Source organism: Spirosoma migulaei (assembly GCF_054776855.1).
In genome coordinates this window covers 455004-560850 of the sequence record NZ_BAAHBG010000005.1, presented here as the reverse complement: position 1 = coordinate 560850, position 105847 = coordinate 455004, and the positions used below count along the sequence as shown (strand labels likewise).

Here is a 105847-nt window from a genome sequence, read left to right as displayed (position 1 = left end):
CCGACTTGTGATCAAGAAAGCGGCCCAAAGCATCACCAGACAATCAGATAAGTACCCGGCTCCGGGCAAAAACCCCCTTGCCGACCAGCTCAGAATTGTAGCCCGGCTCGTAGCGGGTGGGCTCCGCACAAAAGTATACCTGGTGAGCACCGGCAGTTTTGACACCCATGCCAAACAGGCCGAGCCCGACGATACCACAACAGGTAACCACGCTCAACTACTCCGACGGGTATCCGAAGCACTTGGTGCGTTTATGGACGATCTGAAAGGGTTAAATGCTGCCGACCGGGTGATGGGTATGACCTTCTCCGAGTTTGGCCGACGGATCAAATCCAATGCCAGTGGCGGCACCGACCACGGCGCAGCGGCCCCGATATTCTATTTCGGCAATGGGGTGAAAGCAGGTATCATTGGCACAAATCCACAGCTACCAACCAGCGCAACAGCCAATGATAACATAGCTATGCAGCACGATTTTCGGTCTGTTTATGCAACCGTTTTACAGCAATGGCTCAACCTGCCTGCCACTGATATTCAGACTGTTTTGATGGGGCAATTCCCATTGTTACCGATGATATGAGCTGACGCGGGTATTTACCCGTGCCAGCCTAAACATTCACCTGGTCAGCAAACCGGCATCCAGCACAAACTGGGAGCCCGTTACGTACCGGGACTTATCGGATACCAGAAACAAGACCATAGCCGACACATCTTCCGGCTCCACCCAAGGAACGGGCAGCAGGTTACCCGCCGAGCGTTCGGCAATTTCCTGGGTCGTGGTGCCCTCCAACTCGGCCAATCCGTCGTTCATAGGCGTGTTGACGCCCGTTGGATGGATTGAGTTGACACGGATATTGTAGGGAGCCAGTTCAATTGCCCAGGATTTGGTCAGGCCGACCAGCCCCCATTTCGAAGCCGCGTAGTGACTCAGTCGATTCATTCCCCGCAAACCGGCAATGGATGAGTTGTTAATGATCACACCCGATTTTTGCGCCATCATGACCGGGATTACACGCTTAGCCACCAGCCAGGCACCCTTCAGGTTGATGTCGATCATGGCGTCCCATTCCTCCTCGGGCAACTCATGAACCAGCCCGTACGCACAGATACCGGCGTTGTTAAACAAAATGTCGATCCGACCGAATTCGGCAACAGCCGTGTCAACAGCCGGTTGTATATCCGCATCACGCCGAACATCACCCTGAACCGGTAAACACGAAACACCAAAAGCCTCTACCTCCCGTTTCAGTGACTCCAGTTCACTTTCGGAGCCAAGTGCGTAGCCAGGGTATGCTAGTGGCTTGGCCAGATCGAAGGCCACAATATGCGTTCCTTCCTGCGCTAAAGCCAGCGCCACAGCTCTACCCTGCCCGTGGGCAGCTCCGGTAATAAACGCCACTTTACCTTGTAAATCAGCCATCAGCTAGGGATTGGTTTGCGGTTGAGTTAACGGAAGATAAGGATACAGGTATTCGTCGATTTTTACGTCCAGTACGTTGTTAAAAACATTGGTGGCAATCATCTGCCCCGCAAATGCGACCAGCACCACAATTTCGGCATCGGTGTAGCGCTCGCTGATGGGTGCGTAAACCGCATCAGAAACCTCACCTTTATGCAGGGCAATGGCACTCCCAAAATCAATGACAGCCTGCTCATGGGCCGTCAGTTGCAGATCTTCGGGACGCTCGCCATTGTCGATGATGATCCGGCGAAAAAACGTTGTGCAAAGCGGGCAATTCGATCCTTCCGAAATAGCATGTGCGTACAAATACGCCAGCCGGTCGCCCAAAATGCCTTTTACCTGCTCATACAATGGATACCATTGCATATACACTTGAAACGAAAGCAACGACCTGCCCAGGGTGGCTTTCATATTCGTGATGCGGCTACCAGGATAATCAGTAACGTGGGCATCGAAAGCAGCCTGAACATCGGGCGTTGCTTCGTTGTACGGAAGGGGTGAAATGCGGGGCATAGAGTTAAACGTTAGTCCATCGTTGACGCTTGTCTCTGCCAAGTGTCTGTTATTCTTTAGGGGCCTCCGGCCCGTGTTTCTTTATCAAAACTCAGACTGAACATCAATTGACCACCCTAAAATCGGGCAGAGGGCTTTTGGATACAGGGCACTCAGTAGAGCTAAGCGTCAACAACGACTTCGAGTCTGTTTGGGTCTTTACAAGTTGCTCAATCGCTGGGCGGCTTCTTCCAGAATGGCATCATCTTTAGCGAAGCAGAACCGCAGGATTTTATAATCGTTTTTCTGATTGTAAAACACCGAAACCGGAATCGACGCGACGCCAATTTCTCTGGTTAGCCGGATGGCCAGGTCATAATCCGGCTCATCGGTAATGGCAGCATAGGACACGGTCTGGAAGAAACTTCCCTCCGCTGGTTTGAACGTAAATCGGGAGCCATGCAGGCCAGCCAGGAACAAATCACGCTTGCGCTGGTAGAAATCCGGCAACTGACGATAGTGATCCGGGTCTTTCAGGTAATCGGCCAGCGCGTATTGGATTGGTGTAACGGTGCTGAACGTTAAATATTGGTGAATCTTCCGAAATTCAACACTCAACTCGTTCGGGGCCAGGCAGTAACCTATCTTCCAGCCCGTAATATGAAATGTCTTCCCAAACGACCCGATGATAAATGTCCGCTCCCGAAGTTCAGGATGCGTCATAAGTGAATTATGCACCCGACTATCAAAAAGGATGTGTTCATACACCTCATCACTCACGATCCAGATATCGCGGTCTCGAACGAGATTGGCCAGTTGCGTTAGGTCATCCGTTGTCCAGACATGGCCGGTGGGATTGTGGGGCGTATTAACCAGAATCAGTCGGGTTTTATCCGTAATCTTCTCACGCACCACCTGCCAGTCAATCCCATAATCGGGCGGAGTCAGCGTGACATACACAGGTACGCCCCCATTTAGGTCGATGGCGGGTACGTAACTATCATAAGCGGGTTCAAACACCAGCACTTCATCCCCCGGTCGAACCACCGCCGTTACAGCGGCAAAGATGGCTTCGGTGGCGCCGGATGTAATCGTAATTTCGGTTTCGGGATCGTAACTAACCCCATACTGATCAGCCGTTTTCCGGGCCAGTGCTTCCCGCAAAGCCGGAACGCCCGTCATGGGCGCGTATTGATTAAAGCCTTTCCGCAAATACTGTTCAACCAGCGACACCAGTTTGGGAGAGCAATCGAAGCCCGGAAACCCCTGCGACAGGTTAATGGCACCAGTTTCGGTCGCCAGTTTCGACATAACCGTAAAAATCGTCGTGCCTACGTTAGGCAGTTTCGACGCAAGGCTGGACAGCGTAGGTAGATGGTTGGTCATTAATTGTCATTCTTGGTCATTGGTGGTCATCCCTGGTCATTGATAGTAAAGCGATTTAGCGCAAATGGCTATCAATGACAACCTATTTATAACAGATCGCTTAGCGATAATTTGTCAATATAGGGCTCAAGTTCGTTTGTATCAGTCAGAACGCGCACCAAGTTAACACTGTACTGCCGCTGACAAATCCACATCTCCACAAAAAAGGTATTGACGGCAACTAAATGCAGCCAAAAACCGGGAATTCTCCGGGCTTCGAGTAGAATGCCCCGTTGCCAGATCAGGTTTAACTGATCCTGGTAGGCCAGACTATGAAAGAAGTCCGCTCCATTAGAGTCGAGATTAGGCTGCATATACTCAGTGGTCCCCGTAGCGTTTTTCACCCGCTGTAACGGCCAGAGCCAGTTTATTCTGCTTGGGTGGCAGTGGGCAGGTAGCAAATGTTGTGAAAGCACAGGGCGGGTTGATGGCCTGATTGAAATCGAGCGTGGTTGTGCCATCGGGACCCGCTTTATCGGCATACAGGAAGCGGCCTGCCCCATAGGTATCGTGGGTATTGGTGGGATCACCAAATAAAATAAACAGCTTCTCCCCTTCACCAGCGGCATCCAGGCGGTAGGTTTTTCCTCCTCGCTCAAAAACGAGTGTCCCGGCCAGTGGGTATTGCGACAACTGTCCAATCACATCCATGATGGGAATAGTTTTGGGCTCCGATGGCACTTCCAGCCGGGCTTTAAGTCGCCAGGTTTCATCTACCGGAAAGCGGTCTATTCCATGAAATTCGTTCAGGGCCGGGCTTTCCAGATCACGCAGACGAACCCCGTATTTATTACCTCGTTTAATAATGAACCAACGAAGTGACCCATGTTGCAGAGTTACCGGCTTTTTGCTTTCCGGCGAAAAGATCGTTTCTGTCGTAAGCAATGGTTCTGGCTTTACAGAAGAGCCATCGGTTGACTGGCCTAATCGGTCGGCGAGTACAGCGGCTCCCGGCGCGGGCGTGAAGAATACCGTTCCATTTGTAAGCTGAAAGGTGCCTACTTGTTCGGGTGTCTTTCCCGATGGAAACGTAATGTCATTACCCATATCGCTACCTACCTTATTCGCTCCTTCCTTAAGCCAGTACAGGCCCGCTACATTCAGCCAGCCCGATTCGCTTTTGAGTGATTTCACCCGCTTCTGATGCCACTCCTCTAGTTGTGCTTTGTAGGATGGGCCGTCCGAAACCCGCCAGCCTACCGAGGTCAGCATAGCTAGTAACCACAGTCCGAAAAAACTGCCCGAGTAGATGTTCAGAGGGCCGATAGAAGAATCCGTGCGTTTCATAGTGAGGAACCGTATACCAATTGAAAATACCGTTTTTGAATACCTGAGAAGTATGCCCAGAGCGACAGGGCGCCGATATAGCCCAACACTAGGAGCATGGGATAACCTAACACACTATATAAAGCCAGCCAAAGCACCATCACTCGCCCAATTTCAAGGTATAAAACCCATTGCCGCTGTTCGAGTAAGGCACCACAATTGACTAACGTAAGCAGAATGAATAAGGCTGTCAAAAACTGAAGATAGCCCGGTACGTACGATTCGATCAGCAGAAAGCCGAACAGAATCAGCAACGTGCCCGCCATCTGTCCGATCACGTAGCCTTTAAACCGGCGGCTTTTCGTATGTACGACGGTACGGCTGGCCGCATCAGCGGATAAAAACCGACGTTCCAACTCATCCCGTATACCAGGATCGACCGAATCAGGTCGGCCAAACAGCACACGTAGTTTTCCTGACCAGCCAGTTTGCCGCCTAGCCGCTACCAATACTTCGAGAAGTCCATGAAAATGCTGCCATAAAAAACTATGGCTGTTCAGTTGTTTAGTCAATCCATACACCGGCTCTGTCTGCTCTTCCATAAACGTGCCAAATAGTTTATCCCAGATGATAAGCACATCACCGTAGTTTTTATCCAGGTATTCGGGGTTGCTGGCATGATGCACCCGGTGGTGCGAAGGTGTTACCAACACATACTCAAGCCAGCCCAATTTACCGATAGTGCGGGTGTGGATAAAAAATGGATATAGCCCGTGAATTAGAAGAACCGTTGTAATCATCTCCGCCGGAAAGCCAATGACGGGCAATATTGACCAGAAGCCTGTGCGGACAATGGCCTGAAACACCGTAATCCGGGCCGAAACCGTATAATTGAAATCTTCACTCTGATGATGAACCACATGAACGGCCCAGAGCACGTTTATTTCGTGCGCCAGCCGGTGATACCAATACCAGACAAAGTCCGTTGCAATGAACAGGCCAATCCAGCCCCATGCATTCGCCCGAATATCGAGAAGTGCATAGTGGCGATGCAGGTAGTCATACACGAAATAAAACAGCCCAACCGTGAAACTATCCAACAGCCGCTCGGCAATACCCACATTGAGGTTCGCAACAGCGTTATTAAACTGGAAATAGTTTTTCTTCTGCGCTTTTGCAACAAGGTATTCCGCACCCATAAGGAGCAGAAATAGAGGAACCGCAAAAGCAAGCCAATTCAACTGCATGGGTATCTCAGTTCTGGATTCTAGCAGCAAAACGATGGTAGAAAGGCGTTTTGCTGGATGCACTTTTTGGCTGGTAATCGCCCGTGATAATGGGAATATACATAACCCGACGACGGCTTTCAGCGCCCAGTTTAGGCGACTGTTCCACCCGATGCCACAGGCTACCGTTATGAATGGTCAGATCACCCGCTTCAATATCGAAACCAACTTCGCGCGGATCGGGACGGTGGTCGATAAACTGACGCTTACGAAACAAAGTCATCAGTGTATTTTGCTTATGCGTGCCAGGCAACACGCGCAGGCCACCATTGCTCTTTGGGCAATCATCCAGATGCAATCCTACATTCAGCATAGGACGGATGCGATGCCCCAGGAATAAATCGCGCGGGCTATCGGTATGCCAGCCCATGCGCGAGAAATTACTCTCGGGTGTGCGTACATAGTGATTGACCACCAGACCGTCTTTCTCGATTTCGTTAATGCGGCCATCGTAGGGTTGTAGGAGTGCCGTTAATGCCTGTAGTCGATCATCCTGCAGAAATTCACTCAGAATGGGACTAAACAACGAGGTGAAGGCAAACCGCTGTACAATCGTTTGCCCATTTTCATCTCGGCCGAATTTCAGGGGAGTTCCATTGATCTTATCCACCTTCTCCGCCAGCCAGTTCGCTTCAACGCGCTGCAACTCCTGTAGAAAAAGCTGTACGACATCACGACTCACAAAGTTTTTGATATGCAAAAAGCCGTTTTTCTCGAAAAAAGCCCGTTGATCAGCGGTCAGTGTTCCCGCTAATTGATTGGAAACTGGTTGTTCGGTGAGTACCATTGCCATAGGTTGTTGGTCTAATTCCAAATTAAACTATTTACTATATAGAATTAGTATAGTAAACTTGATAATGAAAAGCAAACGAATGTTTGCTGCAAAATTTGGGTGAACAAGTAGTTCTACCTATCGTTCAAGCCCAATTAATTCTAAAAAAAACTTTTTATTCTCGACAGTAGGCGTTACTGATCGCTACAATCTGTTTTTTCGCCACAAGGCTTTATCCTTTAAGGCACCTAGCAATCAAGCGTTTAACTAAAACAGCATGATATACCCCTTTAGATTGATGGACAAAGGTGATTATGGTTTTTCAGTATTCCAAATTTTTTTAAGCTGATTCTAAAATGGATAGTAGAAAGTGTCATATTCACACTTTAGAACGATAATAATTAAAAAAAGATTTTTTTGGCTTTTTCAGATACGAGAATTTAAAACAAACCTTGATCTATAATGAAACACAATTTACGAATGAAGGTTAGGGCCTGTTGCTTTTTCCTCTGGGCTGCCTTCCTGATCACACATGTGGCTCAGGCGCAGGATCGCCGGGTAACGGGCCGCGTTTTGTCAAGTAAAGACCAGCAGCCTATTCCGGGCGTCAATATTCTGGTCAAAGACACGCAGTTGGGTACCACTACCGATGGGAATGGTAGCTTCTCGCTGAATGTTGCACCGAATGTTACGCTGGTTTTCAGTTCCATTGGCTTCGCGGGTCAAACATTGGCCATTGGCAATCAAACGCAATTGACGGTTACTCTTCAAGAGGCTGAACAAAGCCTGGGAGAAGTGGTTGTAACGGCTCTGGGTATCAAAAAAGAAGCAAAACGCTTAGGGTATGCCACCGCTATTGTAAACCCCGAACAGGTTACTACCAACCGGTCGGTTAACTTTATCAATGCGCTTCAGGGCAAAATTGCGGGGGTCAACATTAGTAGTCTTGGCACGGGTGCGGCTGGTTCCAGCAAAATCCGTATCCGGGGGCAGTCGTCGTTCTCGGGCCAGAACACCCCGCTCATTGTTATCAACGGTGTTCCTGTAGATAACACGAACTTTGGACAGAATAACGGCAACAACGGTAGCGATAATTCTGTTGCCAGCCGCGACCGGAACTACTCCGATGGTGGCGATGGCCTGTCATCAATTAACCCGGATGATATTGAAGGAATGACCGTTTTGAAAGGCGGTACGGCCGCAGCTCTTTACGGCTCCCGTGCTAAAGATGGTGCTATCCTGATTACGACCAAAACCAAGGGTACCGGTCAGGGGATTGGTGTAACGTACAATATGAACTACACAAATGACCACCCGCTGGATTACACGGATTACCAGTACGAATATGGTCAGGGAGAATACGGCGTTCGACCTACGGCGCCTAACCCAACCTCGGGTGTATGGAGCTTTGGCGAAAAGTTTGCGGGACAGACCCAAGTGTTATTTGGCGGAGTGACGGTACCTTATGCGCCCGTTCGGAACCGGATCAACACATTCTATCGTGATGGGTCCACCATGACTAACTCCATCGCGGTGTCAACGGGGAACGAAAAAGGCGGACTTAACCTGTCAATCTCAAACCTGGACAACAAAGGGATTACCCGCAATAACTCATTTAATCGTAAAACCATTAATCTGGGCTTTACCTACAATCTGTCGGCTAGACTAACGGTTACGGGAACGATGAACTACTCCAATGAGTACAACAAAAACCCACCCCAAATTGCTCAGCAGGACAACAGTACACCTACCGTTATTTACACGCTGGCGAACTCCATGCCATTAGATGTACTGGAAGCGAACCAAATCAATCCGGCTACTGGTAACGAGTTCATCTATTCGCGGTTTATGAACCGAACGAATCCATACTTTGTGCTCAACAATAAATTCGAGAACATCCGTAGGGATCGTCTGTTTGGAAATATTTCAGCCCGTTATAACGTGACGGACTGGCTGTATGTTCAGGGCCGGGTAGGCCAGGATTACTGGTCAAGGGATCAGGATTATAACTTCCCAACGGGTCAGGCTTCCCTGGCTGCTGCCCCGGCTGGTTTTGTGAACGGTGCGTACGTGCAGGAAGCCCGCCGATTCCGCGAAGTCAATACGGACTTCCTGATTGGAGCCAACCATAAGTTTGGGGTATTTGGTGTTGACCTTACTTTAGGAGGAAACCAACTCTACCGTCGGAGTGATCTGAACAGTGTTCTGGCTACCGACTTCGTGGTTCGGGGTTTGTATGTTCCGCAAAACGGACGGGTAAAAGACCCAACCTATGGTCTGAGCGAACGCAAAGTTAACTCACTTTATGCCGCAGCTGAATTTTCCTATAAGGACTTCCTGTATTTGAACGGAACAGTCCGAAATGACTGGTTCTCGACGTTAGCCCCAGCCAACCGAAGCATTCTGTACCCATCGTTAACGGGTAGCTTCGTCTTTTCGCAAGCCTTTAATAACTTACCTTCCTGGTTGAACTTCGGTAAGTTGCGGGCAGCTTATGCCGAAGTAGGTAGCGATGGTGACGTAGCCCCCTACTCGAACAACCTGTTCTATGCGGTTAATGCCAACCTCTTCCCAAATCCAGCTGGCCAAGGGCAGCCATTAGGCTACATTACCTCGAATACGGTGCCCAGCGCTACGCTGAAACCAAGTCGTGTAGCGGAAACCGAATTAGGTCTGGAGTTGAAACTATTCAATAACCGCGTTGGCCTGGATATAGCTGTTTATAACAAGATCACCAGCGACCAGATCGTTGCGAAGCAATCGTCTGATGCGTCGGGTTATACAAGTTCACTCATCAACAGTGGACAGAGCCGCAACCAGGGTATCGAGGTGTTGCTGAATCTGTCGCCCGTAAAGACGAAAGATTTCTCCTGGGATGTAACCTTGAACGGTTCGTACAACCAAACCAAGCTACTCCGACTGATAACCGATGACGATGGTACTCCAGGAAAAGACTACAATAACGACAAGCAAGCTGAGCAAATCGTAGTTGGTACAGGGATTTATGTTGGTGAATTACGGCAGGTGGTAGGTCAGCAATTGGGTCAGTTATATACCTATGGCTATAAGCGTAATGCACAAGGACAGCTCATCAACGGAACAGATGGTCTTCCTGTCCGGACCGATGCGCCTATTTCATTCGGTTCTGCACTGCCCCGCTTTGTGGGTGGTATTACCAATGGATTCAACTACAAAGGGTTAAGTTTATCGGTATTGATCGACTTTAAACTGGGTGGTAAAATGATTTCAGGTACCAACCTGAATGCCTTCCGACATGGCTTGCAAAAAGAAACGTTAGTAGGGCGGGGCGAGGCAGACAACAAAATGGTTGGGCCTGGTGTGAACGAAAAAGGCGAAGTAAATGCCGTCCGGGCATTTGTTCAGGATTACTATTCGGTGGGCCGCTCCAAGAGCCTTGGCGAACAAGTGGTGTACGACGCTGGCTTGTGGAAACTGCGTCAGATCAGCCTGGGGTATGACTTCACCAAATTGCTCCCTAAAACCTTATTCATCAAAGGTGTTCGGTTGAGTGCTGTGGCTAACAACGTGGCTATTCTGAAGAAATGGGTACCAAACATCGACCCCGAACAATTCGGCTTCAGTTCGGATAACCTGGTTGGTCTGGAATCAACAGGTTTACCAACCACTCGCAGCGTAGGCTTTAACCTGAATGTGAAATTTTAAAATAGGTTTACGGTTTTCAGTTTACTGTATTCAGTTGGCTGACGCAAAAACAAAAATGCATCAGTCAACTGAATACAGTAAACTGAAAACCGTAAACGACAAACACTCCAAAAATGAAAAAGACATTCTTATATATACCACTAGCGGCCTTGCTCCTGACCACGAGCAGTTGCGACAAAGGGTTCGATGAACTAAACGTCAACCCAACGGCAGCCACAACGCTTAATCCAGTTTTTACGTTCAACAACGCCATGGTTGGCACCTCTTTCCCTGGCGGTATATTGACCTTTGAGGAGCCCACCGTTCAGCAGATGTTTACGCCAAACTCAGGGATCGTGGCCGGTGGCAATTTCAACATCGATAATCGCGGCCCCTCAGGTGTTAATGGTGCTATCTGGCGGCAGTATTACCAGAATGTGGTTCGGTATCTGGTCGATGTAGTCAATCAAACCAAATCAGATGCTAACCGGGCTAATCTTTATAATATGGCCCGCATCTGGAAGGCCTATACATTCTCTGTACTCACAGATACCTATGGTGACATACCGTATTCTCAGGCAGGTCTAGGGTATATTTCAGCAAACGTTGTGCCCAAATATGATACCCAAGAGAGTATTTATAATGATCTGATCAAAGAACTAACTGAGGCAACGACTGCGCTGGATGCTAGCAAGCCTACGGAAGCCGGTGAAATCACCTATGGGGGCGATGTTGCTAAATGGAAAAAATTCGGCAATTCGCTCCTGCTTCGTGTGGGTATGCGCCTGTCGAAAGTAAATCCGACGTTGGCACAATCGACCGTGCAGAAAGCAGTTGCCGGCGGGCTACAACAGTCAAATGCCGACAATGCGCTGGTTAAAAATAACGCCAACTATACGAATGGTGTGGGGGCAACGCTCAATTCAACGGAAGCGGCCAACTACTACCTAACTAGTACATTTGTCAATTACCTGAAGTCAACCTCCGATCCTCGACTCGCATCCATTGCCGTACGTTATGTAGGTGCGAAAAGTGGGCCTGAACAAACGGCGGCCAAAGCCAACCGCGACCCTGCGGTGCAAATTGGTATGCCCATGGGTTACGATAATGGTACTATTGCTGATCGCGCAGTGATTGATATTGGTACTCGTGAATTTTATGGTTACTCGCAACTAGATCGGACCCGGATGGGCAGTCAGTTTGCGCCCTGTTACTTAGTGACCTATGCACAAACTCAACTGCTCCTGGCTGAAGCCGCTCAACGAGGCTGGACTACTGGTAACGCGGCTGATTTTTATAATGCAGGTGTTACAGCGCACATGAAACAACTGGGCGATTACGATGCTACATCGCTGGTTTCCGACGCAAACATTGCGGCTTATCTCCAGAAAAATCCATATGATGCTGCTAAAGGCTACGAGTTGATCAATACACAGTATTGGATTGCCTCTTTCCTGAATGGACCGGAAGTATTCGCTAATTTCCGGCGGAGCGGCTTCCCTGCCCTGACACCGAACCCATACCCGGGCAAGGAAATCAAGGGAAATTTCATCTACCGCTTATCCTATCCAGATTCTGAGCAATCGGTTAACACGGCTAACCGTCAGGAAGCCGTTACCCGGCAAGGCCCTGATAATCTGGACACCCACGTGTGGTGGGATAAACAATAACCCAATCTATCTTTTTCTTAACCTAAACTATGCAAACAAGCCCGACCGTAACTGGTTGGGCTGTTGCAATTTGTAGCGGTTTATTATTTTAAGATTTGAGTTTTGGTTTTTGCTCAGAACCGAATAATAAATAAATATAACTATTAAAATAAATAATTTCATATTCAGACAACATCCATATTATTTATATAATAAAAGTTCAACCTTTTAACAACTAACAAACAATGAAAAGTCTATCAATTTCCACAACTGGCTGGCTGGTTGTTATTTTAATGCTTGTATCATTATCATGCAAAGAATCTTTTGAAGTAAGTCAACTTCAAAAGAACGCAGATGGTGTAGTCAACAATGGTGTATTCTTAGAATTTCCAAATTCTAAAGTTTACAAAGAGCAGTTAAATGCTCTGAAAACGATGACAGAAGAAGAAATGAACAAGTGGGAAAAAAATCTAAATTATATATCTGTTCGTAGTTTCTATGATTTAGCTATTTCTGAGGATAAAAAATTTATTGAGAATTTAACCAACGATCAAGCCACTAATGCCAATGGGGTTTTAAAGGATCCAAGTCTATTACATTCAAAATTTGTATTAGAGAATAAATCATCTTTTCTTTTTGATGAATATGGTCGCTCTTTCTGGATAAAGTCCCCTACGGCTGATAAAGCTCAGAATAGCGTTATTAATAAAGATGGACTATTGAAAGTAGGTGGCTATTTAATGCAGTTTACTGATATGTATACCAAAGTAATGTACGTTGGCAAAAAGTTCTCCTCTAACGATTTGGAGAAAATAAAGTCAGCCACAAAAACATCTACTTCTGATCGCATAAATGTTGCTATGAATAATTTTGTACTACATGATGCTAGAGCCAGGGATTCGAGAACACAGTTTTATGAAGAATGTGAAACTGAATCTACTAATCCTGCTGGAATCCATCAAAAAATGGCATTATGGACTGTTGCGTGGAATAATCCTGAATACACTTATGACCCACAAACGGATCAACAAACATTTAATGGTTATAGAACGCACGAAGAAATGAATATTAGAACATATTTCTGGGGAGGTTTATTTAATGGATCCGTATACAGTGACAATTGGCATGTCAATGGCACATTTGATGTAAATTGTGAAAGCGGCTATAGTTTGTATGGCCCCTGTCAACATCGAAGCTACTATTATAATAGTACACCAGGTCAATATACCTCAGGCGGTACAGCTGTTCTTGAGCAAAGAAACTCGCCCAATGTTTATATGGATCAGTATAGTCTTGATTATCCTATGCATATAACTAACCTCAATTTTTCGTTAAGCGTATCTGGCACTATCTGTACAATAACGTTTTAATATAGAAGCTGTTTAGACTTTTGTTGAAATAGTTCAACAGAGCCCACATTTACCACATAATATACAATGATCTTGTTCAAGCCCGACCATAATTGGTTGGGCTTGTTTCTTAATCGATCTTAAAGTAAACTCGTGTATGACTAAAACCCTTGATAATACCCAGATCCAGGAATTTATTCAGAATGGCTTTGTTCGAATCGACGAGGCTTTTTCGGAAGAATTGGCGCAGGAAGGCCGGGCCATTTTGTGGGCAGACACAGGGTGTGACCCAGAGGATCCATCTACATGGACACAACCCGTTATTCGGCTGGGGGGCTATGATCAGGAACCCTTCCGCCTAGCCGCTAACACACCCAGGTTGATCTCTGCCTACGATCAGTTGGTTGGTACTGGTCGTTGGGAAGCGCGCAACAGCCTGGGTACGTTTCCAATTCGTTTCCCGAGTCCCGATGATCCGGGTGATACCGGATGGCATGCCGAAGCTAGTTTTGCAGGCCCCGACGGTTCGTGGCGATTAAATGTAAACTCAACTGGCCGGGCCTTATTGATGCTCTTTTTGTTTTCTGATGTTGATGTTCTGGATGCGCCCACCCGAATTTTAGTAGGCTCGCATCTGGATGTTCCCAAACTTCTGGAACCAGCCGGTGAAGCTGGTTTATCCTTTATCGAGTTAGCCGAAAAATTCGGACCATCACTTGATCGCCCAGTTAGTTTGGCAACCGGAAAAGCAGGCACCGTGTATCTATGCCACCCGTTTTTAATTCATGCCGCCCAGCCTCATCAGGGCACAAATCCCCGATTTATGGCGCAGCCACCACTTCTTCCGGCCGAACCCCTCCAACTGGAGCGGGCCGATGGTAACTATTCACCCGTTGAACAGGCCATTCGGTTGGGATTGCAACAAGAGAAAATATAAAACGCAAAGGTCGCGAAGTAGTTTTCATTGCGAGCTTTGCGCTTCCCTTTGCGTCTTTGCGTTAACCCTTCTCACCGTTCAAACACAACATCGGCAAAATAACCGTTGCTATCCGTGAACCAGCCAATTAGCGAAAACCCTGCCTGCTGAGCCAGATTTTCAATCTGCGCCCGCGTGAACTTCCGGGAAATCTCAGTATGAATGATTTCTCCGTACTCGAATGATACCTTCATATCCAATGCACCAATCTGAACGGTCTGGGCTTTCTGACTAACCAAATACGAGCGGGCCTCTCCCGTTTCGGGGTTATAGACTTCGTAATGATCAAAAGCCGACAAATTGAAATCGGCATCGAGCTCCCGGTTGATCCGACGGAGCAGATTCAAATTGAAGGCGCGGGTCAGCCCCTGCTGGTCGTTGTAGGCGGCATGAATAATGGCCGGGTGTTTCTGTAAATCGAAGCCCGTTAGCACCAGATCGCCGGGTTGTAGCCGATCATGAAGTTGCTGATAAAAATCAAGGGCAGCATCGGGGGTAAAGTTGCCAATATTCGATCCCAGGAATAAAACAACCCGCCTAGCATCCGATTCTTCGGACAACTGTTGCAGCGCATTGAAATAATCATCGTGCCGGGGATTAAGTCGCAAATCCGGCCATTTTTGACGTACATCGACCACTAAATCCTCAAGCGCATCAACAGATATATCAACCGGCGCATAGGTAAAGTCGGCGTTTTTATCGGCAAAAAAACTAAGCAAAATCTTGGTTTTCAGGCCATCGCCCGCACCCAGTTCAACCAGTTCAAACGGGCGACCATCGGGCGTAAACTGCTTGAGAAAATCCTCCTTATATGTATCCAGAATTTCATACTCCGACCGGGTCAGGTAGTATTCCGGTGCGTGCATAATTTCCTGAAATAACCGACTTCCTTCGGCATCATAGAAAAACCGGGATGACAATCGTTTCGGCGTTGTCTGTAAACCCATACGCACTTCGTCCGCGAGGGGCGAGGTGCTCGGAGCAGGGGTCAGGGTATCAAGATCAATAACGGCTGACTCCAGGTCCATGCCCTGCTCCTCGCTCCCCGCCCCCTGCTCAAACCTCCATGCGTCCTGCACCAAGCTCATTTCGCCAGGCGTATTCCCGTGTATTGCCATCGTTTGTCTGGTTGAAAAAAATTACGATACGTAGGTCTCGAATGCCCTTCGGGAGTAGCCACCGAAGCACCCCGTAGCACCATTTGTCCGCTCATGAATTTACCATTGTATTCGCCCACAGCACCTTCAGCTGTTGTAAACCCTGGATAGGGCAGATAAGCCGAATTTGTCCACTCCCAACGCGTCCCCCAATTAAGTTGACCGGCGGCCGAATCCACGGCGGCCGAGTCCACGGCGGCAACTTCCCATTCAAATTCGGTGGGCAGTCGCATACCCCGCCAGCGAGCGTAGGCATCTGCTTCGTAGTAGCTAATATGGCAAACGGGAGCAGCTAGGTCGACGGGTTGGAGTCCACCAAATGTATAATTCCACCACTCGCCATCAATCTGATGCCAGTATAAAGGAGCCTTAATAGTGTTGATGTTCACCCATGCCCACCCATCCGACAGCCAGTGTCGAAAGTTCTGATAAGCACCGGCTTTAATAAACTCCAGGTATTCCCCATTTGTGACCAAATTTCCAGCCAGCGTAGTTTCGTTCAGATAGACCTTATGTCGGCCCAGTTCATTATCGAAGCAGAACGATTCAGGGTTGTCTGCTAGACTCGAAGATGAGGGATAACCAACCCAATAGACGCCTTCCCTAACTACAATTGACGGGTTGAGCGTTTGCACTTGATGCTCAAAAATGGGCATCTCAATAGCTGGCAACAACGGATTATTGCCCAGAATGTACTTTATATCAGTAATGAGCAACTCCTGATGTTGCTGCTCGTGATTCAGACCCAACACAATGAGTGCCTGAAGGTCGGGAGGCAGATTGGTGGTGTTTAAGAAGTGGCTCATGTGCTCATCTACATAAGCACGATAGGCATATACGCCTGACACCGTCGGGCGGCTCAGATTACCCCGATCTGTTCGCAGTACCCGCTTCCCAACGGTTTCGTAGTAGCTATTAAATACATAGCTGAAATCATCGTGAAATGTACGATAACCGGGTGCGTTTGGGACTAGAATAAATGTTTCCCAGAACCAGGTTGTATGCCCCAGATGCCATTTAGGCGGACTAACATCAACAACGGGCTGTACAACATAGTCTTCTGTTTCAAGCCCTTTGCAAATGGTTTCAGAATGTGCCCTTACCCGAAGGTATTGTTCTGTAAATGTCTGTTCAGCAATCATTCAGAGGCTTATTGTTTACGGTATTAGGTTCACGGTGTGGGGCACATCAGTTGCTCGGCAAATCCTCCGTTGCGGTCAGCCACCGTAAACCTTATATCGTAAACCGAATACCATTCTCCTTGTTCAATACCCGGCCATTTGCTCATCAACGAAGCACCAGAGCCACCGTTCGCCAGGCTCTGACGAGATCACAACCGGATGCTCGCTAGCCAGGAAATGTTTCGTTGCGTGTTTGTTGGGCGATGAATCGCAGCAGAGCGTTGTCCCGCAGGTTTGGCAGGTCCGTAAGTGTACCCATGAGTCGCCGGTTTTGATGCACTCTTCACATACGTATTCGCGAGCGGTGCGGATTTCCGTCAGAGAAGACAGGTGGTCGCAGATAGTTTTTTTGAGCATGTCGGTAAACTATATGAAATGAGTTATACCTTATCAGGTATAAAATCGTTTATTATTTTTGACGGTATACCCGAAAAGGTATAAACTAACGATGTTTTCAATAAATATACCCGATAAGGTATACTATGCCTACACTTTTAAGTCAGTTCGTGAAGCAAAGTCGCCGAAAGGCCAACCTTACCCAAGAAGACCTGGCCTATAAAGCCGGCGTAGGCTTGCGGTTTATTCGTGAGCTTGAGCAAGGTAAATCAACGCTTCGGCTCGACAAGATAAATCAGGTATTACAACTGTTTAACCATCAGGTCGGCCCTGTACCTATGCAGTCTTCCACCGCTAAAGAAACCCATTCCGATGAATCGAAAAGCAGAGGTCTGGCTAGGCGATAAACAAGCCGGTTACATTACTGAAACAGACGAAGGTTATGAGTTCAGATACAACTCCGAATTCTTATCTCAATCGGATGCCCAACCCATTAGCCTGACGCTACCGTTAACGGCTAAACAATATAAAAATACAATCCTGTTCCCATTTTTCGACGGGTTAATTCCAGAAGGCTGGTTATTGGATATTGCCGAACGAAGCTGGAAAATACAGATCAACGACCGATTTGGGTTGTTACTTGCCTGTTGTCAGGACTGCATTGGCGCGGTAAGTATTATCCCTATAGCTACACCCGAATGAGTCAATGCCTATACTGCTATCAACCGCTGGCTAATAACCAGACAGATTTTCACCCACGCTGTAGTCGGGCGTTATTTGGTATATCCCAGCCACCTGTACTCCCTTATTCATTGGCCACTATGCACGAACTGGCAGAGCAGATTGTGCGCCAACATGTTAGTGTAACAGGTGTACAGCCCAAACTCTCACTTGATCTAAAATCCGTTGATGGATCAACCCGACTAACGCTGGTTGGCCTTTGGGGCCGTTATATTCTAAAGCCACCCTATGAGCGCTATCCAGAGATGCCTGAAAACGAAGATTTAACCATGCACCTGGCAAATCTATTTGGGATTGTTACGGTACCGCATACGCTGATCCGGCTGCAAACCGGCGAATTAGCGTACCTTACCCAGCGTATTGACCGAACTGACCAGGGCCATAAACGTCCCATGGAAGATATGTGCCAGCTAGCAGAACGCTTAACGGTTGATAAGTACAAAGGCTCAATGGAACTAGTAGCCCGACTTATTCGGCAGCATAGCACACAGGCAGCACTCGATCTGGTCACCCTGTATGAGTTAACCCTGTTTTGTTTTCTGACGGGGAATGCCGACATGCATTTGAAAAACTTTTCGTTATGGCGTACTGATGAGAAAGCTATTACCCTAACCCCCGCTTACGATTTACTGGCTACGAAACTAATAATACCCGACGATCAGGAAGAGTTAGCCTTAACCCTTAATGGCAAAAAAAGCAGATTTCGTACCGACGATTGGCTAGCCTTTACAACTTACCTGGGTCTTACAGATAAACAGCGAGCCAATGTACACCAACGATTTCGTCGCCGATTGCCAGCTGTATTTAACTGGATAGAAACCAGTTTTTTATCCGTAGATACGAAACTGGCCTATAAGCAACTAATCAACGACCGCGCTCAGCGACTTGACCTGATAGATATCTGATATATCCGTTAAAATTCTGCCAGGTATTTATGTACAAAGCTCACAGCCATGGCACCCTCCCCTACGGCTGAAGCTACGCGATTCATGGCACCAGCGCGTACATCGCCAGCGGCAAAAATGCCTGCGCTGCATGTTTCGAGCAGGTATGGCTCCCGGTCATGTTTCCAAACCTGTTTAAAATCAGCGTAACGGGCCAGATCACGCCCAGTGGCAATAAACCCTTTGGGATCTTTAATGATGTTCATCTCGATCCAGTCGGTGAAGGGTTTTGTACCGATGAAAATGAATAATCCAGCCGCCTTCACCGTCCGACGTTCGTGCGAATCCATATTTTCCAGCACCAGACATTCTAACTGTTCGTTACCCAGCCCCTCAACCACTTCAGTACAGCCTAGGAGGGTAATGTTTGGAGTCCGGTTGATCTGGTCAATAAGATACTGCGACATAGTTTCGGACAAATCGGGCCGACGCACGCAGATAAACACCTCGGACGCAGTTCTGGACAGATACATAGCACCCTGGCCCGCGGAATTACCCCCGCCCACAATGTACACCGGCTTCCCTTTAAAGGCATAGGCTTCAGTGGTGGCGGCTCCGTAATAAACGCCAGCCCCCGTAAACTTATCGAGGCTTTCGTTCTCCAGTTTGTGGTACGCTACACCCGTGCTCAACACGATGGCCCGCGCAACTACCTCGCTGTCATCAGACATTTTTATGTGCTTGTACTGTCCCTGCGATTTAATCGATACCACCTCCTGAGGAGCCAGAAACTCGACGCCAAATCGTTGTGCCTGGGTAATGGCACGTCGGGTGAGGTCGGCACCGCTCAGGCCGTTAGGAAAGCCAAGATAATTTTCAATCCGCGAACTTGTACCCGCCTGCCCACCGGGCGCACGTTTATCGACCAGAATAGTTTTTAAGCCTTCGGAACCCCCATAAACGGCAGCGGCCAGTCCAGCGGGGCCAGCCCCAATAATAGCCAGATCGTACAAATCCTGGGACGCTTTGGGTTGTAACCCCAATTTGCCACCCAGTTCAGCAATGGTTGGCTGCGTCAGTATTGAGCCATCGTCAAGAACAACAACGGGTAAATCAGTTCGGCTTAGACCGTGTAAGTCAATCAGTTCCTGCGCCTGAGGGTCGTTTTCAATGTCGAGCCACTGATACGGGAACAGGTTACCCGACAGGAAATCCTTTAACTCATGCGACTGCGAGGAAAACTGGTAACCCACTAGTTTTAATCCATCAAAAGCGGGTCGATAGTCAGAAAACCAGTCGCCGAGCAGATCGTCCAGAACGGGGTAGAGTTTTTCTTCGGGCGGGTCCCAGGGCTTGGCAATGTAGTAATCTAACTGAACCTCATTAATGGCCCGCACAGCCGCATCGATATCCGAATACGCGGTGAGCAACGTTCGTTTGGCATTCGGGAACCACTTACGAGCCTGGATCAGAAACTCAACGCCCGTCATATCCGGCATTCGCTGATCGGATAGAAACAGGGCTACTTCTTCTCCCCGTTTCTTCAACTCAGGCAGTGAATCAAGCGCTTCCCGAGCCGAACTGGTGGCCATAATCCGGTATTTTTTTCGATACTGCTTCCGCAAATCCTGCTGGATGGCCTGCAATACCTGAGGGTCGTCGTCAATAGCAAAAATGATAGGAAGGCGCATAGTATTTAATGTAAAATGAATAATGATAAATGATAAATGAGGCATTCATGGAAGGCAGAATCATTATGCATTTTCCATTATGCATTGTACATTATCATTCGACTGGTAAACAAATACTAAACTCTGTCCGGCCGGGTTCCGACTGGACTTTGATGGAGCCATTATGGTGTTTTATAACGCCCTGCACAATATCGAGGCCGAGGCCGGTACCTTTGCCAATCTCCTTGGTTGTAAAAAAGGGCTCGAATATTTTATCCTGAATATCCTTCGGAATACCCGTTCCGTTGTCAATTACTTTGGTCAACACAAACTCCATGTGCTCCTCCGACCGGCGATCTACCTGGCTACTAATTTCCAGTTGACCCCCATCGGGCAGGGCATCAATGGCGTTGTCGAACAGGTTGGTCCAGACCTGGTTCAGTTCGCCCGGCCAGCCACAAACAGCAGGCAGATCATCGGGCAGATTGAGTTTTACGCCAATGTGCTTACTCTTGACTTTATGATCTAACAGGATAAGCGTATTACGAATACCCTCTGCCAGTTGAATACGCTCTTTTCCCACACCCCGATCCATATGGGTGTAGTTTTTTATCGAATTGACCAGTGTTGAGATTCGTTTGGATGCCTCGCTAATATCCAGCACCAAATTTTCCGTTACCAGATTATTAACCAACCAACTAATCACACCGGCCAGATTATCATCCCCAATTTTTTCCAGAATCCAGTCCAGATCAGCTACGGTAAAACAGTACTCAACCAATGGTCCGGCCAGATCTACGGAGTCATCAACCCCATGATCGTCGAGCCAGTCGGTAAGGTCATCTTCAAGACTACTCCGCTCAAGCAGGGTTAGTGGTTTTGCCGCACCCTTTGCCAGACACTGATCTAATTTCCCAAAAAATACGGTATTTACGGAGTCCACCTGTTCATCGGTCAGCTTGAGATGCATGATGGTTTTAAAGGCCTCAGGCGTAGCCCGCATATGCGTTTTCAGCGTATCGGCAGATCGTACGACGGCGGCTACCGGGTTGTTCAGTTCATGCGCCAACCCGGCCGATAAACGCCCAAGTGACGCCATTTTCTCGTTCTGCTGCGTCAGCTTGGTAAAATCCCGAATGCGGGTGTTCATTTGATGAACAAACGTTTCAGTGAGTTCATAACAACTATGAATCAGATCAGGCAGGTGATCGCGGTGAAGCCGGAGTACATGGGTGGTCCGCTCCGCCATCATCCGATTCGGGATGCTTTTCATCCTTGAAAACGGCAGAACACCCAGAATAGAGTGGTCCTCATAGGTGATTAACTCGTCACCCATACCATTGGAGCCCGATTCGATCCGAATACGCCCTTCCAGCAATAATATCAGATAATCAACGGGTTCATTCGGTTTATAAATAACCGTTTCGGCAGGAAAACTAACTTCTTCAGACCGATCAATAAGCCACTGAAGCTGTTGATCAGGTACCTCAGCTAATGCCGGAAACTGCCGCAGGGTTTCTAGTAAATTCATTGGGAAGAGAGGATTAACTACCAAAAAGGTAACGAATTGTTCGGACGATTGGTTACAGAATTGACTGATTGGCTAATAACTTCCCAAAAGTTCAATACTTTCGGGAGGCTGAACATTCTACTTTCTCATGCGACCTATCCTTGTTTTACTTTGTGTCCTGGCGTTTGCTTTCCGTGGTCCTGACCGGCCTGCCTACCGCCTGTATACGCAGAACCTGAAATCGACCACCTACGCCAAATTACTTCGTCAGGCTACCGAGGCCGATGTGGTATTTTTTGGCGAACTGCATAATGACCCCATTTGCCACTGGCTTGAACTCCAGCTCACCAAAGATTTACAGGCCGCAAAAAAAGGCAATCTGATTCTCGGTGCAGAGATGTTCGAGTCGGACAATCAAACTGCCCTGAGCGATTACGTACAGGGAAAAACCACGGCGAAAGAACTGGCTACACAAGCTCGCCTGTGGCCCAACTTCACGACCGACTATAAGCCCATTGCCGATTTCGCCCGCGAGCAACACATTCAGTTTATTGCCACGAATGTACCGCGTCGATACGCTCGACTAGTATCTCGTCAGGGGTTATCAGCCCTCGATACGATTTCTGCCGAAGCGAAGCGTCAGGTGGCTCCCCTGCCGCTAACCGTCGACCTGACCCTGCCTGGCTACAAAGCTATGATGGACATGATGAGCTCACCAGCACCAAGCAGCAGTACAACGACCAGTGGAACAAGCACTTCTACTACGGCAAATCTACACGGAACAACCAGCGACATGACGGCCAATTTTGCCCGCGCCCAGGCCATAAAAGACGCTACGATGGCTTATTTTATTCAGCAAAACCTGAAACCGGGCCAAACGCTCCTGCACTTCAATGGCGATTATCATTCTAAAAACTTTGAAGGAATCGTCTGGTATCTGCGCCAGCAACAATCCACCGGAGCTACCCGACCGCTCAAAATTCTGACGCTCTCTTCGGTGGAAGTATCGGACATTGATAACCCCGCCAGTGAGAACCGGAATCTGGCCGACTTCGTGCTGGCCATCCCTACCGACATGACGAAAACGTATTGATAGTGGCGTTAAATAAGTTTTAAGGAAAATTTTATTTGTTTACGGTTTATGGTATTCAGTCTACGGTTGGCTGACGCATATGTTGCTTACGCGTCAGCCAACCGTAGACTGAATACCATAAACCGTAAACTATTCATGCTTAAAGACTTACTCAACCTTTCCGGGAAAAATGCCCTAGTAACCGGCTCCAGTCAGGGTATTGGCCAGGCAATAGCAATGGCTCTGGCCGAATTTGGCGCAACTGTGCTCATACATAACCGACACGGTGATGAAGAGGCACAACAGGTAGCCAACCAGATTCGACAACGAGGGGGTAAAAGTGCGGTAATTGGGGTTGATTTTAGCGAAGATGCTGCTGTCGAATCCCTATATCGACAGGCAACTGAACCCTTTGGCCCCATCGATATTCTGGTGGCCAACGCGTCGGTACAGGTACCAAAAAAGTGGGAGGATACTACGGTCGATGATTTCGATAAGCAGGTAAACGCCAACTGGAAATCGACGCTCCTGATGATACAACGGTTTGCACCCGCCATGGCCGAGCGCGACTGGGGGCGCATTCTGACCATTGGCAGCATACAGGAGTTGAAACCACATCCCGCCATGCTCGTTTATGCAGGCACCAAAGCAGCAGTAGCCAACATGGTTCGGAATCTGGCCCTGCAACTGGCCGACCAAGGTGTTACAGTCAATAACCTCTCCCCCGGCGTCATCGACACACCCCGTACCAACGAACCTGCCCCACCCATTCCCGACAAAATCAGTCAACGCATGACTATTCCCATTGGCTCCGAAGGGCAACCCGAAGACATTGCCGGAATGGCCGTTCTTCTATGCTCCAACGCAGGCCGCTATGTAACAGGACAAACCATTTTTGTGGATGGCGGAATGGGGTTATAATAGAATGGATCGGGTGTTATGCAATAGCTGGGTCTGGGTGCCTACATAGGTCAGACTTATTGCAAACGCACGCGGAGTGAAGGCCCATTTAGCTCAACAAAATCAGAATCAGCATTGCTCTGCACGGGCACCTTTTTGCCGTTTACCTCCCAGTTCCGGTATTTGCCTTTTGGGAATGTCAGCCTCACGGTCCAGTTGGGTTGTTTTTGAGTGATCGACAATGTCAACTGCTCGCCCGCTTTGGCGTAGCCCATCGACAGCATGTTGTCGCCTATGGCCACGTTGGCAACGCTGGCTTTGTCCCAGGCACCGGGCATTTGCGGCTGAACTACAATTAATTTACGGGACGCTTCGGGGCGAATACCAAAAAATTGCTTGATGATCGGTACGGCATAGCTGTACATGTTCCAGGCCTGCGTAACCATGCCGTAGTCCGGCGACACTTCGTAAATAGAGCCCGGAAAGGCGTAGCTAAATGTTTTGGTCATTCGTTTCAGATAGCCCAGTGCTTCGTCGGGATGGCCATAATTGTTTTCTCCAATCGTGCCCACACCCGTTGGTAAGGTCATTACCGCGCCGGTATAGGTAAATACTTTCTTGTTCAGGGTGAATGACCCCTCATCGTTTCCGGCCGACTCGTCGCGGTCGATACCCGTAACGAACAGGCCAAACGGGTTCGTAAATTTGCTGGCCGTTTGAAGCGCAATAGCCGCCTTACCGGGATCGGCGACCCCCGTTTCCATGGGCGTGTTAACCACCCAGTTATGGTGCAGCACAAAGCCTTTTTTGGTATCCTCGGGCAACAGACGCAGCTTCTGCCGGGTGGCTTTCAGTTCCTCCACTGCCCAGGGTTTGTGTAGCGTATCGGCCCGAACAATGGCCCCTTCCACAAGTTGCAAAGCCTCGGCTTTGGTCCCGATAAAATCGGCATAGGAACCGCTTTCGGGTACCCAGAAATCGGTGTTTATTTTCGTTTTCAGGGTAGCGGCTTTGCGCTGATAATCCATCGCCAGCGTTTTGTCGCCGAGTTCCGACGCCATGTAGGCCGCATTGGCAAAAGCCTCCTGCGTATACACCGCCACATCGATCATCTCGCTGTTCATGCCGTGGATTTCCATCATGCCGAAGCCATCGGGAAGCAGGTTTTTGTCTTTGTCGTTTTCCGCCAGCAACCAGGTCATTCCTTTTTTTACCGTCGGGAAGTACTTGCGAAGAAAGCCTTTGTCGCCTGTCCATCGGTAGACTTCAGCGATCATACTGGTAAACTGGGGCACTTCGTTCAAATTGCCGGGATTGAAAACCGCGCCGTTCGTCGACACTTCGTGAATGATCCGTCCGTTGCCATTTTCCTTTTCAGATATTTTATTCAGCAGGTCGACGGAATCATACACCAGTTGCCGGTTTCCCGTTGTGATCAGACCCGACAGGGTGTAGCAGCCATCAGCCCCAAACCACCATGGATAATCGGGCAAACCCGCCGACAACCCCCGACCAATTTCGGGCACTTCGCGAATCAGCCAGTCGGTATTGTATTTCACCCAGCGAAACGCCTGTTCCAGTTTTTTGTCCGGCATATGCACCGATGCCAGTTGGTCGATGGTGGCGTACCGGTTTTTCTTACCAGCCAAATAGTTATAGGCATTTTTCTGAACATCGGCAAAGGTCCGGTTGGCTGCTTCGACCGATTTGTATGAACCGGCAATGGTAATAGGCAGTTGTGTTTTTCCGTTGGCGGGCACCGTGATCGTGTACACCAGCGAAGCCGCACATCCTTTCCCGGCCGATACAAACTCGCAGCCTTTGTTTTGATGATGCTGGCGGGCGGGAACATTGGCACCAAATACAACGAACCAGTCATTTTTTTGATCCTTCGCCAGCCAGGATTGTGCTTTTGCCTGCCAGGTTGCCTGATCGGGTGCATCGACCATGTTGGTGCGTTCGCCCAGCCAGGTCGGACGCAGATCCGTATGGGCTGTCCAGGTAAACTGAAGCGTGAGCGGCTTTGATTGCTTGTTTACAAAGGTATATTCCACCACCATACCCTCTTTGTTGTCGGGCACAAACTGAAAGCGCTCCACGTCCAGCCCGTCGGTCACCCGTTGGTACAGGTGCTTATTGGCAAACGGATAGTTGATGAATGTATCAGCTTTATCGAGGCAAACCGCTTGCTGCCCGATGGTGACCGAGGCTGTAAAACCATCCATTAACTTGATCGGGTGATCCCAAATTCCGCCCATTTCGCCCGTTATGTGCCAACCCAGATCCGGAAATTTACCGTCCTGATGCCCAACCAAGTACAACCGATTGCCAGCCGTTACGAAAGGCGATGCCAGGTATTCTTTCTTCCCGGAAATAGACTCGACCTGCTTCACAAGCCCCTGAAGCGGTTGCTGCGCGGCTGTTTTCTGATTACAGGTTAATAAAAGGGCAACAGCAGCTAAGCTAGCCGTAGCGAGTTTATGTCTACGAAGAGTCCCAGAAGCCGACTGTCCATGTGTTTTCATGAATTATGCAATTATATGTTCGTAAAGTTACGTCTTTATAAATAGTTCGCTTACTCCGTCCGGATCCACTTTTCGCGTTCACACATCATACATAACAACGTATTCCGCCACCAGCGCCCAGCAGTGGGACTCGCATTGCCAGCGCATTTGCGTAAGCGGACGGTCGGCGAACCGGCGCAGCCAGGGCTGTTCGTAGGCCGTGAGCAAGCCCGCAATGAAGAAGTGAAAGGTATCGAAATCCTGTTCGATCTCGTTGAGATTGATGGCAGGCACCGGTTCGCCCAACCACCCCAGTGCCGTTGCCAGCAATAGTTGTTCCACCCGGTTCGTGGCATTAGTCAACTGGTGATGCGCGTCGGCGATCAGGCGGGGGCGAATAGGTTTCAGTTCGGAAATAGCAAAAGCGGCCATCAATCGCGCCAGATGGTAGATAATGAGTGACGTTCGGGCATAGTGGGGCGCACATCGGAACGGCTCTGATACATACCGTCCTGATTCCACTACTGATCGCAGATAAGTCAGAGAATCTGTATCATGCTGATTTAAAGGCAATTTGTACTGATAAATACAATAGAGCAGGTTACTCAACGCACAGGCATCGAAATCCACGCCCATGTTTTTGCCGAACCAGGTTGAGTAAGCGCGTAGCTGCCGGTATTCCGGGTAGGTATTCCGAATCTGGTGTCGCTGGCTACCGTTGGCGTGCTGACTCAGTTTGTCTTTCAGCCAGAGGGCGTCCGACTGGGGCTGAGTCGTTGTCAGGTACACCATGGCCGTATCGTCGATGTCGTCGGGGATACGAAAATGCTCAAAACGATGGAACAGAAAGCCGTTCGGGAAGTGTCGGGAGGGGCGCGTAGGCCAGAAATTGTAGGTATTCAGGCCGTCTTTATTTCGAAAAATTGGGTAAGTAATTGTGGCTCGTTGCGTAATCTGATCAATCAGCGTTTGGGCGATAGGCGATACTCTGGCGCGCAACGTTTGTAAAGTAAACACGGTAATGGCCGTAAAGAAAACATTCGTATCTGCCCGCCGGTAGCCTAGTGCATCATTCCGACGTACCGACGGGAACAGGTCATCCTTACCCTGCAAATAGGCAATGCGCTGAATGATGGTGTCGATAGATAAGGCCGTCGTCATTTTGGTAAAAGTACTCTTTCATGTATTCTCTTTTTACAGATTAAGGTTAGATATTTGCCACTAGATCCATTGACGTACTCAATGCCAAACCTGATTTTATTTGACGACCCGGTTATCCGAACTGCGCTGCTGCCCTTCACCTTCACCAGGCCGGTAGCAGGCATCCGAATTGGCATCCAGACACTGGCCGAGAAGTGGGCTGATGTGCTTGGACAGCCCGGATCGTTTTTAACCGAACCCTACTTACAGACCAAATTTCCGCAAATCGCCGGAGATGATAACTGGTATGTTAACGGCGCGGTTTGCCCCACATCAGCCTTGCAGGAAGCTATGGCGACTCTGGCAGCGGGTGCAGGACTCATTACCGCGGATGGGGTCGTACTGGTCGTTCGAACGAGTAGTCCACTGGCTACCCCACCAACCGTGGATGATGCGTACGACTTTCAGACATTTTCCAACCCGCTCACGATTGTCTTTAATCCGTGGGATATTTTCGTGCATAATGGCGATCAAATCCGTGCCGACTTTACTCGCTTAACCGCCGGGCGAACCTCAACACCGATCACAGACCCATTTACGCGTTGCTACGCGCCTGAGAACATTTTCGTAGAGCCTGGTGCTACCATCCGGGCGGCTATCTTAAATGCAGAAGGTGGGCCGATTTACATTGGCAAAAACGCCACAATTAGCGAAGGCTCCATTGTGATCGGGCCATTTTCGCTGGGCGAAGAATCAACAGTAAATTGGGGTGGCAAAATGCGTAGTAACACCAGCATTGGCCCATTCTGTAAGGTTGGGGGCGAAGTAGGTAACTCTATTTTCTTTGGGTACAGTAACAAAGGCCATGACGGGTTTCTCGGAAATTCTGTGATTGGCGAGTGGTGTAATCTGGGCGCTAATGTGAACAACTCAAACCTAAAAAACGACTACAGTAACGTTAAGCTCCACTCCTACGCAACCGGCCATCTCGAAGATACAGGGCGGATTTTCTGCGGCCTGATGATGGGCGATTTTACCAAAGCGGGTATTAGCACCATGTTCAACACAGGCAGCGTTGTGGGCGTTAGCGCCAATGTGTTTGGCAGCGGATTTCAGCCAAAACATATCTCCTCCTTTTCGTGGGGGGGCGCTATCGACGGTTTTGCTACCTACCGACTTGAGAAAGCGCTTGAAGTAGCAGCCGAAGCCTTCAAACGACGAGGTAAGTCGTTTGACAAACAGGAAGAGGCTATCTTACGGGAAATTTTCACGAAAGAACGAACTCGCTCATTTGATAAGCCATCCCGCTTCGATTTGTAGCCTCTCGCAGCGTACAAACTACATGGCCATTGAGGGCCGTTCTGTTTGTTCTACCCTGATCTTATGCAATTTTCCGAAATAGTTGGCCAGGACGAAACCAAGCAAATGCTGTTACGGGCGGTTCAGACGAATCACCTCGCCCATGCGCTGCTGTTCGACGGACCCATGGGCGGTGCTAACCTCGCACTAGCCCTGGCAATGGCCCAGTACGTCAACTGCGAAGACAAACAGCTCAGTGATTCCTGTGGACGGTGTGCGTCCTGTGTGAAAGTTCAGAAGCTCGTTCACCCTGATCTACACATGGTTTTTCCGGTGGCAAATCTGGCCAAGGGAAAAAATTCAGAAGCGTATTTAATCGACTGGCGGAAATTCCTGATCGAACAACCCTATCGCAGCTTACCCGAGTGGCTTGAAACGATGGGGGCCGATAATAAGCAAGGCAATATTTCGGCCGAAGAAGCCCGAAATATTCTGCAAAAACTATCCCTGAAAGCCTACGAAGGAGCGTACAAAATCATGCTCATCTGGCTCCCCGAGCTCATGAACGTGACCTCGGCCAATGCCCTGTTAAAAGTATTGGAGGAGCCGCCTGCCCAAACGCTGTTTCTGCTCGTGACCAATCAGCCCGATAAGCTGCTGATCACGATTTTGTCCAGAACGCAACGGGTAGCCGTGCGCGCCTTTACCGATGAGGAAGTGGCCACCTACTTACGCCAGCACCTGAACCTCGATGAAACCACCGCCCGACGTCTGGCCTACCTGGCCGATGGTAACCTGGCCGAAGCCCTGCACCTAAGCCAGCACGATACGGCATCAACGGATCAGCATACCTGGTTTGCCGAGTGGATGCGAACCTGCTACCGACAGGATTTAATTTCGCTGGTTAAACAGGCCGACCAGTTTGATGGTTTCAGTAAGGAAAAACAGAAAGGATTGCTGGAGTACAGTATCCGTCTGTACCGCGATCTGTTTCTGTGGCAGCAGGGAGCCGCTGAATTACTACGGTTGCCAGATAATGAACTGGCGTTCGTCAAAAACTTCTCTAAAATACTAACGATCAACCACATCGAGCACATCGTGCACGATCTAAACGAAGCTACGTACCATCTGGAGCGCAACGCCCGCGCCAAAATGATTATGCTGGACATGTCTCTCACATTTAGCCGGTTAATTAGATGAAGTTATTGAGTTATTGGGTTACTGGTTATTCAAACGACTAGTAACCCAATAACTCAATAACCCAATAACTACATCATGACTCCCCGAACGCCTAAGCCAAAACAGATCATCGGCATGACGGACCTTGTCGACTTCCCGGACCTGGGCCTCTTCGATGTGCAGGCTAAAGTCGATACAGGAGCTTATACATCGTCGTTACACTGCAAAGATGTTCGGCTGGTCAAGTCGGGCGTTCGCCGGATTTTAAGCTTTTTACTAATTGACAAAAACGGAGAAGAGGAACGGCCCTATTATAGCGACCAGTTCAGCCAACGCATGATTCGCAACTCGTTCGGTGTGGCAGAAAAACGGTATGTTATCAAAACCCGAATCATCCTGTTCGGGCGCACAATTCGGGCAGAGTTCACGCTTGCCGACCGGGAGAATCTCAAGAATCCAGTGCTGCTGGGTCGTAAACTGCTTCGTAATCGCTTTATCGTAGACGTTTCTCAGAAAAACTTATCCTATCAGAAAAAAAGCCGTCAGTTATCAGTCGACAATGGCCAGTAAGACGGGCCAGTACCGTTTACTCACCATCCTTACCCGCTGACGGTTATCGACTAACCACTTTTATGCGTATTGCCATTTTATCGGCTAAGGCCGATTTATATTCTACTCAACGACTTCTCGAAGCCGCCAGTCAGCGTGGCCACGAGGGAATTGTAGTTAATCATTTGAATTGTCAGGTCATGATTGAAGGCGGCAAGCCTTCGGTACTTTACCAGGGCCAGGAACTGGATTCGCTCGATGCGGTGGTACCGCGCATTGGAGCTTCCGTAACTGACTACGGTTGTACGGTTGTCCGGCAGTTTGAGATGATGGGCGTGTTCACAACCGCCAAATCACAGGCAATTCTGCGCTCGCGGAACAAGCTGCGGAGTTTGCAAGTCCTCTCAAAAGCGGGGGTCGGCTTACCCAAAACAGTGTTTGCCAACCATCCTAAAAATGGCGACATTACTCAACTCATTCAGCTCGTTGGCGGCCCGCCAGTAGTGATTAAGTTACTGGAAGGAACGCAGGGCATTGGCGTTGTGCTGGCCGAAACAACCAAAGCGGCCAAGTCCACCATCGAAGCCTTCTACGGCCTGAAAAAGAACGTGTTAGTCCAGGAATTTATCGCCGAGTCCAAAGGCTCCGACATTCGGGCGTTTGTCATTGGCGGGCGCGTAATAGGTGCCATGAAACGGCAGGGCGTTGAAGGTGACTTTCGGTCCAATATTCACCGGGGTGGCAATGCCGTTTCGGTAGCACTTACTCCGGAAGAAGAACATACCGCCCTGGAAGCTGCCCGCGCATTGGGCCTGAAAGTAGCCGGGGTTGATATGCTCCAATCAGAACGTGGCCCGCTGGTGCTGGAAGTCAACTCATCGCCAGGGCTGGAAGGCATCGAAACCGCCACAGGAACCGACGTTGCTACCCAGATCATTGCCTACATCGAAGACAAAATCCGCGCCGACGAAGGGGACACGGTGGGGGTTTAAAAGTGATAATGAACAATGGATAATGTAGAATGAACAATGTAGTTTTACCCATTATTCATTCTACATTATCCATTGTTCATTTTACATTATTCATTGTTCATTAAATGGCCCTCGACTCTGATCTAAAGAAAGCTATTGTCCGAATGTCGGGCGTGGAGAAAGATAAACTATTGCTCCGTCTGATTGCGAAAGACGCTGTGCTTACAGAACGCCTTCAGTTCGAGCTGGTGGAAGAAGGTAAGACGATTGATGAACGGCGTGGCCTGATCCGGGATTTTATTGACCGAACCGCTAATCTTCATGCTGATACACCCAGCTGGCTTATGATGGATATGCGCACAGTGAGTGGTTACATCAGTCGCCATCTAAAGGTTACGAAGGATAAATACGGTGAGGTCGAACTGATGCTATATATGCTCAATACATTCTACGACCACAATGCTCATCTGCTTCAGAAGTACAACTCCCGAACCGACAAAGCAGCCGAGTACGTTGCCAAACGCACCGACCAGGTCCTGAAAAAAGCCATCAAACTCGACCCCGATTACCACATCGAGTTTGCCGACGAGATCAACAAACTCCTCAGTTGGGTTAACTATACGGCCTCAGCGCACTATGCTCGCCAACTGGGCCTGCCCAAGGAGTGGCTGGTGTGAGATTTTCACTGTCTTCCCGTTTGTTAGCAGGATGTAGGTATGCAAGAGTACATGTGGTGGCACACCTACAACATACCGAATAATCCCGGGATACTTCTTTACTATAAACATTTGATCGCTACGTGATTATGATCAGGCCGAGTTAACTCAATAAACTATCAACCCAACTGGCAAGGAGTATTACCCACGCCAACCAGAAGCCAATGAAACCTGCTCGTCAAAAACTATACGCCAACGCCAGCCCAAATGCCCGAACGCCGTAGTAGGGTCCGTTTAAAGTAGCGGTGATGGTTGGTAGATTCAGGGATGATTGCACTGTGTAGAGTGGCAGTTGCGTATTGTCGATATCGCTTTTCAATTTCACAATATCGGCCGGTTTCAGACTGGGCCAGAGGGGATCTTCTCCCGTGAACGTGGATTTCACATTCGTGCCATAGAAGGGCCCCAGCAACCACAAATCGAGGCCGATGTGTTTACCAAATAGCCATTGGTAACCCAGCAAAATGCCAGCTCCTCCCCCACTGAAACTAGCATTCAGATGCGCATGGTGTAGAATACCATCGCTGGGTGTATAGGTATAATCATTGCTGATATCCATACTGGCGTACCGCACGAAGGGGGCAACGTACCAGCCCGTGGGCGCGTACCCCGCCAGATATAGCCGGTATTCGAGGGTTGCAATTCGCTTGGTAAACAGCGTCGTTTCAATCGCCCGTCGGGCATCCTGATTATCTCCATATTGATTCAGAAGTGCATCCTTGAATGGCAGTGGCGCATCGGACGAAAAACTACCCGAAAGCGTCAGGGAACTATGTCGGTTTAAAACGCGCTCAACTTGCGCGGTGTAACTATTGACAACAACACCCGACATATTAAACTTAACAACAGTCCGGTTCGTGAGTACCTGCGCCTGTGCATTTATAAGGCATAGCTCAATAGCCAGTAAAGTCAGCAGCAAACGTGATTGGGTTTTCATACAGTTGATTGTTTATGGGTATGGGAGGATTCACTATCTATTGCTGAATGACGATTTTCCGAATGGCCTGGTTAGTCAGATCGGCTACGTACAACACGCCCTTGCTGTCAATCGTAATAGACCGTATGTCACTAAACTTGGCGGCCGTGCCCGTCCCATCGGCATAGCCCGTACCACTGCCAGCAATCGTCGTTACGGTACCATCGGGCGTAACCCGACGTATTAGTGTATTGTCTGCTACGTACAGATTTCCTTGTTTATCAGCCACTAAGCTGGTTATATTTCTGAACGTAGCAGCTGATCCTTTGCCGTTGGCAGTACCTAATACTCCCGGCTGGCCCGCCAGCAAACTGACCACACCTGCCGGAGTGATTTTTCGGACACAGGCATTGGCATCCCCTACGTACAGATTACCATCGGTATCAAAGGCGAGTGCATCAGGGTTACTAAATTGAGTAGCACTCAATGTCCCATTGGCGTATCCTCGTGTGCCGCCCGCAAAAATGGAGAGGTTACTAGCGTGGAAAAGTCGAATAGCTGTGCCGTCGGAAATGTAGATATCACCGTTTGTTGCGGCAGCGAGACCATAAAAACCCAGCGGAGTACCAATCCCAATCGGTACGATAGCCGTGGTACTAACGACACCTGACGGCGTAATTTTTCGAATGGCAGCCCGAGTGGTACTGTTCTCCGACAGGAGTAGGTTTCCCGCTACATCACGACTCACATAGGTACCACCTGCCAGATAGAACGAAGCAGTCGTCCCCGTTCCATCGGTTATACCAACGGCTCCACTTCCAGCTAGTGTCGTTACAGAGCCTGTTGGCGACACGAGCCGGATGCGGCCATTATTCAGATCAACCACATAAATATTATCGGCCAGATCGCACACCAATGCCGATGGATTTTTAAAGCGGGCAGCAGAGCCTGTTGCATCTACATAACCTTCTGCGCCATTACCAGCTAGTGTCGTAACGATAGCCACACTGCCTGCCGCGGCCGTCGACGAAGGAGGTGAAGTTGTGGTAGAAGATGGCGGAGTTGTGGTACCAGGCGTAGGCGAATCGTCTTTTTTTGAACAATCGACCAGTAGCAGGCCTAAGATTATTGTTAGTAAGCAGCAGCTAAGGATGTATTTCATGGGTTGGATATTTTATTGATTTGTCCAACAAAACACGGTTACCGTACCCCTGCACACAATAGTTAGTACTAACTACTTTACCGATAGGTCAATAGCTTATTTTTTGCGCAGCTTGTCTACAAATGCCTTGAGTGGATAAGCAATGTTGAGGCTCAGCGACCGATTTTTAGTCTTATCATCCCCAGCGCCGGGGTTAATATTGAGTAAACCTACTTCATACTCCAGGCTCAGGCGCAACCCCTGTTCTAGCTGATAGCCCGCAGTAAGTGCTACTCCCGCATCGAAGCGACGGTAGCCATTGAGTTTGTCGAAAGCAGCAAAGGAATCAGAACCACCTTGATAGGTATAGCTGGTTTTTCCCCATAGTCCATACCCCAAGTAGATACCCGGCCCACCAAACAGGCGACCTTTGCTGTTGGGCAGGTCGTAGTTATAGAGTGCGTAGCCCATTGTTTCCAGATAGGTCATGCGCGTTTTAGATGTACCGTAGCCGTCCTCATCTTTGCCCCCTTTGCCAATAAGTTGAAACCCGTAGAGTAAGCTGACATGGCTCAGAAACGGGGGCTTGTCAGCCGGTGACGTGGGGCCAGGCAGATTGGTATTGGCCGCTAACAGGGTAGCCGGATCAGCGGGAATTGGCGTGCGATAAGACTGAGTATTGTAGTAATTGAAAATCTGATTGATCATCCCCTGGTTATTAAACTTTATAGCGAGGTTAAGTACCAGCACATCGCCAGGATGATTTCTCAGATTATTAAGACCGGGAGTATACTCGTAAGAAGGCCCGGATAATCGCAACCGGGCTAAATCAATCGAAGCAGACAGGAACGTTTGAATTTTTTTATCCAAGTCGGTTGGCGGTCGCTGCGGAATCATTTGCCCCCAACCAATCCGCGACGACACCCAAATCAGCAGTACCAACAATCCACACGTAGCGTTTTTCATGACCGAAGTAGTTTTGGTTGATCCACCAAAATTCTACTATCTCAGTCCGCTGTCATATAGTTAGCACTAACCATTTTTAGTTAAAAACGGCTTCGTGTACGTGGATATGCTAACTCCTTACCCAAACAATCGGGCTACACCAAAGGCGGCTGCGGCTGCCAGTGCACCAATCAGCATCACTTTAAACGCACCACTAACGGGTGGCTGTCCGGTAACTTTGCTTTTGAAATAGCCGAAAATAAACAAACAGATCAGCGTTACCCCAGCCGAGTACAGCAACGCTTCGTGAGGCTGCGTGACCAGAAAATAAGGTACCAGCGGCACCAAACCACCCACTACATAGGATAGGCCAATGGTTAAGGCACTTTTCGTGGCCCGGTTCGGATCGGGTTCGTCAAGTCCCAGTTCGTATTTCATCATAAAGTCTACCCACTTCGTCTTGTCTTTGGCCAGCTCATCGGCAATAGCCACTTGTAGCGCAGGGCTTAATCCCATGTCGGCAAACACATCGCGAACCTCTTCCTTTTCACGTTCGGGTACGGTTTCCACCTCCATCACTTCGCGTCGTCGCTCCGATTCGTAGTGATCAGCTTCCGTACGGCCCGCCAGATATCCGCCCAACCCCATGGCAATGGAACCGGCAACAATCTCGGCAATTCCGGCGGTAACAATCAATGACGAGTTAGCTACGGCTCCACTCAGGCCAGCAGCCAGAGCAAACGGGACAGTCAGTCCATCGGCCATGCCAATGACTATATCTGAAATAAAATCTGAACTCTGGAGGTGTTGTTCATGATGGGGTCCGTGCGAATGGCTATGACTGGTGTTTGACATGTTCTTCTTGACGAATAGCCCGGGTTAACGAGTATTTATGGCGGGTAAAGGTACCGATAACAACCGTACATACCCTATCAGCGGATGCCGATAGCATAGACCAAATACACGATCACGAAACCTACTATAACGACCATTAGCCCAGCTAACCGGCGTTTTTTCAGAAAGAGTAACAAAACTAACCCTGTTACTGACACCAGCGCCATAAAAATGGCAGCTCCGTCAATTACCAGTGACCAGCTCTTACCCGTATCCCGACCTTTGTGCAGATCATTAATGACCGCCACCAGGCCCATGCGTGTTTCGGTAAGCTGGTACGTTCCTTTCTCTCGATCAATCGTGGCATCGGCCGAGTAGCCCGGCCCCCGAAACGCTATTGAACATTGACGGTCGTCAATTCTGAAATCATTAACGGCCCCTTTAATACTGTGGCTACTCCGCAGTTGCTCCACAATGCCCAGTTTATTTATGGCCGATGTATCAGGCGTTTTTACCCAGGCCAACGGAACCGTGCCTTTATAATCAGTCGTACTAAACTGATCGTCGAACCAGTCGGCATGGTTAAGTGTAAGGCCCGTTACAGCGAAAAACAGGACAATGACGAAACTGAACACCGACAAATACAGATGAAGCCAGCGGGTTAAAGCTGCTCCCCCGAGTTTCCAGACCGGCTTACTTCCTGAACTGGAACGAGGCTTTGGCGAATCAGCGGGCGTCACCTTTTTTGCGATAGTCCAGAGCTGCGGTTGCAATTTCGACATTACCAGGAAGCGTTTGTTGTTTAAGTTTTCCGTTGAAGTCCATGGCCTGCCGGATGATCTGGTAGGAGCCATGTTCTCGGGCAGCTTCAATGCAAATGGTATATTTCGCCTGCTTCACGTATTGCCCGGCATTATCTTTCCCATCCCATTGAAGTGAATACTCCCCTGGCGAACGGGTTGCGCTACTGATCGAATTGGCGTCGAAATCAGCGTTTCGCTGCATTGCATAAAAGTCACGCAGTTCAGGCAGCCAGCGTGGTTTATTATACCAAAGCGCCAGATTCCGAACTGGCTTTCCATTTTCATCCTCGATCCATACCGCTACAAAAGGCCGGTGCGAACGTCCCTGAAACAGGGGCAGTTCAAAATTAATCAGCAACTCCTGGTCGGGGTTCCATAGCTTATCTTTCTGTGGAGACACGCTCATTAAACGCGCCGTCTCTATTTTGTTAGTTACGAGTTGTGCTGGCATTGCCAGGCCATTCCAGCCGGGACTGGGGTGCTGTAGACCATCGGATGTTACAATAAAGAACTCCGTATTTGGAATAGTGGTGGCCAGTTGTGCGCTCTCAATAGGCGTCAGAATGTTAAAAGCCGTTGCCAGTGCACCTGCCGTTACAGCATCAGGATGCACCACGGTGGCACTCGCAATAGCATTGGCAGGTTGGCCTGTTCGGGGATCGATGATGTGCGAATACCAGGTGCCGTCTACCGCCACACCCCGCCGATAATTACCGCTGGTAGCAACAGCCTGGTTCTGGATGGCAATACGTGCCAGCGGTTCGCTGTTTTCGGCCGATGCCCGGGGATTAGCCATCGTAACCGGCTCGGTCCAGTTACCCCGAATGACCAGATCACCACCACCATTGAGTACCACAGCCTGTACATCAGCAACGCCCAGAGCTGCTTCAGCCGCCCGGTCAAGTACGTAACTTTTAGCAAATGTGTGTAACCGAAGCGATGCCTGACTCAATCGGGTAGCGGTCTGGTTGGCTGGATCGAGTAGCCAATACCGTTGTTGCGTGGTGGCCAATGCCATACCCAGGTTTGCTTCTGATGGCAGTGCATTCTGTTTAGCGGCCTGTTGCCAGAGCTGACTGATGTGTTCAGCACTCGCATTGATGACACCTCCCGTTAGGTCAAGCCACCTATCGAACTGGCCCAAAACAGCAAAAAGATCGCTGGAAACGGGGACTGCGGTATCGTTGGAATTCAACCATTGACTGAATTCACTATCGGGACGATGACTGCTCAACACCTGACTCAATCGGTCAATTTCGGCCAGAGCTGCCTGCTCAGCCCGTTGGGCAGCGGTGTACGAATTGGCCAGAGCTTTCAGCGTGAACGAGGTACCCAGCACGTTTTCAACATGGCTGATATATATGCCTACGCCTTGCATAGGGAGGTTTGCCGTAAGACCAGGAGCCAGAAGGGCATAACCGGCCAGTCCAAGATTTAATGCGCTCATCAGGTTGCTTATACTAGTGGTTGCAAGTCTATTGTGTCTATAGAACGCTGATTTCTATGATTCTGGGCGCCAGAGCGGCTAAGATTTATGCTGATTTGAATGGAATAAAAAGAACTGTTTTCTAGCCAAGGATCACCTTCTTATTCATCTTAACTGATTACATCATAATCAAATCCAGCGAATCATAAAAATCAGTGTTCTATTGTTTTGTATGACAGAGACGAAATTGCCACGTATTGACTAATCCCGAAACTCAATCTGGCTGAATGCCGACTTTCGCCGTTCAGATCGCCTTTTTTTCAGGGTAAGTAAGCTGTAATTAGACGAGTGTGGGATAAATTTATAGGTGCAGAAAGGCATTTATATGGCACTGATTTCAATAACGACCAACGTCCCACCTTCCGCTTTACGCTGGATTTCCATCTGACCGTTCAGATATGCCACTTTCGAGCGGATGGCGCTGAGGCCCATGCCGTCTTTACCTGCATTATCGGCAATACCTACTCCGTTGTCATCAATCATGAGGGTCACATGTTGCTGATGGTCAACGACCTCTACGGTAGCCTGCGTAGCATGAGCGTGTTTAAGAATGTTATGCACCAGTTCCTGAATAATTCGATACAGCTCGTTCAGGAATGAAATTGGGTAGGCATCTGGGTTTTCGAAGCCCACAATGATTGTGTCCAGGTGAAGTCGTTCCGCCATATTAACCGATTCTGCCAGATCTTCAACGGCATGCCGGAACCCATACCGTTCAATCAACAGGGGCGTCAGCCGATGGCTTATCCCTCGCACAGTTGATGACACGGACGTTAGTACATCCTGGGTTTTCTGCAGCTTTGGACCACTTTGCACGTGTTCTGGCCCTTTTTCCAACACCGACGATACATTGAGCGTTGCGAGGGCGAGCATCGCGTTTACTTCGTCATGAAGTTGATCGGCGATTTTCCGACGCTCATTTTCTTCGGCGTTGATGATTCCCTGCATCAGGTCGATATGGCGTTGCTTTTCCAGTTGTTCCAACTGGCTTTGTTGCAAGGCTTCCCGCTGCCGAGCGCGCACCTGCCGGTTTCGAACATACAGCGCCAATAGCCCGATCGTGAGCAAGGCCAGCGCGATGATAACACCGTAAAATCGACGTTCGCGTTGGAGTTGCCGTTCGCGAGCTTCATTTTCGGCATTTAACCGACTGATTTGCTGTTCCTTGTCACGAATGCGAACACGCGCCAGTATCTGCTGTACGGCTCGGTACTGGTTCAGGCTGGTGAGCGAGTCCCGGATTGCATAATAGGTATCTAATGCCTGTCCGTACTGGACGTAATTGCCCTGAGCTTTGTTGAGCGCGGCTAATGATTGGTAGTAGTATAACCCAACGGCCGAGTATTGACTAACAGTTGCAGCTTTCGTTAAGGGTTCCAGCATCTGGCGAGCCTTGGTATAGTCACCGAGTTTCAGCAGGGCTCTGGCGTAAAATAGTTCGGGGGGAATACGCGAAAACGAAGCCGATGTTACCCCTTTTGAAAGCGATTGTTTGTAGTAATCGGCGGCCTTCGTCAACTGGCCATCCTGTTCGGCCAATAAACCAGCGGCCAGAAAATAACCGGAATAGGGAATGTCGGCCTCAGGCCCACCAAACTGCCGCCGACTCGAATCGACGAACGCTCGCGCTTGTTTAAACTCGCCCTGATACACCCGGATTATCGCCATTTCGGCATTGAAATACGGTACATTGGGTGCCTTGGGATTGGGCCGTACCAACGCATCATACACCATATCGGCAAACTTACCCGCATTCTCGTAATCGGTTAGTAACAGGTTCAATTGGGCTAATTTGAAGAGAACTGTGGGCCGTGGGCTGCGAAAATAAACGGTCGTACGTTCATAAAAACGGGGATTTCGGGACAAGCTGCTATCATTGGCAAGTTCGAGCAGGCTATCGAACGCCATCACCTGCTGCTGCGGATTGGTTAAGCAGTACGACGCCCGGCTATGCAACGCCATAAACAGTGCATTTTTATTCGGCAACCCCGTTGCCAGCTGAATTGCTTCATCGAAATCAGCCCGCATGGCTTCAGGCTGGCCTGATCGACTGCGCGACGCCCCCCGAAATTCACGCAGCAGCGCCAGCGTTTCGCGGTCATTGGCCGCACGGGCAGCCTGTTCGCCAAGGGCTAAATAGCGTGTCAACGAATCGGGCTTATCCCAATCGTAATACAGCTGAACCGTGTATGTCAGGGCATGGCAATAAAGCAGAGGGATAGGTCGTGCATTCTGGCGAGCCTCCCGAAAGAGCGGTTCAGCCTCATCATAATGGTTGAGCGATTCTTTCGCCTTGCCCCAGTTAACAAGCAGAATATGTATCCAGCGCCGATTACCCGTTTGCTTTACCCTGGGCACGTACTGAGCCAGCCAGTCGTAGGCTAAGTTCAGGTTCGTCTGACCCATATCCTGGATCAGGTCGCAGGTCTGCCGAAAGGTGGTTTCGGAAATCGGTTGCCTCTGGAGCCGAGCCCAGGCCGCCTTCCCTTCAGCTTCGGTATAGGTACGTGCCTGCCCAACAACATACGTTAACAGCACGAGCAGGATAGAAAACACAAGTTGCCGGGTAGCCATGATGAAGGTTGTTTAGCCGCAGTCAACATATATACGTAAAAATAGCCTCCTAACCCTGCAACCTGAATACTATTGAGCGAGTGGACTAAAAATCAACGACTTAGGCAACAATACCAAGAATTCAATATACTCTTCTCACAAACAACCTGCTAGCTTGATTCGTTATACGTTTATACCCACCACCTCATACGCATGAATCAAACAGTTTTGATTACAGGAGGTACCGGCTCAATTGGCCGTCGCCTAACTCAATTGCTTCAACAGGAAGGCTACCAGGTTTCGTTGTTAAGTCGGTCACAAAAGAACATTCCCGATGTGCGTGTGTACCAATGGGACGTCAAAAAGGGGCACATCGACCCACAAGCCATTCGTACAGCCAACCATATTATTCACTTAGCGGGAGAAGGTATTGCCGATGGGCGTTGGACTGACCAACGCAAGGAAGAAATCATAAGCAGCCGTACGCAGTCTACCGAACTCTTGGCCGAAGCGCTACGTACCAATAAACACCAGGTTAAGTCGTTCATTGGAGCCTCGGCCATTGGCTATTATGGGGGCGATACCGGCGACCGACCCCTGAATGAGAGTAATGTAGGAGGCAGTGATTTCCTGGCTCAGGCAGTACGGGCCTGGGAGCGCTCGGAAGAGGAGGTCGCATCCTTGGGAATTCGTACCGTGAAGCTGCGAATTGGGGTTGTCCTGATGAAAGACGGTGGTGCTTTACCCAAATTAGTCCAACCCGTTCGGTTGGGTGCAGGGGCCCCCATTGGATCAGGTCAGCAGTATATTTCATGGATTCATCTCGATGACCTGTGCCGGCTGTTTATCAAGGCCCTTTCCGATCCATCGTGGCAGGGAGTTTACAACGCCGTTGCCCCAAATCCGGTCACCAATGAAACCCTGACTCGAGCCATCGCTCAGGTACTCCATAAGCCTATGTTACTGCCTAACATTCCTGCTTTTGCCATTAAGTTGCTCTATGGTGAAATGGCTATTGTTGTTACAGGTGGTAACTATGTATTGAACAAACGTATTGCCGAGGAGACCAACTTTACCTACCAGTATTCGGACTTGGGTAGGGCGTTGGAGAGTTTACTCATGTAGCGTGGCCGGGCTGGTGCGCCAGCCCGGCCACGCTACATACTTAACTCCACTCCCGATCGGCAGAATCTTTCGTGTTCCACACGTCGGTAGGCGCAAACCAGGTGCCTCCTTTTTTGAGGAATTTCTTGGCAACTTCCTCATTCAGTTCGACACCCAGACCCGGCTTCTCAGGAACGCGCACAAATCCTTTCTCAACGATAGGCTTCATCCCTGTAACCAGGTCCTCCCAACCATTCACATCAACGCCGTGGTGTTCCAGCGCCACGAAATTCTCGGTAGCAGCCGCGCAATGCACGTTCGCCATCATCGAAATCGGCGAACCAGCAAAGTGCATGGCCATAGGAATACCTTTTTCTTCAGCATAGTCGCCAATCTTTTTGGTTTCCAGCAAACCGCCCGATGAGGCCAAATCCGGGTGAATCATATCAATGGCTTTCGCATCGATCAACTTGATAAATCCTTCTTTGAGGTAGATATCTTCGCCGGTTAGCGTTGGCGTATCGATGGCGTCAGAAATTTGTTTCCATTGATCCGTATAGAACCAGGGCACAAGGTCTTCGAGCCAGGCCAGTCGGAATGGCTCCATGGCTTTCCCGATCTGAATGGCTGTATTCACGTCGAAGTGACCAAAGTGGTCGGCAGCTAACGGCGTATCGTAACCCACAATATCACGCACTTTGCCCACGTGCTCCACGAGCCGGTCCAAGCCTTTTTTCGTGACCTGAATACGCGTAAACGGGTGTTTTGTATTGGCATAGTTACCCAGCTTACCGGGCTCCGAATCGTTCCACTGCTTTTTTACGCTCCAGTTATTGGCGTTTACCAGCATACCTGGCTGATCGGCCAGCATACCGATACCGAAATCCATTTTCAGGAATGTGTATCCCTGATCCCGGCGTTTCTTCATATTCTCAGCAAAACCTTCATAGGTATCCGCTTCGGGTGTATCGGCATATAAGCGGATGAAGTCACGGTATTTACCACCGAGGAGTTGATAAGCGGGCACATTGTACGCCTTTCCGGCCAGATCCCAAAGTGCCATTTCAACACCACAGACGCCACCAGCCGCGCGGCTTTGTCCGCCAAACTGCTTGATCTGCTTAAAAATCTGCTCCACATTACACGGATTCTTGCCCAGTAATCGACTTTTCAGCATGAGCGCGTAGTTGGCACTGGCACCGTCACGCACTTCGCCCCAGCCAACCAGGCCCTGATTGGTATCAATCCGGATGATCGGACTGCTGAATGGGACACCCTGTAAAATGGCAACCCGCATATCCGTAATTTTCAATTCCGACGGTTTGGCGTACCGACTTACTTTCTGGGTGATAAATTCCAGTTCCTGGTCCGGCGATTTATCGAACATAAGACCGAGCGATAAGCCCCCTAATCCGGCTTTACGGAAAAAGTCGCGTCGATCGGAGGTGCTGTCGGGGGAAGACAAGCGGGAGAAACTATTTTTCATGGCAAAAATTGAGGGGTTTAAGGCGATTCAAACAGAATTTTCAGAATAAGTTGGCGGCTATGTTCTGGCAACCTGATACTAAAGTATGGGTAAGCTTATTCGATTAATCTGATAGTTATATAAGTTGATTAATGCCAGTATTTTACTTATGCTACAGTCTTTTTGCTTAGAATTCCTATTAACCCCTTCGTTTCCTAGTGGAAAAACTGATTCCACCCACGCGCTGGCATTGGTTTGATTAAACCTTCAACTCTCCATAAAGCAATGACAAAGAGAACATTCCTCGTAGTAACAGCCATCGCCCTTTCGGTAAGTTTTTTTGCCAAGGCCCAACGGGTAGGCTCATCGCCGGAATACATTACCGCCTTAACCTCAAACTGGAAAGGCGAACGATTCCCCGACGGACGGCCCAAAATACCCGATATTGTTTTGGAGCGGCTACAGAATTGCACGCTGGAACAGATTTGGGGCTATTTAGGCAAAAAAGGCTACCGTAATCAGGTCGAAAAAGACTGGGTCATTCTTAAACCCGGCGAAACAATGACCGGGCGGGCCGTTACTGCTCAGTTCATGCCCACCCGGCCCGACCTCGACAGTCTGGTCAGGGCGCAGGGAAAAGCCGAAGGCCGTTCGCAAAAAGGAGGCATTAACATCTGGCCAATCGACATCTTAACAAAGGGTGATATCTACGTGGCAGATGGCTATGGTAAGATTAAAGACGGGACGCTGATTGGATCGAGTCTTGGGAATGCTATTTATGGCAAGACGGGAAAGGGGGTTGTTTTTTACGGGTCTGTCCGGGATATGCAGGAACTAAAAGACACAAAAGGGTTCAATGCCTGGGTAAAAGGGCATGATCCTTCTTATATCAAAGACATGACACCTACCTCCATCAACGCCCCTATTCGTATTGGTGAGGTAACTGTATTGCCCGGCGACGCCGTGTTTGCCAATGAATACGGAACGGTATTTATTCCGGCTCACCTGGTGGAAGGACTGGTATCGGCATCTGAAATGACAGCCCTGCGTGACGAGTTTGAACGGGTACTCCTCCAGCAAGGTAAATACCCATCGGGTGAAATTCACGGCGACTGGTCGGATAAAATAAAAGGAGAGTTCAGAACCTGGGTTGGCAAGTACCCAAAAAAGTTAGCCATTACCCAGAAAGATGTAGATGCTTATCTGGCAAAAGAGGGACATTAATTTACATTTAAACACGGAGGAACGGAGATAAGACACGGAGAGCACTGAGAAAACCTCTGTTCACTCTGTTTTTCATCTCTGTTCCTCTGTGTTTAAACCATTCACTCATTAACCAAACGTCAACCTAATGAACAGTAAGTACGCCGTCTTCTTAGTAACACTGTCTCTATTTATTACAGGCGCTTCGCTCGCACAAACCATTCCCAAAGACGAGTTGGTTTTTTTAACCTCCGAGTGGAAAGGCGAACGGTTCCCCGATGGGCGGCCCAAAATTTCGGATGACTTGGTGGAACGAGCCAAACACATTGGTATCGATGATGCCTGGACGGTCTTAAAAAATGAAGGCTATACCAATCAATTTGAAGGTAACTGGAAACTGATTCAGAACGATGTAGCCGTAACCGGGCGGGCTGTAACGGCCATGTTCATGCCCAGCCGACCTGATGTTGAAAAAACGATTAAAGAACGGGGCATTACAAAACAGGGCCGAAAAGGTAATACCAATACCTGGCCAATTGAAACCCTTACCAAAGGCGACGTCTACGTAGCCGATGCGTTCGGCAAAATTGGCGGAGGAACCCTGATGGGTGCGACTTTAGGCAATGCCATTTTCAGTAAAACAGGCAACGGGGTCGTGTTTAACGGAGCGGCAAGAGACCTACAGGAATTACAGAACATAAAGGGATTCAACGCCTTTGTCCGCGATTTCCACCCCTCCTTTCTGGAAGAAATGGTGTTGATGGGGCTAAACACCCCAATACGAATCGGTAATGTAATGGTACTGCCGGGCGATCTGGTAATTGCTCAACGGGAAGGTGTGTTGTTTGTGCCTGCCCACATGGCCGAACAGGTTGTCAGCACCGCCGAGTTTGTGACCCGCAAGGATCAATTTGGATTTGAAACGGTTAAATCCGGGAAATACACAACCGGCCAGATCGACAGCCAGTGGACAGATGAAATCAAAACAGACTTCCTGAGATGGCTTGGTCAGCATCCAGAACTCGGGAAAATGACCCGGCCGGAATTAGATAAAGTCATGAGTAAACGAACGTGGTGAGTAGTACCGACCGGGACGGTCGGTACTACAAAAAAGGCTTCCGCTGAATCATCGGAAGCCTTTTTTATGTGAATCAAGATTTAATTCCTAATAGAACTTCGACCGGCGGTCTTCTACTTTAGCGGCTTCTTTGATAGCCTCGTTGATGTAGAAACTTACCCGTGAGGTGTTGTTTTGCTGAATTTGCGTTTTGTACATCGTGTAGTCAGCAACGGCGGGAGCAGGTGTTAAGGAAGCGGTTTCCATAATCAATACCCCACCTTCGCCAATGAACGGTTTCGAGCGTTTACCGGGCTTCAGACCGAACGCTTTACCAAGGGCAACAGGGTCAACACCTGCGCTGCGTAGGAAGCCCGTTGCCAGATTGATGTCTTCAGCCAGTTCAACCAGAGCACCCGAACCATACTTCTCAGCAATGCTCTCCAGGGTTCCGCTGGCATTACCCAATTTACTAATGATCTGCTCGCCTTTCAGTTCATTGCGCACCTTAGCGGTCAGCTCGTTGCGGTAATCGCTAACTTCTACTTTGTCTTTTTCCGTTTTATTAGTCAACACAGCAATTACGTACTGATCACCTACTTCAAACGGCTCCGATACGGTATTCAGGTCGGTTTTGTCGTTAAACGCCCACCGAACAATCTGCCGGACTTCAGAGCCTGACAATGCATTGATCTGAGCAGCTCCTTCTGGAATTCGCTCAGCCGTAGCTACAACCAACGACTTATCTTCTTTTACTTTCGCATCAAACTCTTCTTTGCTATGTACATCCGATGCGAACTGGTCGGCTTTGCGAAGAGCCTCATCGCGGGTGGTCTGGCTAGGCGCAATTGTTTTACCGATAGCTGCAATCCGATAGAGCACGTTTGTTTTAGGCTGTGTTACTTTAATGATGTGATAGCCAAACTCAGTTTCTACCAGACGAGGAATCAAGCCAGCCGAGGTAGCCCCAAATACAGCCGTTTCAAATGGTTTTACCATCTGGCCGTTGTTTTTGAAGTAACCCAAATCACCACCTGCCTGAGCCGAACCATCCTGGCTGTTGGCCTGCGCCAGTGCCTCAAAGCTAGCGCCACCCTGAATCTGCTTCAGGATGCCTTCTGCCTTACGCCGAGCCTCAGCCTTAGCCGAATCCGCCAGCCCTTTTGTCTGAATCAGGATATGGCTGGCACGAGCCGTAAAACTGGTGTCTTTCTTGGTACCGCCGTATTTGTAGATAAAATACGTATTGGCTTCGCGGAAGGGTCCATAAATACCACCCGGTGTAAAGGTTGGGATAGCCGCCCGGAGTTGCTCGGGCATTTCACCCGCCGTTAGGTAGAGCGGCACACGAACGTCGCTGTTCTGCTGCGCAAACGTCGAATCATTCGTGGCAGCACCAAGGCCACGTGCCAATGATTTAATTTCCGTGTAGAGGGTAGCGCTATCTTCTTTAGACGGAGCCACCGAGAAGGTTACGTATTGAATCGAACGGCTGTCCGTACCCGGATATTCGTCCTTGTGCTTATTGAGATAATCCTGCAACTGAGAGTCCGTTACCTTAACGGTTGTGTCGTTGATGGTATAGTATGGAACGAACAGGAACTTCACATTCGCTTTCGAGTTCTGCGCCTGATATTCTTTCTGTGCTTCAGCCGTCGTTGCAAATACCGACATACGCATCAGCCCTTCATACTTATCACGAAGGCGATTGGAGCTCAGATTTTTCTCAAAGCTAGCCCAGGCAGCCTGCTGTTGTACAGGCAAATTCTTTAAGCCTTTCAAGTAGCTGATAATAGAGCTTTTATCGAAAACACCCGTTTGGGGGTTCGTAAATGCCTGCCGAACAGCGGGGCTGATGTTATTACCCTGTACCATGTCGACAAGTTCTTCGGGCGAGACCTGCAAGCCAAGCTTATCGAATTCTTTCTGGTAGGCAATTTCGAACAGCATCTGATTCCAGGCTTGTTCACGAATCTGAACCATTTCCTGATCAGCAGGAGCACGGCCAGTTTGTTGTTCGTATTGCGCCCGGACTTCATCAACTTTCGCATTGAACTCCTGATAATCAATAGATTGACCGGCAATTTCGCCGACTTTTTGTTGATCTCCACCGAACAGCAAGCTACGGCCGCCGAGCAAATCTCCACCCACAATGAACAGGATCAAACTTACGGCAATAACGCCTACAGCCAGTCCTGAACGTTCCCTGATCTTATTAATGACAGACATTTCGCTTTTAACAGTCAATATTAGCCCGCAAAATAACAATTTTCCCTGTTCGAATACAAGTAAAAGCTGTACATCTGTCCCCAAAATTGAGGAGTTGGCTCCACAACCTCTAAACAAAAACGGTGCCGACTCTTGACAGAATTGGCACCGTTTTCAAAAAACAGCGAATCTCTTTAAGGAAATGGATTATGTAAAATGGATAATGGATAACGGTAATTTTTGATTAGTAAGCCATTAGTCATTTCACATTATTCATTGTCCATTTAGTTAGTTATCCTTCTTTAATTTATCGCCCGCTTTATCAAAGGCATCACCTATATCACGACCGGCACTTTTAAAGCCCGCTTTTACGTCTTTCCAGGCATCGGCGGTGGCATTTTTGGCTTTATCCATGTCGTTGGCTAACTCCTCCCGTTCAACTTCCAGCTTCGCTTTCTGACGCTCGGTTTCAGCCTTAGCCTTATCGCTCTGTTTATCTGCCTTTACTTTTAATTCATCAATTTTTGCATCCAGTTTATCCTTCTGGATCTTCATTTTAGCGACTGCTTCATCGCGTTCACGCTTAAAATCAGCGGATAGCTCATCCGATTTAGCATCAGCTTTATCGCCGGCTTCGTCCAAATTTTCTTTTGCTTTTTCGGTAGCATCTTTTGTATCCGCCGAGATCGCATCACCCGTTTTTTCCAGGGCATCTTCGGTTCGAGACTCTTTTTTACCATCTGAACCGCAAGCCTGCAACAACGCCAGCGACGCAACCAGCATCAGGGTACCTGCTACATGTCTAAGTTGGGTCAAGATTAACTGGGGCTTTTTCATACCGTTTCTGTGTAGTTTGATTTGTACCAACCCCGTTGGCAAAGGTCGTGCCAGAAAGAAGGGGGAGGAAAGGGAGGAAGGAGAAAAGGGACAAGAGGCAAAACAAAAAAGGGCTACTTTATAATTATCCTTCTTTCTCATCCCTTTCCTCCCCCTCCTCCCTTTCTTCCCACTCCTCCTCTTTTTTACTTCCACTTAATAGCGCAGCCGATGGGTTTGGTAATGGGCGATTGTACAGGGCGGCCTCCTAACAGGCTACTAACGGCGTCATCGACGTACCGACGTTTCACACTGGCTTCGTCCTGCGGGTTATCGTCGATTGTACCCACATATTCCAGGATAAACTGGCCATTTGTTTGCTTGAGTACATACACCTGTGGTGTACGGGTAGCACCAAATGCGCGAGCTGTAGCCTGCGTTTCATCAATCGTATACGCATACGGGAAGTTTTTATCCCGGGCGCGGGCTTTCATATTCTCGAACGAATCCTCCTCATAGGCAGTCGGATCATTAGGCATGATTGCCAGCACCGGATACCCCTGGGGTGAAAATTTTCGATCCAGGGCAATCAACCGGTCTTCGTACGTTTTCGAAAATGGGCAATGATTGCTAGAAAAAACGACGATCAACCCTTTTTGGTCGCGGTAATCCGCCAGCGAAACACTACGCCCATCCACACTTTTCAGACGAAAATCGGCAACGGCATCCCCTAATGTATATCCTTTTGATTGGGCATGTATACCAGATAGCGCTGTTAGCATAAGAAGCGCTGTCAGAAGAACATGCATGTGTTTGTGAGTTTTCACCGGATTATTCTTTTTTGGTTAGACAACAAATGCAGTATAAAGATTAGTTTACCGTGAATTTAGGCTTACCCGCTCAGTATCGTTACCGTTGCATTCATCTGTGAGCTTCGGTTGGCCAAAATGCCTTACCATACGTGCGACTAAGAAAACAGATTGGTATACATTTTTCTGAAATGAAATTACTTAAAAGGATATTGTATTTTAGCCCAATGAATCGACTTCTAGTTTGGGTGATTATGATGAGCCTGCTGGTTAATACCGCCGTTGGCCAGGGGTTTCGCATTGTGACGGATAGTGATGAATTAGAAGGCTCTAACTGGCGGTTTATGTCTGGCGATAATCTGCACTGGGCTGATTCTACCTTCAACGATAGCAACTGGGAAAAGCTTGCTACTGACAGGTCGATTGAGCTAGCGTCAGACACATGGCAACAAAATAAAGGCTGGTTTCGAAAAACCCTTCATCCTCGATCCGGCATTGTTAATCAGGACCTTAGGCTGGTTGTTAAACAATTCGGCGCTTCTGAAATCTATCTTGATGGTCGCTTGCTGGCCGTGCTCAAGCCTGCCCAGTTCGACTCAGGTGGATCTCAGCGGCTCCTTCGGTTTGTACCGATTCGATTTCCAGATACCAATCAGCATATACTAGCCATTCGCTATCGCTTCCGTCGTGACCCAGTCATTCAGGCATCTACGAATATTGTTCCGATTAGTATTCACCTCTACAATCCTGATCAGGCAGGTGAGTTATTGCGTGATGAGGCCCAATGGACATCTGCCCTGGATGGCTGTTTCATCGGCGTGTTCGGTATGCTGGCGCTACTTCACTTCTTGTTCTATCGAGCTAACCGCAGCCAGGCCATCAACCGGATACTCGCCTGGGGTATGTTCTTTTTTGCGTTGATCTTCCTCATAGCCGAACTAGATGAGTACGTTGGCACCCTTACGCATGTATCTGTTACAGATATGATTAGTGATCTAAGTATGCATGCGGGCTTTATACTGCTCCTCACTGCTGTTTACCAATACTTACACCTCCGCCGAAACTGGATATACTATACGGTAATTAGCACGGTAGTCATTGACCAGCTTTACCGATTTGCGATAGGTACTCCTCCGGATGGACTATCCTGGGTTCCATTTGGGCTGGTCAACATCGACTACGTTCGAGTAAGCTGGTTAGGGCGCAAAACCAACGATACCGATGCCAGGCTTCCCTGGAATTCACTCAAATTTAGCCTCTACTGCGTCTTGCTGATGATCGTGATCAGTATTGCTGCGGGCATCATGGAATCCACCTTAAAAAATTCCTTTGAATATATGTTAGTGGCTATTATTGGTTTGGGAGCCATATCCATTTTCAGTATTCCGGTTGGTCTATCCCTCTCGTTGGTTCGGGATTATACCCGAACCTACAATGCGCTGGATAAAAATCTCCGGGAAGTAGAGCAACTCTCAGCTCGAACGCTGGCCCAGGAACAGGAAAAACAACACCTATTAGCCCGCCAAAATGAACTGCTGGAAGAACAGGTTCACGAACGCACAGCCGAACTCCATCAGTCATTAGAGGAATTAAAGGCAACGCAGGCCCAGTTAGTGCAACGGGAAAAATTAGCCTCCCTGGGGGAACTCACAGCGGGCATTGCCCATGAAATTCAGAATCCACTTAATTTCGTCAACAACTTTGCCGAGGTTTCGGTTGAATTAGTTGAGGAACTGAATGAAGAACGGGGAAAGCCAGATAGTGAGCGTGATAAAGATCTGGAAACCGATTTATTAAGCGATCTGGGCCAGAACGTACAGAAAATCAGTGACCATGGCAAACGGGCAGCCAGCATTGTCCGGGGGATGCTCCAGCATAGTCGAGCCAGTTCGGGTCAAAAACAACCTACCAATTTAAATGCCCTTGTCGACGAATACCTTCGCCTGGCTTATCAGGGTCTCCGAGCCAAAGATAAGTCCTTCAACGCCCACCTGACTACTCATTTTTCGCCCAATCTACCAACCATCAACCTTGTACCGGAAGATATTGGGCGGGTACTGGTCAATCTGTTCAATAATGCGTTTTATGCCGTTCAACAGAAAAGCCAGCTAGCAGCAGAATTTGTACCGACGGTTTCCGTTACAACCACTCAAACCAACGATCAATTGGTTATTCAGGTACGCGATAATGGCACCGGCATTCCAGATGACGTTCGGAACAAAGTATTCCAGCCTTTTTTCACGACTAAACCCACCGGCGAAGGAACTGGCCTGGGTTTATCGCTCAGCTATGATATTATTGCGAAAGGGCATGGTGGCCAGCTAAGTGTAGCAACAGAAGCGGGAGTATTTACAGAATTCACAATAACCCTTCCACTCGGATAACTTTAACACGGTTTCCCATACATCAATTTCCAGATTGTCCATCTCACTGCCACAGCCTTACGAAGGTGAGTATCGGCATTGATATCGCTTTGCGACTAGCCCATCAGTTTCCAAACCCAACGGAATAAGAGCCAAAGCGCCACACTCAATACTGCCAATAGCAGTGCCCATGGACTTAGATCAGGTACATCTCGTTTCATGGTACAGAAACGAGATTTTTTTAGATACTTACAAAAAATATGAGCTAATGGACTGGCTGACAGGTAATTAATATACCAAAAATAGATTAATTATATCTATAGTGATTATTCACACAAAAAGGACAATTGAAGTGAAATAATTAACATTCATAGTAACTAAGTAAATGGATACTATAAAATGAACAAGGGTTGTATCGCAGATTTGAAATGCATTGATTGTTCATTTAAATAAGTCGAATTACTTAACTAAATACACCTTCATGGATTAAGCGAGAGACCTTCCTATGATTGAACAGCACGTTTCAATCCTCCTTTTCGTGGATTAGCCTTTCGAATCTTATGGGATTAGCCTCACAATGCGCATGGGCTGACCGTTTCAATCCTTCTTTCCGTGGATTAGCCTTTCGAATGTCAGTGCCCTGGCGGTCCGTATTGATGCCCAGCGACGTTTCAATCCTTCTTTCCGTGGATTAGCCTTTCGAATACTATAATCCTACCGAAGGCGTTGGCATTAACGAGTGTTTCAATCCTTCTTTCCGTGGATTAGCCTTTCGAATATCGCCGGGGTGCTGGTGGGGGTGATGATACCGCGCGTTTCAATCCTTCTTTCCGTGGATTAGCCTTTCGAATGCGAACGTGAAGAAGCTCGTCATTTTGCCGATTCAATGTTTCAATCCTTCTTTCCGTGGATTAGCCTTTCGAATCAGTACTGGCCCCGACCACGCGACCCTACCGTCGAAAGTTTCAATCCTTCTTTCCGTGGATTAGCCTTTCGAATTCGCTACGGCGGTATACGTCTCGTTATCTTCTGTAGAGTTTCAATCCTTCTTTCCGTGGATTAGCCTTTCGAATCCGTCCGAGCATGTAAAAAGCTCATATACAAGCTATTAAACGACCTTTCGTAATACTCTTTTTTGTGTTTTAGCAGGTCAAAGTACATAGAAAACTAGTGTTTTTTAACAACTTTCCGTAAACGTATCGCAGTGACAACCAACCCGTTAACCCCACTTTTTACGCTACCTAAAATACGCTGCCACTCGGAAGTGGTCACTTAATACAAATATTGCGGTATGTGCAAGTTACACAACGTGCTTTTGCTTTGGTCGCTTTTGGGTAAAAATTACGCTCGATAATTGTAAAAATCGCTTCGGCGGCCCGCTTTACTTCCGCTTTGTCATCTTCCGTTATGGGAACCTTGATCACCCGGTTGTTACTGCGAGTGTATACCAGATACCCCCGATCAACCGGTCGACCGAAGTTGGCTTCGATGAGCCAGGCATAGCAGTACAGTTGGGTTCGATAGGTGTCGTATACCTTGTCTTTGTATTCGGCAAATTTGTAATCCAACGGAGCCATCGTGCCGTCGCCGAAACCCAACACCTCATCGATTACTCCCCGCATCAACTCATTCGTCAGGTATTGATCCATGTGTTTCTCCGTGACGGGCGCACCGGGCCGACCCAGCCGTTTACGGAGATACTCTTTGTTACGCTCCAGCCGCTCGTCGTGCAGATTGCGTCCCCGCATAACTTTGTAATTTTTCTCCTCATACTGCGGAATCGCCAGCACGTACTCGAAATACGTAAAACGCGGACAGAACAAGTATTCGATGATATGCGATGGCGTGAGGGTCATGGGAGAAGGAGAAAGGGGAGAGAGGGGAGGAAAGGGACGAGGGGGAGGAAGGGGAGGAAAGGGAGGGGCTGGTTTTCCTTTACTCCCTCTCTTCCCCCTCCTCCCTTTACTCCTTTTAAAAAAATAACGCTCTGATTTCGTCGGTGACTAGCTTCTTATCGAACGCCTGACCGAGCAGGGCCGTTTGCTGTAACTCGCCCCGGCTCATCGGAAAGATGTAGACCTTGTCGGTGTCTTCGTCGATGAGTTCTTCCAGTTGAAGCTGTAAGGTATCTTTCTGATTCTGCGTCAGCGTTCCCAGAAAACAGGAAAACTGCACCCGGTACAAGCCTGCCTGCTGACAGCGTTTGGCGGCTTTGGTACGTGCCTTGTCCTTGACAATATCGTAGAGTACCCAAATAATCATAGCTTGACGAGGTCGGGCAGACCACCCGTTTTTCCGATGAGTTCGTTGGCAAACTGATGCGCGTCGAGTTGCATGCAATGACTTCTGACGAGGTTCCGGCCCCGGTACCGAATCGGGTCGTTATCCATAAACTCGTTGAAGGCATTCACCAGTAAGGCTTTCCCCTCAGCGTTCAGGGAATATCCCGTTCGCGAGCCCGACACCTCACCCACGTGCGATTTATTAACTTTTTTAGCCGTAAACAGCCGAAACACCACCTCATCGGTCCAGCCTCGGTAGGGTTCAATGAAGTCGTACACCATGCTCAACTGGTTGTAATCGTCGCGGTGCAGGAAGCCCACATAGGGATCAAGTCCGGCCATCATCAGCGTTTTTTCTACCTTGCCGTACAACATGCCGTAGCCATAATTCAGAAAAGCATTGAAGGCATCCTGCGCCGGGCGACTGCTGCGCCCATTGAACTGGTATTCTTTGGGCAACACATAACTCAGCGTCTCGAAATACAACCGACCCGCCGTGCCTTCCAGCCCACGAAGGGTATCGGCTACATCAGCCACGCAGCTCGTCTGTCCCTCGGCGGCAGCCAGTGTACTGATCGACAAGGCCATAGCCTCCGTTCGAATTAGTTTGTCGTCCAGAAAATCGGTGTGTTGCGGCCGGTGTTTTTTCAGGCTTCGAATAAGCCCCAATTGGTTATCGAGTTTAGCCAGCAACCACGACCGTATCCAGCGCAACCCATCCGGCCCCAGACTGGCCTCCAACTGTCGCTTTCTGATTTTGGTGGTACTCCCGAGCTTGGCGTGCCAGACCCGCCCAATGGGATCGCCCTGTTGTTCGATAAATACGATGTCGACATTATGGCGCATGGCCAGCCGCACGGCATCGGTACTGAGCGATGTACCCGTAGCCAGCAAAATATGCGTCACTTTCTCCGCCGAATAGGTCGCGCTGATGAGCTTGCCATCGTCGCCCTTCCGACGAACATCGAACATGGCGTCTTTGACGTGCAAATAGGTTCCGTAGGTGCTGATGTGGAGTTGCATAAAAAGGGAGGAGAGGGAGAAAGGAGGAAAGGGACGAAGGATAGAGTCTGCCGATGGTTTATTGCTTTCCTCCCCCTCCTCCCTTTCTTCCTTCCTCCCTTTTCAAAGCCCCAAACCCCCGCGATACGGCTTTGCCCAGGCCGATGCCGTCGGGCAGGATGACGTTGGCCAGAAAGCTGCCCGTAAAGGCAACCATTGTCTGGTTTTTGAACTGCGTTGTCCGTTCCTCTACCGATAGCCGAACCAGAATTCGTTCGTGAGGCTGCAACCACAGGCCAAACTCGCGGAACAACGCCAGTAGCTGACTGGTGAGCACCCGTTTTAGTTGTGCCTGCTGTTCGGCTTCAGTATAGCGTCGATAGTCGCGGAAGTTATCCTGATTGAGGGCCATCCAGAGCGTTTCGAACCGATACTCGATCAGATCGTCTGCGATGCCAATGGGCGTTTGCTCGTGCCGGATGTGCTTGCTCAGTACGGGGAAGGTCTCATTTTCGATCTGTACTTCCCGCATCTGTAAAAACAACTGCGTGAGCAAAGTAGCGCCCTCGCCCAGCCCCACGAGCGTGGGTATATGGTCGAGCACCTTGTACTGCACCAGCGGATAGGCGTAGCGAAACTTTACATCCGCGACTCCATCTGTACCGGCATCACTGTCCAGGTGATTGTGCAATAGGGGCGAATGGGCCTTAAACAACGCCCCAAAGTACCCCCGCAACTTATGCGCATCGCGGGTACGAAGCGCGATTTCGGGAAAGGTGATGGTGGTGATGGGGATTAGGGTTTGGGCTGTGGTGGTGGTCATAGGTGAGGTTAAAAAAAACTGGTTTGACCTGCTGAGTTACCTTCTTTACTCCGATCGAAACCGGTCAATTCATCGTAATAATTCTGAACTTCGGTATGATTGACGATATACAGCCCTTCAACTAACTCATTCAAATTCTTGTCCTGCTGTAGTTCTTTTACTTTAGCTAAATATTTTGGAACGGTTATAATTCGCTGATTAAAAGCTAATTTGTGCTTAGTCTCAAAATCTTCTTTGCTCATTTTTTTATGAATGAGTTTTTGAAACGCTTCTTTAGCCGCAGTCGCTTCGCCGTCTAGTTCAATAAATACGGATACCGCAAAGCCCTTCTGGTCAATTACCTGAAAACTGGATACTGGACATGTTTTCTTATCCTCGTTGTCATAGTTTAGACGTTTCATGCTACTGAAAATATCACGAGCCGTTTTAAACGACTTAACACCATCAGCAGACAGATTATCGTAGTACTCGCCTATAAGTGTCAGATACTTCTCTTCAGGAATTTCACCGTTATTTTCAGCCGCTCCTTTAGTTAATGCCTTACGAGATTGGGTGGCAGTTGTACGATCATAAATCTTTTCGCAGTCGTCAAAATCAACGACATACAAAGGCGAATGCCGACGCTTAATTGAGTTCTCGCGATTGATACGGCCCGCGACCTGTACAATGGAGTCAATAGGCCCAACATCCCGGAAGCCCATATCAAAATCCAGATCAACCCCAGCTTCTACACATTGAGTGGCGATCAAAATTGGTTTGAAACCATACTTTAGATCAAGCTTAACACGCTCAATAACATACAAACGATGAGCCGGAACAATGTTGGTTGATAAGTAGTAGACCTTGTTGTGGTATCCCCGTTCACCAATATACGCCTGGATTTGGGTGTATAAGTCTACTGATCTCTTTACCAGATTGCAGACAATTAAACAGGATTTTTCGGCAGACCAATAAGGCGAAAAATAGTCCTCAACAAATGTTGCTTCGTCTTCAATGGGCTTGTTAATGAGCGGAATAACCTTTGTTCGCTGAAACGCGCTAAATACGGCTTCATGTTCGGTGAGCAATTCCGTTACGTCAAGTAAATCACCTTCTTTCGCAATGATTTCTCGATTAGCCAGCTCAAACGTTTTAGGCTTTGTCGCGGTCATTAGGACTATCCGTGAGTTGAGAAACTTAGCCATATAAAACAGCGCGGCACCAACCAACGGTAGTTGTTCCAGACGGATCGTTTGTACCTCGTCCAGAATGATAATAGCCCCGGCGAAGTGGTGAAACTTTTTCAGGAGTTTGTTCCGGTTGCCAATCAGCGTTTGCAGGAACTGCACGAACGTAGTAATCACAACATCGCTCTGCCAAGTGTCCAAAAGCATCGTTTTCTGATTCCAGCCCTGATTTTCTTCGTCATCGTTTTTCTTCGATAACTGCTCCAGTGCGTCAGCAAACTGGTAATGCGCCAGTACCAACCCCTCCTTTTCTGGAATCACCCGTTTATACTCGACAATAGCCTGTTCGATAATGTTTATAAATGGCAGAGCATAAATAATCTGGGCTTCGTGCTGTTCAACTCCCCGTATTTTTGCCTTAAGCCGTAAAGCAAAATCAAGCGCAACCAACGTCTTTCCGATACCGGTGGGAGCTGTTAGTGTGAATAACCGCTTTTCCAGAATATCTGTCTTCTCCAATTGTTGCATCACTGCGCCACGAACATAATTCCGTAGCTCATTCTGACCAAGTTTTGCCAACTCTTCTGACGTTCGTGCCTGGAACGAAACGGGCGCAATCCGTAGATCAACGAGATTCGGAGATAGCGACTTACGTACATAAAGTGTCGTTTCAGAAGCGTCTAGTTTATCGGACTCGATCAACAGAGAAAACAGGTAGCTTATCAGAAAATAATTCTGAATATCCGGCTTACGCTCCAACTCCCGTATCAATTTAATAAGCGTCTTATCCGGGTACTTTATGTAGCTTTCTAAGTCTGGTTCGCTCAATTCATCTGCAATCTGAGCCAGTGCTGGATAAATCGTTTTCGCCTGCTGCTTAAAGATAGATTCGTCCTTGCTTTCTTCGACAACATAGCCTTTTAACTCATTGATATCGCCAAGACTTTTGTGGTGGTGAATAATCAAATAAGCGGCCCAAAGTGCTATCATATCGAGGCCTTGAGAACGATATTTTTGGTACAGTGCAAAACCGCCAAATTTTGCGTGCTGCTTCAACTCCTGATCAAATGCCCCTGATTTCAGCAGGTAATTCTGAAAGTGAGTTGTGTACTTACCAAGGTCATGATACAAACCAACCAACCGCAGCACATTGGCCAGCGGCAAGTTAGTATGCATCGTTACATGCTTATGAAATGACTGCAAAGCTTTGTCTGTCACCGCCTTTGTGTGATCGACAAGATACTTCGAACCATAAACAGTACCGTCCTCGTGTTGCTTACTGTGTGAATAGAAGGTTGTCATTCCATAAACAGGATATGTTGCGTTTCAGTAGCCTGAGTCAAGATGTAGAATGGCTTATTGAGCCGTACCCGTATACCCGATGCGGTTGTCGAAAACAGCACCCGATCCATACGCCGTAGTTCGCGGTCGAAGTTGCCCACAAAATCGCCGGGCAATAACTCTTCTTCGATTGACTGCAATGTATCTTCGGTTCGCTGTCGATCGAAGTCCAGTTGGTCAACGGCGTCCGAAGGCATGGCCGAATGCATAAGTATCCAATCAGTCGAGCCAGTCAATTGCACATCGGTGATGAGGGTTGTCGATAGTAAAGAAGCCGTAAAATTGGCCGTACCAAAGGTGAGTGCATATTGAAACTGACGCGCTAACACGGCTTGCTTCAACGCCTGAAACGTATCATTTCCCAGTTCATGAGCACTTACATACAACCGATACACAACCATGTCTCGGCTAATGCTTAAGCCACTAACTATTTCAAACGGAGTCTGAATTCGGCCGTTTGATCCATCGAAATCACCTTTACCGACAATTTTGAGGAGGTTAAGCCGGTGAAACGTCTTCTTAATGGGATTCATGACCCGAACCCCAATTCGAATACGCTCCGAAGCCAGTTCCTCGTAATAACTGTCGCGGGGGCGTCCGAGCATACCAGCTAGTATCCCCATCAGCGTAGTGCGGGGTGGTATGCTGAAACTCATGGCGGTATTGTTCGCATAATATTTGCGAAAGTGGGCAAGTTTCCCGCCCACGTCGATCTGCAAGACTTCCATGTGTCTGGTTAGTTTGCAGATAACTCAATACCAGTCGCTGATTTGATATAGGCTGATCTAATTGCCTTGCCCTCACCAGTGTTTTCTTTCAGCAGTGTTTGTAATGCTGACAAGTCAAGCTGTAAATCCTCAAAACGTCGAATTTGCTTCTCTTCAATTGTTCCGGCTGGTACAGCTTTTACGTAGTTACGCAGGTCACCAAAGTTGCCATTGAAAAATCCGTCGTTATACGTGATTTCGACGTAGAGTTTAGGGTATTGATTCAGCTTCGACCGGGTTGGCATAGCTGGCACACTCTGCCACATAGCATCCCTGAACGTAACGATGTCGGCGTCAGTCAGACCCGTACTTTGAGCAGCAAATTTGTTTATGGTGCCATTGAACGCCAGTAAACTGTAATGCACCCGGTAGTCTTTCCCAAAGGTGCTGCTATCATCGTTCATCGTTGTAACAATCGAATTCGATTCCATCAATTGTACTTTGTGCAGCGAATAGCCCCAGTTTATTTGAACCGGGCCTGTGTAGGCGCGGGTGAATCCTTCAACGGCGAAGGCACTACCAAACAGCCGAATATCGACAAACTTCTGCTTGACCATTTGCGCCAGTAAATAGACGCTTAACGACCGATTCTCTTTGGCCTGTAACTTCTTGAAAATTTTCTCAGGTGTTTTTTCCGCTTCGATGACCTTGGCAAGTGCATCGCCCATTTGGGTATTTTCGGCAAACAGTTCACCAATTGTTTCGTCATTTGCTAAGGCCCGTTTTACAACAGCCTCCAATTTCTGCTCGGGATTTACTTTACGTCCATCCTCCATATCGACAAAAATTTCGGTGCCGGTCATTTTCAGGTAGTCGCGAATGTAGCGTTTCAGGCGGGTATCGGTGACCAGATTAGTATCGGTATCATAGTCCATACGGGGCTTATTTTCCTGATCGGGATCACCGTTAGGGTTGCACTGTGTTGCATCGTACAGAAACAGGAAATCAGCATTATTTGTAATCGTTGCCATTGGGTTGTGGGGTGGTTTAGGTTATTCGTTGTCAGTAGATTTTTTCTTGATACCTGCGAAAAAGGAATATCCAGATAAGATAAAAAACAGAGCTTCGTCAGGCTTCATCGTCCAATTTTCATGATTGAACAGCATCATAAAACGACTCAATGTACTTTCTGTATATCGGTGGATGCTATACTGCTGAGTTTTCTCGACCAGATCGCGGTGCAACCGGCGAATGTCGTCCCTGTCCATGCCGTTATAATTCAGCTTTTTAAGCACTGGCTTCGTCTTGTGTTCTTTCTTGTACTGCGTTTGTGCTACCGTATTCAGTACCCGGCCCAGATAGAAAAGCGCTTTGTGTTCCGGCTTGTAATTCATGCATACGAAAAATTCTTCTACTTTCTGCTGGTACTCTGGCAACGCTTGCTCTTCTGGCGCGGCATCAAGGGTAATTTCGTCAAGGTCATCGGGTTGGTTTTCTTCCATTGGGGTAATAAGGTTAAACTGTTTAAGAATCTGGATGAAGGCGAGGTACTGAAATACCGCGTTGCGCACAGCGAAGTCGAACTCGGTATTTTCGCGAATGTTGGTGTAGCCAGCGTATCGACCGTAATAGTGGCAGAGGATTAATTCGTTGAAGTAGCCGAACAACTTCTCGCGTTCAACAGGTCGTTTCTCAAGTACCTGCTTAAAGAGATTAAGGGCTTCGTTTTTCTTTTCCTTATCCTTTCGAACTGGAATCAGGGTATAAACGGTGAACAGATTGAAGTCCAGAAGAATCTGTTCTTTCCCCATGCTCATAATACTCATCCAGTTGACGCCCGGCATTGCTTTCCATTCATTGTTGAGCTTGCGGAAAGCCGTAATCAACTGCTCAAAGTGCGTCCGGCTAACGTCTTTTATGACGTTAATGGTTTTGAAAAAATTACCGTCTGACTCAAACCCTAGAAAGGTTATCCAGTAGGGATTAGTCGTTTCCACATCCATATCCCCGACTATTTCCTGATACGTGCTAAACTGAAATAGAAGATCGGATTTACGGCTTAGGCTACGGAGTGTTGTTTCTATATCGGCTTCATCCCGACTCAAAAGTTGGGGAATTATGCAGTGGTCAACCCCTGCAATTCGAGTTTTATAGTTTTCAAGCAAGTATTTGGAGCCCCGCTCTAAATACAGTTGCGTCTGTTTATCAATTTGATAATTCTTCTGGAATGCCCCGTTTTCCCAACCACTTGCGTAATTGACAGTCGTTGTAACAAACATTTTATTCAGGCTGTACCGGGCTGAAATGTCTAATTCGCCGACATCCATTGATCGTTTGCCAGTGGCATAGCAAAGCTTTTCAACAGTCTCGCCCTCAGGCACAATTGAGTCTTCACCAATAAACTTGCGTTTCAAAAAAGTCTGGTAGCCGTCAATCTCACGGAATAACGTTGGCTTCGTAAACCCCTTTTCAGACCAGATAACTTGCACCACAACTAATACAATCCGCTCTGATGGACGCAGTGAAACCGCTTTTAAAAATTGCCTGTCATGTTCAGGAAGTTCTGCCTTTTCAGTATCGGTGAGCTTAGTGTTTTCCAGTAAAGCAAAACGACGTTCAAACTCGCTTCGTAGTTTGAAGATTTCAGTAAGTGTTTCGTAGAACGGTGTTGTTTGTAAATCAGCAAAGCCCGTTTCAATGGCATCTGCAAACTGTCCCCGATCCGGTTCTACTCCTTTTTTATCGACAATACCAAAGAACGCTTTACGTAATTGTTCCAGCTTTTTCCATTCGACACAGGTATAAACAGCCTTGTTGTTGCCACCCTGAATTTTGACATTGAAATACCGGCCCGGCGATTCGTCCGGGTCGTATTCGTATAGATTCCCAAAATCGACTCGCTTTTCGTCAAGGTCGAAAATCAATGGTATAACGTAGTTCGCGATGGGGTCACCTTTCTTGGTTTCCGTCTCAATCTTTGGTGCATCTAGTATATCGTCCCAGTCTCCCCGCCCCTGGCTGAGTTGCTGACCTATTCTTATTTGGGTTTGGAGCATATCCTTATTGTTTTCTTGTCAGCAAATCAAATTCATTAAAGTGACACAGCCTGTCCCAAAACCAGTTTGGTCAATAGTTGTAACTTTGTTCAGACTATCGCTACCTTCCAGCAAAGGCACCCACCCTTTGTTGCCGTTAATTTATGAATCAGCCTTTCTACGAATTCACCACATCCACTGAAGCCCAACGGTTCGAATTTACCAGCATTGGCAAGCAGACTATCCATAAAGTGGTTGTCGTCAACACAACGGAATTACCCGGCATTTACTCACTTACATTGGCTAATCTACTGCCCGATGGCTCTTTAGACGATATGACTGTCAATGACAATGGAGACATGGAGCGAATTCTGGCAACTGTATTTCAATGCATACAGGCTTTTTTAGACTCCCATCCAAAGGCACTTGTCGCTTTTTCAGGCAGTAATACGGCCCGGACTCGATTGTACCGGATCGCAATAGCCCGCGAACTACAGGAAGCCAGGCAACGTTTTAACATTTGGGGGCTTACCCAGATGGCAGTCGAATCCTTTGAGCCTGATAAACCCTACGAGGGCTTTCTGATCTCGTTGAAAAATGTTAATATTGATTTGTAATCGCATCATCATGGCAACCAATAGTATTGTTAAGGAAAAAACTGCTCCGAAAAAATCGGGTCGGTATGCTACGGCAGATGAAGCCGTTAGGGCTAAAAATGCCCCACTCATTGCGCTACTCAAAAAGCTGAACATAAAAGTCGTTCCTGCATCCTAGCATCCAAATCTTCCTCCTGACAGACTGATCTGTCACCAGGGAAACTCCCCCACCCTACCCCGTAAATATTCCCGAAACGCGTCGGGCTCATTAATCTGCACTTGCCCCGGTATTCCCAACACAAACCGGCCAATGCCTACCCAGCTACGTACTATGCCTTCGTAGGTATAAGGAAAATCGGTATCGTTGGGATTGGGCATGATGTCAGAGCGCGTTAGTGGGTATGCTTCCGTTAATAAGTGATAGGCCTGATAGGTAAGTCGTAATGAGACTTTCTTTTGGTCGCCCGGCCAGTCGAACGGGTCGGTGGGGACTTCAGTGGGTGGCTTTGTCTGGGCGGTTTCCAGGACAACAACGTCTTCAATGCGCTGCGTTTTGAACGTTTTTACCGTATCAGATTCGGGTTCAAAGGCCGTTAGCTGGGTGAAATTCTCGGAGAAACTATAGGGCTCTACCAGCCGGTCGCTGATGGAGTTGCTGTTGATGGAATGATAGCACAGTAACCACACCTGCCGCCGGTCGCGGATGGCGTCGGATAAGCGAGAAACGACCCGGCCCTGATGCTGGTCGACTAAGGTGTTGGCCAGGGGTAACAGGGTGGAGTGGTTGTAAATTTTCTGGCGGAGTGGGGCCAGCAACGGATTTGTATCCGAGATCGTCGCCAGGGCCTCCTGGAGCAGTTGCGCTTCCTCTTCGGTGAAGTTGGCCTGTTGACGACTCTCGTCCTCAAAAATGTAAAAACGGGGTGGTCGTTTGCCCGTGCTATCAATACAATAACTCGCTTCTTCCAGCGCATCCATGTAGCGCCGGGCATGGCGCGGGGTGCATTCCAGAATTTGCGCCAACTGGGCGAGGGTTTTACCAGGCCGCTGTTTCAGCAGCCGAATTAACTTGAGCGTACGCGCTAAATTCTGCTGAGCAGCCATGTAGAAGTAAGTCAGTCACGTGTGGATAGATCGCAAAACAGCATAAGCGGTTGCACTACCTAAGCTACTCTATGGCTGGTACTTAAAACGTAGAAACATGACCGTAAAATGCGTAGGCGGTTTTGGTGTGACATATGCCATATCTTTGGAGATATGGCATATGTCACACCAAAACCGCGTTCCATCATCCTATTCCGGTATCAACGCATACTGATCAATTGTGTTTCCCGTTTTCCGGCTTTCGGCGGTGCGTTCGAGTTGTAGGGATGCACCGTCGGGTTCCGACAAAATGTAATACTCAACGCGCCCGCCGGTATTCGTGGGTTTTGGATTCAGATTATCTAAAATCAACCGTTTGTTATCCGTCGAGACGGTCCAGGTACCCACCGTCAATCGCCCATCAACATCCTTCAAGCGCACGGTATCCGGCTTACTTAAGTCAAGTCGAAAATTCGTGTAGCCCGGCTTGATGTTGTTAGCAGCGCCCAGCGTAAACACCAGCAAATCAGCTTCTTTCACGGTGTTGGCTTTCCAGACTTTATTGATCAGCGACGTAATCGGGGTAATGACTTTAGGCTGACAGCCTGCCAGATTGACCAGCAGGAGTCCAGTCAGCAGGCGGAATAGAAGGGGTTGCTTGTTCATGGCAGCAGAATACGTTTGGCAAGTTTGCGCCCATCGGCAACAATCGTAATAATATAAAGCCCGGTAGGCAGTGAATCCAGATTATAATCCCAGCGATCGGCCGGTCGCACTTTCCGGTTATCCGTCAGTACGATTTGCCCATCGGCCGTTTGTAGATGAAGCGTAGTTTGGGCTGTTGTGAACCAGTTCGTAATCACATGCAGCGAACGCTGACTCACAAAAAGGGTGGTGTGGGTTTCCAGCTCATCTTCAACCGCAATGATCACCTCCTCTACGCGTGCGGTAGCCACGTTCGAATAGGCCGATGAGCCAGCCGCATTGACGGCTTTGATCCGGTAATAGTAGGTCGTGAATTCCTGCAAACCCATATCTATATACGTCGCCTGCGAAGCAGGTTGTTGCTTGATTTCGGTAAAAGGGCCATTGGGGTTTATCGCTCGTTCAATAACGACCGTAACGGCTGTTGCACCCAACGCAGCCCAGGTCAGTTTGATCTGGTCATAATCGAATACCTGAGCGACCAAATTCGTTGGCGTAGCGGGTGGTGCCAGGGGCGTAGTGGCACAGGCAGGGTCGGTATAAGCCGACGGGCCCGCTGCGTTTTTTGCCCGAATCCGATAGCAATAGGCAGTGTTGTCGGTCAGGTTCCTGTCTTCATAGGTGGTGGCATTGGCGGGCGCATCGCCAACTTTGGTAAAGGTGCCCGTTGCGCTGATACTTCGTTCAATCTCAAAGCCACTTTCATTGGTCGATAGGTCAGCCCAGGTCAGGTTGATCAGACTCGTCGATACAGCCGTAGCCGTCAGGCGGGCGGGAGCTGCGGGAGGAACATCGGGGGTAGTCGCACAGGCCACAGGCGAGTAAGCCGACGACCCTATTGAATTTTTGGCCAGTACCCGATAACAATAAGGTGTAGCCGATTTCAGTCCTTTATCATCGAAGGTGGTCACGTTGGCCCCAACCTCACCAATCTTCGTGAAGGTGCCGGTCTGGCTATCGCTCCGTTCGATCTCAAAGCCCGTTTCATTCGCCGATCCATCGACCCAAACCAGCGTAATTTGGGTGGCCAATGTTGGGGTAGCCACCAGATTGGTCGGCGCTGATGGTGGAACATCGGGGGTAGTTGCATCGACGGTATTCGAATAGCCCGACGGCCCGGCGGCATTGACAGCCTGAATTCGATAATAGTATTTCGTGTTGGGCGAAAGGCCCGTATGCTGGAACGTTGTCGCATTAGCTGGCGCATCACCTACTTTCGTCCACGTTACCCCATCAGGGCTTTGCTCGATGGCAAAACTGGCTTCGTTCGATGATAAATCGGCCCAGGCCAGATTGATCTGCGTTGCCGAAATGACCGTAGCCGTCAATCGGGCGGGGGTAGCGGGGGGTACGTCGGGGGTTATGGCATCGGCCACATTGCTGTTTACGCCTGTTCCGCTGCCGTTGGTGGCCCGGATGCGGTAATAGTAACGAACGTTCGGCGTCAGGCCGGTGTCGGTGTAGCTGGTCGTATTCCCCGCTACGCTCTGAATCTGACTCCAGTTGTCATTCCCATTCGGGCTGCGCTCAATTACAATGTTATCGGCATTGGCTACAGCCGTCCAGGTCAGCGCAATCTGTGTCGTTGACGTTGCTTTGGCAGCCAGATTCTGCGGGGCAGCCGGTGGCCCAACGGGCGTAGTGGTATCGACCACATTGCTCACATCCGACGGACCAGCCCCATTCACCGCCCGAACCCGGTAGTAGTAATGGGTTTGCGTCTGCACGGTTGGATCGGTATAAGTTGTACTGTTGGCCCCGGCATCCCCAACGTTAGTCCAGCTAGTCCCATCAGGCGACCGTTCAATCTGGAATCCGGTTTCGTTGCCCGATAGATCGGCCCATTGTAAGCTGACCTGATTATACGTCGTTGCTGTAATTGTCAGGCGGGCGGGGGCTGCCGGGGGCGTGTCGGGCGTAAGGGCATCGGCCACGTTGCTGTAAGGCCCTGTATTCCCGCCAATTACAGCCCGGAGCCGATAGTAATAGCGGGTATTGGGTGTTAGACTTCCATCACTATAACTGGTCGCATTGCCAGCGGGGTCAGCCACTTTCGTCCAGCTATCGTTCCCATTGGGACTGCGTTCAAGCTGGTAACTGGCCGCTCCTGCTACGCCCGTCCAGGTTAGATTAATTTGCGTCGTTGAAGTTGCCGTAGCAGCTAAATTTGTTGGAGCGCCTACGGGAGGTGCCTGGGTAGTCGCGCATTGACTATCTGAGTATCCGCTGGCACCAGCGCTATTCACGGCACGAATCCGGTAACAATATTGGGTGCTTGCCGACAGATTCTGGTCGCTGAAGGTCGTCGTGTTTGCACCCACATCCGCAATTTTAGAAAAGGGAGCGGTTGCGCTGCTGGCCCGCTCAATCTGAAAGTTCGATTCATTATCCGACAAATCGGCCCATTGCAGATTGATCTGGCTGCTCGATACGGCACTTGCCGTCAGGCGGGCAGGTGCACTGGGCACACTTTGCTGCGTAGTTGCACAGGCGATGCTGGAGTAATCGTGCCCATCTTCGGCTATCCGGTAACAGTATTCTGTATTCGAATTTAGGCCGTTATCGGTGTACTCACCGCCATCGGCCAGTGTCGAAGCGATCCGGCTCCAGCTACCCGTTTGGCCCGTTCTGCGTTCAATGCCAATGCCTGTTTCTTTACCGAACCGATCCCAGGTTAGTTTGATAGAACTACTACTGAGGGCCTGAGCCGCAACGTTTTTTACGTTCGTAGCCGTTAGCGGTGGTGTAGCGCACGACACAGCCGAATAGTCGGATGAGCCTCCGCTAGCACGTGCCCGCACCCGATAGCAATATTGGTTACCACCGGTTACGCTATTATCCGTAAAGGTTGGCGTCCGGCTATAGGCAACGATTTGCAGGAGCGTAAACGCGCCCCCGGCATTCGATCCTCGCTCAACCTGATAATCGGTAGCCGTTCCCCCAGCGCCATTATTCCAGGTTAGTTTGATACTATTGCTACTCTGCACGGCGGTAACCAGTCCGGTTGGCGCGCCCGGTGGTTCGGGGGGAGTCGTGATGGAAAATTCATTCGAATAGCCAGAGGCACCCGTTGCGAAAACAGCTCGTACCCGATAGGTCCCTCCCCCCGTCGTATTGTCAGTGTAGGTTGTCGCATTAGCTGCGACTTCGCCAATTTTAGTGAACGTGGCGAAGTTGTTCCGCTCGATCTCGAACTTGGTTTCGTTCGTTGAATTGTCTTTCCAGGTGAGCACAACCCGGTTATAGGCAGGTGCCGTGCCCGACAGATTCGTGGGTGCGTTTGACTGAGCAACTACGGGGTTTCGGTTTATGCCGAACCAAAATCCAGTAATCAACAAGAGAATTATAGCTTTTTGCATGATTCGTTGTCAGGTTTCGACAAATTGGAACGCTTCATTTCTGATAGTCAACAGTTATCTCGCTACTCAGTATCGATTGCCGGTCGTCGGAAACCAGCCGAACCGCATAGGTGTAGCGCCCGCTCTGGCTTAACTTTTCGTCATTGAGTGAGCTGTCAAACGTGGATTTGTATAGACTCAATCCTTCGTTATTGACAGTTCGGTACACCACAAAATGGTATTTCCCCGCTGGTGGCCGCGCAGCCCAGTCTACCCGAATCGCTTTGCGTTGCGGGTCATAAACCGCCCGCAGACCCGTAGGTGCGGGCAACGCCAATTGCTTGAGATTGACGTAGGTAATGGGCACAATAAACGACCGCGCCGACTGCCGTCCACCCGCATCACGAGCCAGTACCGAATACTCATACTGACTCTGATGCACCGCCGAACTATCCACGACCAGCACATCCATCTGGGGCGCGCCCGTTAGTTTCCGAACAAGCTGCCAGGGTCGATCCGGCTGCCGACGGTAGATGGCGTGTTCAACCACATCGCTGCTGAGACTCGGTACAATATCCAGCCGAACGCCCTGATCGGTTACGCTAATGGCTTTGATAATGGGAGTAGCGGGCGGAATTTTATCGGGAATGGCTACCTCGATAGGCTCCGAAAAGTCGGAGTAGTTATTGGTCAGATCAATCGCCACCAGTTTGTAGTACGCCTGGCGTGTCAGGCTGCGCGTTGGTAGCGTGTCGGTGTACATCGTATCGGTGAGGATCAGTGGCGTTCGCTGCTGATAAAATTTATCGTCGCGCTGATACGCCCGATACACTTTGTAGCCAATGACATCGGCTTCCGTCGGGCCAGGCCAGCGAAGCGTTGCCACGCCGTTGGTATCTACACTAATCCGTAATCCACGTGGTGGAGCGGGGGGCGTTTTATCAGCAATTGTTGCCGCAATCGGTAGGGAGTAGGCCAGATTTCCGGCCGTATCGACGGCAGCGACCACATAATATCGCCCGTAATAGGCAAGGGGTTTTTCATCGGTGAAGGTGCGGGCCGTTACGGGCAGCACCGTTTGCGTTAGTGGCTGGTATGAACCGTTGATATCGGCAGCCCGTGCCACCACGAAGCCTTTCAGATCGGGCGAGGGTTTGGGCATTTCCCAGTTCAGCACAATGCGCCGGTTATCTACGATTTGTTTCGTCAATTGCGCCGGAGCAAGGGGCGGGGTCAGATCGCGACCGCTCCCCACGAGCGGCTTGGAAGCCGGACTGAGGTCAGCGAAACTGCTAACACCAATGATCCGGTAATAGAATTTCCGGTAGTTCACCTTGATGGAGTCGGTGTACTCGACCTGACCACTCGTTAGTTGCTGGCGGTTGGTTGGCTTTAGGGTATCGGGGCGACTCTGCACATACGGCACAGCATTGAGCCGCTTGTAGGTTTTACCATCCTCGCTGCGTTCGATATAATAACCCGAGTAAGCGCCCCCATTGGCGTATTTGTACCACCGCAGTTTCAGCACGCCATCACCCGATTCAACGGTCGCTACTTTCGGAGCCGCCAGCGTATCAATGCGCCAGGGCGTAACCGATACCGTTACGGTGTCGGTCAGATCGTTGGGGCGGGGTTTGGGGCCGTTGTTGATCCACAGCCGATACACACAACGAACGGCCTGTTTATCGAATGTTCGGTCTACGAAGCGTAAGGCCAGCGCACTGGCAGCCCCCGCCGAAAAATCCGCGGCCACAGCTGCCATGAGTAATTTTCCCTGCTGCTCCTGATAGGCCTTATAAAAACCAACAGCTTCGTCTTTGGCGGTTTCGGTGTAGGTTTTCCCGTACAGCAATTGGGCAGCAACGGCCGCATAGCGGTCATCGCGACGAAGCCGTTTTTTCATTGAATCGAGCGGCCAGGGCTTCAGTGGCGTTACGGTAAGCAGCTTATGAACGGGCTTAGCCTGGCCGGGTATGTACTGAATGCGATCCAGCATATAACCCCGCTGATTCGCGATTAGCCAGTAAGCGCCCTGATCGACACCCCAGCGAAGCACGATCGAATCGCCATAACTGCGGGCTTTCAGGGCCAGCGTAGCCAGTTTAGGTTTAGGCTGCGCGGCCTTTTTCGATTGTGCGCTGACAGAGGCCATTCCCAACCAGACTGAATTCACGATCAGGAAACTGGCGATAGAGTACCGACAAAATAGGTTCATGGACGAGACGTACTTACAAGTTTTTAGGAACCGAATTTTTCAGAACTGATTCCAGCGACTGAACTGATTTTCCGGGCTGGATGGCCCCCTGTACAGGTTTCGTTTTAGGCGTATCAGCCGTGTTCACATCCCCAATATGGAACGCCTGGGTATAGGTGCCGGGCGTGAACAGACTTTCGCCCTGGATGCGGTAGGTAAACTCCACATTGAACGGATCAACCGCCTTACGTACAGGTACCTGGTCATAATCCCACTGAGTTTTATCGAAAAAGGGCTTCAGGGCATTCTGCTGGGCTATACTTCCGGGAAAACTACATAAGTCCACTGCGCTCTTCAGCGACAGGAAGGGCGTCTGGGCTGTCACGTTCTGCCAGTAGTCGTAGCAATCAGGATAGGGAGCTGGCTTGGTACTATATTCCTTGGCATAAGCCTCCACCGTCGTATTGCCGGGGATCTTGCCCTTCTGTTTGAGATACTTCGCGTACTTCATGGCAGCCTCGGAATTGGCCACCCGCATCTGCCAGAATAAATTGACCATAGCGCCAAGGTCATTCTGCATGATCTGATCGCGGTAGTAGGTCAGGGCAAATTTTTCGGATGGACCACTATGGAGCACTGCCCTGTCGTTCGGCCCCAGGTAAATCGGTGCCCCTTCATTCGTGGTGTATGTGTCCCGAAAAAACGACCAGAGCACATCCGTCTGCTGGATGGTGGCGGGTGTATAATGGCTAGTTGTGACGGGATTGCTGGGTGAGTTTACCACGCCACCGCCATCCGACGTCGACTGCTGCGTCCAGGTGTTGTAATTCGTGGTTGTTTCTGTTTTATCGTTGATCGACAGCGTCTGCATCACATCGTACAGATTCTTCTGCATCGTCTGCTCAAAGGGCGTATCCACTTTAGGAGCCCGTTCGCTCAACATGGGCTCGATCTGTGCATTTGGATAGATCGAGCCACCAACCAACTCAAACGAATCGAAGCCTTCATAGCCATCGGTAACCGTTGGGTTGAGCTGTAGCTGGTAAGCCACATTATAATCACTGGCTCGCAGTCGCAGTCCTTTCAGTTTTTCGGCAATGGTATTGTAGCGACTGGTGATGAATACAAAGCCCAATAGCTTCTGCCCTTCTGTACTGATGGCCGCTACGTTTTGTAAGGCACTGGTGTTTACGCTCGTGCGCTGGTATTGCACGCCACCGTTTTTCGAGAGGCTGGCGTAGGACACCTGCGTGAGTGAACCATTGGCACCGCTGCCCGTTGTTTTGGTTCGTTTACGCAGGGTCATAAAATAGGCCTGTGCGTTTTTCAGCGTGCTGGGTATATCGAACGTAATCAGGCCGTTACCGTTGTAGCTGATGGGCTGCTCGACCGATTTACCCATACCCTGAACGAAATCGAACTCCTGAAAAACCATAACGTACTGAAACGCTGGATTCTGGGTATCTTTCAGTATGTCCAGTCCACCGTAATTGCCCCGGATGAACCCTTTTTTAAGCTGGTTTTTCAGGAAATATACCTGCTTATCAATGGGCCAGGTCATTTGCAGATCTTTGGCCGGAATTTCGTTTGGCTGCTGACCCAGGGTAAACGTTAGGGTACTGTCCTGCGTGCGCGGCACCCGCGCCTGAAGCTTGTCGATGTAGGGGTCGAGAAGCTTGTAGTTAACCTGCTCTTTAACCACTACGGTTTGAGTGAACGCGCAGGTAGCCAGCGAAGGCAGATAATCCGTTGCTTGAATCGTGTATGATTTTTTGTCGGCCGACCAATTTTGAGCGCTCAGTTTTGTTACCGGCACATTCTTTTTCTGGGCCGTCGAATACGTCAGTACGGGTGCCTGCGGCTGGAAGATATAAATCCGTGGCGTACCACCGGGCGAACTGTCGCCGTTGGGGATATGGATGACAAACGGCTTGTTCATGGGCATGTTGAAGGCAACGGCCAGTGTGGGGCGGCAGTCAACGTCTTTAGCGCCATTGCCCGGCTGCATGTCAGAAATCACTTTGATATCGCTCAGCGGATCGCCGGAATAGACCGGCTGACATTTATCGCCAAACTGGAAATGTGCGTCGGTATCCACGGAGATTAACCCATCCAGTACTTCGCCCGATACGGCCACGTCGCCTTCGGCCCAGCTCGGACTGGGGAAACCACCCGCCAGTTGGGCACCGGCCTGGAGCTTCATTAGCTCCACGGCTCCCTCAAAAAACCAGACATCGACAAACAGATCAATAGCGCCCATGAAGTAGGCATACACCTGCCCCGTGCCGTACCAGCCCATGATCCCTGCGGGTTTATTTCCCTCCTTACAGGTCTGGTCTTTAAACAGGGCCGCATCGAAACCAACAATTCCTTTGGCCTTCAACCGGAAGGGCATGCACTGCACGGTCAGATTTCCATCGAGTGCGCCCCCCAGCATGAGCGCGAAATCGCCCCCGGTGGGTACCTTCGACCCGCTAACCTCGTATTTTTTGTTTTGCTGCTCCATGTTCGCTACGGCCTGCTGGTTGCCCTGGGCTGGGTCACCCTTGTCGGGATGACTGGCGAAGAAATTCGATACATCAGTAGGTAGAGCGGGCAGAGTATGCATATCGTTTCCGACAGCCGCATAACCCGTCAGCGTCAGGTTGACCTTCACGACACTTTCATTGATATTGAGCAGCGTGGCTTTTATCCGTTTGCCATCACTGCCATCAAAAGCCCCGTATGGATCGCCAAGTTTTACGTGCCAGGTACTGCTCGAGAAGTGCATACCAACCGGAATGCTGATCGATGAGCTTAAAAAGCTTCCGTTTACACTGGCCGTCACATCGAACGCATCACCTGCCGGAGCCACGCCCTTCGACCAGGCAATGGTTACGTTCGAATTGACGACGCCGTCCTGTTTGGTCGGTAATCCGGTGGGGCTCAGCACAACACCCAGGCCAGTCATGCCCATATAGGTCATGCCCCCGTTTTCGAACGTAGCCGACAGTTCGACCGACGAGTTGAACACATGAGTATCCACCAATCCGGCAAATACACGCGCTTTGATGCCCCAGCCACCCTGCTTAGGCGTGTATACCACTCCCGATGGCGTGGCGCCAATGTTTTTCATATCGGCCTCACCGGTTTTGGCCCCTTCGGACGGTCCATTCGCGGGAAGTTTATCGATAGCCAGGTTATATAAAACGCCACCGCCCAAACCGGTCAGCATCAGCGGTCCCACCATGGGTATGCCAGGCGAAAAACGGGCGTTGGCATCCAGGTAGAAATAATGGTAGGTGCTGGTTTTCCCGAACAGCACCACAACGTCGATCCCCGATCCGATCGACGGAATGTTCACGGACGCATTGCCTTTAAACCCACTGCCGAATTTGGTATCCTTGTTGAAGAAATTAACGGAACCATCTACCGAAACTGGCCCCAACTCGCCCTTGAGCGTGATTCTCCGGATAAATACGCCATTAAACGATGGGGTGAAACGCCCCCCGGCCCCTTTACTAATAGTGCCCAGTACATCGAACGTACCTTTCCCATCCACCAGCGTTTTGTCTTCGCCCCCTAGTTTTATACCAATGGCGAGCTGAACCCCGGCCCCATCGGGTGTATTGACCATTTTGGGCGTATCGAAATAAATGGGAAAGCCAGCCGCCGAGCCATTGGGCGTGTCGGCCATCGGTTCGTAGAACTCCAGTTCCTCGTCGAGGCTATAGGGCCCGTGTCCCTGTCCGCCTTTCGAAGGTCCGGATGGGGATGATTTGGCAATATCGTTCGTCAGACTCCAGTCGCCGGTATTGAGGTATATACCCACTCCGCCAATTTCAGTACCCCCAAATTTGACATCGTTGGCTACGCTAAACTTCTCGAAATACAGTTTCGGCAATGTCGCATCTACGGCACTTTTCACCCCGCCTTTCAAAAAGGAGGTGTTAATTTCGGCGTGGCCACTCAGGCTGACATTCAGTATCGTTTTCTGGTTGGCTTTATAGGTCACCGTAATGGCCGTGTTTTGATTCAGGGTCAGGTTGGCGGCAAACAGCGGCACATGAAAATCGCCCGGCATGGGCAGGGCCGTAAACTGCAACTCATCGAACACGCCCTGCATGGTGCAGGTATAGGTCAGCGGATCACTACTGATTGGGCATTGAAGCTTACCCCCAAAGCCACCCCGAATGTATTTGCTGGCAACCAGCAGCACATCCATATCCTCGATCGAGAAGCCGAAACCGCCTAAGGAGCCTTTTGTATAGTCTAAAATCGGTTTGTTTACCGGGGTAATAAAGCCTGTAAACCCGCTTCCATCAACGATGCCGTTACTAACGGAAACCCCTATACGCGGATCATTTTTAAGCGAAGGTGGCAACTCAACATTGAGTTTTTTGAAAAAGATACCGTGCCAGGTTGGCCCTTTCTCGCCAGGGTATTCGTTGGGTACAGAAAACCCATCGGGATTCGTTTTATCAGAGTGGTCATACGCGACATCGACGCCCGTAAATGTCACGCCAGTGGCACCCGGCACCTGAAACGCCGGTAATGAGACAGTGGCAACCCAGTCGGCCCATTTCTCAAAGTCGGCGGTGAGTGTCGCTTTTACATCGCCAGCTTTAGTGCCGCCCTTTCCGTCGTCCAGTTTCAGGAGTTTACTACCGAGGTTCAGTTCCATCACGGCATGAACTTTCTCGAAGTCGCCCTTTACAATGTTGGCGTAGGTTCCGGTCGGCGAACTGCTGCTGGGGTCACTTTGTTTGAAGACAAATGTTTGCCCAACCAGCGGCAACTGGTAGTCTTTAATGAGATAGAGCGTGCCGGTATCGGGCAGTTTTTTCTGCGGGCTGGTGCATACATTCACCGCGGCCAAAAACAGATTTTTGCCAGCCGCTTCGGGTAGCGCGACACCCAGCACCATATCCATTTCGGCCCCAACCGGACTGAAGTTCATTTGGCTGATACCAATTGTGCCAAGCTTACCCTCGTACTTGAGCGGTAAGGGTACGGTAGCAGTTTGCTTAGCGAAATCGGTAATCGAGGTCGTAATCTTATCGAGGTAGTTATCCGGTAAGCTGCCATCCAGGGTAATGTTAGGCAGGCTGGGTTGGCTGTTACTAGAGCTAACAACACCATCGAACACCTGATTCTGGCCGTTGACTTTAAGTCCGGTGAAGCTTACTTTAATCGGTATCCCGTTCCAGGAAACACGCCCATCGCCGTCATAGCCTCCATTGGTGGACGTAGCGGTAGCAATCGTTAAGTCGAACTCCCCAAGTTTAACGGTTTTGTCCTTTAAAACTCCAGTCAGTGGATTCGCGTCACTCGGTAAATCGACCGCATGACAGACTATTTTGGCTTTCGCAGCTTTTAGTGGTTTCGGCGCGACAGCAATCGGTTTAGCCGAATCGGCCGGGATATTGGCAACTTGATTCCCTAAACCTGGGATCGGTAAAATTTTGGTAGGCGTCTGCACCAGTTCCAGCCCTGGCTTTACCAACTCTTTCGGAACAATCCCATACGTAAAGGAGCAAACCGGACTTTTGCCGTCGTTCAGAAAATTGAGTTTCCCCGATCGGTCAACGGCCTGCACGCGCCAGGCATAGCGCCTGCCCACCTGCAAAGGCGGCTGCGTAGGGCCGTATAAAAATGTACTGGTCCGCAAATTTCGAACCTCGACTCCCGATTTGGGCAACGCTACCGCATCGATAAATACGTTTGGATCAACATCCACCTGCGGCAATTCAACAACCCGAAGCGTGTAATCTACCTGTGCGGGCGATACACCAGCGGGGGGTGTCCAGGTAAACACGAGGGCCTGGGGCGTTGTCGCCGTTATGTCGGCATCACACAGGGGCGCAATCAGAATAGGAGGCTCAACCGCCCGAACGACAATAGGGGCCGAACAGCCCAGCGGAAATTCGGGGGAAAGCGGTTGCCCAAAGGCTACGGCTACCGTATTGGTTGGTGTTTCGTTGTAGGCCCGTACGCAGAGTTGATAGGTTCCATCGGGCAACGGAAACCCTCGGGATAGCAGATTCTTGTCGATACCCGTTACCTCGATCTGATTCAGGTCAAAGAGCCCTTCGAGATCGTTTCGGCTCAGTAAGGTCTGGCCCGGTGGAACGGTGAGCGGACGGGGCGGACGATAGTTGGGTGAGGTCCGAATTTCGATACCGTTATCGCCCGTTAACTGGCCTGACAAACGAACCTGATAAGACTGGCGACCCGTGTTGATGATAAAGACCCGCACCTGCTGCCCTGCTCCGGGATAATCCTGCAAATAAGCGCTGTAGGGCGGCATCACGCTCACCTGAATTTGCAGTGGAAATACCTGCGCGTGAGCGAAGTGAACAAAAAGAAACATAAACACAGAGAAAATAGAGAATACACGGAGGACACAGAGAACCTTCGTGTCCTCTGTGAAAACCTCCGTTTCCTCTGTGTTTAAGCAAGATTTAAAATGAGATTCCATAGCCGAGATTACCTCTGAGTTCGTTGAAAGTCTGTCCCTGAATGCCCGTATTCGAATTCAAATAGTTGATGGCCAGGCTCAGGTTCTGCCGTTTGGCAACCTGATAGCCCGCATTCGCCGAAATAGTCAGCACCTTACCCAGCAAGCCCGACTGCTGATTGATCAGGTAGCTACCGCTGGCTGAGGTCGTTAATTTCTTATCGAAAAAAGCTTGTGTGGCTCCTATCGTTGGTCCGTAGAATCGCACCGTCCGGTTGCTGTCGCCAACGGCAATGGGCAGTTGCGTTTGGGTGTACGACAGCATACCATTGAAGCCCCAGCCGGTGGTTGTTTGCTGGTAGAAATAGCCCAGATTCAGGTTGACATTGTTGTTCTCAGTCTGGCTGGCGGTATTGGCGTTCAGATCGCTGAGTTTTTGATAGGTCGTTGTTAGGGTGAACACCTGTAGCACATCCTCTTTCTGAAGTGTATAGCGCGTATTAACGGTGGCCGAGAGGTTATTCTGTGCCAGCCGAACCGTGTCGATAATCGGGCGAATGCCCGCCTGCTGACTGATGCCGTAGTTGGACAGTTGCACATCGAGGCCGAATTTGGTTTCCGGATTATACGAAACGACCAATGAGCCAATCGTCCGACCAGTACGGGCACTTTTGTTCTGCGCCAGGTTATCGTACTGAATCCCGTAGCTACCTGATAGTCGAAGTTTGCCTTCCAGCAGATTCAGGTTCGGCGCGATGGCGTAACTCTCAATATCGCTCTGGAAGTAATAAGCGCCCATGGTCTGAAAATTGGGGTCGATCCGTTTGTACTGGAGTTTGATACCCGCCTGCTGGCCCCGGTACCCAATAGCGGCCTGGGTTGCCTGCGTCACCTGCGTCGACAGGCGGGGTGTCAGCAATTGTCCGAAGAAGCGCGTAATGGGACTACTCCCCTCTCCCGACACGATACTGGCCCGTACATCGCGGGTGAAGGCACTTACGGCAGCGTCTAACTCCACCGTAATGTGTTTGACAATCAACAGTCTGGTAGTGAGCCCGACAACCAGATTCTCGGCGGGCACGACTGTTTGGGTAACCGACTGGGGCACAGAAACAATCGAAGCTGAGTCGTCCTTCGCGCGTAGCATAATAAGATCGACGTAGTTGCCGGGTTTGCCGTAACCAACTTTCACGGCATAACCTGTACGCTGATAGGCCGGGATAATATCGGGCTCGGCCAGATTCGTCGAGATGGCTTTATTGAACCGGCCATACACCGCACCCAGCCGCAGCTTGCCCGGATTTAGTTCAACGCCACCACCCAGAAACGTATGCCCCGCGAGCGTGAACGGGGAGAAGGACACATTCCGATAACCCGCATGAACGGTTGCCCACTTATAGGTTGGCGATACGCCAAATTGATTGAAGGGTTGCCGAAAGCTATTGCCCTGATTACCCAATACGGCCGAGAAAGGGAGTGAAATACCACCGGGTAAAGCCACGGTTACGGAGCCGCTTAACCCAAAGGGTGCCGGTTGGTTGCGGGCCGCTATGCCGCTGGCGGTATAAAACCCGGCATAGGCATTCAGCCCACCCGATACCTTTATCGGTACTGATTTAGGGGTTGGAGGGTCGGTCTGAGCCCAGGTTGGAGAACTCAGCCATAACCCACAAAGAACAAGTAGTAAAGATGAGCGCATTCCCGGACACAGGTTTTAGATTACTGTCGAATACCTGTGTCAAAACTACCTATAGCGTCTGCGCGCATCAATCGGATAAATGTATGATAGGGAAACTACGCGAACCACCAAACTACCAGTAAATCACTAATAGCCAATGATTTACCAAAGGGCCAGAATTAAACCTTGTCTGGCTCAATACGTAGTTGTACCTAATGAACGAGGGTAGCGGGTTTCCATCTACTTTCTGTTGACTGATTTGACCCCGTTGGGGTTAGCTGTTTATGGGGGTTTCGTTTCTATAAACATCCGCCCCCAACGGGGTCAAAATGAATTCGTATATGACTAATCTCAAGCCATTCAACTACAACTAAAAACTCACCTGCATACTCTGCACCGACGGATTAAGTACCTGCATCGAGGCCGACGATGAGAGGAATTCGCCATCGCCCATTAGCTGGTTGTAGGCCTTCTCCTGGGCGGGCGTTTTGGTAACCGGAGCACCGAGTCCAATCGATAGAAACGCCTTCTTGTTCAACTGTGCCAGTTTACCACCTTGCCAATTGGACACCATGCCGCCATAGTCCCATTCGAAACCCCATACCTTGAAGGGCTTGCCGTTCCGCGCTTCCAGTTCTTTCAGCGTCGTGCCAATGCGCAATCCGTCAGCCGTTGTCCAGCGAGTGGGCGCAACGTTTGGAATCACAAGTCCCTCGTCGTCAAGGAGTTTCGGGCGAATAAGGATCGTTTGAGGATGGGTACGTTTCTCGTTATCAGTAAAAATAATCTGTACTTCGTCGGCAGTGCCTTTATAGAGCGTTGTACCGGTAAACTCTTCGCCTTCAGCACCGTATAGCGTATCGCCCGCCGTAACAATGGATGGCCCAAGAAGATGGAGTAAATCTGCTTCGGATGTGGTTGGCCGGATGGGACCAACCTGTTTGCCCGGTATAATCAGAAAATCACCGGCAACGGCCTGATTGGCAGTACTTGATTGAGGAGCAATGGCTACTGCCTGCGAGTCGGCCTGTGGTTGTTTGGTGGCCTGATCGGTTGTGGATGGTTTCGGCCGACAGGCTGCGATAAGCGTAACCAGGAGCAGAACGAATAGTACAGATGAACGATGCATGAGCTAGTATACGGTGTGGATAGAACTTGTCAATGTCAGTTCGCAGAAGAAGGATCGCCGGTAATAGCGGGTTGAATATCAATCCAGGCCTCTGCCCTGTCGCGAAGTGGAGTCTGAACAGACGTCGTAAACTTGGTTGTTGTTACGTCATTTTCAAGATATACTTCGTGCGGACCAATCATTAGGCCATCTTTTTTACTATAAATCCACGATAGGTCGAAGGTAAGTATGGCCTGGTCGTTGAGTCCGGCAGGCATAGCCACCCCCGATACCACAGTTGAAATTTCATCGGAGGGTAAGCAGGCTGTCACTTTACACGTACGGATCTGGTATCCTTTGCCGACCGGGAAAGCGGGGGTGTTCCGGCGGGTAAAATACGCTTTTACCGTGTAGGTTATCAGCCCCCCTTGTCCGGCAGGGGCCGACTTTTTAGCCTTGTAGAACGGCAATAAAGTAATTGCAGGCTGCCCTTTTACGGGTTTCACCGTTCCCAGCAACGAGCCATCGTTGCCATAAAACTCCAGTTTGTCGAACGAAAATTCGCAGGCGTAGGGCCGGTCTTTTCCGTCCGTTAGTTTGCAGGGCAGATTAAGCGGAGGAATCTTCTGCTTAGGATTAAACTTGATGGTCAGACTGCTGGGCTTGGTTAGCGTATACGAAAGCGGTTTTTGGGCCTGTAAAGACAATGACAGCGTAAGGGCTATCAACACCAGAATTACCTGTGTTTTCATGGTTGGATTAGTTAAGAGATGGAAAAGTTAAGGGTAGCTATTCGCTATTTTCTGGTCGTAATGGCTTGTTCGGCCATGGCCAGTTTCACGGCTTCGTAGAGGTTGACAATGGCACCGGTTTTCGATAGCGACGCAAAGTCGACTTTCTGCTTCGTTCCGGGTTTGACTACTTGTGTGTGGTAAGGCACCGCCGATTTCAGAATGATACGTTTAATATCCGCCGGACTTAGTTCAGGGAAATAGCTTTTCAGCACGGCTGCGATACCAGCCACTACGGGCGCGGCCATACTAGTGCCACTCGATGGCCCATAAGTTCCCTTGGGCGTTGTTGACTGGATTAAGACGCCGGGTGCGAATACATCCACCATCTGCTGGCCATAGTTGGAAAACGGAGCCACCAGCGTACTGTCGTTCTGCCGGCTACTGGCTCCTACCGTAATCATATTGAGTATGGTTTGTCCATTCAGATAGGTGGACGAGGGATATTGTCGGGCTGAGTCGAGATCGAGATGGTCGTTTCCAGCGGCATGAAGCAGCAACACCCCTTTTGTATTGGCATACCGGATAGCCTCATCAACAATCGTTTTTTCGGGAGAAAAGTACTTTCCAAAGCTCATATTGATGACGCTGGCCCCATTATCGACGGCGTATCGGATGGCATTGGCCACGTCTTTATCGCGTTCATCGCCATTGGGGATCGCCACTACACTCATAATTTGCACATGATCGGCTATTCCTCTTATACCCAGGGAGTTGATTCGATAGGCGGCAATAATTCCCGATACATGCGTACCGTGCCGGGTGCCCCGCTCGGTGTAATCGCCAATGGCATCGGCATTACCATAGTGGCGTTCAGTAAGGTTTTCGGGATGATCCCCAATGCCTGGTCGTGGATTAAAGTCCAGATTGTATTCACGATCGAGCCTGTCTTTAAGCCGCTTATTAAAGGACGTGTAAAAAATGAGCACAGAGTCGAGATCAGCCTTATCATTCCGTTTCAGATTCTGGTAATAGTCGCGGGCATACTGGAGTAAAGTAGTATCGGTAAAAGCCGGATAGTGAAGCATTGCCGTATCTACCTTACTCGTACCAAAGGCCTTTTTTAGCTGTGCTACGTGGTCCTGATCTTCTTTAAGTAATTGACTGTCTTTTTGGTAGTCTTTTTCGGCTTCAGTTCGCTTTTGTTCAAAATAAGGCTTTACCTGCTGGTACAAATCAAACTCAGTCTGTTGGACCGGAGTTAAAGACGCTCTCGTTTTTCCTTCGTACACTGGTTTTAGCCGAGCGTAAAGCCGGGTTTCTTCTTTCTGTTCATCGGCTATCGTATGCCCATCTTTCAGGCCAATAAAGTTCCAGCCATGAATGTCATCTACATATCCATTGTGGTCATCATCCTTCCCGTTACCGTCAATCTCCTTTGCATTCGTCCACAACATCGACTTCAGATCTTCGTGATTCGTATCAACTCCTCCATCAATGACCGCAACAATAACTGGACGGACTGGCGTGTGTAAGGTTTTCAGTAACTCATAGGCTCGTTCGGTACTGATGCCAATGGTTTTATCTGTTGCCGGATCGAGGTGATGCCACTGCCTGATCGGGGTGGTTTGGGCATAGCCTACCGACATAAAGCTCCCAAGCACGGCAAGAAGCGTGTACGTTTTCATAAAATTTCCTGGTTAAACGTTTTGGCATCGGCAAATGAGATACGCTTATTTCAATCGAGCCAGTTGCATATCTAAGGTGTCTTTCCAGATGACACCATGTAGCTTCATCGCTTTGGCTGTGCGTTGGGCAACTGTAGCCCGAAGCGTATCCTTGATTTTATCGTTATCGCGAAAAAAGACAATCTGTAAACTGTTTTTTGTACTGTCAAATTGATAGTCACCCCTAAAGCTTTCGGTGGGTTTGTAGCGATACGGATTGGGGCTAAAGGCACAGGAATTACCCTGCGAAAAATAGAGTCGGTTCCAGGCCAGTGAATCTGTTAGCCAGGCCGTAGCAGGTACTATCTGACCGTTACGCAGTAGTTTTTCAACTTTCCAGGTGCCTTCCAGGACTTTATCGCTCCTGTCGGTCAATAGAAACGATTCGATCATGGCAAATGCAGCAACGATGGGAATCACGCGTAACCCATGTTTTACCCAATTGTGGCCCAGTGTAACCGGAGGTAACCGGTCCAACAGATCCCAGAAAGCCGCTTTGAGTTTGTTGCTATCGAGTACTAGAAAAAAGACAAGGCAAAGCGTGTAGACAACAGAGTTAAAAAAGGCACCGACAGCAATCTCATAAAACAAATTAATCAGGACAATATTGACCATCACCGGTAGCAGAATCATGGCACCCAATAGCGTTGTCCGGCGGTACAGCAGCAGGATTGAGCCCCCAATCTGAACGAGCGCAATGATGACAGCCAGAGTGTATGAATAGCCAAAATAATACCAGGTCAGGCCAAAACCGCTGACATCACCCATTGGCATATCAAGGCGGTAGGTGGGTGATTGAAGCTGAGTTTTTAGAATTTTAGCGAACCCATAGGTTGCAATAGAAAAGGCTAGCCAGTAGCGAATAATGCCCTGCATCCAGGCATGACGCAACCCACTGTTTAAGTCCGTCAATTTTTCGCGTTGTTGCCAGAACCAACTATAGAGTATGCTACTTACCAAAGCAATACCAACGATACCCATTAGCACATAGCTAAAGTATTGACCATACTCCATCCAAAACGACGGAGGAAGCAACTCGAGCGGTATCATCAGGAGACTCAATAGCGCAATGCCCGTTAAGAGTGACTCGCAAAATTTAAAGAACCAATTGGTACGGCCGAACGATTGCGATTGAGTCATGGTAGTTTTGGGGAAATGTGGATAACTCGTCTTACTTATCAACACGCCTACTTAAACAACCCTGTTTTCAGTGCTTTTGCTACCGCTTCCGATTTGGAGTTGACGTGCAGTTTTTCGTAAATATTGACAATGTGGGTTCGGACCGTGCCCATGCTGATTCCGCAATGATGCGCAATGAGTTTGTAGCTATCGCCTTCTACAAGTCGTTGCAATACCTCTTTTTCTTTATCGGTGAGCAGAAAATCAGCGACTTTAGGTTGCCGGAAGGCGTCCAGCACTTTCAGGGCAATAGAGGGCGTCATGGCCGCTCCCCCACTCATCACCTCATGAATGGATTCAATAATTTTATCGGCAGGCGTTTTCTTTAACAGGTAACCCACCGCTCCCGCAGAGATGGCCGCAAAGATGCGCTCAACGTCTTCAAAAACGGTCAGCATCAGAATTTTAGGACGTGTCGTTTGCGCCCGAATGAGCTTAACGGCTTCGATACCCGTGCGTCCGGGCATATCGATGTCCATCAGGATAACGTCTGGCTGGTTATAGAGCACCTCTTCAACGGCCGTAAGCGCATTGGGGTATTTGCCCGTTACGATCAGATCGTCGGTTGCATCGAAAACCAACGCCAGGGTTTCGCGCAGGGAATCATTATCGTCGAAAATAGAGACGCGAATCATGGAGTTCTTGTTTTCCAGGCCTAAAGTGTAGCCCTTAAACCGCTTTTATCAGACAAAAATACGGTATCGACTAATGCTCGTAAATCGGATAAATGTATGACTCTTACGGATTGATGACCAGTTGCAAACGAGTTCCCTGCCCCGGTGCTGATTGAACGTCTAGCGAACCACCCATCGCTTCGGCCCGCTGCTTCATGCTGCTTTGACCCGTTCGTTCGCTTAGTTGGGCGGGATCGAAACCTCGACCATTATCCTGAATCATTACCTGAAGCTGGTCATTTTTCCGCTCGAACCGGACGGTAGCCTGTGTAGCGCCTGAGTATTTAATTAGGTTGTTAATGGCTTCTTTACCAATCAAATACAAACTCCGGCGCACTTCCATGGAAATTGGCGCGTCTCCCAAAGCGGGATCAATCTGAAAGGAGCATTCGATACCTTTCGACTCCATCAACGGTTGTGCATACTCCTGCAGGCGCAGGGCAATCCGGTGTAAGGAGTCGTTGCCGGGGTTGATGGTCCAGATAATTTCATCGATGGATTCGAGAATCTGGCGGGCATCGGTGTAGATTTTCTGTACCAGCCTCTGAGCCGTTTCGGATGTATCCATGCCGGGCCGATTCTGCCTCAGCAGCGTATCGGTATGGCCACTCAATATCGAGATACTGCTCAACGTGCTGCCCACTTCATCGTGCAGATCGTGCGCAATCTGTTTACGTAAACGCTGGGCCTCTTCGAGCCGTTGAAACCGGGATCGGTTGAGTAACCAGGCACTCACGCTGGCGCCTAACAGCAGTAGCAGTACACTGCCCGCAATGAATACATTGGTTCGAAATTGGATGCGCTCACGCTCTTGCTGGTTGAGTTTGGCTTGCTGCTGAAGAAGTTTGATCTGCGCTTCTTTCTTTTCTGTTTCGTATTTGGCCACCATTCGCTGCACTTCGGCTGAGGTACGAACGGTGGTCGTGGAGTCCATACGCTGATTTCGTTCGAGCTGGAATACGTAGGCTTGCTGGAAGTCTTTCATACCACCGTACACATCGGCCAGCCCCTGCGTATAGATAGCAATTTTAGTATTGTCCTTCAATTCATTAGCCAGGGCCAGGGCCTTTTTCATATTCTGCTCTGCCAGCTTATAGTCTTTTAGTTCTTCATACACCTGCCCCAGATTAAAATAATCGGTAGCCATCGCCCCTTTACTTTCCTGCTTCTTGTTGAGAACCAACGCTTGCTCTATGGAGCGTTTTGCTTCCTCAAGTCGTTTGCTCTTTCGTAAAACTAAGCCTGTATTGACTAAAATATCTGCCTGTAACAACTCTGACTCAGACTCTTTTGCGTGTTTACCGGCTATTCGGTAGTAGGCTAATGCTTTATCGTATTGGTCTAGGTCGTCATAGCATCTGCCTATATTCTGTTCGGAAATGGCCATACCGTAAGGGTATTTTAAGTTCTGGTTCAGCACGAGTGCCTGCTGAAAATACCCAATGGCTTCGCGAGGGCGTTTGGTCTCTTTCAGGGCAAGACCAACGCCGATGTATGTATTCTCATTACGGGGCAGGATGTTATACTGCTCCTGCATACGAAGCGAACGCAGTGAAATGTCGAGGGCCTTTTCCTGCTGATTTAGGTTACGATACGCCGTTCCGAGGTTCGTCATGGCGTTGGCCAGTATACGCGGAGAGAGCTTATTAGCCTCCGCAATCGCCAGTGCTTTCTGCAAATACTCCAGCGTTTGTTGTCCTCTGCCCAACAGGTAGTAATTGGCCCCCAGAAAGGTATTTGCCTGATAGATACCCCGGCCGAAACTCAGCTTGATTGCTAGTTTTTCGGCCGCACGAAGCAATGAATCGGCCCGGTCGTAATTGGCCTTTGTCTTGGTCGTCAGATTCCCCAGCCGAAGCAATGCATTCACATAATTTGTATCAGTTGGCGGGTGGGTTTGCACATAGATTCCCAGTGAATCGAGTGATTTGGGTATTTGGGCGATTACCAGGTTGCTACTCAGTAGGGTCAGGCAGATTGCAGTCAGTCGTAAACAGGCAAGGAATTTCATCGATTTCAGCGGCAGAGTTAGGTCGTATTTTATCCGGCTATAGCGGTTGTCAACACCAGGCGGGTACCTTGCTCGGGAGCGGACTGTACATCCAGTGATCCGCCCATGGCTTCGGCTCGCTGCTTCATGCTGGTCTGACCAGTGCGTTCACGGGGCTTTGTCACATCAAAGCCCCGACCATTGTCCTCAATCAGCACCTCAAGCTGATCGGCTCGCCGGGCAAACCGAACCGTAGCCTGTGTTGCCTCCGAATACTTAATCAAATTATTAATGGCCTCTTTACCAATCAGATACAAACTCCGCCGAACCTCCATCGAGACAGGAATATCGGCCAGAGCAGGATCGGTTTGAAACGAGAAGCTGATAGCCTTCGATTCCATCAGTGGTTGCGCATACTCCTGAAGTCGCATAGCGATCCGTTGCAGGGAATCATTGCCGGGATTGATGGTCCATATAATCTCGTCCATAGCGTCCAGAATCTGGCGGGCATCGGTGTTAATTTTTTGGATAGCCCGCTCAACAGCCTCGGGTCGTTTTTGAGCAATGAGGCTGTTAACCATACCACTGAGCAGGGAGATACTGCTGAGCGTGCTGCCCACTTCATCGTGCAGATCGTGCGCAATCTGCTTGCGTAACGCCTGGGCTTCCTCCAGCCGCCGGAGCCGGGAGCGGTTGAGTAACCAGGCACTTACAGCCGCCCCGAGCAGGAGCAACAGAATACCGCCAATGAGTAGCGCATTTGTTTGTAAACGCCTATTGATCAGTTCTTTGTCACGAAGTTGAGCCTGCTGGCGGAGCAATTTTATTTCCTGTTCTTTCTTTTCGGTTTTGTACTGAGCCACCAGGCGCTGCACTTCGGCGCTGGTTCGAACCACGGTGTTCGAGTCAATTTGCCTGTTCTTTTCAAGCTGATAAACGTAGGCCTGTTGAAAGTTTTTCATGCCGCCGTATAGGTCGGCCAGCCCTTGTGTGTAGTTGGCAATCTGCTCTTTATCACCCCGCTCCGTCGCCAATTGAAGAGCTTTTTTCATATTCGCTTCGGCGGGTTTGTAGTCTTTCAGTTCTTCATAAATCTGCCCCAGATTGAAATAAGCCGTGGCCATGGTTCCCTTATTCTGTTGCTTCCGGCCAATAGCCAGCGACCGTTCTACATAGGGAATACCCTCTTTAAATCGACTTGACAATTTCAGGGCTAAGCCAATATTGACCAGAATATCGGCCTGTAGCAACTCATACTCTACATCTTCGGCATGTTTTAGCGCCATTCTGTACGAAGCCAGCGACTTATCATACCGCTTGAGGCCATCATAACAGATACCCACGTTATTTTCTATAATGGCCATGCCGCGAATATTTTTCTCTACGAGCATCAAGGCTAACGCCTGTTGATAATAGACAAGAGCCTCTTTGGGTTTATTCAGCTCCCGATAGGCGTTGCCCAGACCACCATAGGTAGTTGCAATGCGCGGTTGCACATTATACTGTTCCTGAAGGCGCAGCGAGCGCAGTTGCATAGCCACAACCTTGTCGTACTGCTGTAATTTGCTCAGGGCAGCTGCTACGTTCGAAATGGCGCCACAAATAAAGCGCGGACTCAGTTTGTAGTTTTCGGCCGTTGTCAATGCTTTCTGGAAGTACTCGAGTGCCTGTTGCGGCCTGTCGGTCAGGTAATAGATGGATGCCAGATTGGTATAGGCTCTACTCAGCCCTAAACCATAGTTCAGTTTAATCGCGAGCTTTTCGGATACGCGCAATACGGAATCGGCCCGGTTATAATCGGGGTTCCCTTTCTCATGTAGTTCTCGGCCCATTATGTTCAGGGCTATTACGTAGTTGGTATCCTGAACGGTATGCGTTTTCAGATAAACCATTACCGAATCGAGTGATTTGGGCACCTGCGCCAACGCAGTAGAAAACGTGGTAATTAGTAACTTAATGAACAATAAATTAACTAAATAGCTCTGTTTCATATCTTTCATAGAGTCGACACCTTAAATATGAATGAATAATCAGTTAATTGAAAATTGCTTTAGGGATCGGTCATTTAGAGGGTCTAGTATGGCCTTTAAATCAATAATTTTCAAAAACAGGCACAAATTCTTGTTTACTAAACAGTGTTCATTAAGTTTGCAACGTTAATTAACAAATCAATGGGAATCGTAGAGCGGAAAGAGCGGGAGCGGGAAGAAATGCGGCAACTAATTCTGGATGGGGCGCAAAAGCTTTTTCTGGCCAATGGGTTCGAGAAGGTGAGTATCCGGAATATTGCCGACGAGATTGAGTACAGCCCGGCCACGATCTATCTGTATTTTAAAGATAAAAATGAATTGCTGTTCGCGTTGCATCAACGCGGATTCGTCAAAATGATTGGCGAGTTTCTGCCCCTACAATTACTGACCGATCCGTTTGAAAAACTCGTTGAAATGGGCCGGTCTTACATCCGTTTCGCGGTTGAGAATCCAGAACTGTTCGACCTGATGTTCATCATGAATGCCCCGATGGACACGCTCGATAAGAAAGACTGGGTGGAAGGTGATCAGGCATTTGGGTTACTGATGTCAGTTGTTCAGGAGTGCATGGATGCGGGGATTTTCCAGAAGCACGACGTTCAGTCAACGGCTATGATGATCTGGAGCAGCATTCACGGATACACCGCCTTGTTTTTACGAAAACGCTTGGGCATGATCCCCGAATGCGACCGCCAGTCAGTCATGGATGAAGCGTTCAATCTATTTTGTGAAACGTTAAAGCGAGGGCTGTAAAAAGTTTAATGGATAATGGATAATGGATAATTAAAAATGCATAAAAAATTAACCATTAGCATGTTAACCATTATCAATTATACATTTTACATTATTCATTAACTAAACTGTAAGCTCTATTTTTTTGCCCACATACTAAACACTGTTCATTAATTGATAAGCGATTATGAAGCTCTCTTACAAACATATACGCTACCTGATTTTGCTCTTGCCGGTATCGGCACTAGCCCAACCCGCTCCCGCGAGTCAGTCAACGATTCTGGATGGGTATGTGAAGGAAGGGCTGGCCAATAATCTGGCGCTTCGGCAGGAGTCACTGGAAATTAGCCGCGTCACTGAATCGCTCAACCAGGCGAAGTCGTTGTTTTATCCGCGCGTCGCGTTCAACCCGACCTATTCGCTGGCGGCTGGTGGCCGGCGGTTGGAGTTTCCGGTGGGTGATTTGCTGAATCCGGCCTACAAAACGCTGAACCAGATTATCGGAGCCGATAAGTTTCCGACGAATATTGAGAACGTAAATCAGTTGCTGGCTCCCAACAACTTCCACGACACCAAACTTACCGTTCAGTACTCGCTCTTCAACACCGACATTCAGTATAACTACCTCATTCAGAAACAACTCGTTTCGGCACAGGAAGCCCGGAAACGGGTGGTTGAGAACGAACTTAGATACAATATCGCTACAGCCTACTACCAATATCTGCAAACACTCGATGCCATCCGAATTTTCGACAATTCGCGTCAGCTACTAAACAGTCTGGCGCGCCTGAACGAGAAATTTGTGAGCAATAACGTGGCCACAAAAGAGGTGGTTACATCGGCCCGCTACGAGATCAGTAAGGTCGATCAGCAACTGGCCGTGGCCCAGAAAAACCGGGAAACTGCCCGCGCGTATTTCAATTTTCTGCTCAACCGCGACTTAACAACCCCTATCGATGTCGACTCAACACTTACCAAAATCCTGCCCGAAGCGAAAGAAAACCTGAATGATTTACAACAAACTGCCCTCCATAGCCGACAGGAATTGAGTCAGTTAGGCAATTCTCTACAAGCAGCACAAACAGCCGTTAAACTGAACGAAGCCAACGCTAAAATCCCGAATGTGTATGTGGGAGCGAATACCGGGTTTCAGGGCTTCGGCTATACCTTCCAGAATCAGGCCTACATAGTGGCTCAGGTTGGGTTGCAGTGGGATTTATTCCGGGGCTACGAAAAGCGGTCGAAGATTCAACAGGCTAAAATTCAGACCGAGGCCTTACAGACACGGGTGAGTGAAGTACAGCGACAAATCCAATTGCAGGTGTTGCAGGCCTACTACGATCTCAATGCAGCAACAGAGAGCCTGGCCGCTACACAAAGTGGCATGGTCAACGCCGACCAAACGTTTCGGATCATCGACAGCAAATACCGGAACGGGCAATCGCTGCTGATTGAATTCCTTCGCTACCAGAACGACCAGCTAACGGCGCAATTGCAACATTCGCTGGCCCGCACCGATGTACTTGTAAAACGGGCTGCCTTGGATCGGGCGGTGGCAGTGGGGCAATAAGTAATGGATAATGTACAATGAATAATAGCTCGTGGTCATGATACCTGCCTTTGCAAATGCAATCATTCTATTGGCAATCAGTAGCCTTCATGTTTACTGGGGGCTTGGTGGCAACTGGGGCTTACGGGAATCACTGCCCGAACGGAATGGCACGAAGGCGCTTCAACCGGGCCGATTCATTACCCTCATTGTCGCTATTATTTTCGGTGGTATGGCCTTGTTTTACTTAGCCAAAATCGGCCGACTACCCGAGATTGAGTCGCGGCTACCGACTTGGTTGCGTCAGTACGGACTTTGGGTATTGGCAGGAATTTTTCTCCTGCGTGCCATCGGCGACTTTTACTACGTTGGCTTTTTCAAGCAAATTCGTAACAGTCGCTTTGCGGAGTTAGACACAAAATTTTATTCTCCACTGTGTTTGCTACTGAGTGCAAACACATTCCTGTTGATTTTTTCCCTATCGAAATCATGAAAGCAACTTATACAATTCGATCCTCATCGGTAGAGGCTTCACCTACCCAAAGTGGCTGAATAGCATAACCTTAACGGTCAATCAAGTTGTAATCCTGAATATCGCCTTGCTCGAATAGCAATTTGATTTTTTCGACAAATGGCAGCACCATTTCGTATTGATTATCAAGCGTATCCAGAACAATGAGCTTGACATTCCATTTGCGATAATTCTGTTGATAGCTCAAATTCTTGTCTGCGGTAACCAGGTATTCGATTCCATCACGATTCATTGCCTGCAGCAATTCACCATTACGTAGCGCATGCCAGCCTTTTTCGGGTACAGTAGTAACCTCATAGCCTTCGCCAAATCGGTATTTGAGTTTTTTAGGTAGGTTTTCGTCCAGTAAAAGTTTAGGCACGCGCAGCAGAGTTAAGTGTTACGGTCGATTCGGCTAAGTCTAAAACAGCTAAAGCCTGTTCATATTTGACTGATGGAAAATCATCAATAAACTCAGTTACCGTATGACCACCTTTCACATAGTCAAACAAGTTCTTAACCGGAACTCGTGTGTTAAAGAAAACTGGAGTTCCACTCTGAATATCCGGGTGTATGGTAATGAGTTGATTCATAATTGAAAGTAGTATTGACCAGCACTTTTAGAAACAACGACAACCTAGCAAAAGTGTCTCAGTAAACAAATAAGCACATGAAACTGTCACAATTCATCTACTCCTTTTTATTAGCCGTCACGCTCTGGGCATGCGGCAGCAAAGCCAGCAATAGCGCTGACGAAAAACAAACCGTTCCCCCAGCCGAAGACGCAGTTGTGCCTATCAAACTCACACCCGTCAGTACGGTTGTGCGAGCTGAACCCGTTGTGGCATCGGGCCTGGTTTCCTCGGCGCAGGAAGCCCGGTTGTCGTTCAAAATCGGTGGTATTATCAACCGCATGTTCGTAGAAGAAGGGCAGCCTGTTCGTAAAGGTCAGCTCCTGGCGACCCTCGACTTAACGGAAATTAATGCGCAGGTGAGTCAGGCACAATTCGCCAACGAAAAAGCAGAACGGGATCTCGGACGGGTCAAAAGCCTATATGCCGATACAGCCGCCACGCTGGAGCAACTTCAGAACGCTACTACCGGCACCAGCTTAGCAAAGCAAAACCTAACGATCGCGCAGTTTAACCGGAGTTTCGCCCAAATCCGCTCAACAGTAGATGGAACCGTGACGCGCAAAATTGCGAATGCGGGTGAGTTCATTGCACCGGGCGGGTCGGTCTACACAATTTCATCAAATCGCCCGAATGATTGGGTTGTTCGCGTAGGCGTGTCTGACAAAGACTGGGCCCGACTGCGATTAGGCAATCATGCCAGCATCAAACTCGATGCTTACCCCGACAAAACGTTCAGCGGCACCGTGAGCGAGTTGGCGCAGGCTGCCGATCCGGTCAACAAGCTCTACGAAGTAGAAGTACGAATCAATCCAGGCGCGGTGAAGTTTGCCCCCGGTCTGTTTGCGAAAGTTACACTCGTTCCGGCGCAAAGCCGCAGTTACACACTGGTACCCGTCGAAGCCATTGTGGAAGGGAATGGAAAAGAAGGATTCGTTTACGTACTCGCCGACGACCGAAAACACGTCCGCAAAGTCCCCATTCAGATTGGCTTTCTGGATGGCGATAAAGTGCTGCTGATAAATAGCTTATCAGGCGTTAAGGATGTAGTTACGGGCGGGTCGGCTTATCTAACTGAAGCATCAAGTGTAGTGGTTAAATGAAGAATGGACAATGTAAAATGGATAATGCTATGGAGGACACTGTGAATGAATTCTGGGTTCTTGAGCCGGGAGCCGTTTACGAACAAAAGCCAAATGCAATACTCGATAAATCGTTTGCTTTTGCTATTCGCATTATTAAGCTTCACAAATGGCTGCATAAAAAGCATATTGATATTGCTCCATTAGCCAAACAGGTACTTAGAAGCGGCACATCTATTGGTGCCAACGCCGAAGAAGCGGACGCTGCTTTTACTAAAAAAGAATTTGCCTCTAAACTTGGCATATCGCTTAAGGAAGCTAAAGAAACAAGGTACTGGCTACGTCTATTACATGCTACTGAGTATATAGACGAGGCCATGTTTACATCCCTCCATACGGATACGAATGAGCTGATGCGCTTGCTAATAGCTATTCTTAAAACCACACGGGAGAGCTTAAGATGAATAATGAAAATGGGTAACGACCATAGCCATGGTTATCAATCCGCTTACACAGCAGCCATTGTCCATCAACCATTATACATTATTCATTAACCACTATACATTATGTTATCATCATTTTCCGTCAAAAACTGGCAGTTTATGCTGGTGCTATTTCTGGGCGTTGCCGCGCTGGGCATCAACTCACTGATCAACATGCCACGGGGCGAAGACCCTGAATTTACGGCTCCTAGCTTTGCCGTCGCCGTTATTTATCCGGGCACCGATGCCCTGGATATGGAGAAACTGGTGGTTGATCCAGGCGAAGCCCGGTTCAATTCACTGGAAAACATGAACCACGTGATTACCAATGTGGATGATGGTCTGGCCGTGTTCCGACTCGACTATGATTATGGGGTTGATCCCGAGGAAAAATATCAGGAAGTAATCCGGGAAGTGAACGCCCTGAAAGGCGAATTACCCACGGATATTTACCGGATCGACATTCGGAAGTTTTCGCCTACCGATGTCAGCATTGTGCAGGTGGCGTTAATGTCGGAGGTAGCTTCGTCCAAAGAGTTGGGTGAGTATGCCGACAAGTTGAAGGACGAATTTGAGAAAGTAAAAAGCCTGAAGAACGCCGAAGACTGGGGTTATCCGGCTTCGGTAGTTCGCGTGTCGTTGAACATCGAAAAAATGGCACAGAATGGTATTGCCGTGAATCGGGTGTTAGGGGCCATTCAGGCCGAAAACCTGAATATTCCGGGGGGCAATATCCAGGCCGGAACGCGGAAGTTTAACGTCAAAACAGCAGGCGATTATAAGTCGCTCGACGAAATTCGGAATACCATTGTTTCGACCAATGGACAGAAAATCATCTACCTACGCGATGTAGCCGACGTTGATTTTAACTACGAAGACGAAACCCACATCACCCGCCTGAATGGCCACCGGGCGGTACTTATTACAGCCGGTCAAAAAACGGGAGAAAACATTGCCAAAGTCGGTGAGCAGCTCAATCCGGTGATCGATCGGTTTGCCAAAACGCTGCCTCCGCACATCACGCTCGTTAAAAATTTCGACCAGACCGTCAGCGTCAACAAACGGCTCTCCCATTTTTTGCAGGACTTCGGGCTGGCGATTCTCCTTGTTTCGCTAACCCTGCTCCCACTCGGCTTCCGGGCCGCAATTGTCGTGATGATCTCCATCCCATTGTCATTAGCGATTGGCTTGGCGGGACTCGATTTTCTGGGCTTCAGTATCAATCAGTTAAGCATCGTCGGACTGATTGTAGCGTTGGGTATTCTGGTGGATGATTCCATTGTGGTCGTTGAAAACATCGAGCGTTATCTGCGCGATGGGTATTCAAAACGGGAAGCAGCCATCAAAGCGACCAGCCAAATTACCCTGGCCGTCATTGGCTGTACTACGACGTTGATTCTGGCATTCTTGCCACTCCTGTTCTTACCTGAAGCCTCCGGCGATTTCATCCGTTCGCTACCGATGGCTGTGGTGACTACCATTCTGGCATCACTGCTGGTATCACTAACAATTGTCCCGTTCTTGTCGAGTCGGATTCTGAAAGAGTCGCACAATCCAGAAGGGAACATCTTCATGCGTGCCCTTAAAAAAGTGATCAGCGGCTCTTACAGTCGCCTGTTACACTGGGGCTTACGCCATCCGGTCGTTACGTTGCTGGTAGCAGGCGTATTGTTTACGGGCGCATTGTATATGTTCAAACTAGTGGGTTTCGCCTTATTTCCAGCCTCCGAAAAACCGCAGTTCCTGATTAATATCGACACGCCCGATGGCACCAGTCTATCAGAAACCGACCGGGTGGCCCGCTATGTAGAAGGTGTTCTAAAAAAAGAACCCGACGTTAAATACGTTACAACAAACGTAGGTCGTGGCCAACCGCGTATTTATTACAACATCATTCAGCGCAACGAATCGCCCAACTACGCCCAGTTTTATGTGCAGTTGGTAGACGTAGAACCCGCTGAAAAGCGAGTGTTGATTGACAAGTTGCGCGAGCGATTCAAGTTGTACCCAAATGCCAAAATTGAAGTAAAAGACTTTGAGCAAGGCCCCGACCAGGAGGCCCCGGTAGCGGTTCGAGTGTTCGGCGAAAACCTGGACACCTTGAAAGTAATGGCGGCACGCGTTGAAACGGCCTTCAAACAAACACCCGGCCTGATTTACGTTAACAACCCGCTATCCAGCCAAAAAACGGATCTGCGCGTTCGTATCAACAAAGAAAAAGCGGGGCTGCTGGGCATTTCCATTTCCGATGTAAACCGCACCATCCGACTCGCCATTGCGGGTCTTAACGTAGGCACGTTTAAAGAACCGAATGGCGATGATTATACCATCAACGTGACCTTACCCAAAGGAAAAGTAGCCGATCAGCATGTACTGAGTGACCTATATATCAATACGTTAACCGGTTCTGCGGTCCCCCTGCGTCAAATTGCCGACTTGGAATTTGAAAGCAGTATGAATCAGATTCGCCACTATAATAAAGACAGATACGTGACCATAACGGGATTCGTCAAAACGGGTTTCCTGGTCGATAACGTATTTAATGGCGTACTCTCGAAGTTGGACAAAATGAAATTCCCGGCGGGTTTCAGCTATAAAGCGGCTGGCGAATTGGAAAGTCGCGAGAAATCATTTGGCGGTTTAGGTACCATTATTCTCATTACCATTTTCGGATTCATCGCCGTATTGGTACTGGAATTTGGCACCTTCAAGAGTACGTTAATTGTGCTTTCAGTTATTCCACTGGGCGTTATCGGCGCAGTACTGGCACTGTATTTCACTGGCAATCCATTCTCGTTTGTGGCAGTTATTGGGCTGATTGCCCTCATTGGTATTGAAGTCAAAAACTCCATTCTGCTCGTTGATTTCACCAACCATCTACGCGAAGAAGGCATGTCGTTGATCGATGCGATTCAGGAAGCGGGCGAAATCCGGTTTGTACCCATCGTGCTCACATCACTGACCGCCATTGGTGGATTGATTCCCTTGGCTATCGAAGGCAATCCACTGTATTCACCATTGGCCTGGGTAATTATTGGTGGCCTAATTTCCAGCACGTTGCTCTCACGTATTGTTACGCCGGTATTGTATAAGTTATTGCCGCCGGGGGTTCAGGTGAAAGCAATTCCAGCGCAGGAGCCCGAGATGGCGTAGTGAGCAGACATGTATTGGTGATGTCAGCTACTTATAGCTGACATCACTTCATATGGGTACTAAATTTACCGCACCACTACGTTCATCACGCGCTTTTGGCCATTAATCCGTACATCCAGCCAATACAATCCCGCTGGTAACGGCTGGTCGAACACCAGATCCGCTTCACCTGGTCGGCGTTCCAATCGACCACCAATGGGTTGCCCTACCGTGTTTAACAACTGTACAGACGCATCGTCGGCATTCCACAGGCGCAGGTGAATCCAGTCGGGGCTGGCGGGGTTGGGGTACACGGTTACGATTGGCTCATCGGATTGGATAATAGTGGATACAGGTTTGAAACTTTGCGTAGTACCGTCGCGGTCAATCTGCTTTAAGCGGTAATAGTTAATGCCAGGGTTCGGATTCAAATCTGTCAGCCCATAGTATTGACGAGAATCAGTAGTTCCTGTAGCGGCCACTTCGCCCACCGTTATAAATTCTTGCAAATCGCGACTTCGTTCGACCCGAAAATGGTCGGCATTGTACTCCCAGGTAGTTGCCCAGGCCAGTTGAGTACGGTCGCCTTCGGGTTTAGCCGTAAACGAAAGTAGAGTAACAGGAAGTGGAGAACTCGTAACGGTACCATTGATGGTTACTTCATCTAAACGCAGCGCACCACCTGAAGCGGTATTTGTACAAGCGGTAATCCAAAAACTGATTGGCCCACTCTGATTCGTGTATGCCGAACCTGTAAGTGAAATAGTAGCCTGTTGAAACGAATTGGTAACCGCCTGGGTGTAAATTGTGGCGCTATAATTATCTACACTCGAACGAACTAAAATCTGCGCAGGTCCAGAATTAGATCGGTTGAAATAAAATGAGAGCTGCGTAAGGGTCATGGTTTGCCCCGAAACAGGTTGAACCGTAAATTGTACATGTTCGGCTAGATTACAGCCCGATGTAGACCAGTTAGCTACATTAACGGCTCGACCAACCTGACCTCCAATATAACCACCTACAGATGGCACATTCACCCCACTAAAGCTTGGGCCACCCGTTGTAATATTTGGATGGGAAACTGAACTTGACTGGTTATCTTCAAAACTCCACACAGCCGAAAATGGCGTCGCCTGTGCATACGCCATCTGCCTGGCGATTGCACAGATAAACAGGAAAACGAAACAGCTTTTCTTTACAAATGGTACCATTGCAGTGACTTACAAGTTCGGACTGCAATGTATTCAGAAAATCAATAAGTCACTCAATAAATAAATTCGCCGACTTCACTTTGTATAGTCACCCGTTTTCCTTCGTATGCCTCGACGTGGCCAATCACTTGTGCCTCTATGCCAAATGACTGAGCAATGTCGATAACTTGCTGTGCGTAGCTTTCGGGCAGATAGACCTCAAGACGATGGCCCATGTTGAAGACCTTATACATCTCCTGCCAGCTCGTGCCACTTTCGGCCTGAATCAAGCGAAACAAAGGCGGTATTGGAAAGAGGTTGTCTTTGATAATATGCAGATTATCAACAAAATGAAGCACTTTCGTTTGCGCACCTCCCGAGCAGTGCACCATGCCATGAATGTGTGGACGTAGTTCATCCAGCAATACTTTCGCTACGGGAGCGTAGGTTCTCGTAGGTGATAGAATCAGTTGCCCAACGGTTATACTCTGGTCAGCGTCAACAGCAATTGTATCCGTTAGCTTTTTCGAACCACTATAGATCAATGACTTGTCAATAGCTGGATCGAAACTCTCCGCATAGTTATCAGCCAGGTAATGCGCCAGTACATCATGACGAGCCGACGTCAGGCCATTGCTGCCCATGCCGCCATTGTAGGACGTTTCGTAGGTTGCCTGTCCGTAAGATGCCATACCGACAATAACATCACCCGGCTGAATTCGGTCGTTGCTAATCACCTGATCGCGACGCATTCGGGCAATTACGGTACTATCGACAATAACGGTTCGTACCAGATCGCCAACGTCGGCGGTTTCGCCCCCGGTGCTGTAAATCTCGATGCCGTGATCGCGCAGCATTTGCAACACCTCTTCGGTACCGTTGATAATTTCGGCAATGACTTCGCCTGGAATCAGGTTTTTATTACGTCCGATGGTCGACGAGAGCAGCATGGGGCCGGTGGCTCCGGCGCAGATCAGATCGTCGGTATTCATGACGACTGCATCCTGGGCAATACCCTTCCAAACGCTCAGATCGCCGGTTTCGCGCCAGTAGAGATACGCTAATGCCGATTTAGTCCCGGCACCATCAGCATGCATAATGGTGCAGAAATCCGGATCACCAGCCAGCGTATCGGGTACGATTTTACAAAATGCTTTCGGAAACAGTCCCTTATCGAGCTGGGCGATGGCGTTGTGAACGTCTTCTTTACTAGCGGAAACCCCGCGCTGGGCATAGCGATCAGTCATGGTGCAAAGGTAAAGAAAAGGAGGAAAGGGAGGAGGGGGAGGAAGGAGGAAAGGAAGTAACAATTTAGTACGTATCTCTTTTCCTCCTTCCTCCCTCTCTTCCCCTTCCTCCCTCTCCTCCTTCAATACTCAATTCCCGCTTCGGCCTGAACGGCATCCAGCAATTCCATCAAATTCAAACTATCCTCCAGCGACCAGAGCGGACTTTCTGTTTTACCTTCGGCCAGGCAGTTCATGACGTGCTGCGCTTCGTAATCATAGCCGAACGTTGTTCGCTCAAATGATACTATTTTTTCTGGCTGATCAGTCTGGTTAAGGGTAATGCCTTTTGTTTCGTGAAAGCGGCTATGAATTCGAATCTGACCCGCATCGCCCTGAATCAGTCCAATGCAATCTGTATCGGCCACGATTGTACTATCCAGTAGTGCTAATTGGCCATCAGGATAGGTGAGCACCATGCCGCACTGCTCGTCAACACCCGTTGATCCGAAGTTCGCCGATGCTTTAACGGTGGCCGGTTTACCCAGTATGAGGTAGCTTAAAAACAAGGGATAAATACCAATATCCAACACAGAGCCACCACCAAGTTCTTTATTGAACAAGCGTTTTTCAGGCAGGAACGGGGCTTTAAAACCAAAATCAGCTTTTACCGAAACCACCTTACCAATCGCACCCGATTGCGCTAATTCCAGCGCCTGAACAATGCCCGGCATAAACCGGCTCCACAGGGCTTCCATCAAAAATACACCCTTCGAGCGTGCCGTTTCGACCATTTCCTGAACCTGCTCACTATTCATGGCAAAGGGTTTTTCGCCCAGGACGGCAATGCCCCCGTTAAGAAGCATCATCACATGCTCGTGGTGTTTTACATGCGGAGTGGCCACGTACACCACATCCAGGTCGGGCAAGGTTAGCAACTCCTGATAAGAGCCAAATGCATGAGGAATGCTGTATTCCTGCGCAAACTCGTTGGCCCGTTGCTGATCGGACGATGCAACGGCATAGAGTTGCGCATCGGGCAGGGTAAGTAAGTCCTTTGCAAATTTGTGGGCAATGCGGCCCGGTCCTAAAATTCCCCAGCGAGTCATGGGTAAAAATGGATTTAGATGAGTAGGCTATAGGATAAGTTGACCACCTGGTCAGCCGCCAAATGTATCTTTTTTTTCTAAGTTGCAGTTTCACCAATGCCTCTTTCTGTGAAATACAATCAGCAATGCCTCCTCACGTTAAGTTTTCTTTTCACATTTACAGTCGCCGAAGCTCAGATTGTTGAGCAGCCCGATCCGTTACGCCCCTCACTGCCAGACTCCAGCAAAGCCGTAAAACGCGATTCCAGTAAAACGCCAGTAAGTCAGCAGAAAATCGATTCCATTAAGCACGCACCACCTGTACCAACTATATTTCGTTACCGCTTCACCGCCGACGGTACGATTACGGAAGGAAACGTTAGTCGTGCATTGCTGCAGTTAACTAGTGCGGTTGACTATCAGTTGAGCAATTATTTCAAGTTGTCGAGCAATCCGTCGTTTGTGTACGGCAAACAGAATGGTATTCTGGCCGAACGCGAGTGGTTCAGCGATTTACGGACAACCTATCGATACGAAAAGCGACTTTATTACCTGGCGTTTGGCTCCTATGAGCGAAGTAATCTACGACAGATCAACCACCGCTGGACGGCAGCCGCGGGCCTTGGCTATAAGCTCCTGAATCATAAGCGGGCGTATATTTCGCTCACGGATGTGGTTATGCAGGAATACACCGATTTTGTTGAACTGAATGACATTAACATCTGGCGAAATTCGGCCCGGTTATACGGCGAATATAGCTTCGACAAAGACCGGTTTACCATCACGCATACAGCGTTTTACCAGCCCGCGTTGGGGCAATACAATGTCCGATGGAATGCCAGCCTGAGTCTACAGATAAAATTAACGCAGGTCGTTAGCCTGCGTTCAACGGTGGCAAACGCCTACGAGAGCCTGGTCGTGCCGGGCCGTCAGAACAACGACTTCCGGTTTACACTGGGGTTGGTGTATGAGAAGAAGTAATAGGAGCGAGGAGTTAGGAGTGAGAATGGCTGACGCAAACAAATTAATGGGGCATCAGCTATTCTCACTCCTAACTCCTCGCTCCTATTACTAAAAAATTACTGCTTATCCGGAAAAGGGATAATCAGTTTTTCGCCACGGGTGGCAATGTCCTTACTTTTTTTGTTGGCCCGCATGAGAGCCTCCTTACTGACACCGTATTTCTGAGCCACAACACGTAACAAATCGCCCGGCCCAACGGTATGAACGGCCATTACTTTCACGTTTAGTTTGGTAACTCCGGCTTTCACATCGCTCTCCGACACGCCCGGATTAAGGGCTTTCAGAGTAGCTAGTTTCATGTTATATCGATTGGCAACACCGTAAAACGTTTCACCAGACCCAACCGTATACGTGCTCGAAACACCGCCCGGCTTGACTTTAACTTTCTCAACGACAACGTCCGTTTTGGGCTTTTCCTCCTTCGGCTTTACTTCAGCAGGCTTTTCTACCGGTTTCTCCTTAGGTTTCTCAGGTGCTGGCTTTACTGCAGCGGGCTTTTCGTCGGGGGCAGGTTTACCATCGGTCGTTTCGCGGTTATCTTCAGCCACTTCTTCGGCTTTGGCATTCGCTTCGGGTGCATCGGCGGGCGGTGTGGCCTGCGACAGATCGACCGGTGCCGGCTGCGAGGACGTATCTACCTCCTCGGGCGACATCAGCATTTCGGGATCGTTCTGCGCCAGCGGCTGTTGAGAAGCCGTATCGAGTGCCACATTCGTTAACTCGTCGGAACCGTTCGTATCGTCGGTAATATATCCGTAGCCTACATATAGCAGGGCGGCAATCAGCCCCACTAACACCACGAGTGTGATGGCAGGCAGGCTGGAATTTCCGGCAGGGCGGGGATTAGATGATTGGTTGTCGGGTTCCATGAGTTAACTCAATAATGGATAATGAATAATGGATAATGAACGTCAGGCCAGAAGGGCATTATTCATCATACATTTACCATTATCCATTTAATTAAATGGGTGTAGTTAATTGCTGGCTCATTTGGGCCACTTTTTCTTTAAGATCTTCTTTAAACTGAACGAGTTTTTGGGCAACTGCCTCATCAAACGTACCCACAATCTGAGCCGCTAAAATACCCGCATTTCGAGACCCATCCAGCGCCATCGTCGCCACAGGCACGCCACCGGGCATCTGTAAAATGGACAGAACCGAATCCCAGCCATCAATCGAATTACTCGACTTAACCGGAACACCAATAACAGGCAGTATTGTTAATGAAGCCACCATACCTGGCAGGTGGGCGGCTCCGCCAGCGCCTGCGATGATAACCCGTAGCCCACGCTCGCGGGCTGTTTTTGCATAATCGACCATTTTTTCAGGCGTCCGGTGGGCCGACACAATGTCCATCTCCCAGCGTACGCCTAATTCGGTCAGAATGTCGGCAGCCTCCTGCATGACCTTGCGGTCGGAAAGACTACCCATGATGATACCTACCATTCAGAAGAATTGACTTGACTCTCTGCGAAATAACACAGATTCAGGGAGATTTCAGGGATATAGGCCCGAAATTTTATCGTAGAAGCTGTTTGAGTTCGTGAAGACAGGTTCTTAAACCTTACCAAGAGGCAGATTTGAGAATCTCCTCCACAAAGGCTAAGCTATACAGCCTGGATGGTACGCCTGTCTTCTCGTTTGGTGAAGCCATCAGACAATTTTCACCCCATCGAATTTACGGCCCAGGATAGCCACATCATCGACTCCCAGGTAGTCGTGAAGGAGCGTTGCATATATCTGCCGAAAATCGATGGAGTATGTTAGGTCGCCATCGGTTAGTTTCGTCAGGTTCGGAGCTTCGTTCAATACCCGTTTGGCAGGTAGCCCCCCTCCTATCAGAAATACGTTATTAGCGGTGCCGTGATCCGTACCATTACTGGCATTCTGCTTCACCCGGCGACCAAATTCCGAAAACGTCATCAGCAGCACATCATTCTGTCGCCCCGCTACTTTTAAATCTTTCATGAAAGCCCCAACGGCTTCGGCATATTGACCCAGAAGACGTTCCTGCTGCCCCGGCTGATTAATGTGCGTATCGAAACCACTGATCGAGACGTAGTAAACGCTCGTACTCACACCTGCCTGAATGAGTTGAGAAACGGTTTTTAGCCGATTACCCAGTTCACTCGTTGGATAAGTCGCGAGTGTGTTATGGACTGGAACGCCAGCCTGGTTTGCTTTATCATACACATAGGCTGCCGACGATACGGTTTCAGCCAGGGTTTTGTAGAGATAGGCAACGGACTCCGGTTGGTTAGTCGTATGCTCGTTGCTTAATCCGGTCACCAACCCACTGCGGGTCTGGTTATACAGTTTCTTGGGATCTAAGACCGCCAGTCCGTTCAACGAATCACCTTTCATGGCCAGACTCAGCGTATCGTCCACCTCAATCGTCCGAAACGGCTGCTGTTCTTTACCAGCGCAAGCCGCATCCAGATACCGTCCAACCCAGCCGGTGTTCACGTACTTGTCCGAATCGCTGGCTGTTTGCCAGATGTCCATTGAGCGAAAGTGCGAACGATCCGGGTTTGGATAGCCAACATTGTTGATCACCGTAACCAGACCTTCGTCGTATAACGCTTTAAGCGGTGTCATGGCCGGATGCAGGCCAATTTCATCGTTTAGTGTCAGTACTTTTTCTGGCTTAATGGCAATCGTTGGCCGTTCGCGGTAATAAATATCGTTTCGGTAGGGCACAACGGTATTCAGGCCATCATTCCCGCCTGAGAGTTGCACGACCACCAAAATTTTTCCGTTCGATGCGGACGCCTGTCCCAGCATCTGCGCTTCGTAGGCTTTCAGAAAGTGCGGAATCAGCATGGTGCCCGCCGTCGTAAAAGCCGATTGTTTCAGGAAGTTTCTACGGTTCATAAGATAAAAGGAAAAGGGAGGAGAGGCCGAGCCGCCGTTGCGGAGGAAGGAGGAAAGGGAAGAGGCATGTCCATTCTCCTTCCTCCCTCTCCTCCTCATGTCAGCTGATACTCCGGCAGGCTCATGAGCGCTGCGGTTAGGGCATGAATTTGTTCGGAACGCGACTGGCCGGGTTTGGCCTGTTTGTTGATTAACTCACGTTGGTCGGGACGAAGCGGAAAGGGTAGCAACGTATTGGCAATGGCATCGGTCAACTCGGCATCGGTCGTTTTGGCGAAGGCAGCTTCAAAATCGACCCAGTCAACTTTTGTCTGGAATCGGGCTCCCCCTTTTCGGGCCAGCGATTGTGTATTCACATCGCCATCCTCTTTTGGCTGCACGGCGATCTTGGTGGCTTTGAGCACGTAACTCGGCAATTGCATACGGAAGAGCAGGCTCGACGAGTCGATCCAGTTTTTGCCGCCCGGCCAGCCCGCTACATTGGGCGGATAGAACAGCAATTGACCCAGTGTTCGCTGCACAAAAATCTGCGACTGCGGTTGCTCAAACTGCACACCCAACGTATGGCGCAAGCCCGCCAGCAACTCCACCGGCGATTTGATATGGGCACCTACATTTGGGGTATCGTAAAACCAGTCTGAGGTGAAGATGGTCTCCAGCAAGGCGGTGATGTCGTAGTTGCTTTTATAAAACTGGCTGGCTAGCTCGTCGACCCGCTTTTTATCTTCGGTTTCATTCACGAAGAAGCGGTAGATTTTCGCGGTGATGAAGTGGGCGGTCTGCTTATTTTCCAGCATCATCGCAATTACATCCTCCCCTTTGAAGGCCCCCGTTTTCCCGAAAATAGTTTTCTCGCCATCGTCGTGAACCTGCTCCCGAAAAATGAATTGACCGTCAATGGTAAACTGCCAACCCGTAAAAGCGCGGGCGGCTTCTTTAATATCATGTTCTGAATAATTTCCTCTCCCAAGCGTGAACAACTCCATGACCTCGCGGGCGAAGTTCTCGTTAGGCGCATTTTTCCGATTTTGCTGGTTATTCAGGAATTGCAGCATGGCCGGTTCTTTCGACACCGCCATTAATAAATCACTGAACTTGCCGAGTGCGTTTTGACGAATGGTATTGGCGTATTGCTGCATGAACAGCGGATTCCGACCCTGGGTCCGGCAGGCAAAGTGCCCGTGCCAGAACAGCGCCATTTTCTCGCGCAGGGCCGCTTTCCCGGTTGCCATCTGGTCGAGCCATTGTAAGTTGAGGTCGCGCACCTTTTCGGCATTATCCCGAATGCGCTCTTTCAGCATATCCTTATCCAGTTGACCCGTACGGAAGAGTCCCTTCAGTTGCTTCTTCGTTTCATTGGTATCGGCATCAACGACCCGCAGATCGGGTACGGAAGCACTGTCGTTGAGCAACTGCCGAACCACTTTCTTCAGGGGTTTGCGAGCGGCCTCATCAAGCTCAGCGGGGGTAGCTCCGAATCCGGCCCGGGCAAACAGATACCGCGTTTGTTGCTGTCTGGTTTGGTTCATCATACGGCTTGAACGTTCACAATAAACGTATGACAAGTTAAAGGAACGAGCGTTTAATCAACAGAAGATTAAAATTTCCCACAAGCGGCAATCGTCTGATGATTGGTGGGACTCAAAAGCCAATCATCCTCGCCTTAATTTTAGCCTGCAACTGGTTATAAAATAAGCATACCTCTATAGCCTGTTTGTACTTCGTTAGGTTTGGCTTATGGCGAAGACCTATTGTTAGTAAAGAGTCGACGCGCATAAGTTCGTAGGGAACGGTTCCTTCATTCGGCAAGCTGCGCCTTAAACTCTCCGACATGCGATTGAGCCCAAAACGCTGTGTATCAACACACATCACCATCTTCCTCTTAAATTGAACTTCTAGAACGCGATGAAGTGAATCAATTAGTCCAGAGCGGAATGGAAATGTGTGCGTATAGGTATTGACCTCCCGATTATAGAGAACCTCTTTAGCCTGGTGCTCATTAAAAAAATCACCTGGTTGATAACTATACCCCAGGTCAACCGTACTTCCGTTATCCATTTCTGTATAATAATAGCCGGGTGGTTTATAGGCCAGGCTGTAGCGTTTCACCGCGTCACCCACGGTTAGCGGGAATACCCATGTACCACCGTTAAAATTCACGGCTATGGGTTTATCAGGCGCAGATTTACACGTTACAACTAACAGGAAAGCACTAAGCAGATATCTAAGCATGATAAAATTCTAGGTCTTTTCTATAGCTCACAAAAGTGAAGGGCAACATAATTGGCAATAAAACATCGCTTATTACCCGGTTTATCAAACTGGCAGTTGACTGATGGGTGGTTGAATTTGTGGAGCGTCACTTAGGATTACGAACAGTAATAGTACAATTCTCGAGAAGCTCATTTACACATAGTGGTTCGTTTTCTAAGACAGGTTCAGAAGAAATTAGTCACCAGGTCGGTTGGCGGCTAAGTATCTATCCAACCAGTTCCCAAGAGAAACCGTTAGCTCTTAAAAACCATTAAAAGTTTATTAATCCGCTGTAATATTGACTGATAGCGCAACAGAAGATACGATTTCTCCGTACTAGATCATATATCCTATTAGGCAGTCCTTTTCCATGTCTCAACGTTTACGAATCAG

Annotated in this window: 85 protein-coding genes and 1 CRISPR repeat array (1 of these 86 running past the window's edge); of the genes, 29 read left to right on the top strand and 56 right to left on the bottom strand. The window is 49.2% G+C overall.

Annotated elements, in window-relative coordinates; translation table 11 throughout:
- A partial coding sequence (locus tag ACYVGO_RS07870; RefSeq protein WP_460968795.1) for a DUF1501 domain-containing protein occupies window positions 1–580 on the top strand: 580 nt, incomplete at its 5' end.
- A gap of 36 nt (window positions 581–616) precedes the next feature.
- Here ACYVGO_RS07870 and ACYVGO_RS07865 read toward each other — a convergent pair.
- From ACYVGO_RS07865 to ACYVGO_RS07835, 7 genes are all read right to left on the bottom strand, one after another.
- Window positions 617–1420, bottom strand: a complete 804-nt coding sequence (locus ACYVGO_RS07865; RefSeq protein WP_142775806.1) for a mycofactocin-coupled SDR family oxidoreductase — start codon at window positions 1418–1420, stop codon at window positions 617–619.
- Between the two features lie 3 nt (window positions 1421–1423).
- On the bottom strand, window positions 1424–1975 hold the full coding sequence (locus ACYVGO_RS07860) for a carboxymuconolactone decarboxylase family protein (RefSeq protein WP_460968794.1): 552 nt from the start codon (window positions 1973–1975) through the stop codon (window positions 1424–1426).
- Between the two features lie 198 nt (window positions 1976–2173).
- The gene (locus ACYVGO_RS07855) at window positions 2174–3340 is read right to left on the bottom strand and encodes a methionine aminotransferase (RefSeq protein WP_460968793.1); all 1167 of its coding nucleotides are present in this window, start codon (window positions 3338–3340) and stop codon (window positions 2174–2176) included.
- A gap of 86 nt (window positions 3341–3426) precedes the next feature.
- A complete protein-coding gene (locus tag ACYVGO_RS07850; RefSeq protein ID WP_460968792.1) occupies window positions 3427–3693 on the bottom strand; it encodes a hypothetical protein in 267 nt (88 codons plus the stop codon).
- 4 nt (window positions 3694–3697) lie between these two features.
- Window positions 3698–4666: a DUF1684 domain-containing protein gene (locus tag ACYVGO_RS07845; RefSeq protein WP_460968791.1), complete on the bottom strand. Its 969-nt coding sequence runs from the start codon at window positions 4664–4666 to the stop codon at window positions 3698–3700.
- Window positions 4663–5892, bottom strand: coding sequence for a sterol desaturase family protein (locus ACYVGO_RS07840; RefSeq protein ID WP_460968790.1), 1230 nt, complete (start codon window positions 5890–5892; stop codon window positions 4663–4665). Before ACYVGO_RS07840 ends, ACYVGO_RS07845 begins: the two co-directional genes overlap by 4 nt.
- 7 nt (window positions 5893–5899) lie before the next feature.
- Window positions 5900–6724 carry a phytanoyl-CoA dioxygenase family protein gene (locus ACYVGO_RS07835; RefSeq protein ID WP_460968789.1) on the bottom strand — a complete coding sequence of 275 codons (825 nt, stop codon included), beginning with the start codon at window positions 6722–6724 and terminating at the stop codon, window positions 5900–5902.
- Between the two features lie 441 nt (window positions 6725–7165).
- Between ACYVGO_RS07835 and ACYVGO_RS07830 the strand changes: the two genes are divergently transcribed.
- The 4 genes from ACYVGO_RS07830 (at window position 7166) to ACYVGO_RS07815 (ending at window position 14301) form a co-directional block, all read left to right on the top strand.
- A complete protein-coding gene (locus ACYVGO_RS07830; protein ID WP_142775813.1) occupies window positions 7166–10387 on the top strand; it encodes a SusC/RagA family TonB-linked outer membrane protein in 3222 nt (1073 codons plus the stop codon).
- A 113-nt stretch (window positions 10388–10500) separates the two neighbouring features.
- Window positions 10501–12036, top strand: a complete 1536-nt coding sequence (locus tag ACYVGO_RS07825; protein ID WP_142775814.1) for a SusD/RagB family nutrient-binding outer membrane lipoprotein — start codon at window positions 10501–10503, stop codon at window positions 12034–12036.
- A gap of 224 nt (window positions 12037–12260) precedes the next feature.
- Window positions 12261–13385, top strand: coding sequence for a hypothetical protein (locus ACYVGO_RS07820; RefSeq protein WP_460968786.1), 1125 nt, complete (start codon window positions 12261–12263; stop codon window positions 13383–13385).
- Window positions 13386–13521: 136 nt separating this feature from the next.
- Window positions 13522–14301, top strand: coding sequence for a phytanoyl-CoA dioxygenase family protein (locus ACYVGO_RS07815; RefSeq protein ID WP_460968785.1), 780 nt, complete (start codon window positions 13522–13524; stop codon window positions 14299–14301).
- Window positions 14302–14372: 71 nt separating this feature from the next.
- Here the strand turns inward: ACYVGO_RS07815 and egtD are convergent, their stop codons facing one another.
- The 3 genes from egtD to ACYVGO_RS07800 all read right to left on the bottom strand — a co-directional run bounded on the left by egtD (window position 14373) and on the right by ACYVGO_RS07800 (window position 17035).
- On the bottom strand, window positions 14373–15458 hold the full coding sequence (gene egtD / locus ACYVGO_RS07810; protein WP_460968784.1) for an L-histidine N(alpha)-methyltransferase: 1086 nt from the start codon (window positions 15456–15458) through the stop codon (window positions 14373–14375).
- Entirely contained in the window at window positions 15425–16639 is a 1215-nt protein-coding gene (gene egtB, locus ACYVGO_RS07805) for an ergothioneine biosynthesis protein EgtB (RefSeq protein WP_460968782.1), read from the bottom strand. Before egtB ends, egtD begins: the two co-directional genes overlap by 34 nt.
- A gap of 123 nt (window positions 16640–16762) precedes the next feature.
- The gene (locus ACYVGO_RS07800) at window positions 16763–17035 is read right to left on the bottom strand and encodes a UBP-type zinc finger domain-containing protein (protein ID WP_460968781.1); all 273 of its coding nucleotides are present in this window, start codon (window positions 17033–17035) and stop codon (window positions 16763–16765) included.
- 125 nt (window positions 17036–17160) lie between these two features.
- Between ACYVGO_RS07800 and ACYVGO_RS07795 the strand changes: the two genes are divergently transcribed.
- The 3 genes from ACYVGO_RS07795 to ACYVGO_RS07785 are packed head-to-tail and all read left to right on the top strand — an operon-like array spanning window position 17161 to window position 18660.
- Window positions 17161–17421: a helix-turn-helix transcriptional regulator gene (locus ACYVGO_RS07795; RefSeq protein ID WP_460968779.1), complete on the top strand. Its 261-nt coding sequence runs from the start codon at window positions 17161–17163 to the stop codon at window positions 17419–17421.
- On the top strand, window positions 17387–17716 hold the full coding sequence (locus tag ACYVGO_RS07790) for a HipA N-terminal domain-containing protein (RefSeq protein WP_460968777.1): 330 nt from the start codon (window positions 17387–17389) through the stop codon (window positions 17714–17716). Before ACYVGO_RS07795 ends, ACYVGO_RS07790 begins: the two co-directional genes overlap by 35 nt.
- Window positions 17713–18660, top strand: coding sequence for a HipA domain-containing protein (locus ACYVGO_RS07785; protein WP_460968775.1), 948 nt, complete (start codon window positions 17713–17715; stop codon window positions 18658–18660). Before ACYVGO_RS07790 ends, ACYVGO_RS07785 begins: the two co-directional genes overlap by 4 nt.
- 8 nt (window positions 18661–18668) lie before the next feature.
- Here ACYVGO_RS07785 and ACYVGO_RS07780 read toward each other — a convergent pair whose 3' ends face one another.
- Together ACYVGO_RS07780 and ACYVGO_RS07775 are read right to left on the bottom strand one after the other, a co-directional pair.
- Entirely contained in the window at window positions 18669–20330 is a 1662-nt protein-coding gene (locus ACYVGO_RS07780; RefSeq protein ID WP_460968774.1) for an FAD-dependent oxidoreductase, read from the bottom strand.
- Window positions 20331–20424: 94 nt separating this feature from the next.
- A complete protein-coding gene (locus ACYVGO_RS07775) occupies window positions 20425–21840 on the bottom strand; it encodes an ATP-binding protein (protein WP_460968772.1) in 1416 nt (471 codons plus the stop codon).
- A 127-nt stretch (window positions 21841–21967) separates the two neighbouring features.
- Here ACYVGO_RS07775 and ACYVGO_RS07770 point away from each other — a divergent pair, with 127 nt between their 5' ends.
- Window positions 21968–22912 (top strand): ChaN family lipoprotein, encoded by a 945-nt coding sequence (locus tag ACYVGO_RS07770; protein ID WP_460968770.1) that lies wholly within the window; start codon window positions 21968–21970, stop codon window positions 22910–22912.
- 135 nt (window positions 22913–23047) lie between these two features.
- On the top strand, window positions 23048–23812 hold the full coding sequence (locus ACYVGO_RS07765; RefSeq protein ID WP_460968768.1) for an SDR family NAD(P)-dependent oxidoreductase: 765 nt from the start codon (window positions 23048–23050) through the stop codon (window positions 23810–23812).
- Window positions 23813–23868: 56 nt separating this feature from the next.
- On the opposite strand, the gene ACYVGO_RS07760 is transcribed toward ACYVGO_RS07765, so the two are convergent.
- Together ACYVGO_RS07760 and ACYVGO_RS07755 are read right to left on the bottom strand one after the other, a co-directional pair.
- Complete coding sequence (locus tag ACYVGO_RS07760) at window positions 23869–26316, bottom strand: alpha-L-rhamnosidase-related protein (protein WP_460968767.1); 2448 nt, start codon at window positions 26314–26316, stop codon at window positions 23869–23871.
- 78 nt (window positions 26317–26394) lie between these two features.
- The gene (locus ACYVGO_RS07755) at window positions 26395–27456 is read right to left on the bottom strand and encodes a hypothetical protein (protein WP_460968765.1); all 1062 of its coding nucleotides are present in this window, start codon (window positions 27454–27456) and stop codon (window positions 26395–26397) included.
- Window positions 27457–27537: 81 nt separating this feature from the next.
- On the opposite strand from ACYVGO_RS07755, the gene ACYVGO_RS07750 reads away from it, so the two are divergent.
- The 5 genes from ACYVGO_RS07750 (at window position 27538) to ACYVGO_RS07730 (ending at window position 32110) form a co-directional block, all read left to right on the top strand.
- Window positions 27538–28755 (top strand): GlmU family protein, encoded by a 1218-nt coding sequence (locus ACYVGO_RS07750; RefSeq protein WP_460968763.1) that lies wholly within the window; start codon window positions 27538–27540, stop codon window positions 28753–28755.
- A 63-nt stretch (window positions 28756–28818) separates the two neighbouring features.
- Window positions 28819–29934: a DNA polymerase III subunit delta' gene (gene holB / locus ACYVGO_RS07745; protein ID WP_460968761.1), complete on the top strand. Its 1116-nt coding sequence runs from the start codon at window positions 28819–28821 to the stop codon at window positions 29932–29934.
- 75 nt (window positions 29935–30009) lie between these two features.
- The gene (locus ACYVGO_RS07740) at window positions 30010–30483 is read left to right on the top strand and encodes an ATP-dependent zinc protease family protein (protein ID WP_246859319.1); all 474 of its coding nucleotides are present in this window, start codon (window positions 30010–30012) and stop codon (window positions 30481–30483) included.
- Between the two features lie 62 nt (window positions 30484–30545).
- Window positions 30546–31454, top strand: a complete 909-nt coding sequence (gene rimK, locus ACYVGO_RS07735; RefSeq protein WP_142775826.1) for a 30S ribosomal protein S6--L-glutamate ligase — start codon at window positions 30546–30548, stop codon at window positions 31452–31454.
- A gap of 104 nt (window positions 31455–31558) precedes the next feature.
- Window positions 31559–32110, top strand: coding sequence for a hypothetical protein (locus ACYVGO_RS07730; RefSeq protein ID WP_460968759.1), 552 nt, complete (start codon window positions 31559–31561; stop codon window positions 32108–32110).
- A gap of 217 nt (window positions 32111–32327) precedes the next feature.
- Here the strand turns inward: ACYVGO_RS07730 and ACYVGO_RS07725 are convergent, their stop codons facing one another.
- The 7 genes from ACYVGO_RS07725 to ACYVGO_RS07695 all read right to left on the bottom strand — a co-directional run bounded on the left by ACYVGO_RS07725 (window position 32328) and on the right by ACYVGO_RS07695 (window position 40848).
- The gene (locus ACYVGO_RS07725) at window positions 32328–33086 is read right to left on the bottom strand and encodes a DUF3575 domain-containing protein (protein WP_460968757.1); all 759 of its coding nucleotides are present in this window, start codon (window positions 33084–33086) and stop codon (window positions 32328–32330) included.
- A gap of 37 nt (window positions 33087–33123) precedes the next feature.
- On the bottom strand, window positions 33124–34227 hold the full coding sequence (locus ACYVGO_RS07720; protein WP_460968755.1) for an NHL repeat-containing protein: 1104 nt from the start codon (window positions 34225–34227) through the stop codon (window positions 33124–33126).
- A gap of 96 nt (window positions 34228–34323) precedes the next feature.
- Window positions 34324–35172: an outer membrane beta-barrel protein gene (locus ACYVGO_RS07715; protein ID WP_142775830.1), complete on the bottom strand. Its 849-nt coding sequence runs from the start codon at window positions 35170–35172 to the stop codon at window positions 34324–34326.
- Between the two features lie 117 nt (window positions 35173–35289).
- Complete coding sequence (locus tag ACYVGO_RS07710) at window positions 35290–36006, bottom strand: VIT1/CCC1 transporter family protein (protein WP_142775831.1); 717 nt, start codon at window positions 36004–36006, stop codon at window positions 35290–35292.
- 77 nt (window positions 36007–36083) lie between these two features.
- Window positions 36084–36767, bottom strand: coding sequence for a PepSY-associated TM helix domain-containing protein (locus ACYVGO_RS07705; protein ID WP_460968753.1), 684 nt, complete (start codon window positions 36765–36767; stop codon window positions 36084–36086).
- A complete protein-coding gene (locus ACYVGO_RS07700) occupies window positions 36712–38235 on the bottom strand; it encodes a DUF2271 domain-containing protein (protein ID WP_460968751.1) in 1524 nt (507 codons plus the stop codon). The genes ACYVGO_RS07705 and ACYVGO_RS07700 overlap by 56 nt, the downstream gene beginning before the upstream one ends.
- A gap of 360 nt (window positions 38236–38595) precedes the next feature.
- Complete coding sequence (locus ACYVGO_RS07695) at window positions 38596–40848, bottom strand: ATP-binding protein (protein WP_142775834.1); 2253 nt, start codon at window positions 40846–40848, stop codon at window positions 38596–38598.
- A gap of 192 nt (window positions 40849–41040) precedes the next feature.
- Here ACYVGO_RS07695 and ACYVGO_RS07690 point away from each other — a divergent pair, with 192 nt between their 5' ends.
- Entirely contained in the window at window positions 41041–41952 is a 912-nt protein-coding gene (locus ACYVGO_RS07690; protein ID WP_142775835.1) for a TIGR01777 family oxidoreductase, read from the top strand.
- Between the two features lie 40 nt (window positions 41953–41992).
- On the opposite strand, the gene ACYVGO_RS07685 is transcribed toward ACYVGO_RS07690, so the two are convergent.
- Window positions 41993–43417 carry a mandelate racemase/muconate lactonizing enzyme family protein gene (locus ACYVGO_RS07685; RefSeq protein WP_142775836.1) on the bottom strand — a complete coding sequence of 475 codons (1425 nt, stop codon included), beginning with the start codon at window positions 43415–43417 and terminating at the stop codon, window positions 41993–41995.
- A 264-nt stretch (window positions 43418–43681) separates the two neighbouring features.
- Between ACYVGO_RS07685 and ACYVGO_RS07680 the strand changes: the two genes are divergently transcribed.
- Window positions 43682–44620: an RraA family protein gene (locus ACYVGO_RS07680; RefSeq protein WP_460968748.1), complete on the top strand. Its 939-nt coding sequence runs from the start codon at window positions 43682–43684 to the stop codon at window positions 44618–44620.
- A gap of 127 nt (window positions 44621–44747) precedes the next feature.
- The gene (locus ACYVGO_RS07675) at window positions 44748–45677 is read left to right on the top strand and encodes an RraA family protein (protein ID WP_142775838.1); all 930 of its coding nucleotides are present in this window, start codon (window positions 44748–44750) and stop codon (window positions 45675–45677) included.
- Window positions 45678–45764: 87 nt separating this feature from the next.
- On the opposite strand, the gene ACYVGO_RS07670 is transcribed toward ACYVGO_RS07675, so the two are convergent.
- The 3 genes from ACYVGO_RS07670 to ACYVGO_RS07660 all read right to left on the bottom strand — a co-directional run bounded on the left by ACYVGO_RS07670 (window position 45765) and on the right by ACYVGO_RS07660 (window position 49489).
- Window positions 45765–47885, bottom strand: coding sequence for a peptidylprolyl isomerase (locus ACYVGO_RS07670; RefSeq protein WP_142775839.1), 2121 nt, complete (start codon window positions 47883–47885; stop codon window positions 45765–45767).
- A 267-nt stretch (window positions 47886–48152) separates the two neighbouring features.
- Complete coding sequence (locus ACYVGO_RS07665; protein WP_142775840.1) at window positions 48153–48701, bottom strand: sll1863 family stress response protein; 549 nt, start codon at window positions 48699–48701, stop codon at window positions 48153–48155.
- A gap of 185 nt (window positions 48702–48886) precedes the next feature.
- On the bottom strand, window positions 48887–49489 hold the full coding sequence (locus tag ACYVGO_RS07660; RefSeq protein ID WP_142775841.1) for a thioredoxin family protein: 603 nt from the start codon (window positions 49487–49489) through the stop codon (window positions 48887–48889).
- Between the two features lie 227 nt (window positions 49490–49716).
- Between ACYVGO_RS07660 and ACYVGO_RS07655 the strand changes: the two genes are divergently transcribed.
- Window positions 49717–51873 carry a sensor histidine kinase gene (locus ACYVGO_RS07655; protein WP_460968745.1) on the top strand — a complete coding sequence of 719 codons (2157 nt, stop codon included), beginning with the start codon at window positions 49717–49719 and terminating at the stop codon, window positions 51871–51873.
- Window positions 51874–52372: 499 nt separating this feature from the next.
- Window positions 52373–52925: a CRISPR direct-repeat array (repeat unit 37 nt; unit sequence GTTTCAATCCTTCTTTCCGTGGATTAGCCTTTCGAAT).
- Window positions 52926–53120: 195 nt separating this feature from the next.
- On the opposite strand, the gene cas4 is transcribed toward ACYVGO_RS07655, so the two are convergent.
- From cas4 to ACYVGO_RS07615, 8 genes are all read right to left on the bottom strand, one after another.
- The gene (gene cas4 / locus ACYVGO_RS07650; protein WP_460968743.1) at window positions 53121–53708 is read right to left on the bottom strand and encodes a CRISPR-associated protein Cas4; all 588 of its coding nucleotides are present in this window, start codon (window positions 53706–53708) and stop codon (window positions 53121–53123) included.
- 115 nt (window positions 53709–53823) lie between these two features.
- Window positions 53824–54114 carry a CRISPR-associated endonuclease Cas2 gene (gene cas2 / locus ACYVGO_RS07645; RefSeq protein WP_460968741.1) on the bottom strand — a complete coding sequence of 97 codons (291 nt, stop codon included), beginning with the start codon at window positions 54112–54114 and terminating at the stop codon, window positions 53824–53826.
- Window positions 54111–55157, bottom strand: coding sequence for a CRISPR-associated endonuclease Cas1 (cas1, locus tag ACYVGO_RS07640; protein ID WP_460968739.1), 1047 nt, complete (start codon window positions 55155–55157; stop codon window positions 54111–54113). The genes cas2 and cas1 overlap by 4 nt, the downstream gene beginning before the upstream one ends.
- Window positions 55158–55215: 58 nt before the next feature.
- Window positions 55216–55959, bottom strand: a complete 744-nt coding sequence (locus ACYVGO_RS07635) for a CRISPR-associated endonuclease Cas6 (protein ID WP_460968737.1) — start codon at window positions 55957–55959, stop codon at window positions 55216–55218.
- Between the two features lie 8 nt (window positions 55960–55967).
- Window positions 55968–58427 (bottom strand): CRISPR-associated helicase Cas3', encoded by a 2460-nt coding sequence (gene cas3, locus ACYVGO_RS07630; protein ID WP_460968736.1) that lies wholly within the window; start codon window positions 58425–58427, stop codon window positions 55968–55970.
- Window positions 58424–59194, bottom strand: a complete 771-nt coding sequence (cas5, locus tag ACYVGO_RS07625) for a CRISPR-associated protein Cas5 (RefSeq protein ID WP_460968734.1) — start codon at window positions 59192–59194, stop codon at window positions 58424–58426. Before cas5 ends, cas3 begins: the two co-directional genes overlap by 4 nt.
- 8 nt (window positions 59195–59202) lie before the next feature.
- Window positions 59203–60204 carry a type I-B CRISPR-associated protein Cas7/Csh2 gene (gene cas7b / locus ACYVGO_RS07620; protein WP_460968732.1) on the bottom strand — a complete coding sequence of 334 codons (1002 nt, stop codon included), beginning with the start codon at window positions 60202–60204 and terminating at the stop codon, window positions 59203–59205.
- A 21-nt stretch (window positions 60205–60225) separates the two neighbouring features.
- Complete coding sequence (locus ACYVGO_RS07615) at window positions 60226–62229, bottom strand: TM1802 family CRISPR-associated protein (RefSeq protein WP_460968730.1); 2004 nt, start codon at window positions 62227–62229, stop codon at window positions 60226–60228.
- A gap of 143 nt (window positions 62230–62372) precedes the next feature.
- Here ACYVGO_RS07615 and ACYVGO_RS07610 point away from each other — a divergent pair, with 143 nt between their 5' ends.
- Entirely contained in the window at window positions 62373–62825 is a 453-nt protein-coding gene (locus ACYVGO_RS07610; RefSeq protein WP_460968728.1) for a DUF6934 family protein, read from the top strand.
- Window positions 62826–62835: 10 nt separating this feature from the next.
- Entirely contained in the window at window positions 62836–62982 is a 147-nt protein-coding gene (locus tag ACYVGO_RS07605) for a hypothetical protein (protein ID WP_460968726.1), read from the top strand.
- A gap of 32 nt (window positions 62983–63014) precedes the next feature.
- Here ACYVGO_RS07605 and ACYVGO_RS07600 read toward each other — a convergent pair whose 3' ends face one another.
- The 13 genes from ACYVGO_RS07600 to ACYVGO_RS07540 all read right to left on the bottom strand — a co-directional run bounded on the left by ACYVGO_RS07600 (window position 63015) and on the right by ACYVGO_RS07540 (window position 87641).
- Window positions 63015–63908, bottom strand: a complete 894-nt coding sequence (locus ACYVGO_RS07600) for a helix-turn-helix transcriptional regulator (protein ID WP_460968724.1) — start codon at window positions 63906–63908, stop codon at window positions 63015–63017.
- A gap of 189 nt (window positions 63909–64097) precedes the next feature.
- Window positions 64098–64553 carry a hypothetical protein gene (locus tag ACYVGO_RS07595; protein WP_460968722.1) on the bottom strand — a complete coding sequence of 152 codons (456 nt, stop codon included), beginning with the start codon at window positions 64551–64553 and terminating at the stop codon, window positions 64098–64100.
- Window positions 64550–67951: a fibronectin type III domain-containing protein gene (locus ACYVGO_RS07590; protein ID WP_460968720.1), complete on the bottom strand. Its 3402-nt coding sequence runs from the start codon at window positions 67949–67951 to the stop codon at window positions 64550–64552. Before ACYVGO_RS07590 ends, ACYVGO_RS07595 begins: the two co-directional genes overlap by 4 nt.
- A gap of 34 nt (window positions 67952–67985) precedes the next feature.
- Window positions 67986–70145, bottom strand: a complete 2160-nt coding sequence (locus tag ACYVGO_RS07585) for a fibronectin type III domain-containing protein (protein ID WP_460968718.1) — start codon at window positions 70143–70145, stop codon at window positions 67986–67988.
- A 13-nt stretch (window positions 70146–70158) separates the two neighbouring features.
- A complete protein-coding gene (locus ACYVGO_RS07580) occupies window positions 70159–76476 on the bottom strand; it encodes a hypothetical protein (RefSeq protein ID WP_460968716.1) in 6318 nt (2105 codons plus the stop codon).
- A gap of 91 nt (window positions 76477–76567) precedes the next feature.
- Window positions 76568–78262: a hypothetical protein gene (locus ACYVGO_RS07575; protein WP_460968715.1), complete on the bottom strand. Its 1695-nt coding sequence runs from the start codon at window positions 78260–78262 to the stop codon at window positions 76568–76570.
- A 349-nt stretch (window positions 78263–78611) separates the two neighbouring features.
- Window positions 78612–79370 carry a hypothetical protein gene (locus ACYVGO_RS07570; RefSeq protein ID WP_460968713.1) on the bottom strand — a complete coding sequence of 253 codons (759 nt, stop codon included), beginning with the start codon at window positions 79368–79370 and terminating at the stop codon, window positions 78612–78614.
- Window positions 79371–79405: 35 nt separating this feature from the next.
- Window positions 79406–80101 (bottom strand): hypothetical protein, encoded by a 696-nt coding sequence (locus ACYVGO_RS07565; protein WP_460968711.1) that lies wholly within the window; start codon window positions 80099–80101, stop codon window positions 79406–79408.
- 44 nt (window positions 80102–80145) lie between these two features.
- A complete protein-coding gene (locus ACYVGO_RS07560; RefSeq protein WP_460968709.1) occupies window positions 80146–81768 on the bottom strand; it encodes a S8 family peptidase in 1623 nt (540 codons plus the stop codon).
- A 45-nt stretch (window positions 81769–81813) separates the two neighbouring features.
- Window positions 81814–82947 (bottom strand): hypothetical protein, encoded by a 1134-nt coding sequence (locus tag ACYVGO_RS07555; protein ID WP_460968707.1) that lies wholly within the window; start codon window positions 82945–82947, stop codon window positions 81814–81816.
- A 47-nt stretch (window positions 82948–82994) separates the two neighbouring features.
- Window positions 82995–83621, bottom strand: a complete 627-nt coding sequence (locus tag ACYVGO_RS07550) for a response regulator transcription factor (RefSeq protein ID WP_142775851.1) — start codon at window positions 83619–83621, stop codon at window positions 82995–82997.
- Window positions 83622–83724: 103 nt separating this feature from the next.
- Window positions 83725–85671, bottom strand: coding sequence for a tetratricopeptide repeat-containing sensor histidine kinase (locus ACYVGO_RS07545; RefSeq protein WP_460968704.1), 1947 nt, complete (start codon window positions 85669–85671; stop codon window positions 83725–83727).
- A gap of 29 nt (window positions 85672–85700) precedes the next feature.
- Window positions 85701–87641 carry a tetratricopeptide repeat-containing sensor histidine kinase gene (locus tag ACYVGO_RS07540; protein WP_460968702.1) on the bottom strand — a complete coding sequence of 647 codons (1941 nt, stop codon included), beginning with the start codon at window positions 87639–87641 and terminating at the stop codon, window positions 85701–85703.
- Between the two features lie 180 nt (window positions 87642–87821).
- Here ACYVGO_RS07540 and ACYVGO_RS07535 point away from each other — a divergent pair, with 180 nt between their 5' ends.
- The 3 genes from ACYVGO_RS07535 (at window position 87822) to ACYVGO_RS07525 (ending at window position 90454) form a co-directional block, all read left to right on the top strand.
- Window positions 87822–88433 (top strand): TetR/AcrR family transcriptional regulator, encoded by a 612-nt coding sequence (locus ACYVGO_RS07535; RefSeq protein ID WP_142775853.1) that lies wholly within the window; start codon window positions 87822–87824, stop codon window positions 88431–88433.
- A gap of 166 nt (window positions 88434–88599) precedes the next feature.
- Entirely contained in the window at window positions 88600–89982 is a 1383-nt protein-coding gene (locus ACYVGO_RS07530; protein ID WP_460968700.1) for a TolC family protein, read from the top strand.
- A gap of 37 nt (window positions 89983–90019) precedes the next feature.
- Window positions 90020–90454 carry a DUF3995 domain-containing protein gene (locus tag ACYVGO_RS07525; protein WP_460968698.1) on the top strand — a complete coding sequence of 145 codons (435 nt, stop codon included), beginning with the start codon at window positions 90020–90022 and terminating at the stop codon, window positions 90452–90454.
- A gap of 70 nt (window positions 90455–90524) precedes the next feature.
- Here the strand turns inward: ACYVGO_RS07525 and ACYVGO_RS07520 are convergent, their stop codons facing one another.
- Complete coding sequence (locus tag ACYVGO_RS07520; protein ID WP_460968696.1) at window positions 90525–90854, bottom strand: DUF5615 family PIN-like protein; 330 nt, start codon at window positions 90852–90854, stop codon at window positions 90525–90527.
- Window positions 90847–91065, bottom strand: coding sequence for a DUF433 domain-containing protein (locus ACYVGO_RS07515; protein ID WP_460968695.1), 219 nt, complete (start codon window positions 91063–91065; stop codon window positions 90847–90849). Before ACYVGO_RS07515 ends, ACYVGO_RS07520 begins: the two co-directional genes overlap by 8 nt.
- A gap of 77 nt (window positions 91066–91142) precedes the next feature.
- Here ACYVGO_RS07515 and ACYVGO_RS07510 point away from each other — a divergent pair, with 77 nt between their 5' ends.
- The 3 genes from ACYVGO_RS07510 to ACYVGO_RS07500 all read left to right on the top strand — a co-directional run bounded on the left by ACYVGO_RS07510 (window position 91143) and on the right by ACYVGO_RS07500 (window position 95821).
- Window positions 91143–92207 carry an efflux RND transporter periplasmic adaptor subunit gene (locus ACYVGO_RS07510; protein WP_460968693.1) on the top strand — a complete coding sequence of 355 codons (1065 nt, stop codon included), beginning with the start codon at window positions 91143–91145 and terminating at the stop codon, window positions 92205–92207.
- Window positions 92204–92650, top strand: a complete 447-nt coding sequence (locus tag ACYVGO_RS07505; RefSeq protein WP_460968691.1) for a four helix bundle protein — start codon at window positions 92204–92206, stop codon at window positions 92648–92650. Before ACYVGO_RS07510 ends, ACYVGO_RS07505 begins: the two co-directional genes overlap by 4 nt.
- Before the next feature lie 102 nt (window positions 92651–92752).
- Window positions 92753–95821 carry an efflux RND transporter permease subunit gene (locus ACYVGO_RS07500; RefSeq protein ID WP_460968689.1) on the top strand — a complete coding sequence of 1023 codons (3069 nt, stop codon included), beginning with the start codon at window positions 92753–92755 and terminating at the stop codon, window positions 95819–95821.
- 65 nt (window positions 95822–95886) lie between these two features.
- Here ACYVGO_RS07500 and ACYVGO_RS07495 read toward each other — a convergent pair whose 3' ends face one another.
- From ACYVGO_RS07495 to ACYVGO_RS07485, 3 genes are all read right to left on the bottom strand, one after another.
- Complete coding sequence (locus ACYVGO_RS07495) at window positions 95887–97011, bottom strand: T9SS type A sorting domain-containing protein (RefSeq protein WP_460968687.1); 1125 nt, start codon at window positions 97009–97011, stop codon at window positions 95887–95889.
- A 53-nt stretch (window positions 97012–97064) separates the two neighbouring features.
- Window positions 97065–98237 (bottom strand): AIR synthase related protein, encoded by a 1173-nt coding sequence (locus tag ACYVGO_RS07490; protein WP_460968684.1) that lies wholly within the window; start codon window positions 98235–98237, stop codon window positions 97065–97067.
- Window positions 98238–98359: 122 nt separating this feature from the next.
- Window positions 98360–99325, bottom strand: a complete 966-nt coding sequence (locus ACYVGO_RS07485) for a Gfo/Idh/MocA family protein (protein WP_460968682.1) — start codon at window positions 99323–99325, stop codon at window positions 98360–98362.
- A gap of 96 nt (window positions 99326–99421) precedes the next feature.
- Between ACYVGO_RS07485 and ACYVGO_RS07480 the strand changes: the two genes are divergently transcribed.
- On the top strand, window positions 99422–100285 hold the full coding sequence (locus ACYVGO_RS07480) for a DUF481 domain-containing protein (RefSeq protein WP_460968680.1): 864 nt from the start codon (window positions 99422–99424) through the stop codon (window positions 100283–100285).
- Window positions 100286–100383: 98 nt separating this feature from the next.
- Here the strand turns inward: ACYVGO_RS07480 and ACYVGO_RS07475 are convergent, their stop codons facing one another.
- From ACYVGO_RS07475 to ACYVGO_RS07455, 5 genes are all read right to left on the bottom strand, one after another.
- Entirely contained in the window at window positions 100384–101196 is an 813-nt protein-coding gene (locus ACYVGO_RS07475) for a LysM peptidoglycan-binding domain-containing protein (RefSeq protein WP_460968679.1), read from the bottom strand.
- A 91-nt stretch (window positions 101197–101287) separates the two neighbouring features.
- Entirely contained in the window at window positions 101288–101773 is a 486-nt protein-coding gene (gene purE, locus ACYVGO_RS07470) for a 5-(carboxyamino)imidazole ribonucleotide mutase (protein WP_142775863.1), read from the bottom strand.
- Between the two features lie 207 nt (window positions 101774–101980).
- Window positions 101981–103201 carry a DUF1501 domain-containing protein gene (locus tag ACYVGO_RS07465; protein ID WP_460968677.1) on the bottom strand — a complete coding sequence of 407 codons (1221 nt, stop codon included), beginning with the start codon at window positions 103199–103201 and terminating at the stop codon, window positions 101981–101983.
- Between the two features lie 95 nt (window positions 103202–103296).
- Window positions 103297–104733 carry a DUF1800 domain-containing protein gene (locus ACYVGO_RS07460; protein WP_460968675.1) on the bottom strand — a complete coding sequence of 479 codons (1437 nt, stop codon included), beginning with the start codon at window positions 104731–104733 and terminating at the stop codon, window positions 103297–103299.
- Window positions 104734–104842: 109 nt separating this feature from the next.
- Window positions 104843–105433, bottom strand: a complete 591-nt coding sequence (locus tag ACYVGO_RS07455; RefSeq protein ID WP_460968673.1) for a hypothetical protein — start codon at window positions 105431–105433, stop codon at window positions 104843–104845.
- A gap of 391 nt (window positions 105434–105824) precedes the next feature.
- Between ACYVGO_RS07455 and ACYVGO_RS07450 the strand changes: the two genes are divergently transcribed.
- Window positions 105825–105847 carry the 5' portion of a S8 family serine peptidase gene (locus ACYVGO_RS07450; protein WP_460968671.1) on the top strand. Its footprint extends 4042 nt past the window's final position, so the window shows 23 of its 4065 coding nt (coding positions 1–23); it begins with the start codon at window positions 105825–105827; the stop codon falls past the right edge of the window.

Bases quoted from the DNA above. Each gene is read 5' to 3' on its own strand.
- ACYVGO_RS07865 (WP_142775806.1), bottom strand. From the start codon at position 1,420: ATGGCTGATTTACAAGGTAAAGTGGCGTTTATTACCGGAGCTGCCCAC.
- ACYVGO_RS07860 (WP_460968794.1), bottom strand. From the start codon at position 1,975: ATGCCCCGCATTTCACCCCTTCCGTACAACGAAGCAACGCCCGATGTT.
- ACYVGO_RS07855 (WP_460968793.1), bottom strand. From the start codon at position 3,340: ATGACCAACCATCTACCTACGCTGTCCAGCCTTGCGTCGAAACTGCCT.
- ACYVGO_RS07850 (WP_460968792.1), bottom strand. From the start codon at position 3,693: ATGCAGCCTAATCTCGACTCTAATGGAGCGGACTTCTTTCATAGTCTG.
- ACYVGO_RS07845 (WP_460968791.1), bottom strand. From the start codon at position 4,666: ATGAAACGCACGGATTCTTCTATCGGCCCTCTGAACATCTACTCGGGC.
- ACYVGO_RS07840 (WP_460968790.1), bottom strand. From the start codon at position 5,892: ATGCAGTTGAATTGGCTTGCTTTTGCGGTTCCTCTATTTCTGCTCCTT.
- ACYVGO_RS07835 (WP_460968789.1), bottom strand. From the start codon at position 6,724: ATGGCAATGGTACTCACCGAACAACCAGTTTCCAATCAATTAGCGGGA.
- ACYVGO_RS07830 (WP_142775813.1), top strand. From the start codon at position 7,166: ATGAAACACAATTTACGAATGAAGGTTAGGGCCTGTTGCTTTTTCCTC.
- ACYVGO_RS07825 (WP_142775814.1), top strand. From the start codon at position 10,501: ATGAAAAAGACATTCTTATATATACCACTAGCGGCCTTGCTCCTGACC.
- ACYVGO_RS07820 (WP_460968786.1), top strand. From the start codon at position 12,261: ATGAAAAGTCTATCAATTTCCACAACTGGCTGGCTGGTTGTTATTTTA.
- ACYVGO_RS07815 (WP_460968785.1), top strand. From the start codon at position 13,522: ATGACTAAAACCCTTGATAATACCCAGATCCAGGAATTTATTCAGAAT.
- egtD (WP_460968784.1), bottom strand. From the start codon at position 15,458: ATGGCAATACACGGGAATACGCCTGGCGAAATGAGCTTGGTGCAGGAC.
- egtB (WP_460968782.1), bottom strand. From the start codon at position 16,639: ATGATTGCTGAACAGACATTTACAGAACAATACCTTCGGGTAAGGGCA.
- ACYVGO_RS07800 (WP_460968781.1), bottom strand. From the start codon at position 17,035: ATGCTCAAAAAAACTATCTGCGACCACCTGTCTTCTCTGACGGAAATC.
- ACYVGO_RS07795 (WP_460968779.1), top strand. From the start codon at position 17,161: ATGCCTACACTTTTAAGTCAGTTCGTGAAGCAAAGTCGCCGAAAGGCC.
- ACYVGO_RS07790 (WP_460968777.1), top strand. From the start codon at position 17,387: ATGAATCGAAAAGCAGAGGTCTGGCTAGGCGATAAACAAGCCGGTTAC.
- ACYVGO_RS07785 (WP_460968775.1), top strand. From the start codon at position 17,713: ATGAGTCAATGCCTATACTGCTATCAACCGCTGGCTAATAACCAGACA.
- ACYVGO_RS07780 (WP_460968774.1), bottom strand. From the start codon at position 20,330: ATGCGCCTTCCTATCATTTTTGCTATTGACGACGACCCTCAGGTATTG.
- ACYVGO_RS07775 (WP_460968772.1), bottom strand. From the start codon at position 21,840: ATGAATTTACTAGAAACCCTGCGGCAGTTTCCGGCATTAGCTGAGGTA.
- ACYVGO_RS07770 (WP_460968770.1), top strand. From the start codon at position 21,968: ATGCGACCTATCCTTGTTTTACTTTGTGTCCTGGCGTTTGCTTTCCGT.
- ACYVGO_RS07765 (WP_460968768.1), top strand. From the start codon at position 23,048: ATGCTTAAAGACTTACTCAACCTTTCCGGGAAAAATGCCCTAGTAACC.
- ACYVGO_RS07760 (WP_460968767.1), bottom strand. From the start codon at position 26,316: ATGAAAACACATGGACAGTCGGCTTCTGGGACTCTTCGTAGACATAAA.
- ACYVGO_RS07755 (WP_460968765.1), bottom strand. From the start codon at position 27,456: ATGACGACGGCCTTATCTATCGACACCATCATTCAGCGCATTGCCTAT.
- ACYVGO_RS07750 (WP_460968763.1), top strand. From the start codon at position 27,538: ATGCCAAACCTGATTTTATTTGACGACCCGGTTATCCGAACTGCGCTG.
- holB (WP_460968761.1), top strand. From the start codon at position 28,819: ATGCAATTTTCCGAAATAGTTGGCCAGGACGAAACCAAGCAAATGCTG.
- ACYVGO_RS07740 (WP_246859319.1), top strand. From the start codon at position 30,010: ATGACTCCCCGAACGCCTAAGCCAAAACAGATCATCGGCATGACGGAC.
- rimK (WP_142775826.1), top strand. From the start codon at position 30,546: ATGCGTATTGCCATTTTATCGGCTAAGGCCGATTTATATTCTACTCAA.
- ACYVGO_RS07730 (WP_460968759.1), top strand. From the start codon at position 31,559: ATGGCCCTCGACTCTGATCTAAAGAAAGCTATTGTCCGAATGTCGGGC.
- ACYVGO_RS07725 (WP_460968757.1), bottom strand. From the start codon at position 33,086: ATGAAAACCCAATCACGTTTGCTGCTGACTTTACTGGCTATTGAGCTA.
- ACYVGO_RS07720 (WP_460968755.1), bottom strand. From the start codon at position 34,227: ATGAAATACATCCTTAGCTGCTGCTTACTAACAATAATCTTAGGCCTG.
- ACYVGO_RS07715 (WP_142775830.1), bottom strand. From the start codon at position 35,172: ATGAAAAACGCTACGTGTGGATTGTTGGTACTGCTGATTTGGGTGTCG.
- ACYVGO_RS07710 (WP_142775831.1), bottom strand. From the start codon at position 36,006: ATGTCAAACACCAGTCATAGCCATTCGCACGGACCCCATCATGAACAA.
- ACYVGO_RS07705 (WP_460968753.1), bottom strand. From the start codon at position 36,767: ATGTCGAAATTGCAACCGCAGCTCTGGACTATCGCAAAAAAGGTGACG.
- ACYVGO_RS07700 (WP_460968751.1), bottom strand. From the start codon at position 38,235: ATGAGCGCATTAAATCTTGGACTGGCCGGTTATGCCCTTCTGGCTCCT.
- ACYVGO_RS07695 (WP_142775834.1), bottom strand. From the start codon at position 40,848: ATGGCTACCCGGCAACTTGTGTTTTCTATCCTGCTCGTGCTGTTAACG.
- ACYVGO_RS07690 (WP_142775835.1), top strand. From the start codon at position 41,041: ATGAATCAAACAGTTTTGATTACAGGAGGTACCGGCTCAATTGGCCGT.
- ACYVGO_RS07685 (WP_142775836.1), bottom strand. From the start codon at position 43,417: ATGAAAAATAGTTTCTCCCGCTTGTCTTCCCCCGACAGCACCTCCGAT.
- ACYVGO_RS07680 (WP_460968748.1), top strand. From the start codon at position 43,682: ATGACAAAGAGAACATTCCTCGTAGTAACAGCCATCGCCCTTTCGGTA.
- ACYVGO_RS07675 (WP_142775838.1), top strand. From the start codon at position 44,748: ATGAACAGTAAGTACGCCGTCTTCTTAGTAACACTGTCTCTATTTATT.
- ACYVGO_RS07670 (WP_142775839.1), bottom strand. From the start codon at position 47,885: ATGTCTGTCATTAATAAGATCAGGGAACGTTCAGGACTGGCTGTAGGC.
- ACYVGO_RS07665 (WP_142775840.1), bottom strand. From the start codon at position 48,701: ATGAAAAAGCCCCAGTTAATCTTGACCCAACTTAGACATGTAGCAGGT.
- ACYVGO_RS07660 (WP_142775841.1), bottom strand. From the start codon at position 49,489: ATGCATGTTCTTCTGACAGCGCTTCTTATGCTAACAGCGCTATCTGGT.
- ACYVGO_RS07655 (WP_460968745.1), top strand. From the start codon at position 49,717: ATGAATCGACTTCTAGTTTGGGTGATTATGATGAGCCTGCTGGTTAAT.
- cas4 (WP_460968743.1), bottom strand. From the start codon at position 53,708: ATGACCCTCACGCCATCGCATATCATCGAATACTTGTTCTGTCCGCGT.
- cas2 (WP_460968741.1), bottom strand. From the start codon at position 54,114: ATGATTATTTGGGTACTCTACGATATTGTCAAGGACAAGGCACGTACC.
- cas1 (WP_460968739.1), bottom strand. From the start codon at position 55,157: ATGCAACTCCACATCAGCACCTACGGAACCTATTTGCACGTCAAAGAC.
- ACYVGO_RS07635 (WP_460968737.1), bottom strand. From the start codon at position 55,959: ATGACCACCACCACAGCCCAAACCCTAATCCCCATCACCACCATCACC.
- cas3 (WP_460968736.1), bottom strand. From the start codon at position 58,427: ATGACAACCTTCTATTCACACAGTAAGCAACACGAGGACGGTACTGTT.
- cas5 (WP_460968734.1), bottom strand. From the start codon at position 59,194: ATGGAAGTCTTGCAGATCGACGTGGGCGGGAAACTTGCCCACTTTCGC.
- cas7b (WP_460968732.1), bottom strand. From the start codon at position 60,204: ATGGCAACGATTACAAATAATGCTGATTTCCTGTTTCTGTACGATGCA.
- ACYVGO_RS07615 (WP_460968730.1), bottom strand. From the start codon at position 62,229: ATGCTCCAAACCCAAATAAGAATAGGTCAGCAACTCAGCCAGGGGCGG.
- ACYVGO_RS07610 (WP_460968728.1), top strand. From the start codon at position 62,373: ATGAATCAGCCTTTCTACGAATTCACCACATCCACTGAAGCCCAACGG.
- ACYVGO_RS07605 (WP_460968726.1), top strand. From the start codon at position 62,836: ATGGCAACCAATAGTATTGTTAAGGAAAAAACTGCTCCGAAAAAATCG.
- ACYVGO_RS07600 (WP_460968724.1), bottom strand. From the start codon at position 63,908: ATGGCTGCTCAGCAGAATTTAGCGCGTACGCTCAAGTTAATTCGGCTG.
- ACYVGO_RS07595 (WP_460968722.1), bottom strand. From the start codon at position 64,553: ATGAACAAGCAACCCCTTCTATTCCGCCTGCTGACTGGACTCCTGCTG.
- ACYVGO_RS07590 (WP_460968720.1), bottom strand. From the start codon at position 67,951: ATGCAAAAAGCTATAATTCTCTTGTTGATTACTGGATTTTGGTTCGGC.
- ACYVGO_RS07585 (WP_460968718.1), bottom strand. From the start codon at position 70,145: ATGAACCTATTTTGTCGGTACTCTATCGCCAGTTTCCTGATCGTGAAT.
- ACYVGO_RS07580 (WP_460968716.1), bottom strand. From the start codon at position 76,476: ATGTTTCTTTTTGTTCACTTCGCTCACGCGCAGGTATTTCCACTGCAA.
- ACYVGO_RS07575 (WP_460968715.1), bottom strand. From the start codon at position 78,262: ATGCGCTCATCTTTACTACTTGTTCTTTGTGGGTTATGGCTGAGTTCT.
- ACYVGO_RS07570 (WP_460968713.1), bottom strand. From the start codon at position 79,370: ATGCATCGTTCATCTGTACTATTCGTTCTGCTCCTGGTTACGCTTATC.
- ACYVGO_RS07565 (WP_460968711.1), bottom strand. From the start codon at position 80,101: ATGAAAACACAGGTAATTCTGGTGTTGATAGCCCTTACGCTGTCATTG.
- ACYVGO_RS07560 (WP_460968709.1), bottom strand. From the start codon at position 81,768: ATGAAAACGTACACGCTTCTTGCCGTGCTTGGGAGCTTTATGTCGGTA.
- ACYVGO_RS07555 (WP_460968707.1), bottom strand. From the start codon at position 82,947: ATGACTCAATCGCAATCGTTCGGCCGTACCAATTGGTTCTTTAAATTT.
- ACYVGO_RS07550 (WP_142775851.1), bottom strand. From the start codon at position 83,621: ATGATTCGCGTCTCTATTTTCGACGATAATGATTCCCTGCGCGAAACC.
- ACYVGO_RS07545 (WP_460968704.1), bottom strand. From the start codon at position 85,671: ATGAAATTCCTTGCCTGTTTACGACTGACTGCAATCTGCCTGACCCTA.
- ACYVGO_RS07540 (WP_460968702.1), bottom strand. From the start codon at position 87,641: ATGAAACAGAGCTATTTAGTTAATTTATTGTTCATTAAGTTACTAATT.
- ACYVGO_RS07535 (WP_142775853.1), top strand. From the start codon at position 87,822: ATGGGAATCGTAGAGCGGAAAGAGCGGGAGCGGGAAGAAATGCGGCAA.
- ACYVGO_RS07530 (WP_460968700.1), top strand. From the start codon at position 88,600: ATGAAGCTCTCTTACAAACATATACGCTACCTGATTTTGCTCTTGCCG.
- ACYVGO_RS07525 (WP_460968698.1), top strand. From the start codon at position 90,020: ATGATACCTGCCTTTGCAAATGCAATCATTCTATTGGCAATCAGTAGC.
- ACYVGO_RS07515 (WP_460968695.1), bottom strand. From the start codon at position 91,065: ATGAATCAACTCATTACCATACACCCGGATATTCAGAGTGGAACTCCA.
- ACYVGO_RS07510 (WP_460968693.1), top strand. From the start codon at position 91,143: ATGAAACTGTCACAATTCATCTACTCCTTTTTATTAGCCGTCACGCTC.
- ACYVGO_RS07505 (WP_460968691.1), top strand. From the start codon at position 92,204: ATGAAGAATGGACAATGTAAAATGGATAATGCTATGGAGGACACTGTG.
- ACYVGO_RS07500 (WP_460968689.1), top strand. From the start codon at position 92,753: ATGTTATCATCATTTTCCGTCAAAAACTGGCAGTTTATGCTGGTGCTA.
- ACYVGO_RS07495 (WP_460968687.1), bottom strand. From the start codon at position 97,011: ATGGTACCATTTGTAAAGAAAAGCTGTTTCGTTTTCCTGTTTATCTGT.
- ACYVGO_RS07490 (WP_460968684.1), bottom strand. From the start codon at position 98,237: ATGACTGATCGCTATGCCCAGCGCGGGGTTTCCGCTAGTAAAGAAGAC.
- ACYVGO_RS07485 (WP_460968682.1), bottom strand. From the start codon at position 99,325: ATGACTCGCTGGGGAATTTTAGGACCGGGCCGCATTGCCCACAAATTT.
- ACYVGO_RS07480 (WP_460968680.1), top strand. From the start codon at position 99,422: ATGCCTCTTTCTGTGAAATACAATCAGCAATGCCTCCTCACGTTAAGT.
- ACYVGO_RS07475 (WP_460968679.1), bottom strand. From the start codon at position 101,196: ATGGAACCCGACAACCAATCATCTAATCCCCGCCCTGCCGGAAATTCC.
- purE (WP_142775863.1), bottom strand. From the start codon at position 101,773: ATGGTAGGTATCATCATGGGTAGTCTTTCCGACCGCAAGGTCATGCAG.
- ACYVGO_RS07465 (WP_460968677.1), bottom strand. From the start codon at position 103,201: ATGAACCGTAGAAACTTCCTGAAACAATCGGCTTTTACGACGGCGGGC.
- ACYVGO_RS07460 (WP_460968675.1), bottom strand. From the start codon at position 104,733: ATGATGAACCAAACCAGACAGCAACAAACGCGGTATCTGTTTGCCCGG.
- ACYVGO_RS07455 (WP_460968673.1), bottom strand. From the start codon at position 105,433: ATGCTTAGATATCTGCTTAGTGCTTTCCTGTTAGTTGTAACGTGTAAA.